Raw genomic sequence first — 88,859 nt, forward strand, 5'->3', positions numbered from 1 at the left:
AACTGTGCTTCCTGGTCCGCCGGGATGGTGTTCACATAGTCCGTGGTGGTGACCATCGGAACCCCGACGCTCTGGGCGCCGGCACGCTGCAGGAGACTGCGCATGATGTATTGGGCACGCTCGGTGCCCTGTTCCCTGATCAGCGAATCCAGGGACTCAACCCACTCGGCGGTCTCTTCCGGATCACGATCAGGCAGCTGGTTAGTCAACCCGCTGAGGATATGGGAGGTATCTTCTCCTGCAGCCACGGCAGCCTCGTTTCATCTTTGAATGTTGGGGCGATATTTTCGTATTGTGAGAAAACATTCTTGCTATTCGAGATTAGGCCGACGTGCAGGTGCCGGTCAAGGCGGCCCATCCGGCGGGTCGGCGCCGAAGTGCGGCTGGCTCTTGCGGACCGATTATGACTGCGCGCAGAAGCAGGGCGACCTTGACCCTGGCGTGACCCAGGTCATACAGTTATTCCACTTTTCAAGATGTGATTTCCATAATATGGAATTCGCTCTTCGGAAGCCTCGGGCTTCCCACTTCACCTTCCCTCAGAACTGGAGATCCAGATGCAGACGACCCCATCAGTCGGCGTCGAACCGGCTCCCGCACCGACAGTGTTGTCGGGCCAGCCGATCCATCCGGCAACGGGCGTCGAAGCCCTTTGCGAAACAGCCAGTGCCGCCTCCGGCCGCACCATCAGCCCGAGTCTCTACAACGTGGACCTCGCCCCGACCAAGCGGGAAGGCCGGCGCTGGACGGCGTACAGCATCTTCACGCTGTGGGCCAACGACGTCCACAGCCTCGGAAACTATGCGTTCGCCGTCGGGCTGTTTTCGCTGGGTCTCGGCGGCTGGCAGATCCTCGTGGCCCTGGGCATCGGTGCCGCCCTGCTCTTTGTGCTGCTGAGTTTTTCCGGCTTCATGGGCCAGAAGACCGGCGTGCCCTTTCCGGTCATGAGCCGCATCAGCTTCGGCATCCGCGGCGCCCAGCTCGCGAGCCTGGTCCGCGGAGCCGTGGCCGTGGCCTGGTTCGGAATCCAGACCTTCCTCGCGTCCGTGGTGCTCCGGGTGATGCTCGTGGCCATGATCCCGTCGCTGCACGAACTGGACAGCAACTCCATACTGGGCCTGTCCACCCTGGGATGGACCGCGTTCGTGGCTCTCTGGATCGTCCAGCTCGTGATCGTCAGCTTCGGCATGGAAATGATCCGCAAGTACGAGGCCTTTGCCGGACCGATCATCCTGCTGACCATGGTCCTGCTGGCCGTGTGGGTCTTCATCGAAGCCCGCGGCTCCATCCAGTGGACGGGCATCCGGGGTCTGGAAGGCGGCGAAATGTGGCGCAAAATTTTCGCCGGCGGCGCCCTCTGGGTCTCCATTTACGGAACCTTCGTCCTGAACTTCTGCGACTTCACGCGGTCGGCCAAGTCCAAGAAATCCATCGTCCGCGGCAACTTCTGGGGCATTCCCATCAACATGCTCCTCTTCGGCGCCATCGTGGTGGTCCTGGCTGGCGGTCAGTACAAGATCAATGGCACCATCATCGAAACTCCCTCGGACATCGTCGAGAGCATTCCCAACACCCTCTTCCTGGTCCTGGCCTGCCTCGCCATCCTCATCCTGACCATCGCTGTGAACCTGATGGCCAACTTCGTGGCCCCGGTCTATGCACTCACCAACCTTTTCCCCAAGCACCTGAACTTCCGGAAGGCCGCCTGGGTCAGCGGCACCATCGGCCTGGTCATCCTGCCCTGGAACCTCTACAACAACCCGCTCGTGATCGTGTACTTCCTGGGCGGACTGGGCGCCCTCCTTGGTCCATTGTTCGGCGTGGTCATGGCAGACTACTGGCTGCTGCGCCGCGGCAAGGTCAACGTGCCGGAGCTTTACAGCGACCACCCGCGCGGCGCGTATTTCTACAAGAAGGGCGTCAATCCCAAGGCGATCGCCGCACTCCTGCCGGCCTCCGCCATCGCGATTCTCATCGCTTTTGTGCCGGCTCTCGAAGCGGCGGCGCCGTTCGCCTGGTTCTTCGGCGCGGGCGTCGGTGCGCTGACTTACTACCTGGCCGCCGACCGCAAGCAACGGTTCGAAGATGTCGACGGCGAATCGATCGCCGTCTCCAGCACCCACTGACCGCCGACCCGCCACCCAGGAGAAATCCATGCGTATTCTCGTTGCGAATGTGAACACCACCCAGTCCATGACCGACTCCATCGCTGCCCAGGCCCGCAGCATCGCGGCACCGGGAACGGAGATCATCGGCCTCACCCCGAGGTTCGGTGCCGACTCCTGTGAAGGGAACTTTGAAAGCTACCTCGCCGCGATTGCCGTGATGGACCGTGTGGTCAACTACCCGGAACCGTTCGACGCCGTCATCCAGGCCGGCTACGGCGAGCACGGCAGGGAAGGGCTGCAGGAACTCCTGGACGTTCCGGTGGTCGACATCACCGAGGCCGCGGCCAGTACGGCCATGTTCCTCGGCCACAAGTACTCTGTAATCACCACCCTGGACCGCGCCGTGCCGCTCATCGAGGACCGGCTGAAACTGGCCGGGCTCGATGCGCGCTGCGCCTCTGTGCGGGCCAGCGGCATGGCCGTCCTGGAGCTGGAGGAGGAGCCGGGGCGTGCCGTCGAGGCCATCATCGAACAGGCGCTGCTGGCAGTCCGCGGGGACAAGGCCGAAGTGATCGTCCTCGGCTGCGGCGGCATGGCGGGCCTGGACGAAAAGATCCGGCAGCGGGCCGGGGTGCCGGTGGTGGACGGCGTGGCGGCCGCCGTGACCATCGCGGAATCCCTGGTCCGGATGCGGCTTTCAACCTCCAAGGTGCGGACTTATGCCACGCCTCGGCCCAAGACCGTCATAGGCTGGCCGTTGGTGGCGGCGGATGTTCCCGCTACCCACTAAGCCCGCCTTGTAGGCCGCCCGCATCCCACAGGAGTACCCCCATGACCGCAACGCCGCCTGCAGCACCCCCTGCAACGCCACCGCCTGCAACGCCGTTTGCAGCGCCACAGCCTGGACGGGTCGCCGTCGTCACCGGGGCCGGTTCCGGCATCGGCAGGGCAGTGGCCCGGCAGATGCTGGCGGAAGGCTACCGGGTGGCCCTGGCCGGACGCCGCGAGGCGCAGCTGCTCCAAACGGCGGGCAGCCACCCGGACGCGCTGGCGGTACCCTGCGATGTCACGCTGCCCGACGACGTCGAGCGCCTCTTCGCGGCCGTCCTCCAGCGGTGGGGGAGGGTGGACGTCCTGTTCAACAACGCGGGCGTGTTCGGCCCGGCGGCGTCGGTGGACGAGATCAGCCTCGCGGACTGGGAAGCGACCGTTGCCGTGAACCTGACCGGTTCGCTGCTGTGCGCCCGGGCGGCCGTCCGGGCCATGAAATCCCAGGCGCCGCAGGGCGGGCGCATCATCAACAACGGGTCCATCTCCGCGCACTCGCCCCGCCCCCGCACAGTGGCCTACGCCGTCACCAAGCACGCCATGACAGGCCTGACCAAGAGCATCGAGCTGGACGGGCGCGCCTTCGGCATCACCTGCGGGCAGATCGACATCGGCAATACCGCCACCGAAATTATGGACACCATCGGCGTCGGCTCCGGCGCCCTCCAGGCCGACGGCACGCGGAAAGTCGAGCCCATGTTCCCCGTGGAGGACGCCGCGCGGGCTGTGCTGCTAATGGCCGGAATGCCGCCCACTGCCAGCGTGGGCTCCGTGGTCATCACCGCCGCCGGCATGCCCTTCATCGGGCGGGGCTAGCAGAAGAAACCACCTTTTCCGCTACGCAAGCGGACATCCGCACCGCGGTTCCCGGGTGCGGATGTCCGAAAACGTGGCGGTTTTTGCATGCCCGAACACGGACGCATATTTCCACATTGCGAAAACTCATTTTCCCCTTGCGGAATAGTGTGAGCGGGGTTACTTTTGAATCAGACCCCAATTTCCGGGGCTGTTCCCGATTGAATAGGTACAGATCAATGAAGATCCCAGATTCCTCGGCGCTGAAGGCGAGTTCGGTGCCGTCGAAGAAGAAGCCCCTGTACAGGTCGCTCTTCTTCCAAATTCTGATCGCCGTCGTGGCAGGTGTTCTCATAGGGCATTTCTGGCCGGACCTTGGCTCCCAGCTGAGACCGCTCGGTGACGGCTTTATCCAGCTCATCAAGATGATCATCGCGCCGCTGATTTTCCTGGTGATTGTCACCGGAATTTCAGCCGTAGGCGACGTCAAGGCGGTCGGAAGGGTAGGAGTCAAAGCACTTCTCTACTTCACAGCGGCCACGCTCTTCGCCCTGGTCTTCGGACTGATCGTCGGCAACCTTGTCCAGCCCGGCGCCGGCCTGAACATTGATCCGAGCACGCTGTCCCAGGAGGCGCTGGACGCCAAAACCGGCCACGCCGTGCCCAAGGACGCTGCGTCCTTCATCCTGGACATCATCCCCACCAGCGTCATCGGGGCCTTCGCCAGCAACAGCCTGCTGCAGGTCCTCTTCTTCTCGGTCTTTTTCGGCGCCGCAATCGTGGTCATCGGCCGCGAGCGCTGCATGCCGGTCATCAGCCTCATGGAGACCGTCCTCGAACTCATCTTCAAGATCATGTCCTGGATCATGAAGGTGGCCCCGATCGGCGCGTTCGGTGCCATGGCGTTCATCATCGGCCAGTACGGTCTCGATACGCTCGGGACCTATGCGCAACTGATCGCCGCCTGCTACGGAGCCGCCCTGGTCTTCATCGGCCTCCTGTTCCTCGTGGCCTGGGGCATCGCACGGGTCCCGCTCTGGCAGTTCCTCAAGTACACCCGCGAGGAGTTCCTGCTGGCCCTCGGCACGGCTTCCACCGAGGCCGTCATGCCGCGCATCATGACCAAGCTGACCAACGCCGGCTGCTCCCGGGCCACCACAGGTCTTGTGGTTCCCACCGGCTACTCCTTCAACCTCGACGGCGCCGCGATCTACCTTTCGATCTCGCTGCTGTTCCTGGCGCAGGCGTTCGGACACCACCTGGACCTCGGCCAGCAGCTCGCCGCCCTCGGCGTCCTGCTGCTGACCTCCAAGGGCATGGCCGGCGTCCCCGGATCGTCCTTCCTCGCCCTCTCCGCAACCGCGGCGGCACTCGGGATCTTCCCTGTGGCAGGCGTGGCACTCCTCCTCGGCGCCGACCGTCTGATGGACTCCATGCGCGTTGTGGTCAACCTCCTCGGCAACTGCGTGGCCACCTTCGTGGTCTCCAAATGGGAGGGCCAGTTCGACCGCAGCGTCATGGTCCGCGCGTTCCGCGGTGAAATCACCAATCACGACTCGGCCATCATGCTCGGCGTCGAGGATGACTTCGAGGACCAGGAGCTCGAGCGGATCAGCGGAGGCGGTCAGCCGTCACCCAAGTTCCGCGGCGGGCCCAACCCGGACGAGATCCCCGAATTCCAGATGACCAGGACATCATCGGCCACCGGAAGCTCAGCCGCCATCCACCACGAATAGCGGCAGCCAGCAGATCACTAACCTTGTCCAGCCCCGGTGCGGGTCCGGCTTCCGCTACGGAACCGGACATCCGCACCGGGGTTCCTGCATGCGGATGTCCGAAACCGGGGCGGATGTCCGGAACCGCCCTACAGCGGCAGCAGCGCCGAGAGATCGGCGCGAAGACCGGAAGCCGCCACGCGCCCGGCGTCCACCGCGTCCGCCCAGCCCAACTGGCCGGTCACCATGGACAGCCAGGTGGCGGCGTCGCACTCTATGACGTTCGGGGGAGTGCCGCGCGTGTGGCGAGGCCCCTCAACGCACTGCGTGACGCCGAACGGCGGAACCCTGACCTCCACCGAGTTGCCGGGCGCCCGGGCGGTGACCTCCTCCAGGGAGTAACGCACCGCCGTCGCGATCACCGGGCGGGGAACGGCAGTGCCCGACGGCGGCTGGCCCGCTTCCAGCCAGCTGGCCAGTGCCGCTTTGCCTTCGTCGATGTCAATCCTGCGCCGGGCTACTGCCATCGCCGCCTCCTTTGCTGCTGTGGAAGTAAGAGTGTGCCTGCGCGGCCAAGTGCCTAGTCCAGCAGGGCCGAGACAGCGTGGCCCAGCCTGATCTTGCCCACCGGGCGGCCGCCGCCGAGGACCGGCTCAACAACCTTCTCCAGCACGCTGGACACTCCCGGAATGTCCACGGCGCCGGCGGCAGCCAGAATGGTCAGGGCCACGAGCGAGGTGGCACGCAGGTTGCCGTCGAGCACCTTCACGGCCGCCGAGACCCCCTGCGGCGTGGCCATGACCAGCACGCCCTCGGCACCGATCTTGGCAATGACGTCCAGCTCCTCCATCACGATGGTGTTGGCTTCGCCCCTGCCCTGGACCGCCCACGGGTAGTCCAGCATGGACGTTGCGATCGTGGCTGCCCGTGCGTTGGAGTTCTTGTCGCCGGGTGCCTTGGCGAGCCGGGAGTATGCGCGGGCCAAGCCCGTCAGGGAAATGGCAGCGACAGGGGCGCCGCAGCCGTCGATGCCCAGGTGGGCGATCCTCTCCTCCGAGAATTCCTCGATCACTGTGCGGATGCGCTGCTGAAGGGGGTGGTTCGGCTCGAGGTAGCTGTGCTTGTCCCAGCCGTTCTCCATGCACGCCCAGAGGAACGCTGCGTGCTTGCCGGAGCAGTTGTAGGCCAGCCGTGACTTGCCCTTCTCGGAGCGAGTGAGCCAGGTGCGGGCCGTCTCGTCCTGCGGCCACGCGGCCGGGCACTGCAGCTGGTCCTCCTTGACGCCGGCGGCCTTGAGCATTCCTTCCACCACGTCCATGTGGTCCAGCGACCCGGTGTGGCTGGCGCAGGCGAGCGCCACCTGCGCGCCGCGGAGCGGAACCCCGGACTGCATGGACGCCAGGGCCTGGAGCGGCTTGAGCGTTGACCGGGCCAGGATCGGGGTGGTGATGTCGCCCAGCTGCGTGACCACCGTGCCGTCCGCCGCCAGGACCACTGCCGCCCCAATGTGCCGCGATTCGACAAATCCGCTCCGTTCAACGACCGCGAGCTCGACGGCGGACTCCACAGAGAATGTGGCATGCGAAGTTAGGGGCATGGCCCCAGTCTATGGTGCCGGATTGGCATTCCCCGGGACCTGTTCCGGCAGGCCGTACCGGGCATCCGGGCAGCCTGCCGGACGGCGTGCCTGGGCACGGCCCTACTCGACCGTGACCATCACGGACTGCCAGCCGGACGCGCCGTCCGGCACGGGATCGGCACGCTTTTCCGTCTGGACCTCGCCCGTCCCGTCCGTGGCGCGCGCTCTGATGTAGTGCGGTCCCGGCTTGGCATCCCAGTCGAAGGACCACTGCCGCCACGTGACCACGGAGGCTTCGTCGGACAGCACTGCCTCGGCCCACCCGGCGCCGTCGATCTGGACCTCCACCTTGGTGATGCCCCGGGTCTGCGCCCACGCCGTGCCGCCGATCGACACCCGTCCGGCCTTGACCACGGCGAAGGACTTGGGCACCTCCACCCGGGCCATGGTCTTGATGGGACCGCGTTCGGACCAGCCGCGTTGCGTCCAGTACGCCCTGTTGTCGGCGAAGCGTGTGACTTCGAGGTCCACTACCCACTTGGTGGCGGAAACGAAGCCGTACAGTCCGGGGACCACCATGCGCACGGGGTAGCCGTGCTCCAGCGGCAGCGGCTCACCGTTCATTCCGATGGCGAGCATGGCGTCGCGGTCGTCCTGCAGGACCTCCAACGGCGTTGATGCGCTGAACCCGTCGATGGAGGTGGAGAGGACCATATCCGCGCCGTCCTTTGGCCTGGCCCGCTTGAGGACTTCGCGGAGGGGCAACCCGAGCCATTTCGCGTTGCCGGCGAGGTTGCCGCCCACCGGATTGGACACGCAGGTGAGGGTCACATGCGACTCGATCAGCTCGGCGTCGAGCAGGTCCTGGAACGTGAGGCGGACCTCCTGCTCCACGAGTCCGTGCACCCGGAGCTCCCACTCGTCGGCGTTGATTTCCGGCACGCTCAGGGCGGTGTCGATCCGGTAGAAGTCACCATTTGGCGTAAGCCACGGCGTGACGCCCGGTGTGGCGGACTGAACCCCAGCCGGCACTGCAAGGGCGACCTTAGCAGGGGCAGGCAGCCGCAGCGACCCGCGCGCCTGGGCCACGTTGCTTCGCGCGGCGCTCAGCAGCCGTCCCCCGGTAGCTGCGATGCCGGCCGCCACTGCAGTAAGGCCGGTAGCGGCGAAGAACGCCCGCCGCGTTGTTGCGGGGCGTTCAGGCTCCTTCGCCGCGACGCCAGCCGGAGCATCGGGAAAGGAGTGAAGCCGCCACAGCCGGGAGATCAGGAGCCGCAGCACGACCAGTCCGGCGAGGGTCCCGAGGAGAGTCGGAATGGCGTCGACCGGCTTCACGCTGGCCCGGGTCACCACGCTCGCCACGATCACTGAGCCCATCAGCAGCACCCCGGCCACGCCCAGCGCCCATTTCCGGTATGCCACCACGCCCAGTACGCAAGCGAGCAGGAAGATGGTCAGGCCCATGCCAACGAAGAGCGCAGCCTTGTCATTGGTGCCGAACGTGGCGATGGCAAAGTCCTTCATCCACGGCGGCGTGAAGTCGATGAACGTGGAGCCCAGGGCAATCACGGGCGTTGCCCGCGCAGTAAAGAACGCTCCGATCAGTTCCGCAACGGAAAGAACGACGGCGGCCGCCGCCACCCCTGCCACCGCCGCCAGTGCGGCGGGGCCCTTGAGCCACTTCATCAGCTTCTTCATGCCCTTGGTTCGTAGCGGCCGGCCCGCGGGATTGTTCCGGCGCGGTTCCAATGCGTGCGGGGACGCCGGAGCGCGGGGCGGCACGACATAGCTTAGGAACCAGCGGTGTCCACAAAGTACCCTTGGAGACTGTGAAGGTACTCGTCATTGGCCCCGGTGGCCGCGAACACGCCATTGTCCGTTCCCTGCTTGCAGACCCCAACGTCTCCGAAGTCCACGCGGCTCCGGGCAACGCCGGCATCAGCCGGCTCGTCCCCACGCACGCGATCGACGGGAACGATCCGGATGCCGTGGCGGCTCTCGCCACCCGGCTCGACGTCGACCTCGTGGTGGTGGGCCCCGAGGCTCCGCTCGCCGCCGGCGTTTCCGACGCGGTCCGCGCCGCCGGGGTTCCCGTGTTCGGGCCGAGCAAGGCCGCCGCCCAGCTGGAGGCGTCCAAGGCGTTTGCCAAGCAGATCATGGCTGAAGCCGGTGTTCCCACCGCCATGGCGCTGGTGGCCGGCAACGCCGAGGAAGCCGCAGCCGCCCTGGACACCTTCGGCGCGCCGTACGTGGTCAAGGACGACGGGCTGGCCGCAGGCAAGGGCGTGGTGGTCACCAACAACCGGGATGAAGCCCTGGCTCACGCGCAGACCTGCTTCGACGCCGGCGGAACCGTGGTGATCGAGGAATTCCTGGACGGTCCCGAGGTTTCCGTGTTTGTCCTCTGCGACGGACGCAACACCGTGGCGCTGTCCCCGGCGCAGGATTTCAAACGCATCTTCGACAACGACGAAGGACCCAACACCGGCGGTATGGGCGCGTACACCCCGCTGGAATGGGCGCCCGAAGGCCTGGTCCAGGAAGTCATCGACCGGGTGGCCCAGCCTACGGTCAACGAAATGGCACACCGCGGCACCCCGTTTGTCGGCGTCCTGTTCGTCGGCCTGGCCCTGACTTCCCGCGGCACGCGCGTCATCGAGTTCAACGTCCGTTTCGGCGACCCCGAGACTCAGGCCGTGCTCGCGCGGCTGAAGACGCCCCTCGGTTCCCTGCTGCTGTCGGCTGCCAGGGGCGAACTGGACCAGGCAGAAGAGCTGCGCTGGTCCAAGGAGACTGCAGTCGCCGTCGTCGTTGCGTCCGAAAACTACCCCGACACCCCGCGTACCGGCGACCGCATCCGCGGGCTCAAGAAGGTGGACGAGCTTGACGGCGTCCACGTGATCCACGCCGGGACGAAGCTTGACGACGAAGGCAAAGTGGTCTCCGCCGGCGGCCGCGTCCTCGCGGTGGTCGCGCTTGGTTCCGACCTCGTGGAGGCCCGGGAAAAGGCCTACGACGGCGTTGAGCTGGTGCAGCTCGAAGGCGCCCAGTTCCGCCGCGACATTGGCGGCAAGGCGGCCCGCGGTGAAATCAAGGTGGCGTCCGGCAGTTCCTCTGCCCAGGCAGCCTCCGCCCCGAAAGCGAAGGCATGACAGTGGCAGAACCTGAGAACACCGCCGCCCCCAAGCGCGGCCTGGACACGTCCACCCTGGAGCTTCCGGGCTGGAAGCACACCTACTCGGGCAAGGTCCGGGACCTGTACGAACCGGCGGACGACTCCATCAACAGCCGGTTCGGGCAAGACTGCGTGCTGGTGGTGGCCAGCGACCGCATCAGCGCCTTTGACCACGTGCTCAGCAGCGAAATCCCGGACAAGGGCGCCATCCTGACCCAGCTGAGCCTGTGGTGGTTCGACCAGCTGGAGGTCGAGCACCACGTTCTGGCGTCCACTGTGGAGGACGGCGTGCCCGCGGCGGTGGAAGGCCGCGGCATGATCTGCAAGAAGCTCGAGATGTTCCCGGTGGAATGCATTGCCCGCGGCTACCTCACCGGCTCGGGCCTCGTGGAGTACCGGCAGTCCGGCACCGTCTGCAGCATCCCGCTCCCCGAGGGACTCGTGGACGGCTCCCGGCTCGCGAAGGCGATCTTCACGCCCTCGGCCAAGGCCGAGGTAGGTGAGCACGACGAAAACATCAGTTATGACGCCGTGGCGTCCATGGTGGGCGATGACATCGCCGGACGCCTCAGCGAACTGACGCTGAAGATCTACACCAAGGCCGAGCAAATTACCCGTGAGCGGGGCATCATTCTGGCTGACACCAAGGTGGAGTTCGGCTACGACGTCGTCACGGGCGCCATCACGCTGGGCGACGAGGTCCTCACTCCCGACTCCTCGCGGTTCTGGGATGCCTCAACGTACAAGCCCGGCCAGGCGCAGCCCTCGTACGACAAGCAGTATGTCCGCGACTGGCTGACGTCCGCCGAGTCGGGCTGGGACAGGGCCTCCGACACACCGCCTCCGGCCCTGCCTGCGGACGTCGTGCAGCGCACCCGTGCGCGCTACGTTGAGGCGTACGAAAAGCTCACCGGCCGGACGTTCGCGTAACGGCGGCCGCCCCTCCGTCTCGGAGCGGTCCCCTCCGGGTCGGAGCAAGTCTCCGTTCCGGAGGGCGGCCGGTCCTAGCTGGCTTCGGCTGCCTCGGCCCGGCGCTGCGCGAGCCTGATCTCCAGCATGGCGTCCAAGGCCTGCTGCACGCGGTCCTGCGCGCCGGCCCCGCTGAACTCCCGCTGGGCTTCCTGCAGGAGCACCAAGGCTTCCTCGGATTCGCCAGCGGCCTTGAGCGACTTGCCCAGGAGCAGCGACACCTCGCCCGCGGTGTGCTTGGCAAGGGCGCTGCGCTCGGCGTGAATTTCGCGCAGCTTCTGCACCGCCGCCACGATATCGCCGGTGAGGTAGAGCCAACGGGCACGGATGAAGGCCACCTCAAGCTGGTCCGTCTTGTTGCCGCCCACGATGGACAGCGCGAGCTCGGCGCGCTCAATGGCGGAGAGGGTCTCGGGTTCCACGATCCCGGACGAGAGCCGGACGGCGGCCGAGGCCTTGTTGAAGCGGGCCCAAAGATCGATGTCGTTTGCAGGGGACAGCAGCTTGGCCGCGCGCTCGTGGTGCTTGATGCCCTCGGGGTAGTCGTGGCGCATGAAGGCGACGTTCCCGATCACCCAGGCCACTTCGCCGGCCAGCTGGGACATGGAGTTCTCGTCCATTTGCTCGTTCATGTCCTGGCAGTACTTCCAGGCCTCGTCCAGCCGGCCGCTCTCGGCGAGGGCGCCGATCAGGGCGCGGAGTGCGCCGATGATCAGCGTGGAGCCCTTGGGAAGCTGGGCGCACAGTTCCACGGCCTTCTGGGCATGCTCGACGGCGGCCGCCAGTTGGCCCTGTCCGTGGCACAGTGCGGCGAGCATCTGCCGGGCACGCACTCCGAGGCCGGCGGACTCGGTGGCCATCGGATGCTCCGAGAGGTGCTCCATGATCTTCTGGCACTCTTTGAGCTGGCCCTGCTTCATGAGGCATTCGGCCTGCATGTAGGTCATGTTCCACCAGGCGCTGGTGTTCTTGCCTTCGAGGGCGATGCGCGCGGCGGTGGCAGCATGGTCGGCGGCAAGCGCGTAGTCACGCAGGTCCCAGGCCTGCCGGGCGTACAGCCCCGCCAGGACGTATTCGGCGTCGCTGACCGAGATAGGCTGGCTCCAGGCCTCAAGCGCCTTTGGCGCGAGCTCCAGCCGGCGGGCAAGCTCCTCGATGACGTCTGCGGTCGGTTCCCGTCGGCCCGTTTCAAGCAGCGAGATATAGCTGGGGGAGTAAAGGTCCTTGCCCAGTTCCGCCTGGGTCAGGCCGCGCTCGAGCCGCTCTGCTCGGAGCTTCTCTCCGAATCCGTTCCCCACGGGATTCCTCCTCATTCCGGACAGTCTTTGTACACAATGCTTGACAGCCCCTGTGGAAAACATTTTACAATGTATGTCAACAAGGACTGTGCTGACTATGTAACGAAACCGACTCGTATTGAGGAACTCACATGTTGAAGAAGATTGCAGCCGCTGCCGTTCTGGCAGGGGCACTTGCATTCTCCGCCACGGCTCCGGCCGTTCTGTCTGCCGGTTCTATTGTTGATAATGCGGGCTCCGCGGTTGCCATTGGCAACTGGCCGGATCCCATGCGCGTGAAGGACGTGAACAAGCCCACCATCGGCAACTGGCCCGATCCTATGGATTCCCCCGCCACGATTGGCAACTGGCCGGATCCGATGTAGCAAGGCTTTTTCGGAAACCGGGCCCCGGGACATGCGCGAACCATGTCCCGGGGCCGTTTTCTTTCCACCACGTTGCGGCCGTCACATGAAGGGACACATTGTGAAGCGACAGGGAATCAGGCGACAGGGAACCAAGCGTCAGGGAACCCAGCGCCAAGGATCAAAGACGCACGGAGCCAACGGGCTGCAGCGGGCATACGTCCTGTGGAGCATCGCCGGCACCTCGCTGCTGGTGGCAGCGGTGGCCGGGACATCGGTGGCCGGCGTGCTGAGCGGAACGGCCGACGCCGGGTCCTTTGTCTCGGGGATCGTCGGCATCGCGGCGCTGCTGGAGTCCCCGGTGCTCTTTGTGGTCGGCCTGCGGCTGCGCCACAGTTACGTGAACTCCGTCCAAACCTACGAGAGCCGGGGCGGTTACCTGGAGGACGACGGCTCGAACCGGGTCAGGATTCCCCTGCTGGGCGGCGGGCAGGCGCGGCAGAATATCACCAACCAAGGGTTCTGAACCCGGCGGAGGATGCAGCCAAAGATGAAAAAAGAGGGCCTCCCTGGGGAGACCCTCTTTTGTTGGTCGGGATGACAGGATTTGAACCTGCGACCTCTTCGTCCCGAACGAAGCGCGCTACCAAGCTGCGCTACATCCCGATCCGCTGCAAAAGCAACTTTACAAGAATAGCCGATACAGAGGCCACATGCGAAATCGAGGCCAGGACCGCCAGCATTACGGCCCGGCAGAGCGCGGCGGCCGCTGGTTTCCCCACCTTTGGCGGGTTTCGGCTCGCAAGGGGCGGAACCCGCCGTCGTCCTCCTCCAAAGGCGGGGGGACCCGGCAGGTGGCCTTCGGCGCCGGGCCTCAGACCAGCGAATCCTTCCAGGCTCCGTGCAGCTGCGCGAAGCGGCCGCCGCCGCCAATCAGCTCCTCCGGAGTGCCGTCTTCCACAACGCGGCCATCGTGGACCACAAGGACCCTGTCGGCTGTCTCCACCGTGGAGAGCCGGTGCGCGATGATGAGCGCCGTGCGTCCGGCATCACGGTGTCCGCCGTCGTCACTGGTGCCGTTTCCCGGGGAGGTGTCGGCGCCGGAGACGGCAGTGCCGGCGTCGTCGTCCGTGCCCCGCAGCAGCCGGGCCAGTCCGTTCTGGACCAGCCGCTCGGAGGGGATGTCCAGGGAGGACGTCGCCTCATCGAGGATCAGGACGGCCGGCCGCGCCAGGAAGGCGCGGGCGAAGCTGATCAGCTGGCGCTGCCCCGAGGAGACGCGGCCGCCGCGCTTGTTGACGTCCGTGTCGTAGCCCTCGGGGAGTTCGGCGATGAACTCATGCGCACCCACTGCCTTGGCCGCTGCCTCGATTTCCTCGCGGGACGCCTCCGGCCGGCCGAGGGCGATGTTGTCCGCCACGGAGCCGCTGAACAGGAACGCCTCCTGGGTGACCATCACGATGTTCCGCCGCAGGTCCGCGGTGCTGAGCTCGCGCAGGTCCACGCCGTCGAGCGTAACGGAACCGGAGGAGACATCATAGAAGCGGGCTATCAGTTTGGCGAGGGTGGACTTGCCTGCGCCGGTCTGCCCCACCAGTGCCACCGTCTGGCCGGCGGGGATGGCGAGGTTGAGCCTTGCGATGATGAGGGGGCCGCTTCCGTAGCGGAACTCGACGTCCTTGAACTCGACGGCGCCGCGGGCATCGCGGAGGGCCACCGCGTTCCCGGGCGGGCGGACGGTGGGCACCTCTTCGAGCAGTCCGGACACCTTTTCGAGCGCCGCCTGGGCGCTCTGGAAGGAGTTATAAAACATGGCCATCTGGTCCACGGGCTGGAAGAAGCGCTTCGTGGACAGCATCAGCGCCAGCAACACACCCACAGCGAGGTCGCCGTTGAGGACGCGGAAGCCGCCGAACAGCAGCACCGCCGCCACGCAGACGTTGCCGATCAGCACCAGGCCGGGCTGGAAGATCCCGTTCAGGTTGATCGACCGGACGGTCACCTTCCGGTATTCCTCGGCCAGTTCCCCATACCGCGCCGCGTTTTCGCGTTCCTTCCGGAAGGCCTTCACCGCACGGATTCCGGTCATGGTCTCCACAAAATGCACGATCAGGCGGGCGGACACCACCCGCGACTCACGGAACGCGATCTGCGAATGCTTCTGGTACCAGCGCGCCAGCAGGAACATCGGAACGCCGGCCGCCACCACGATCAGACCGCTGCGCCAGTCGAGGGCAAAGACCGTTACCGCCGTGAACACCATGAAAAGCATCCCGGACGCCAGCGAGCTGACCCCGGAATCGAGGAGCTCGCGGAGGGCCTCCAAGTCTGACGTCTGCCTCGCGATGATCCGGCCGGAGGTGTATTTCTCATGAAACTCAAGGCTGAGCCGCTGCGTGTGCCGGAACACCCAGAGTCGCAGGTCCAGCAGCATGGCCTGGCTGAGCTTCGCCGTGGACGTGACGTAGAGGGCGGTCAGGACGGCGGTCGCCACCGCCGCCGCGAGATACGCGACGCCGGTTATCACCAAGGGGAGGTTGTCACCGCCCTGCAGGGCCGGCAGCGCGTGGTCGATGCCGAACGCAATCAAGGCCGGTCCGGCCACGCGGGCCGCCTGAGACAGGACCACCATGGCGATGGTGAGCCAGAACCGGAGCCGGACGGGACGGATCAGCGTGGCCAGTAAGGCGAGCGACCGCCGTCGTACGGCTTTGCTGTCGCTCTTGCTCAGGTGGGCATTGTCCTCGTTCGCGGTACCGAACGCTGCGGTGCTCATCGGATGGACTCCTCAGCGTCGTCCTCGAGGGCGGAAAGTTCGGAGTCGAGGTCCCGTGGCTCGGTCTCCAGGCTGGCGATGACGTAGCGGTAGTGGTCGTTGGTGGCCAGCAGTTCGGCATGCGTTCCGACGGCGGCAATCCGGCCGTCCTTGAGCAGCGCCACCCGGTCGGCCAGCGCCACGGTGGACGGGCGGTGCGCGACGATCAGCGTGGTGGTGCCGGCAAGTACTTGCCGCAGGCGGTTTTCCACGAGTTCCTCGGTGTTGACGTCCAGGGCGGACAGCGGATCGTCGAGCACCAGCACCTGGGGGTTGGCGGCGATGGCCCGGGCCAGGGCGATGCGCTGCCGCTGCCCTCCGGAGAGGCTCAGCCCCTCGTCTCCGATCAGGGTATCCAGTCCCTCCGGCAGGGAGTAGGCGAAGTGGGCCTGGGCGGTGTCAAGCGCCTCTTCAAGGATGGCCTCCAGCTCGTCGTTGCCGGCGTCGGGGACACCGGCTCCTACACCGGTCCGGGCGCCCAGGAGCACATTGTCACGGACGGAGTTGGAGAAGAGTGTGGTGTCCTCAAACGCCACACCCACCACGCTGCGCAGTTCTTCGACGCTGAAGTCGCGCAGGTCCACGCCGTCGATGGTGATGGACCCGTCCGTGACGTCATAGAGGCGCGGAACGAGCTGGAGCAGGGCACTCTTGCCGCTGCCGGTGATGCCCACCAGCGCCATGGTTTCGCCAGGGCGGATGTCCAGGGTGATGCCCTTGAGGATGGGCTTGTCCGGGGCGTCCTCGAAAGCGAAGGTGATGTTGTTGAAGCTCAGCGCACCTTGCAGCTCGGCGGGCCGCGCGGGACGCTCCGGGCTGGTGATGGTGTTGCGGGTGTCCATGACCTCGAAGTGGCGATCAAGGGCGCTCTTGGCGGTCAGGGCCATGGCCAGCAGCATTCCGGAGAACTCCACGGGCGCGGCGATGACGGCCGCTGTCGCGAAGAACGCCACGAGCGAGCCGATGCTGAGCTGGCCTGCCGCCACCAGCATGATGCCCACCACGAGTCCCGCACCGAGGGCCAGTTCGGGCAGGAGCGTAACCACCATGCTGAACGTGGCCTGGTGCCTGGCCTTGGCGATCTCGGTCTGGCGGAGCTCTTCGGCCTGGCCGTTGAAGGTTTCCAGCGCCTCGCGGCTCCTGCCGAAGGCCTTCAGCACGCGGATGCCGTGGACGGACTCCTCGACAGTGGTGGCGAGGTCGCCAGCCTGGTCCTGGCTGCGCCGGGCCACCTTGCTGAAGCGGGTCCTGAAGCGGAAGCTGTAGAACATGATGGGGCCGGCCGCGGCCAGGAAGATGAGGGCAAGCTGCCAGCTCATGGTGAACATCACCACCACGCCGATCACCACGGTCAGCGTAGTGACCACCAGCATGATGGCACCGAAGGCCATCCAGCGCCGCAGGAAGTTCAGGTCCGTCATGACGCGTGAGAGCAGCTGGCCGGAGCCCCAGCGGTCATGGAAGGAAACGGTGAGATCCTGCAGATGGCCATAAAGGGACACTCGCATGCGCGTCTCTACCGTGGTGGCCGGGTTGATGACGAAGGTCCGGCGCAGGGCCACGAGCCCTGCCTCGGCGATCCCTAGGACGAGGATGACTCCGGCAGATGACCACACCGCGTCCGCAGTGGCCCCAGGCCGGAGTGAGTCATTGACGAGTGCCCGCAGGACCTGGGGAATGGTGAGTGCCACCACGCTGGCAAGGAGTGCGCACAACAGACCCATGAACAGCCGGGGGAGGATCGGCTTCACATGGGGATAGAGACGGCTGATGGATCTGAAAAACGAAGTCTGCTTGGCCATGCCCGCTTCTTGAACTCAAGTGCGAATGTAGTTTCCCGTAGCAACTACCCTATGCCATGAGTGCCGCGCTACACATGGTTTCGGAGGTCGTGGGGCGTCGAGCCTGGCCGTTTCGGCGGCTAGGCCCGGGGAGCAAGGGTCAGCAGGACGGCCTCGGGTTTGCAGGCGATACGGACAGGGGCGAAGCGCGAGGTGCCGATGCCCCCGGAGACGTTGACCGGCGTCGTATGGCCGTTGCTTTGCCAGTCGTGCAGGCCCTTCGCACGCCACGTGGGGATGTCGCAGTTGGCAATGATGGCACCGTACCCGGGGATGCACAGCTGGCCGCCATGGGTATGGCCGGCGAGGAGCAGGTCGGCGCCGTCCTCAGTGAAATGGTCCAGCACACGCTGGTATGGGGCATGGATAACAGCCACGCGCAGGTGGGCGTTCGAGTCCTGGCCCCTGGTGCCCCTGGGCCAGCCCGCATAGCGCTCGCGCTTCAGGTGGGGATCGTCCACGCCGGAGAAATCGAACCGCATGCCCCTGAGCACAATCGACTGGTGGCGGTTGGTCAGGTCCACCCAGCCGCCCATGCCGAAGCCGGCGCGGAGGCGCGGCCAGTCGAGCACCTCGGAATCCCGCTGCTCCCTTGACGGCCCCAGCAGGTACGCAGCCGGGTTCTTGAGCCGCGGAGCGTAGTAATCATTGGATCCCGGAACAAAGACGCCGGGAAATTCCATCAGGGGGGCAAGGGCAGAGAGCAGCGGATCCACAGCCTTGGCGTGGCTGAGGTTATCGCCGGTATTCACCACGAGGTCCGGTTTCAGCTCGGCCAGGGAGCGGAGCCATTCGGCCTTCGCGTTCTGCCCAGGAACAAAGTGGATGTCACTCAGGTGCAGTATCCGGAACGGATCCTGGCCTTCAGGCAGGATGGGCAGCGATTCTTCCCGCAGGACAAACTGGTTCTTCTCCCACAGGCCGTAGCCAGCGGCGGCGAGGCCCAGTGCAGATCCGGCGGCGGCAGTAACGGCAAAGCCGCGCGCGATGCTTCGCGCGCGGCTTGCCATGAGTGACGTGTCGATCACTGTCAGCCGTTCCCCTTGTTGCCGTTGCCGTTGCCGTTCCCGTTTCCGGTGTTGTTGCCGTTTCCGGTGTTGCCGCCGGTGGTGCCCGTGGTGCCGCCCGTGCTATTACCGGTGTCGCTCGGGGGCTGCGGGTTGTCCGGCACGGGGACGGACGGCTGGAACTCCGGGGTCCCGTACAGCAGGTTGGACGGCGGTTCCGGGAAGGGGTCGGTGCCGTAGGTCGGAGCAATCTGGGACATGAACTGCGAGAACATCGGCCCGGCGATCATGTAACCGTCAATGCCGGTGTAGAACTTGCCGTTGATTGTGACATTCTGGCCCGCACGGTCCTGCGAACCCAGGGCGTCGCCGAACCAGGCAGCCGTGGCGAGGCCCGTGGTGTGTCCTACCACCCAGGTTGAGCCGTTGTTGTTGGACGTACCCGTCTTGGCAGCGATGGGGAACGTGGTCTGGGTGGAAATCCGGGGCTGGATGAGCGAGCCGGATCCCTCGTTCAGGACCTTCTGCAGTGCATAGTTCACGCCCCGGGCCACCTCGGGCTTGATGGCATCCCGGCAGGCGGTCGACTGTGCCGGGAGCTGGGCGCCGGTCTGGTCGGTCACGGACGTGATGGCGATCGGAGCGCAGTACTTTCCGTCATTGGAGAATGTGGCGAATGCACTGGCCATGGTCAGCGGAGCCGTCTGGGTCGAGCCGAGCAGGTTGCCGAGCGTGGTCATGGTGACCTTGGGGTTTGCATCGACCACCGCGTTGGTTTCCTTGTCGCGGACCGGCAGGCCGCCGTGCAGGCCAACGGCGTCCACGACCTTCTGGATGCCGCACAGGTCAACCTGGGAAGCTGAGGCAAACGTGGCCGTGTTAATGGAGTTCTTCAGCCCGTCGAGCACCGTCATGTTCCGGTAATAGCCCTCTTCAGCGTTCTGGAGGTCATCGGTGCCGTTAGTGCTGTCGTACCAGCCGACGGTGGGCGTGGAGCAGGTGTTCCGCCACGGGAAGTCCTGCGGGTAGCGGCGCTGGGCGGCGTTGACGATGGTGTTCATCGACTTGCCTTCGTCCAGCCATTCGGCGAAGGTAAACGGCTTCATCGTGGAGCCGGGCTGCGCGCCGCCGAGGCCGTTGAGGTCGTTGCCCTGGTCGTCGTACTGGTCCACGCTGAAGTTGATCTGGGAGTCGAACTTGCCCTTGCCCGCAAACCACGAGGTGTTCTGGGCCATGTTGGTGATTCGGCCGGTCTTGGGCTCGACCGATACCAGGGCTGCGCCCCACTTGTCGGGGTTGGTGCCGGCGGAGGCATTGACCTGGTCCTGGGCGGCTTTCTGCGCCTTGGGGTCCAGGGTGGTCTTGATGGTGAGGCCGCCGCGGAAGATCTTCTTTTCGCGTTCCTTCGCGTCCGCGCCGTACGCCGGGTTGTTCAGCAGCAGGTGCAGGACGTAGTCGCAGAAATAGGGGGCCGTGGGCGAGTAGGCACAGCCTTGGCGCGCGGGGGTGACCTTGGTGGTCACCGGGGTGGCGACGGCTGCGGTGTGCTGGGCCTTGGTGATCTTGCCCTGCTTGAACATGGCGTTCAGTACGAGGTCGCGTCGGACCTTCGCGTTGTCCGGATTGGTGATGGGGTCAAAGGCCGAGGGGCTGTTGACGAGGCCGGCCAGCAGCGCTGCCTGGGGGAGCGTGAGGTTCTTGGCCGTGGTGCTGAAGAAGAACTTCGACGCGGCCTCGATGCCGTACGCGTCACGGTTGAAGAACACGATGTTGAGGTAGCCCTCAAGGATCTGTTCCTTGGTGAACTTCTTTTCCAGGGCGATGGCGAGCTTCATTTCGCGCAGCTTGTCGCCCACGCCCTTGTTCACGCCGTTGAGCTTGATGTCCTCGCCGCGGCCCTCGGATTCAAGCGAGGCGTTGAGGACGTTATTAACGTACTGCTGCGTGATGGTGGACGCGCCCTGCTTGTTGCCGCGCGCCGTGGCGACGAGGGCGCGGAGGATGCCGGTGGTGTCCACGCCGCCATGCTCGTAGAACCGGCTGTCCTCAATGGCGATGACCGCGTTCTTCATGTACGGGGAGATCTGCTCGAGCGGAACGCGGGTGCGGTTCTCCGCGAACAGGTTGGCGATGACGCTCCCGTCCTTCGCCAGGATCTTGGTGGACTGGCTGGGTGGGTCCACCTGCAGCTCCGCCGGGAGAGTGTCAAAGAATTCGATCGAGCCACTGGCCGAGCTGCCTGAAACGGCCGCCGCCGGAACCAGCAGGCCGGCCACCAGGACGCCACAAATAGCGCTCACGCCAAGGAAGGCTAATAACTTTCCGAGGGTGGTGGCCGTGTCGAATATAGGGTTCTTACCAGTCGCCATGTTCTCCAGTTTACCGGCAAGGACTAGGCTTGAGTTCATGACCAAATGGGAGTACGCGACGATTCCGCTCATAATCCACGCCACGAAGCAGATTCTGGACCAGTGGGGAGAGGATGGCTGGGAGCTTGTCCAGGTAGTCCCCGGCCCCGAAGGCAACGGTCTGGTTGCCTACCTCAAGAGGGAGAAGCAGTAGCATGACCACGCCTCAAGAAACCGCTTCCAGCGCTGCAGCGGCGCCGTCTTCCGCCGTCGAACAGCGGCTTGCCGAGCTCGGCCTGACGCTCCCCGAAGTGGCCGCGCCCGTGGCCGCATACGTGCCGGCCGTCATCTCCGGCAACCACGTCTACACCTCCGGGCAGCTGCCGTTTATTGACGGCAAACTCGAAGCTACCGGCAAGGTTTCCGCCGGCACCGAAGGCACATCGGACGAGTCCACGGTGTCCCCCGAGGACGCCAAGGCGTACGCCGCCGTCTGTGCGGTCAATGCGCTGGCCGCCGTCAAGAGCGTCATCGGCGACCTCGACCGCATCACCCGCATCGTCAAGGTGGTGGGCTTCGTGTCCTCGGACCCGTCCTTCACCGGCCAGCCGGGCGTTATCAACGGTGCCTCCGAACTACTTGGCCGGGTGCTTGGTGACGCGGGGCAGCACGCCCGTTCCGCCGTCGGCGTTTCTGTCCTGCCGCTCGACTCTCCCGTTGAAGTCGAACTGATCGCTGAATTCAGCTAAGGACCGGTCACTTCCTTGCCCCAGCTAGCACGTCGCCTGTTTGTTCTTCCCCCCGAGCTCGAAGGGGCGGCACAAAGCTGGATCGATCACGGCGAACGGACGCCCCGCGCCGCACGGTTCGCCTCCTCGGTAGTCCTGCTCCGTGATTCGCCCACCGGTCTGGAGACCTGGCTCGGTTACCGGCCCGGGTCTTCGCCGCTGGGCGTCCTCGCCTTTCCCGGCGGGTCCCTGGAAGCGTCCGACGACGACGCACTCGGCTGGCTGGGCCCCTCGCCCCAGCATTGGGCCGAGCAGATGGGAACGGACGACGTCGGGCTGGCGCGCCGCCACGTTGTGGGCGCCGTCCGGGAACTGTTCGAAGAGACCGGCGTGCTCCTGGCCGGTCCGGACCTGTCCTCCACCGTTGAGGGAACATCCACGCCCGAATGGATGAAAGTGCGCGAAGCCGTGGCTTCGCAGGAAAAGTCCTTCACCGAGGTGCTCGCCAAGCGAGGCCTGTCGCTGCGCACGGACCTGCTGAAGCCGCTCGTGAACTGGCTCAGCCCGGACTTTGCACACCGCCGCTTCAATACCCGCTACTTCGCCGCCACGGTTCCCATGAACCAGCAGCCCACCGTCCTGGCCAGCAAGGGCGTGTGGGGCCGCTGGATCTGCGCCACCAAAGTTGTCAGCGAACGCGACACGACGGCGCTCGGCGACGAGGTGGGCCAGGAAAACACCGTGGGCCTCACGCTTGGCCAGCTCCTGGTCCCCGGCTCTGAAATCATGCTCGAGAAGATGGCAGCGGCCAACGGCTGCATCGCCTACCTCAGCTACAAGCGCACCCCGCACGTGTACCAGCCCCGGCTGGTCCAGGAAGACGGGACGCTCATGCTCGAAGTCGAGGCCGCGAAGACCGTGGCCCACGAGCCCCAGCGGGAACGGTGACGCTCTCGCGGTTCCTGTCGCTTTTTTGGTGACGCTCTCGCAGTTCCTGTTGCCTGTTCGGTGACGCTCTGATTACGGCTGATCGAGCTTGTCGAGATCAAGGTTCCGGCCCGCTGGTTTCGACAGGCTCAACCAGCGGAGGCGGAGGGGCGTTCTCCGACCTTGGTGACTTAAGAACAAAAAGCCGCCCCGGTTGATACCGGGGCGGCTTTGTTATTTGGCTTAGCGGGAGCGCTGGCGGAGGCGCTGCATGTCCAGGATCACTACGGCGCGGGCTTCGAGGCGCAGCCAGCCGCGCTGGACGAACTCGGCCAGGGCCTTGTTCACGGTTTCTCGGGAGGCGCCGACGAGCTGTGCCAGCTCTTCCTGCGTGAGCTCGTGTGCAACGAGGACGCCGTCGGTGGCCGGCCGGCCGAATCGGTCGGCCAGGTCCAGGAGCGCCTTGGCCACGCGGCCCGGGACGTCGGAGAAGACAAGGTCGGACAGTGAGTCGTTGGTGCGGCGCAGGCGGCGGGCCAGCGCCTGCAGCAGCTGGGCCGAAACCTCCGGGCGGGTCCGCAGCAGGGAGTTCAGGCTCTCGTTCCTGAGGCCTGCCAAGCGGGTCTCGGAGACAGCCGTGGCAGTTGCCGTACGCGGGCTGGGGTCGAACAGCGCCATCTCGCCGAAGAGCTCACCCGGGCCAAGGATGGCCAGCAGCGATTCGCGGCCGTCGGGGGACGTACGGCCGAGCTTCACCTTGCCGGACACAATGAAGTAGAGCTGATCACCCTGATCGCCTTCGCGGAATACAGATGCCCCACGGGACAGGTCAACCTCGGTAAGCTCGTCCGTCAGCAGACGGAAAGCCTCGTCGTCCAGAGTGGCGAAAAGGGGTGCGCGGCGCAATACCTCGATGTCCATGAATTCTCCTGATTAAAATGTGTCGGCTGGGGCGCTTGTGCCATTGTTTCAGAATTTTCTACGTTCTGTGACGTACTTGGCAGCAGAACAGGCCAAAAGGCGCTGGGAGCACACGGCCGCCGCCGCCGTCCACCGGCGAATTGTCAGAATCCGCCAGTAGAATCGGGGCTTAGCTGCCTGTGAGGAGACCCGGTGTTTGGCCTGACTGTTCTGGACCTGGCGTTGTTACTGACGCTCCTGTCCTACCTGATCTATGGCCTTCGTAACGGGTTCCTGGTCACCCTCGGCGGCATTGCCGGCTTCGCTGCCGGAGCCGTCGCAGCGTTCCTCTCCGTGCCGGTGGTCAGCAACTTTGTGGAGGACAGCGGCTGGCGGCTGACCGCGATCATCGGTACCGCCATTGTGCTGATGGTGCTGGGAAACGCGCTGGGGACCACGATCGGCCGCAGCATTCGCAGTGCCGTGCGCCTGAAACCGCTGCGCGCCGTGGACAGGACGGTCGGTGGCGCGGTGAACCTCGTTGTGGCCGCCCTCGTCATGTCCATGCTGGCGTTCAGCATCGGTGCCCTCGGTGTGCCGTTCGTTTCTCAGCAGCTCGCCGAATCCAGGGTCATCCGCTTCATCGACGGCCTGACCCCCAACCCGGTCAAGGCCACCATGGCCCAGCTGCGGTCGGCGGTGATCGGGGACGGCATCCCCCGGCTGATCGAGGGCATCGGGCAGGACCAGCAGGTCCCTGTGCCGAATGCCAACACTGACACCCCTGCCCTGAACCGGGCGGCCGGTTCAGTCCTGAAGATCGCCGGTACCGCCTACCAATGCGGGCAGAACCAGACCGGGACCGGCTTCGTTGTGTCGCCGGGCCGGGTGGTCACAAATGCGCATGTTGTGGCGGGCGTGTCTCAGCCTGTCGTGGAGGTTCCGGGTGGCGGCGCGTTACCGGGCCGCGTGGTCTATTTCGACAGCCAGCGGGACCTGGCAGTCCTTGCCGTCGAGGGCCTGGCCACAGAATCACTGGGCCTGAGTCCTGATCTTCCGGCCGGCACTGCCGCAGCATTTGCGGGCTACCCGCACGGTGGCCCGTTCCAGTCGAAGCCGGCGACGGTCCAGGGCATTTCCACAGTGCTGGTGCCGGACATCTACGGCAACAATCCTGTTCCGGATGAGGTCTACAAGCTCGCCGGGGACGTGCAGCCGGGAAACTCCGGCGGACCGCTGCTGACCACCGGGGGGCAGGTGGCCGGCGTGATCTTCGCCAAGACCACGTCCAACGCTGCCCTGGGTTTCGCCATCCCCATGATCGACCTTCGGCCGGTAGTCAACGAAGCCCCAGGCCTCTCGGCGGCAGTGTCGTCAGGACAGTGCATCCAGCAGTAGCAGTTCCGACAGACGGCTAGAGCCACTCCAGGCTCTGGCCATGCGGCCCAGTGACGGCCACCGGCAGGCCGTCCTGCAGCAGCAGGAAACGTCCTTTGAGCCGTTCCGGGTCCATTTCAGGCACCACGTTGGAGCCGTCCTCCTGGGCGATCACCATCTCGCCCTCGTTGGACAACCAGTGGCAGCCCCGGTCTGCAGCGAGGCCCTGGACTGTGGTCCGGAAACGCGCGCGGCCTTCCGCGCTGAGGTAGCCCATGACGGCACTGTGGAACACCACCAGTGCCGCATCGTCCGGTGCCTGGCGTGCCAAGGAGACCAGCTGCTCGTTCAGGTCCCCGGCAACAAGGAGCGGCGGCTCCTGCCGGGCGACGGCGACCGCCCGGCGTAGCCGCTCACGGCGGAAGTCCTGCTCGGGCCAGACCAGGGCTTCGAGCCAGGCGACGTCGTCGTCATTTCCGACGTCCAGGGGGTTCAGGTCGATTCCGGCCCGCCACACGATGTCCGGCAGTCGGCCGGGCAGGGGAACCATGCCCGAAGTGATGCACCGGAGGGCGGGCGGCTCTGGCGCGGCAGGCTGACCCTTCCGCGGCCGTGCCGGAAGCAGTCGCGTGACCGTCGTCCCGTCGTCGAACTCGTAGCAGTAGCGGTCCGGGAACAGCGCCAGGCCGGCAGACGCGCCGACTTCGATCAGGGCGAGCGGCTTCCCTTCGGCGGCCGCGATGGCGGCCAGCGAAGGCAGCAGGGTGGCGCAGCGGCCCACCTCGTTCGTCTGCGTGGCACGCGAGAGGACGGTCCGCGAGATGTCCGCCCAATGCTCGTCCAGAAACTTCCGGAACTCCCCATAGGGGGAAATCCTGGCGCCGAGGAAGCGGGCGGCAGCCAACATCAGCAGGGGCTGGCGCTTGTTGTGCGGCCACTGTTCAATCCGCGCAATCAGCTCGGGATCGTCAGCGATGTGCAACGACCAGTCGGCGTAGCAAGCCGAGGAACCGGGGGCATCAAAGGCGCCGAAATGCCGGTACCAGTCTGCGGTGCCCATCGCCTCGGCCGGCATTGTCAGGCCTTGCCGGCATGCAGCTCGGCGAGGTATTCGACGGCAAAGCGGTACCCCATGATCCCGGCGCCCGCGATCACGGCCTTGCTGATGTCCGAAAGGTAGGAGTGGTGCCTGAACGCTTCGCGGGCGTGCACGTTGGTGATGTGGACTTCCACGGCAGGCAGCTGTACGGCTGAGATCGCGTCCCGGATGGCCACGGACGTGTGCGTGTACGCGCCGGCGTTGAGGACGATGCCGATGGCCTTGCCCCGTGCGGCGTGGATTGCGTCCACCAGGGCGCCTTCATGGTTGGACTGGAAACACTCAACGTCCAGTCCGTGAGCAGCTCCGGCATCCTGCGCCAACTGTTCGACGTCGGCAAGGGTTGAGGTGCCGTATTTCTCCGGCTCGCGGGTGCCGAGAAGATTCAGGTTGGGGCCATTGAGGACAAGGATGGTTGCGCGGCCGGCTTCGGTGGCGGAGGGTGCTTCAGTCATGGATGCAAATCTATCGTGTTGTCCCGCCCGGCCTCCGGGAGCGGGGCTTCGTTACAGCCTGCAGGGCTCAAGGATCCGTTCGCGCCCGTTGCGGAACGGCCTGCGGCCTCACGTGGCACTGGCCCGGGCGGCGAACCGCCCAGGCCAGTGAGTTGGGTGCGCCTTAGAGCGCCGTGAACTTCAGGAGCACCGCGTGCTCCGGGTTGAGGATCGGCATGGGCAGTCCGACCTCGGCCAGGAAGCTGCCGCTGGCCTCGGCCCCTGAGGCCAGCCAGGCCGGCGGCTGGACCTGCGTGAACGTGTGGGCGTAGTCCGCGTCGCTGGGCGCCGGGAAGATGGCCTCCACCCGGTAGTTCCGTGCTGCCTCCAGGCCGGGAACGGTGATCCGGCCCGGCTGCTCGGCAAACGACGTCCGCGTGCTCACGAGGGCGAACAGCGCCGCCGTCGTGCCCGATGCGACGGCATCCGTCGCCGCGGCATCCGCAACAACGCCGTGCAGCATCATCGAATCGTCGGGAACATCGGCGCGGACCATCCGGCCGCTGTGGATAAGCCCGCGGTGCTCCTTATAAATCCCGATGAAGCGTTTGAGTTCGTCGCGTTCCGCCCCCTGCACCTCGCGGACGTCCCATTCCATGCCGAAGTGCCCAAACAGCGCCGTGATGGCGCGGAAGGACAGATCGTGCGTGCGGGCCGTGGTGTGGGAGGTGGTGGGGCCGATGTGGCCGCCCACGAGCTCCGGCGGGACCACCAGGCCGGTCCAGCGCTGGATGGTCTGGCGCTCCAGCGCGTCGTTGCAGTCCGAGGCCCAGATCCGGTCTGTGCGTTCCAGGATGCCCAGGTCCACGCGGGCACCGCCGGAGGAGCAGCTTTCAATCTCGACGCCGGGATGGGCCTTGCGGAGTTCGTCGAACAGCCGGTAGGCGGCGAGCGTCTGTTCGTGGACGGAGGGGCGGCCGGCGTGGCCGTGTTCGGTCAGGTCGCGGTTCTGGTCCCACTTGAGGTAGCTGATGTTGTTTTCGCGCAGGAGGGCGTCGATCCGGTCGAAGATGTACTGCCAGGCCTCAGGGTTCACGAGATCGATGATGTGCTGGTTCCGCCAGGCCAGCGGCAGGCGTCCGCCGTCCTTGTGGGAGGCGGCGGCAGGACCAACGATCCACTCGGGGTGTGCCCGGACTATGTCGGAGTCCAGGTTGACCATTTCCGGTTCCACCCAGAGGCCGAATTCCATCCCGCGCGATGTCACGGCATCGATCAGCGGCGTGAGGCCGTTGGGCCAGAGCGTCTCGTCCACGTACCAGTCACCCAGGCCAGCGTGGTCGTCGCGGCGGCCGCGGAACCAGCCGTCGTCGAGGACGAAGCGCTCGACGCCGAGGTCGGCGGCGGAATCGGCCAGTTCGATGAGCGTAGACAGGTCGTGGTCGAAGTAGACCGCTTCCCAGGTGTTGAGCACCACCGGGCGCGGTTTTCCGGCTCCGGCATTGGCAGAAGCCGCGGGCAGGACATGGTGCGGGCGGGACCGGAACCAGCTGTAGAACGCCTCGCTGATGCCGTCCAGACCGCGGTCAGAATAGGCCGCGAAGAGTGCTGGCGTGGTGTAGCTTCCGCCCGGTTGGAGGATCACTTCGGCCGGTCCCAGCAGTTCCGAGCCGCCGATCATGGTGCGGCCGTCGCCGATGGTGTCGGCGAACTGTTCGTGGTTGCCGCTCCAGGCCAGGTGCGTGGCCCAGACTTTACCGTGCCGGTTGCCGAACCCGGCGGTTCCGGCGGCGAAGAGCAGCGAGGAATCGTGGCCGGTGCGGCCGTGGCGTCCGGTGCGGACCCAGGTGCCCTGCTGGATGGGGCGGCGCTGCGGATGGCGTTCCCGGCACCAGCGCCCGGTCAGGTCCAGGAGTTCGACGGCGTCCGGAGCCACCGGGAGGACAGTGGCCAGTTCGTCGACTTGGAACGGCGAGGTGCCGGAGTTGGTGACGGTGTGGCGCAGTTCCAGCAGGCCGCCGGCGTTCAGGGCGAGCGTGGACTCCACTGTGATGTCGGTGTCGGCATCCCGCTGGGTGATAACCGCGGTGTTGCCGTTCACCGTGGCGCGGACAGCGCGCAGGCGGACGGAGAAGTCGAGGCCGGAGACGCCGTCGGCAATCCGGTGGCCGCGCAGCGCCGGCCGCCCCCGCCAGCTGGATGACGCCTGGGGCAGCAGGCCTGCGGGGACCGTGGCATCGATGGCCGAGTGGGGGACGGGTTCGGTGAGGATGGCGAGGTCCGGGAGGTGGCCGCCAAGTTCGGCGCCCCAATGGATGACCTCGGCCTCCCCGCTGCTAAAGCTGATCACCAGGCTGGTGCCGGCGGAACGGAGGTGCAGGGGATCCATAGGTAGTTCTCTTTCGGTGAGGAGCGTGATGCAGAAAGGTAAGGTAAGCCGGTTGCGGGGCCGGGSGGCAGGTGCGCGCCGGCCCCGCAACCGTGGTGCTGCGGTGGATGCCTGGGCTTCGATTGTCGCCCAGTTTCGTCCCTACTTGAAGAGGGAATTGACCTGGCCGTTGGCGTCAGTCAGGGAGCTGGCATCCTTCTTGCCGGACACAACCGCGTCCATGGCGGGCTTCATGATGCCGTCCACCTTGGCGGCCTTGTCGGCGATGGGGAACAGGAAGGTGGTGCCATCGGTGACGTGCGTGGTGAAGGCGGTGACGTCGATGCCCTTGGCCTTGAAGGCAGCGGCAGCCTTCTCGGAGGAGCTCTTGATGGCGGGAAAGACGACGGCCTTGGAGGCGACAACGTCCTGGCAGGCGCTGGAGGCCAGGTACTCAACCCACTTCACGGAAGCAGCCGGGTTCTTGGTGCCGGCCCAGACGGAGTCGGCCAGGCCGTTGAACATGCTGGCGCGTTTGCCCTCAGGTCCCTTGGGGGTGGGGGCGATTCCGGTTTCGACACCCTTGTAGCTGGTGTACTGGCCGATCATCCAGGATCCGTTGGTGTTGATGGCGGCCTTGCCGGCACCGAATGCGTCTGAGACGCTAGCGCCGACGGTGGTCTCAAGCTTGGGCATGTAGCCCTTGTCCGCGAGGCCGGCCCACCACTTGATGGTCTCCTGGAGCTTGGGATCGTCGTAGTTGAACTTCGTGCCCCACGGGTTCTTGTCCGTGTGGGTCCAGCCGGTGGTGGCGGACAGGAAGCTCCACTGGGTCTGGCCCTGGCCGGAGCCGGAGTTCTCCAGTCCCAGGCCGTAGACGGCCACCTTGGACTTGTCGAAGCCTGCCTCGTCGCCGCGCTTGCCGCTCTTGTCCACGGTGAGGTGGGCGATGGCCTTCTCGTAGCTGCCGCCGTTCTGCGGGTTCCAGTCGAGGTTCTTCAGCTGCTCCTCGGTGTAGCCGGCGTCCTTGACGAGCTTCTTGTTGTAGAACATCGCGACGGTGTCCCAGTCCTTCGGCAGTCCGTAGCGCTTGCCGTCCTGGCCCACCCAGAGATCGGCGAGGCCCTTGTTGTAGACGTCCAGCTTGACCCCGTCCTTCTGAACGGCGTCGTCCAGGGCGAGCAGCTGCTTCTTCGAGGCGTATTCGGGGAACTTGGAGAGGTGGTCGGTGAAGACGTCCGGTGCAGTGCCGGCGACGAAGCCGTTGGTCAGGGTGGTCCAGTAGTCGTCCCAGCCGCGCTGGGTGATCTTGACCTTGATGTCGGGGTTGGCCTTGGTGAAGTCGGCGGCGCACTGCTGATAGGCCGGAAGCTGGTTGGCGTCCCAGAGCCAGTAGTTGATTTCGCCCTTGGCCTCGGCCGAAGGGGTGGACGATGCGCCGCCACAGGCGGAGAGGGACAAGGCGATGGCTGCGGCGGCAGCGACGGCGCCGAGGGATTTCTTCATGATGGACCTTTCGTGGGTGGTGCGTGGATTGCCGGGAGCGGCGGTTTGGGCTGAGTTTGGTGGGAGAGGCTTCACTTGATGCCGGAGAAGCCGATGGAGTTGACCACTCTCTTGCCGAAGGCCAAGAAGAGCAGCAGTACCGGCAGGGCGGCGACGATGGTGCCGGCCATGAGTCCGGCCCAGTCCGGGGCGCCCTGCGGGGACTGGGACTTGAAGACGCCCAGGCCCACGGTCAGGACACGGACGTTCTCGTCCTGGCCCACCAGCAGTGGCCAGAAGTATTCGTTCCACTGGCCCACGAACGTCAGGAACGCGAGCGTGGCCAGCGGTGCTGCGGCGTTGGGCAGCACGATCTGGAAGAAGATGCGCAGGTGCTTCGCACCGTCGAGCATCGCTGCCTCCTCGACCTCACGGGACATGTTCAGGAAGAACTGCCGCAGGAAGAAGATCGCAAAGGGGGTCATGAACAGGAACGGCAGGGCCAGGCCGGCGAACGTGTTCAGCAGACCCAGGTTCTTGATCATGAGGAAGTTCGGCAGCGCGGTGAAGATCGGCGGCACCATCATCGTGGCGAGGAACAGGCCGAACACCAGGTTCCGTCCCGGCCAGCGGAGCCGGGAGAAAGCGTAGGCGGCCATGGCGCTGAAGAAGACCTGGCCGGCCGTGGTCACGGTCGAAAAGATAATGGAGTTGCGGAGGTAGAGCCAGAAGTTAATGTCGGCCCCGGAGCCTCCTTCGGCAATGGCCTCTTCTGCGGACTGCATTCCAAAGACCCGCTTGAAAGCGCCCCAGCTGAAGTCGGCCGGAAGGAGGTTCGCAGCGTTGGAGGCGAGCGAGTGGTTGCTGGACAGGGCCGTCCGGAGCATCCACAGGAACGGGACGATGGTGACGATGAGCGCCAGGGCGACGAGCGTCCAGGCGCCTGCGCGGCGCCAGTTGATGGGCTTGCGGGGGGCGAGTGTTTGAGTGGTCATGGCAGGGATTCCTTAGTCCAGATCCGATTCGTTGCCCTTGAGGAACTTCATCTGGATGAAGGCCACGAGTGCGAGGATCACGAAGAGAATGACGGACAGGGCGGAGGCGTACCCGAAGTCCGATTCGCCGAAGGCTTTTTGGTAGATGTACATCTGGATGACGCGCGAGGCGTTGACCGGACCGCCGCCGGTGGTGACCGCGACGGTGTCGAAGACCTGGAACGATCCGATGACGGTGACCACCAGGACCAGTGCCAGGACCGGGCGCAGGAGCGGCATGGTGATGCTCCAGAACGTCCTGGTCGGCGAGGCGCCGTCCAGCGAGGCGACCTCGTAAACGTGGTTGGGAATGGACTGGAGACCGGCGAAGATCAGCAGGGCGGTGTAGCCCATGTGGCGCCAGACGTTGACGAAGGCGATAGTGGGGATGGCCCACTGCTCACTACCGAAGAAGGCAATGCGGGGAAGGCCCATCCAGTTGATGATCTCGTTCACGATACCCAGCTGGTAATCGAGCATCCAGAACCACAGCAGGGCAACGATCACGTTGGCTACCAGGAACGGAAGCAGCAACGCGCCGCGGACGAACGTGGACTTTGCCACGCGGTGCATCAGCAGCGCCAGGCCGAGCGCAATGACTGTCTGCAGGCCGATGTTGATTGCGACGTACTGGACGGTCACCGCCATGGCGTTCCAGAAGAGCTCGTCCGCAAAAATCGACGTGTAGTTCTTAAGGCCGATCCACTCCGGTTCGCCCAGCACGCTGTACTCGGTGAAGCTCAAGTAGATGCCCCGGATGGTCGGCACCAGGAAAAAAGCAACGAAGCCGATCATCGCCGGAAGGATGAACAGCAGCGCAATCCTGAGGTCGCCCAGCTTTGCCATGCCACGGCCCCGGTTGGAACGCTGCGGCGCCTTGTGCGCTGCAGCGGGCGGATTCTTGGTAAGGGTGGTCATCATCGACCCTTCCTGAGTGTGTGATGTGACTAACAATCGCCACTGAATCTACACGAGTAGATTTCGGAGAACAAGTTAAATCTGAGGATTTCTCGGGGAATTTCTTCTGCAACGTTGAAGACGTTGACTCGAGTAGATTCCGGTGTAAGACTGAGCGCAACCCCCGGCGGGACCTTTGTCAGCCCAACGGATGCCAGTTCCACCACCTTGAGAGGCACCAAACAATGACGTTTTCAATCGGAGTAGTTGGCGTAGGCCAGTTCGGCGGCCAGTTCGCCCACCTCTTCAACCTGCACCCGGGCGTGAGCAAGGTCTATGTGGTGGATGAGCGGCCGGAACGGGCGGCAGAAGCAATCGAGCACTACGGCCTGGCAGGTTCCGTGGCGAGCTTCGAGGATCTCCTAGCCTCCGACGTCGACGCCGTCGCCATCTTCACGCAGCGCTGGACGCACGGTCCCCTCGTGGAGCGGGCCCTCCGGGCCGGCAAGCACGTGTACTCGGCGGTGCCCATGGCGATTTCCGAGGAGGAGATCGCCCGCATTATCGAAGCCGTGAGGGAGACCCGGAACGTCTACATGATGGGTGAGACCAGTTACTACAACCCGGCCACCGTCTACGCCCGGAAGCAGCATGCGGCCGGAAAATTCGGCCGGGTGTTCTACACGGAGGGCGATTACGTCCACGACATGGATCTGGGCTTCTACGACGCCTACCAGTACAGCGGGGGCGAGCGCTGGAAGGAGACGGCCAGCTATCCGCCCATGCTGTACCCGACGCACGCCATTGGAGGGGTGCTGGGCGCGGTGCCGACGCACGCTGTCAGTGTCAGCTGCGTGGGTGTGAGGGATGACCGGCAGGACGGAGTGTTCGACCGGGACGTCAGCATGTTCGGCAATGACTTTTCCAACGCCACGGCACTGTTTGAACTGAACGACGGCGGTGTGATGCGAACCAACGAGATGCGCCGCGTGGGATACCCGTCCCACATCCGCGAGTCCCGGTTCAGGTTCTTCGGCACGGAGGCCAGCTTTGAGCAGCTGGCCAAGGTCACGGTCTGGCAGGACAAGGCCAACGTCCACGACATTTCGGAGCAGATGGAGTCAAGGCCCAGCATGTCCCTCGATGATCCATCGCTGGCCAATGTGGCACCTGAACTCCGTGATGCCTTCGTGTCGGGTCTTGCACCCGTCCACGACAGCGAGCGTCTCCCCGAAGAATTCCGGGGAGCCCCGAACGGACACGAGGGCAGCCACCACTTCCTTGTGGATGACTTCGTCACGGCGGTCAACAACCGCACGCTTCCGGCGGTCAACGCCTGGACCGCGGCACGGTTCACGCTGCCGGGCATCGTGGCCCACGAGTCCGCCCTCCGCGGCGGCGAACGCCTGATCATCCGAGATTTCGGCGATGCCCCGGCGTCGCTGTAGCTAGCATGGACACTATGACCACCCCGGCAGTGCCCGCCCCCCGTACCCAGGTGACCCGCAAGGATGTTGCCCGGTACGCCGGGGTGAGCACCGCCGTCGTCAGTTACGTTGTCAATGGTGGGCCCAAGAAGGTTGCGCCGGCCACGGAGGCCAAGGTCCAGGACGCCATCCGCCTGCTTGGCTACCGGCCGAACGCCGCAGCCCGTGCGCTCAAGCTGGGCTCAACGGAGACAATAGGCCTGATCATCCCCGATAACAGCAACCCCTTCTTCTCGATGCTGGCCCATGCAGTGGAGGACGCGGCGGCAGAGCTGGGCTTCGCGCTGTTCCTAACGAATTCGGACGGCAACCTCGCCAAGGAGCGGAGGAACATCCGCAACCTGGCCGCCAGGCAAGTGGATGGCGTGGTGCTGGCGAGTGTGCTGCTGGATCCGGATCTGACTGACCTGCAGGCTGCGGAGATACCGTCCGTGCTGCTCAGCCACAGCGAGAGGTCCGCAGGCTTCACCACTGTGGGTGTGGACCTGGCCGAAGGAGCCCGCACGGCGGTGGAGCACCTTATCTGGCACGGCCACACCAACATCGGCCTGGCCATGGGTACCACCACCGGCAATGAAGGGGATGCCCGTGAAGATGGGTGGCTGCAGGCCCTCAAGGACGCCGGTCTGCCGGAAGGGCCGATAGCGCGCAGCGAGTTCACCCGGGTCGGCGGTTACGCGGCCGGCAAGCGCCTCCTGGGGACGGGCAACCGGCCCACTGCCATCTTTGCCAGCTCCGATATGCAGGCGATCGGCATTATCCGGGCCCTTCACGAAGCGGGACTGTCAGTGCCCGGCGACGTGGCACTGGCATCTTTCGACGGCTCGCTGGAGGCGGAGTATTCGTGGCCGCCGCTAACCACTGTGGAACAGCCGGTGCGGGCAATGGCGGAGGCCGCGGTGCGCGCGCTCGTCGGCGCTGACCGTGCCGAACCCGCGCAGCACCGCATCTTCCCGACGCGACTGCTGGTCAGGCAATCCTGCGGCTGCGGCTGAGGGAAGTTCAGGCGGAGTTCCCGCTGCGTCAGGCCGCAGCCGGGATGGCAACCTAAACGAGCCGCAACCTGCTCACCCGGTCCCGGAGAATCCGCTGGGCCTCGCCGGAAAGGCCCGAATCGCTGATCACCTCGTCGGCTTCCTCGAGTTCGGCGATGGTACTGATGCCCTGCGTGCCCCACTTCGTGTGGTCCGCGAGGACCACCACCTTTCGTGATGCGGCCACAAAGGCCCGGTCGGTTTCGGCCTCGAGCAGGTTGGGGGTGGTAAAGCCGGCCTCGGCGTCCATGCCGTGCACGCCGAGGAACAACAGGTCCAGGTGCAGCTGCCTGAGCGCTGCCGTGGCGATGGGCCCCACCAGGGCGTCCGACGGCGTGCGTTCGCCTCCGACCAGGATCACGGTGGAGCTGTAGCGTGCGGCACCGGACGCGGGTCCATGATGAAAGAGGTCGGCGATCCGGATGGAGTTGGTCACCACCGTTATGCGCGGCCCGTTCACGAGTTCCTTGGCCAGTGCCCACGTTGTGGTGCCGGCGCTGAGGGCCACGGCCATGCCCTCATGCACCAGTGTTGCGGCCTCCACGGCAATGGCCCGTTTCTGGGCAGTAAGCTGCGTGGACTTCAGTTCGAAGCCGGGCTCGTGCGTGCTGGCGTCGCCGGGCAGCTTGGCGCCGCCGTGAATGCGCTCCACCTGCCCGCTTTCCTCGAGCATTTCGATGTCCCGCCGCACAGTCATGAGGGACACGCCCAGCTGCTGGGCCAGATCTGAAACCCGGACCACCCGCTCTCGCTGGACTGCGTCCACTATGGACTGGTGACGGGCGGCGGGAAGCATCAGGAACCTCTCAATCGGGGAAAGCGGCAAGCTCGACTGCTAGTGCCCATCTTCGCCTACCCCTTGCTGGAACCAAGAGTCAGGCCCGCAACAAACTGCCGCTGCAGGAGCAGGTAGACGATCAGCGTCGGTATCACAGTGATCACAGCTCCGGCCGCCAGGAGGTTGTAGTTGTTCAGGAACTCGCCCTGGAGGTTGTTGATGGCCGTGGTGACGGGAAGCCGGTCCCCGCTCTGGATGAAAATGAGCGGCCAGAAGTAGTCGTTGTAGATGAAGATGACTTCCAGCGTGCCGAGGGCAGCGAAGGCCGGGCGGCACAGCGGCATGATGATCTCCCGGTACTGCCGCCAGATTCCTGCCCCGTCCACGAGCGCAGCCTCGGTCAGGTCAGCGGACAAGGCTTTCATGTAATTCGACAACACAAACGTGCAGAAGCCCATCTGGAATGCAGTGTTCACAGCAATGACCACGATGTAGGTGTTGAGCATGTTGCCGGAATCACTGAAGGCATACGGCACCTCGAAATGCTTGGCCATCTCGAACAGCGGTGCCGCCAGCACCTGGGGCGGCAGCAGGTTGCCGGCGGTGAACATGATGAGGAGCGTGACGTTGAACTTCCAGCTCACCCGGCTCACGGCGAATGCCATCATGGACGCCAGGAACAGGACCAGCAGCACGGCCGGAACGGAGATGATCACTGAGTTCCAGAAGTACTTGGCAAAGCCGCCCTGCGTCCAGGCCTGGACGAAGTTGTCGAAGTTGAAGTCCCCGGCAAAGCTGAAGTAGCCGTGTTCATTGGTCGAGGCGATGGGCCGCAGGGCCGTGAAGAGCGCCCATCCCAGCGGGACGAGCCACATAACGGCCATGGCCGAGAGGAAGATGTGCGTGCCGTAATGGCGTTTCGGCTTGCTGCCGGAACGGTGCGCCTCCGCAGCTGGAAGGCCTGCGCGGGTGGCTGTGGTGCTCATGCTTTGTTCTCCTTGCCGAAGGTGCGGCTGAGGTAGAAGACGATCGGGACCAGGGAAATGACCAGCAGAACGACGGCGAGGGCCGATCCGACGCCGATCACCTGCCCCTCGCCCACGAGGTTCTGGATCACCAGGGCACTGATGAGCTCGAGGCCGTTGGTGCCGCGGTTGATGACGTAGACAACATCGAAGGCCCGCAACGATTCAATAATGGTGATCACGACGATCACGATGTTGATGGGCCGCATGGCAGGGAAGACGACGCGGAAAAACGTCTGGCCCGCATTGGCCCCGTCGATGGCTGCTGCCTCCTTGAGGGTGGGGTCGACACCCTTGAGGCCGGCCAGGTAGAGCAGCATGACGTAGCCCGCATGCCGCCATGTGGCCGCGATCAGGGCCGCCCAGATGTTCACGGAGGAATCACCGAACCAGTCAACGGCCTGCGGAGTGCCCGACGTGCCCAGCACGAAGTTCAGCAGGCCGTTGTCCCGCTGGTAGAAGAGCTGCCAGATGATGCCGATCAGTGCAAGGGAGAGCATCACCGGAGCGAAGAAAATGCTCTGGTAGATCTTGCTTCCGCGGATCTTCTGATCAAGCAGCACCGCCAGCAACAGTCCCAGTGGGGTGGCCACCAGCGCCAGGAAACCCAGCCAGAGCACGTTGTGCTGCATGGCGGGCCAGAACGGAGGGTAGTCCTGGGAGATGTACTGGTAGTTCGCGGCGCCGGCCGGCCGGATGTCCGTCAGTGCCAGCCCGTTCCAGCGGGTGAAGCTGAGACCGATCGACAACAGGGTTGGCAGCCAGATGAACACCAGCTGGATGAGCGTGGGAATGCCGACCATGAGGGTCAGGACGATTTTGTCGCGCCGGGAAAGCCTGCGGACCTTGCCGCTCCTGACCCGTTTGGCCGGCGCCCCGGACGGTGCCCTGGATTCCGGTGGAACCAGGTCTCTTGCTGTAGTGCTCATGGGATTCCCCGACCTGCTATTGGGCTGCGTACAGCGTCTTGGCCTGGGCCTCAAGGTTTTTGACGTCCATCTTGCCGTCCTTAATGAAGGTCTGCAGGGCGGGGATCATCACATTGTTGGCCATGGCGGGAAGGGCGTCGCGGTCGAAGAACTGGCTGATGGACTTCGCGTTGGCGATGGTCTCGGCACACTTCTTATTAAGGTCGGTGAACTTGGAAGCGTCGGTGCCCTTCGCCGTGGCGATGTTGGATGAATCCACCGCGGCATAGGCGTCCTGGGCCTCGGCCGTGCCCATGAACTCCATGAACTGGCGCGCCGCAGAGTTCTCGCCGCCCTTCTTGGACAGCAGTAAACCATCGATGGGGGCCTCGACGGCGTCCCGGCCCTCGGCGGCGATCTCAGGGAACGGGAAGAAATCGATGTCCTTCAGCACGGCGGGATCCGTGAACTGCTGGGTGACGAAGGACCCGAGCAGGTACATGCCGGTCTTCTTGGCTGCCAGGGCCTTGGCGGCGTCCTGCCAGGTCTGGCCCAGTGCGGCCGGATCCTGGAACGGCAGGAGCGCGGACCAGGTGTCGAAGACATCGGTCACCTTCTTCTGATCCCAGGATTCCTTGTGCGAGCAGAGGTCCACATGGAATTGGTAGCCGTTGAGGCGCATGTTGATGTAGTCGAACGTGCCCATGGCCGGCCAGCCGTCCTTGTCAGCGAAGCCGATGGGGATGATGCCGTCCGCCTTCATCTTGGTGGCGAGGGCCTTCAGGGCATCAAAAGTCGCCGGAACCTCGTAGCCCTTCTCCGCCCAAAGGCTCTTCCGGTAGAAGAAACCCCACGGGTAGTTGTAGTTGGGAACGAAGTACATCTTGCCGTCCGGGCCGGTGGACGCATTCTTCAGGGCATCCGAGAAGTTGCCGCCGATCTTTTCCCACACGTCGTCCACGGGCGCGAGGAGTCCTTTGCTTGCGTAGAACTGCATCCGGTAGCCGGCGAACCACGTGAAGGTATCGTCCGGTGAGCCCTGGAGGTAGGAATTGATCTTGTTCTGGAAATCGTTGTGCGGCACCACGTTCGTGGAGACTTTCTTGCCGGTCTTCTTGGTAAAGGCATCCGTGACCGCTTCGTACGCCTTCTTGGGCACCTCGTCCGAGGAACCTGATCCGAAGGTGAGCCCTGACGATTCCGTGCCTCCGCTGGAGGGGCCGCTCCCCCCGGTGCAGGCGGCCAGGAACGGAATGCCCGCCACTCCGGCAGCTCCGACTCCCATGGTTTTGAGGATTGTGCGCCGGCCCGGGCCGGCGGCTGCGGACTGCTCCGGATGTGCTGCCATGATCTCTCCTTTGAAATTCAGCTGCGTGTGAGACACCTCACATACGACAGACTATAACCTCTCAAAAGGGAACAGGAAAGATCGGAAAACAACATTCGTGTTGTCGCAAAAACCAGCAGGGCCTGTCCGCCGGTGCGGACAGGCCCTGCAAGTGCGGATTTGTGACTATTTCTTCAGCGAAGCCGCGATCTGGGCCATGACGGTGTTGTCGGCCAGGGTGGTGGCGTCACCGGCGTCGCGCCCTTCGGCGACGTCCTTGAGGAGGCGGCGCATAATCTTGCCGGACCGGGTCTTGGGCAGTTCGGGGACCACGAGAATGGTTTTGGGTTTGGCGATAGGGCCGATCTCCTTGCCGACATGATTGCGGAGATCCTGGATGATTTCCTCACCTGTGTCCACGGCGTCGCCGCGGAGGATCACGAACGCGACGACCGCCTGGCCGGTGGTTTCGTCGGCGGCTCCAACGACGGCGGCCTCCGCCACCGCGGGGTGGCTCACCAGGGCGGATTCGATTTCAGTGGTGGAGAGCCGGTGCCCGGAGATGTTCATGACGTCGTCCACCCGGCCCAGGAGCCAGATGTCGCCGTCCTCGTCCTTCTTGGCGCCGTCGCCGGCGAAGTACATGGTCTCGAAGCGGGACCAGTAGGTTTCCTTGAACCGCTCGGGGTCTCCCCAGATGCCGCGGAGCATGGCCGGCCAGGGTTCGCGGATCACCAGGAAGCCGCCGTGGCCGTCGGGCACCGAGGCGCCGTTTTCGTCCACAACGTCCACTGCGATGCCGGGCAACGGCACCTGGGCGGAGCCCGGTTTGGTGGCCGTGACTCCCGGGAGCGGGGCGATCATCTGGGCGCCGGTTTCGGTCTGCCACCAGGTGTCCACAATGGGTGCCTTGTTCCCGCCGATGACGTCGCGGTACCACATCCACGCTTCGGGGTTGATGGGTTCACCCACGGAGCCCAGGACTCGGATGGAAGAGAGGTCGTACTTGTCCGGGATGTCCCGGCCCCACTTCATGAAGGTCCGGATCGCGGTGGGAGCGGTGTAGAGGATGGAGACCTTGTACTTCTGAACGATCTCCCACCAGCGGCCCTGGTGCGGGGAGTCCGGGGTGCCCTCGTACATGACCTGGGTGGCGCCGTTGATGAGCGGGGCGTAGGCGACGTAGGAGTGGCCGGTGACCCATCCGACGTCGGCCGTGCACCAGTACACGTCAGTTGCCGGGTGCAGGTCGAAGACCGCCCTGTGCGTGTACGCGGTCTGGGTCAGGAACCCGCCGGTGGTGTGCAGGATGCCCTTGGGCTTGCCCGTGGTGCCGGAGGTGTACAGGATGAACAAAGGGTGCTCGGAGTCATGCCCGACGGCGGTGTGCTCGGCGGAGGCGGCCCCGACGGTGTCGGCCCACCAGTGGTCCCGGCCTTCGTGCCAGTCCACATCCTGGCCGTTGCGCTTGACCACCACTACGTTCTGCACGCTGTGCCCGTCTGCGGACAACGCCTCATCCACGGCGGACTTCAGGGCGCTGGGCTTTCCGCGCCGGTACGTGCCGTCCGCGGTCACCACGAGCTTGGCCTCGGCATCCTCGATGCGGGACCGCAGCGCGTCGGCGGAGAAGCCGCCGAACACCACCGAGTGGACGGCACCGATCCGGGCGCAGGCCAGCAGCGTGATCACAGCCTCGGGGATCATCGGCAGGTACACGGCCACCCTGTCACCCTTGCCAACGCCGAGGGACTCGAAGGCGTTCGCAGCCTTCTTCACCTCGTCGGTGAGCTGCGCATACGTGTACGTGCGGGTGTCTCCCGGCTCGCCCTCGAAGTAGATGGCCACCCGGTCGCCAAGGCCGTTCTCGACGTGCCGGTCCAGCGCGTTGTACGCGGCGTTGACCTCGCCGCCGACGAACCATTTGGCGAATGGCGGATTGGACCAGTCAAGTGCCTGGTCGAAATCCTTGCTCCAGGTCAGCAACTCACGTGCCTGCTTCGCCCAAAAAGCGGGGCGGTCGGCATTCGCTTCCGCATAGACTTCCGCGCCAACAACGGCGTTCGCGACGAAGTCCTCGGAGGGGGCAAACTTACGGTTCTCATGCAGCAGGTTTTCGAGAGCGTCGCCCTGCTGGCTGGTGGGGGCAGCCGTAGCCGTCGAGCCGGGAGTGTCCTGGGACATGGTGAACCTCATCATTCGTAGATCTTTGCCGCGCGGCTGCGCCGTCATCGCCGCACCCAGCCGCGGAGCGCGGCATCGGGCGGCGGCAGATCACGGACGTACCGCAAAGAGCTGTTCCGAAATCAGCCTAGCGCTTCCTGCTGTGACAACGTGTGCCGCGTCACACAGTGAACAGTGAGCGGTGCAGATTTAGCGACGAGTGGTCCCCTCGCGGTCATTCCGCAGGCACCCCGCCGCGGCCCGTCAGCTAGTGATCATCCATGCACTTGGCTAGGCTGAGAAGGACTCGTGACATAGGTCGGAGGCAGCCTGGCCGCTTGAGGTCCGGCCCGCCGGCCGTTAGGTGTCGCCCTGCATTGACAGCCGCTCGGGTGCCGCCACGCTAAGGAGAACAGTATGAATCAGCAAAGCCACGACCAGCCGGGTCTGGCCCAGCCGGGTCCAGCCCAGCGCGACCCGGGTCATCAGGGCTCTGCCCAACAGGCTCCCGGCCAAAATGGTGGAGGGAACCAGAGAGATTCACAACAGGGGGATTCCCAGCGGGGCGGGGCGCTGGATGCGGGCCACGGCTCCCACTCGGTGAAGCCACAGGGCGGGCAGACGGCCGGAAACGCATCATTCCAGTCGAACGCCGGCGCCGGTGGCAAGCGGACCGGAGCCAAGAACGAGGCAGTCGCAGGTCCCTTCACTGTCCGCGACCTGACCGTTTTCGCGGCCACATTGGTTCTCTTTGTCGCATCGCTGATTCCTATGTTCGCCTTGAGGTACAACCTGTGGAACCTCGGCAGCCTGTTTTTCCTCGGCCTCGGGATCGTCCTGCCGCTCATCGTAGCGGCACTGTTCGTCGCCCGCCGCCTGGCCCCTGAGACCAAGGTGCGGATCGGTTCGCTGTCTATCGACCAGTTCGGCTCCGTGGTGGCTTCGTTTGCCGTTGCCTTCTTCTTCCTTTCAATCGCCGGTGCCTTCACACCCAGCCTGCTCGTTGCCCTGATCGGTTCCCTCGTGCTGCTCGCGGCCACGGTGTTGGCCCGCTTCATCCCCTTCTTCGCCGGCGACTTCCTGGACCGCGCCGAAGTTCCCGCCCATGTCATGGCCCGGGAATCCGCCGTTCCGGTGCAGAAGCCCAGGGCACCCAAGGCCCCGAAGCCGGCCAAGCCGTCTCATGTCAAGCCGTCTGATGCAAAGCCTTTTGATGCTAAGCCGTCTGTGCAGGGTTCTTCGGTACAGGGCTCGTCCGCGCAGAGCTCTTCAGTACAGGGCTCTTCAGTACAGGGCCCGACGGCGGGCGGCCAGTACGCCGCCGGCCAGACTTTCGGTGCGCCTCCTGTGTCGGGATCGCATGTGACGGGGTCGCACGACACGGGAACAGCCGCCGGAGTGGCGGCAGCCCCGTCGCCGGGCGCATGGTCTGCCACCAACGCCGCCGCAGCGTCCGCCGAAACGCAAGCCGCCGGCGTCGTGCCGTCCTCCGCAGCGTCCGCCGAAACGCAAGCCGCCGCCGTCGTGCCTTCCGCCGCAGCGTCCGCCGCCGAGCGTCCCGCAGCCACGGAAGCGGCATCGCCGGCTGCCGAAGAGACCCAGCTGGACGGAACTCCGGTCAATGGAGCTCTGGCCACCGGCTCGGCTCCAGCAGCCGGTGCGACGGCCGCCGCGAGCGCGGCGCCGGCGGCCTCTGCCACTCCGGCCACCGCTGTGCATCCCCAGGTGAAGGCTCAGGAACCGGTGAAATCACAGGAGCCGATCGGCGCCACCGTGGATCCGGCCAGCCGTCCCGAGGAAACGGAGCAGCCGCCTGCCCACGAGGCTTTCTGGTTCGCAGTAGCGCAGCACCGCACGGCCGTGGATGAGCGCACCGGTGCACCGCTGTTCGGGATCGAACCCGGCGGCTGGGTTCTGGCGCTTGAGGACAGGGGAGACGAATTCCTGGTCCAGCACACGGACGGGCGCGTGGGAGTCTTGCGCGACCTCAGCAACATCGAGCGCGGCTAGCCGGCTGCCCGTGGCCACCGCCAAGTCGCCCAGGGGCGACGCCCCACGGAGCGGCGTTCCTGCCCAGACAAATATCCCTGCCGAGGCATATACGGGCGGGCCGTTGCTGGTCGGGGACCCCGCTGTGGGAATTGTGCAGCCCGGGTCCCCGCCGGCCGGGGCCCCGGCGGCTGGTACCGGTCAGCCCTCCGGCGGGTCTGCGCTGGCGCTGAAGCGGCGGGCACGGCGGATCAACCGGGCGCTCGCGGAGCAGTATCCCTACGCCCACGCGGAGCTTGATTTCCGGAGTCCGTTTGAGCTGCTCGTGGCCACGGTACTCTCTGCCCAGACCACCGATGTGACGGTCAACCTCATCACACCGCTGCTCTTTGCCCGTTATCCGGACGCACGCAGCATGGCCGAGGCCGATCCCGAGGAGCTTGAGGCCATCATCAAGCCGACAGGCTTCTTCCGGGCCAAGTCGAGGAACCTCATGGCACTGGGGACGCGACTGGTGGATGAATTCGACGGCGTGGTGCCGGGCAGGATCGAGGATCTGGTGACGCTTCCCGGCGTCGGTCGCAAGACCGCCAACGTGGTGCTGGGGAACGCCTTCGGCATCCCGGGCATTACGGTGGACACGCACTTCGGCCGCCTCGCGCGGCGCTTCGGCTGGACCGACTCCGACGATCCCGTGCGCATCGAATCGGATGTTGCCGAACTCTTCGAGCCCAAGGACTGGACTATGCTGTCGCACCGGGTGGTGTTCCACGGCCGGCGGGTCTGCCACTCGCGGAAGCCGGCCTGCGGTGCCTGCGCCGTGGCGAACTGGTGTCCGAGCTTCGGCACGGGCGAGACGGATCCGGCGAAGGCGGCGAAGCTGCTCAAGTACGAGCTTGCCCCCGGCAACGAAGAGCTCTTGGGGAAGCTACTGGCTGAGACGCACCGTGCAGCCGAAATCCGGATGGAATCGCAGCGGAGGACTCCATGACCGCACGCCAGGACTTGGTGGACCTGGTTGATTTGATCAGCGCCGGGACCGGACCGGCCCGCAATCCCTACTGGCGGACACTGACAGTCGACCCCTCGGTGGCGCGCAAAGCCGCGGTGCTGATCCTGTTCGGTGCACTGGATGACGTTCCGGCGGAGTCAGGAAAACCGCTGGCCCCCGCAGATTTGGATGTCCTGCTCCTTGAACGGGCGCACACCCTGGATGACCATCCAGGGCAGGTCGCGTTTCCGGGAGGCGGCATCGACCCGGACGAGTCGCCGATTGCTGCGGCTCTCCGTGAGGCTGAGGAGGAGACCGGTGTGGACCCTGGCGGAGTTGAGGTGCTGGGCGCGCTGCCGGAGTTGGCGCTGCCCCGGGGCAACTACCTCGTGACGCCCGTCCTTGGCTGGTGGGCCTCACCGTCTCCGGTCCGGGTGGTGGACTACGGAGAGTCTGCCCAGGTTTTCCGCGTTCCGGTGCGGGACCTTCTTGATCCGGAAAACCGTGCCATGGCCACCGTCACGCGGATGAGCCAGACGTTCCAGAGCCCGGCGTTCACCGTTAAGGACGTTGTGGTCTGGGGGTTCACCGGCATGATCCTGAATGAGCTCTTTGACCAGCTGGGCTGGTCGGTTCCCTGGGACCGGACGCGGCTGCACCCGCTGATGCTGTAGCTCGTTCGATGACTGAAACCGAGCCTGGGCGTACGCTGGGATGCCGGTGCAGCCGGCCCTGTCCGGGTTCTGCTAGCTCTGGTGGTGCGGCTTCCGCAGGTCCACCACGAGCCCCGTTGCGGCGTTCTCCCGCATCGCGTCGATGCCTGCCACGACGCCTGAAAGGCTCCTGAAGCGCGGTGACACCGCCACAATCTTGCCGTCTCCGTCTTTGAGCCGGAACTTGTAGAACTTCTCGTCGTCCTGATGTACTTCAAATCTGCCCGCCACTGGCTGGACCCCCTGATGATGCTTCGTTGCACTTGCCGGGCCAACTAACTGCCACTGCCCGGTCACTTCAGGGTAGTGTGACGCGCCGCACGGACGCGAACTACCCGCGGGTACGTTACTCACTGAAACGATCCGTTCCGGTGCAGTCACCGTGTGACTTTGGTTCCCGCCGCAGACAGGCTAGTGTCCGCCGTTGAGGCCCGGCGACAAAGATCTCCACACCGCCGGTGGCCGCCGGCACCCGCCTTATTTCGCGTTGTCGTACGAGTCCACCACCGCCACACTCACCGGGAACTCCACCGGAATCCGGCCGAAGAGAAGCTCCTTCGCGGCGTTGGCGGCGTCCTCTACGGCACGGATGCAGCTGTCCACAGCGGCGTCCGGGGCATGGACCATGACTTCGTCGTGGAGGAAGAAGACGAGCTCAGCGGATGCGGAGCCGTCGGCACGCATGGCGCGCAACCGGCGTCGTAATTCCGCAAGCCAGCAGGCTGCCCAGTCGGCCGCGGAGCCCTGCACCACGAAGTTGCGGGTGAACCGGCCGCGTGAGCGGGCAATCGAGTCCGCCCGGCGCTGCTCCTCCGCGGTGGTCGACTGCTGGCTCCGGAACCACCCCTCTGACGGCGGCGGGCTGCTGCGGCCCAAACGCGATGTGACAGTCTTCCCTGCCTCCCCGGCGCGGGCGGCCTGTTCCACGAAGCCGACGGCACGCGGATAGGTGCGCGCCAGCTGCGGCATGAGCCGGCCGGCCTCGCCAGAGGTGGCGCCGTACATGGCTCCGAGCAGGGCCATCTTGGCCTTTGCGCGGTCGCCGCCGAATCCCTTTGCCGCGATGCCCGCGTAGAGGTCCTGATCGCGGGCCGCTTCGGCCATCGTGGAATCCTGTGAAAGAGCCACGAGAACGCGCGGCTCCAGCTGCGAGGCGTCCGCGACGATCAGCTTGTGGCCGGGGTCGGCGTGTACCGCGCCGCGGATTTGCCGCGGGATCTGCAGGGCACCGCCGCCGCGCGACGCCCACCTGCCGGACACCACACCGCCCACCACGTACTCGGGCTGGAAGCGCCCGTTCCTGACCCAGGCGTCCAGCCACGTCCAGCCGTTGGCCGTGTGCAGCCGCGAGAGTTTCTTGTAGGCCAGCAGGGGTTCGATGGCGGGATGGTTCGACTCCTTCAGCTCCCACTGCCGCGTCGACTTCACCTCGATGCCGTTCCGGTGCAGGGCGCGCATGAGCTCCTGGGGCGAATCCGGGTTCAGGCCAGGGGAGTTCAGCAGCCGGCGGAGCTCGGTGTTGAGCGCCTCCAGCTTGGCGGGGCGTTGGCCGGCCGGCGGCCGCGGACCGAGGTAGTCGGCGAGGATCCGTTCGTGCAGCTCTTCCCTCCACGGCACGCCCGCGTGCTGCATCTCGGCCGCGATCATGGCACCCGCCGATTCCGCTGCGAGCAGGAGCTGTAGCCGCTGCCTTCGGTTGCCGTCCGCGCTGGCGGCAGCCACGGCTTCCTGCTGGGCCGCGTACTCGGCACGCAATTCTTCGGCGGTGTGCCGCGGTTCAGCGTTCATGCCGGGATCGTCGAAGAGCGACCCCTGGTCTGCCGGAGGCGGCGGCGGCTGAAGCGCCCGCGGGGGTTGCTGGAGGTCGTCGTCCTGCGTCAGCTTCTCCGCGTTCTGTGCATACGCCGTGTGGGCGGTGAACTCCGAATGCGCCAGGATGGCGCCGCACAGCGCGAGGTCGTAGCACCGTTCCAGCTCAACGCCGGCAGCCAGCAGCGCCGGATACCAGTCCTGCGTGCGGTGCCAGATCCATCGTGGGCGCCGCTTTTCGAGATCACGCACGGCGGCGGCGAGCCCGGTTGCGCTGTTGGCCCCGGCGGGGCTCCCGGCTGTGTCCGGTCTGGCGGGCATACCGTCGGGCCGTGGGCCGACGTGGTGGGTCATGTTGTCGCGGTCCGCGGTGCGGCTGACGATTTGTGGTTCCGGGTTGCGCGGATTCGGCAGCCCGCCGGCGGTGAGTTCCTGTATCACTGCGCCGTCGGGGTGGGCGGCCAGCAACAGATACATGGATCAATTCTGCCCTGAGTTTGACCCACTTCGGTGCTGCGGTGCGTATTCGCGTCCCTTGGGCTGATTCGTGGCTGCTTCGTGGCTGCTTCGTGGCTGCTTTGGGGGGGCTGGTTCGTTGCTGCTTGGGATGCCCTTGGCGGGTCCTTGGCTGGACCGGTCGTTGGTGCGGCATCACTCCCCGTACTGCGACTTTTCCTCCACAGGGCTCGCGCCGCGGAGTTGTCCACATACGGTCATCCACGACTGCCCTGCGGCACTGCTCCCAGCCAGAGTTGCTCCATGAGCAGGCATCACGCACGGAACCAGGGAGCTCCATCTGAACCGGACACCGCACTGCCGGCCGCGCAGGCGGACGTTGGCTGGGAGGACGGCCCGCCAGGACTGCCCCTCGACGACACGGCCGATTCGGCGGAGCGGCGGCCAACTTTCGCTCCGGAGCGCCCGGCCAGTATGACGCCGGTTCCCTCTGCGCCCCGGTTTTCAAGACCCGGGCGGGCTTCGGCGCAGCCCCCCGGACGTGCCGCGCGACTGCGTTACCCGGGCGACACGCCGGGCGCATGGCTCCCCGTCGAAGCTGAGGAGGTGCTGCTGGTAACCGCCTTTGAATTTCTCCAGGGGGAGGTGGAGCGGATCGTGGCGGCGGCAGGGGGACGGCTGCGCGTCGTCGCCGGCGTCTCGGAGGCTGCACCGTACTGGGATTCAGCGGCAGCCGTCTTGGTAGGAAGCGACATCCGTGAGCTGCCCCCGCGGCGCCGGGCGCCCGCCGTGCTGGTGGGCCTGAGCGGAGAGGGGGACAGCCTGTGGCACCTTGGTGCGGTTTTGGGCGCACAGCGCGTGGCGGTTCTTCCCGACGCGGCGGCCTGGCTCGCAGAGTACCTCAGTCGTTCACGCTCACCGGAGGCAGGAGGGCTGGTTCTGGGCGTCACCGGCGGGTGCGGGGGCGCGGGCGCCACCACCGCCGGCATCTGGATCGCGCAGGCCGCCGCCGGAATTGGCGCACGGGTCTTGCTCGTGGATGCAGACCCCTGGGGCGGGGGACTCGAGCTTGCCCTGGCAGCGGAGGAATCGCCGGGGCTCCGCTGGCCGGACCTGGCGGATGCCAGCGGCAGCATCGACCCTGGCCAGCTTGCGGATGCGTTGCCTGTGGCTGGAGGTTTCTCCTTCCTGTCCTGGCCGGGAAGCAGGGAAAGGCCGCCTGTCGTGGATTCGGCCACTGTGGGCGGAGTGCTGGACGCCGCGAGGCGGGGCTACGAGCTCGTCATCGTGGACATCGGCAGAAATGTCGAACCTCTCCGGACGTTTGCCTGGGACTGCGACCGACTGCTCGTGGTTGTTCCGGCCCAGCTGAAGGCCGCTGTCGCCTGTGCCCGGCTCCTTCAGGAGCTTCCGCCGGTGGATTCAGCGCTCGTGATCCGGGGCAAAGCCGGGGCTGCCCTGGACGGAACCCTGATCGCTGAGTCTGTGGGGCTCCCGCTGCACGGTGTCTTGCCGGAAGTGCGCGGCACCGCCGGCGCAGCCGAGCTTGGCCGCCTGCTGGAGCAGGGCAAGCGGAGGAGCGTCCGGCGGTTCGCCGCCTCAGTCTTGGACCTACTTGATGGTGAACTGATGACCGGGGACGCCCAGTGAGCGCGCATTCAAGTGCCCCTGGGGCTGGTGCCCATTTCGGTCCCGGGAGTGGAGGGGCGATGCCCGGGCACCCGGAAGCCGGAGGCCGACGGCGAGCGGCCAGGGAATTTGATTCGGGACTGCTCGAGACTGTGCGCGAGTCCGTCATGGCCGACGCTGGACCGGTTACGCCGTCTCGCGTTGCCGCCGCGGTGCAGGCGACCGGAAAACTGCTTGGCACGGCTGGATCCCTGGCGGCAGTTGAACGGATCAGCGCCGAGCTGAACGGTCTCGGTCCGCTTCAGCAGCTGGTCAGGGATCCTTCCGTTACCGACATCTTCGTCAACGCGCCGGATTCCGTATGGCTCGACCGCGGCAGGGGCATCGAACGGGCGCCGGTAGCCTTCGCCGGCGAACCCCAGCTCCGGGCCCTGGCGTCCCGGCTGGTTGCAGCTGGCGGCCGGCGCCTGGATGATGGCTCACCGTGCGTGGATGTACGGCTCGACGGCGGCTACCGCATCCACGCTGTCCTGCCGCCGATCTCCACCGCCGGAACACTCCTGAGCGTGCGGATCCGTCGCGAACGCGTCTTTTCCCTGGACGAACTCAGGCGCGGGGGGATGTTCGGGCCGCTGATCCAGTCTGTTTTGGAACAGATGGTGGAGCGACGGCTGAGCTTCCTGATCAGCGGGGCGACGGGTTCGGGAAAGACGACTCTGCTGTCCACCCTGCTGGGACTTTGCGATCCAGGTGAGCGGCTGGTTCTGATCGAGGATGCCTCGGAGCTGAACCCGGTTCACCCGCACGTTGTGTCGCTTGAGTCGCGGCACGGCAACCTCGAGGGCGGCGGCGAAGTGGACCTGGGCGAACTCGTGCGCCAGGCGCTGAGAATGCGGCCCGACCGGCTGGTGGTGGGAGAATGCCGTGGCGCAGAAGTGCGGGAGCTTCTGACAGCCATGAACACCGGCCACACCGGCGGCGGAGGGACGATCCATGCCAATGCTGCCGGCGCTGTGCCTGCCCGACTCACTGCTTTGGGAGCCTTGGCGGGGCTGGGGCAGGACGCCGTACGGCTGCAGGTCTCCAGCGCTCTGGACGTAGTGGTACACGTCGCGAGAACCCGGGAAGGGCGTCACGTGGCCTGCATCGGGGTGCTGCAGGAGACAGCTGGCAGTCTTGGCGTTTCCGCAGCCCTCGAGAATGCCGGCGGGCGGCTCGTCGTTGGACCGGCGTGGGCGATGCTGGCCCACCGCCTCGGCATCGATCCGGAGCTGGCCCTTGGACAGACACAGCCTACGGTCCTGGATCTTGCTCAGGCTTCTGCTCCGGCAACCGCCCACACTTTAGACGGCACCCAGCCGACGGACACCGAGCAGGTACGCGAGTGGATCCGGGGACCTGCCGGTGTTGCGGCATGATTGCCGTACTCGTTGGAGTGCTGGCTCTTGCCCTGTGGTTGATCCTGCGTCCCCCGCGCGGCCTGAGTCGCCGTGTCCGGAGGGCCTTCGCTGGGGGTGTCACCCGCGGCAGCGGCGCGTCCTCGGGCCGTGACCCCGGAGCTTCCCGAAGGCCAGCGGGACCTTTGCTCGGCGCCGGTGCTGGCCTTGACCAGAAGCACCGGCGCAGGGGCAAGTGGCGCGGTGCCGGCGGAGGCCAGAACCACCGTGGTGCTTCGCTTTTGGGCCGCGCAGGCCGCGGTCGGACGGACGCGGCCGTATCGCTCACTGTGGTGGTCCAGCAGCTTGCCGCACTGCTGAAAGGCGGGCGGACACCGTCGCGCCTCTGGGACGAGTTGTGGGTGGTTTACGCAGAACCTGACGGGCTGGACAGGAAATCCGACGGGCCACGGCTGAGCCCCGGATCGGCGGGAGTCCTCGCGGCGGCCCGCGGGGCAGCAATGCGGGGATCCCCGGTCGCGGAAGCAATACGTCTCGCGGTACCGTCGTCTGTCCACGCAGCGGGCAGCCACGAACCGCGGATCTGGGCGGAGCTGGCGGCCTGCTTCGATATCGCCGAGGCCAGTGGCTGTCCATTGGCGGACGTCCTGACCCGCTTCGCGGCACAACTCGAGGTTGAAGACGACGCAGAGGCTGCCCGCCAGACCGCCCTCGCAGGTCCTAAAGCGACAGTCACTTTGTTGACCTGGCTTCCCCTGCTCGGACTCGGGCTGGGGATCTGCCTCGGCGTCGATCCCTTGGCGATGCTGGTGGGGACACCCCTTGGCGTGAGCGCATTTGTCGCGGGGACCGTGCTCACCGTTGCAGGCCGGATCTGGTCTGCCAGGCTGGTCCGGGCAGCGGCCGGAACGGCAGTGTCATGATGGCGCCGCGGCTTGACGACGCCGTCGCGTTGATTGGTCGGGGAAGTGGCACGGACGCCGATGCCGGCCCAGTGACAGGACCGCTGGAGTGACGGGGCTACGGACATGACGGGGCCGATGCTTTCCGCCGTGCTGATGGCCGCGCTGCTGGCTTTCGCCGCTGCGCTCGCCTTAACGGGCCACTCACGCGCGCGAAGACGGCTGCTCTCCAAGGTCGGGGTGTTGCTGGACGGCGAGAGATCCCATGAGAGCTCGGGAAGGACGAGTTTTTCAGGGCCGGAGCCCGGTCTGCGTGACACGGCGATGATGCTTGAACTGATCGCCGCCATGCTCGATGCGGGATCAGGAATCGGACGGTCCCTGGAGCTTGTGGCGGCAGCTGCCTCCGCGGAGTACAGCAGGTCCCTGAGGCCTGTGGTTGCAGCCTTGGCCATCGGGGCGGATTGGGAGACGTCGTGGCGGAGCTCAGAGGGGCATTCAGCGGAGATACTGGCACTTCGCGACGCCTTGGGGTTTGCCGCGCTGACTGGCGCGCCGTCTTCCGCGATCCTTTACGCCCAGGCTGCCAGGATGCGCCGTGAGAGGTTCCGGTCCGCTGAAAAACGCGCAGCGTCCCTCAGCGTCAAGCTCGTGATCCCCCTTGGTCTGTGCTCCCTCCCGGCATTCATCTGTCTGGGAGTGGTCCCGGTGTTGCTCGCGCTGGTGCCCTCGGGAACGTGAGTGCCTGCTCGCGCTGGTGCCCTCGGGAACGTGAGTGCCTGCTCGCGCTGGTGCCCTCGGGAACCCGGGCGCCTACGTTTCCTGCGCCAGCACTTTCCCTCCGCCGGACACTTTCCCTCCACAAGGTGGCCCGGCCACCGCTTTTCCACTTAGGCCAATTTCTCACTTACCGGTCGGCCCGCCACCCGGAACAGTCGGAGTAGCCGGCAAGACCGCCGGCCAAGCAGAAAGGAAGACTTATGTCCCTGAATCAAAACAATCTCGGCGGAGCCCAGCCTGCACGTCAGGAAGGCAACGAGGCCGGGGTCCGGGAAATTTACCCTGGAGCCAGCGCAGCGCCCCGGGTGAAGATGCGCCCGCGGCGGCGCCTGATGGGCTCGGATGCCGGAATGGCGACGGCGGAGTACGCCATAGCCACGCTGGCCGCAGTCGGATTCGCCGGGCTTCTGGTGTTCATCCTGCGCAGCGACGAAGTCCGCGGTTTCCTGCTCAACCTGATCCGCACGGCGCTGGCCTTGCCGTGAGGCTCCTGCCGCAGACCCCGCCACCTGTTGCGACGGAGAGCAGCACAAACGGCAGCCGCAAAACGAACAACCGCGGGGCCGTGACGGCTGAATTCGCGGTCGCACTGCCTGCTGTCCTGATGCTGCTGACTATGCTTCTGGCTGGGTCTGCGGCGGGGGTCACGCAACTCCGGCTGGAGGAGGCGGCCAGGGCCGGCGCCCGAGCACTTGCCCGCGGAGAGGATCCTGCTGCCATCGATGTAATTGTCCGAAAGCTGGCTGGCGGCTCGGCCTCTTCGGTTGTGGACACCGAGGGCGAATGGCTGAGCGTGACCGTGTCGGTACGGATGGCAGGGCCTATGGGAAACGTAGTGCCCTGGACACTGACGGCGAAGGCCGAGGCCCGTGCTGAAACGGCGGAGTCCACCCGGACACCGGGGAGACTCGAAGGCAAGCCAGGGGGCCCGGAGAAACAAACGACTATAAGGAGACCGGAGTGAAGCGGCGTCAGCAGGCGGAGGAGCCTGATTCCGAGCGGGGGTCCGGCACAGTGCTCGCAGCGGGTCTAGGCATGGTGGTCATCCTGGCCATGTCCATGCTGCTCCTGCTGGCGCAGTCGGCCGTGATGGCCTCCAAAGCGGCAGCCGCGGCCGACCTCGCGGCTCTGGCAGCAGCGGATGCACTGCGCGGCGTGACGGCGGGTGAACCATGCATTCTTGCTGCAGAGGTAGCAGGCCGGCACGGGGCCAGGCTGCTCAGCTGCGCTGAGGAAGGTGGTCAATCCGTCGAAGTCCACACCCAACTTACGGCCGGCACCATCCTCGGATCAGCAGCCGGGCGGGCCCGGGCGGGGCCGCCGCCTTAGCCCGCGGTTGGCACGACAGCACTCGCGGCATACGCCTCGGGCGGGGCAGCGGACTCCTTTGCATCCCGCAACAGAACGTCAATCAATGTGACGGCTGCGTCCTTGTCCAGTGGATTGTTCTTGTTGCCGCATTTGGGGGACTGAACGCAGGACGGGCAGCCGGACTCGCATTCGCAGGCCTTGATGGCGTCCCTGGTCGCGGCAAGCCACACCTTGGCCTTCTCGAAGCCCCGTTCCGCAAAGCCTGCACCGCCGGGATGCCCGTCGTACACAAAAATCGTGGGCACGCCCGTGTCGGCGTGGATCGCTGTGGAGACGCCCCCGATGTCCCAGCGGTCGCTGGACGCCACGAGGGGCAGGAGTCCGATGGCTGCATGTTCTGCTGCATGGAGCGCGCCGGGGAACTGTGCCTCGATCAGGCCGGCACCTGTCAGGGACCGGTTGTCCATGACGAACCAGACCGCCTTGGTAAAAAGGTCCCGTGCCCCGAGTTCCAAGGGTTCCTCGCCAAGGACCTCATTCGAAATCAGGGCCTTGCGCTGAAAAGAGACCACTTGAGTCGTCACCTTCACATCGCCGAAATGCACGGCGACGTCGCCCCACTGGGCCGTGCGCTCGGTCTCAAGCACCTCGATCTGCGTTATGTCCCGGGCCGTGGTGTAGTAGTCCGGGTTCGCGCGCCGCACCACAACACAGTGATCGTCCTCGTTTAGGTCCTCCACGACGTAGCTGTCGCCCTGATGAACGTAGATGGCTCCGGTATGGGCCTGGTAGTGGGTCTGCGGCGAATCCATGGTCCCCAGCAGGGATCCGGTATCGGCGTCCACGATACTTACCGGACCGCCTCCGTCGGCCCGCAGGTTCACCATGGCAGCCGCGCCCTGCGGGTGCGTCCAGAACCAGCCGGCAGGGCGCCTCCGCAGATAACCCTGCGCCACTAGCTGACCGAGCAGTTTCTCTGCGGTGCCGCCGAACAGAGGCAGCTCCGCAACCCCCAACGGTAGTTCGGCTGCTGCTGCGCACAGGTGGGGGCCCAGCACATACGGATTCGACGGATCAAACACCGTGGCCTCAACCGACACATCGAAGATCGCCTCAGGATGGTTCACCAAATACGTGTCCAGCGGGTCATCGCTGGCCACAAACGCGGCGATGGCATCCTGTCCGGCGCGCCCCGCCCTGCCGATCTGCTGGAAGAGGGATGCCCTGGTTCCCGGCCAGCCGGCTACGAGCACCGCGTCCAGCCCTGAGATGTCGATGCCCAGCTCTAGGGCCGACGTGCTGGAGATGCCAAGCAGTTGGCCGGACCGCAATGCCTTTTCCAAGGCACGCCGTTCCTCCGGAAGGTAGCCCGAACGGTAGGCGGCAACCCTCTGGGGCAGGCTGGGATCGACTTCATCGAGGAGCCGCTTGGTGATGGAGGAAATGGTTTCCGCGCCGCGCCTGGACTTGATGAAGGCGATGGTCCGGATCCGGGATGAGACGAGGTTCGCCAGCAGGTCTGCGGTCTCGGCCACTGCCGTCCGGCGTTCCTTGGCACCGTTCTCGCCCCGCACCTCAGTCAGGGCCGGTTCCCAGAACGCCACGGTGGTGGAACCGTGCGGTGAGGAATCTTCTGAGACAGCCCGGACCGGGGCGCCGATGAGCCTGCCAAAGGACGTTTCCGGTTCAGAAGCCGTGGCAGACGCCGCAATGAAGACCGGGCCGGGGGAAGAAGCGCCGGCGTAATAGGCGCAGATACGCCGGAGGCGGCGCATCAGGTTGGCCACATGGGAACCGAAAACGCCGCGGTAGCTGTGTGCCTCGTCGACGATTACGTAACGCAGCCGCCGGAAGAACCCCGCCCACCAGGCATGGTTGGGCAGGATCCCGAAGTGCAACATGTCCGGGTTGGCCAGGATGAAATTGGCGTGGTCCCTGATCCAGCGCCGTGAGGCCGGGTCCGTGTCGCCGTCGTAGGTTTCTGCCCTGACGGTGGGCAGCTTCAGCGAGCGGATGGCTGCGAGTTGGTCCGCTGCCAGCGCCTTGGTCGGGGACAAATACAGCGTCACGGCGCCATCGTCATGGATCTTGCCAGGCTCGGAGAGGACACGCAGTTCTGAGCGGTGGATCGCGTCCAGGGCCGGGAGCTGGTAGGCGAGCGACTTTCCGGAGGCCGTGCCCGTAGCTATCACCACATGTTCGCCGGCGTGCGCGATGTTGGCCGCCTGGATCTGATGCCGGTACGGCTGGTGGATGCCCAGTTTGCCGTACGCAGCCACGACCTCAGGATGGGCCCACTCCGGCCACGGCTCGTGCACAGCCGCGCGCGCCGGGATGGTCCGCACATGCCGCAGCTGTTCCGGGTCCGGGCCGCGGCCCAGCAGGGGAATCAGCGAGTCATGGGGGTTCACCCCAATATTCTTTCACCCGCGCAAAAATCAGCACGGGAATGCAAGAATCAGCACGCGAATGCGGGCACCGCCGTCAGATCAAGAGAAGCGTCAGGCCACCGAGAGGTCGGCGCCCTCGTTGGAGGCAGAGAGCAACAGGACATGGCACACCGAGGTCCAGCCAAGGTGTGAATACAGCTTTTGCCCGTCCAGTGAGGCAAGCAGCAGGCCGTCTTCCACATCGTGCGCAAACGCTTGGGCAGCGAGGGCCTTCATGATGAAGCTGCCCAGTCCACGGCGCTGGAAGTCCGGCTCTGTCACGATCTTGTCGAAGACTGCGGTCCCGTTGATGACGCACACCTGTCCGCTGGCTGCGAGGGCATCGCCTGCCCGCACCACAGCATGGTGCACGCCGTTGGACTCGGATGTTTCCAGTTTCAGTTCGTCGTCGGAAAGCCACGGATCCTCGGCGTCCTGGGTCTCCATGTCCACCACCATCATGCTCTGGGACGCTGATGTCACATTCAGCCCATGCTGCTGTGCCAGGACTTTGTAGCGACCAACGTCATTGGTCAGGATGGTAAGCACCCGTGCCGGCGCCTCGGCCGTCGTGGCTGCCAGCGTGGCGAACTCGGTGTCGGAGGGATCGGAAGCGAAATATTCCCAGTCCCCGGTAGTGTCTGCGCGCAGGGCGGCAGGAAAGCGCCCCTCAGTGCGCGTCTCATAGCCCCGGCAACCAGCCCAGCCAGCTACCCAGACTTCCAGCAGATGAGTGATGTCTCCAACCATGGCTTCTGGCGTCATGTGATGAGACTATTCCAGCGTTGTCACAAGTAACAGGGCTTTGACACTTGCTTATGCAATTGTGATCGGTGAAGCCGGCTGCACCGCGACGGCGTCCCCGCCCCGCACCTCCGATTCCGCTGCCTTCCCCGCAGCCAGTACCCTTAAATACGTGGCTTTGAACCGAATCGTGCTCTTTTACGGCTTTACCCCCATCGCTGACCCCGACGCCGTCAGGCTCTGGCAGCGCGCCCTCTGCGAGAAGCTGGGGCTGACGGGACGCATCCTGATTTCCAAGGACGGCATCAACGCCACCGTGGGCGGTGAGCTCAACGCCGTCAAGCAGTACGTGAAGACGACTCGCGAATACAAGGGGTTCCACGGCGTCGACGTGAAATGGTCGGAGGGCGGGGCCGATGACTTTCCGCGGCTGAGCGTCAAGGTCCGCGACGAGGTCGTCTCCTTCGGCGCCCCGGGCGAGCTGAGGGTCGACGAAAACGGCGTCGTGGGCGGCGGAACGCACCTCAAGCCGGAGGAACTCCACGAACTGGTGGACGCGAAGAAGGAGAACGGCGAGGACGTCGTTTTCTTCGACGGCCGTAATGCGTTCGAGGCGCAGATCGGAAAATTCAAGGACGCGATTGTCCCGGACGTCGCCACCACCCACGATTTCATCAAGGAACTAGAGTCCGGCAAGTACGACTCCATCAAGGACAAGCCGGTAGTCACCTACTGCACCGGCGGAATCCGCTGCGAGGTGCTCTCCAGCCTCATGGTGAACCGCGGATTCAAGGAGGTTTACCAGCTCGACGGCGGCATCGTCCGGTATGGCGAAACGTTCAAGGACCAGGGCCTGTGGGAGGGCTCGCTGTACGTCTTCGACAAGCGGATGCATCTTGAATTCAGCGAAGATGCCAAGACCGTCGGCGAGTGTGTCCGCTGCGCCGCGCCCACCAGCAAGTTCGAAAACTGCTCCAACCTGAGCTGTCGCACGCTCACGCTGTACTGCGCCGAGTGCGCCTCCAGCCCCGAGACCCTGCGCTGCCCGGATGGCTGCGCTGCCTGACGGCTGCGGGGCGCCTTACAGCTGCGCTGCCGGACGGCCGGAAGCCCCGGTCAGATCCGGCTAACGCGGTAGGCGAAGTTGGCGTCGTCCCTCGCCTCCACGGTCACGTGCAGCACTGAATCCTTCGACACGTGCACCACATTGACCCGTGACGTCCCGCAGCGCAGGCTCAGGTCCACGAGGGCGAACTCGGAGTCGCGCACCGTGAAGCTGACTCTCCGCTCGCTGCGGCAGGCGAGCGTCAGGGAATACGTGCCGCTGGGCAGTTGTCCCGTGGACTCTGTCTTCTCTTCCCCGCCCTCGACAGTCCCGTAGCTGGTGCGGAAAACCTGCCCCTCTGCATCCGGCAGTACCTCCTTCGCCCACGCATCGAGCTCGGCGCCGGCCACGGGCAGGTTCTCCAGCGGGTCCCGCGGCAGCGCCGGATCCGTCACGGCGGGGAAGGTGCCGGCCGGCAGCTCGCCCCGGCCGTCGTCGTAGCTGTATTCGCAGCCGCTCAGAAAGGCACCCGCAGCCAGCGCAAGGGAAAGCACGACGGCGGCTGCCGGGGTCCGCACCAGCGGCACCCGCGGTGCCCGCCTGAAGAGATGATGCACGGAGACCATCCGCACAGAGGGCATACACCGACTTTATGCCCGCCGGTGGCACGAGGCCATAGGCGGAAGCAGCTCCCCGAAAAAGCGCGCCGGCTACTTCGCCGGCACCAACTGATACGCGTAAATCAGCGGGGCGTCAACGCTGGACGCGCTGATCTCCAGCGGCCCCGGCTGGGCTACCGTGATCTTCGTTATCTCGCGGCTGCCGTTGCACGCAGCCCCGGCGTCCACCATGGGCTTCCCCGCCAGCGACACGGCAAAGAACGCCTTCCCTCCGCCTTCGCAGGTCACGGTCAGCGTGTAGCGGCCGGCCGGAACGCTGGCCGCCTCCTGGTTGATCCGGTCCCGGTTGAGGATCTTGCCGGCATCCTCGAGGACCGTGCCGCCGGCAGACGGCAGCGCGGTGGCCTTCCATGCAGGAACGTCGGCGTTTTCAATCGACACAACGGGTGAGCAGGCCGGCACGGCCAGCAGGATGGAGGCAACCGCAGCCGCCCCTGACAGGACACGGAGCATCGAAGAGAAACGTTCAGCCATGCCTCCAACCTACCTGCTGCACGCCCAAGGTTCCGTCCCCTTCAGACGCCTCCGGAGTCAGCCCACCTGGCGGCACCCCTCCGGCCGGTTATCCGGCGATCAGTTCCAGTACTTGGCCCTGATGCAGCGCCAGATAGACGCGGTCGCGGAGCCCGTTGGCCTCCGTGTCGGTGAGCGTCCGGTCCAGAGGCTGCAGCACGAGGCGCAGCAGCACGTTCACCTGGCCGGGCCTGATGTGGAGACGGTCGACGGCGGCCGGCGGCAGCTCCGCCGTCGGCGTCACCGCCCTGACTTCCAAGGCCGCGAGGACATCTGCATCCCTGCCGAGCGCAGCGCGGGCGGCGTCACCCAGGAGTTCGGCGTCGGCGTCGGCCGGGTCGGTGATGACCAGGGAGAGGTCTCGGTTCACACCGGGCATCACCGAAATGGCCCGGTACGGCTGCAGGTCCAGGAGCTGTGACCGGACCGCGGGAATGCCGGACCGCAGAAGGCGGATGTCACCGACGCCTTTGTTCAGCATGAGCGCCCGGTCGAGACCCATCCCCAGAGCCAGTCCGGCCCAGCGCCGCGGGTCAAGGCCGGAACCGCGGAGCACCGGCGCCGCAACCAGGCCGCACTCCGCCAGCTCCAGCCATTCGCGGGTGCCGTCAGGCATGGTGGCCAGCACATCCAGCTGCTGGCCTGCCGCGGTGTAGCTGTGGGTTGACGGCGTCGCACGCCATTGCACATCCGGATTCTCCGCGGCCGGCAGCACAGCTTCCACCACTGCGGCCATCATCGTCTGGAGGTCACCGGCACCCAGGAGTCCGCGGGACTTGATCCGCCACAAATCAACCTGGTGCGGGGCGCCGACGTGAGTGCGGTCTGCCGCGTCGCGCCGGTACACCAGCCCTGGCAGGATGTGCAGCCGGTCGTAGTGGCCCAGTTCCCCGCGGAGCGAGTCCAGGAGCGCCGGAACTCCGGCCGATGTGTGGCTGCGCAGCATCACGGTGGGACTGACGTGGCGGGAGTAGCGCGAATCACGGGTGACGTCTCCAGCCGAATACCCCAGCCGGTCATAGTTGTCCGAGGTGGCCACCAGGGGGCTGGCACGGTGCGTGTCCGAACCGATGTTCCACAGCCGCTCCAGGGCTGTAGTGATGCGGTCGAGCAGCAACTGCATAGCGTGGGGACCTTCCGCCGGGTCGGAGAGATCGCGGAGGGCGAGGGCGGAGTTGAGCTCGGTGGGGGAGAGATACTTTTTCATGACGGGTCCTTCAAATCTGGGGCGGGAGGGGGCGGATTCACCCTCAGCCGCTGCACCGGACGGACCCCGGCTGCTGCAGTTAGTCGCGCGACAGGAAGCCCGTGCGGCCGGAAAGCGGCCGAGGGCTGATAAATCGCTGCTGCAGTTGCATACGGCTATGGTACGCCCGCGGGCCGCCGTCAGGTTCGCGGGCCGGCTGTCCCCGTCAGTGGCCGGAGTGCCGCGGTGCCACAAAAGAGACAAGTCTGTCTGCCTCCCGCAGCGCCTCTGCCATGCCGGCCGAGCTGGCAAAGACCTGCTCGTCCCGGGACTCAAGACGGACGGGGATCAGTTCAGCCCGTGCGGACGGAGCTCGCTCCAAGGAGCCCGGTTCCGAAGGTGGCGTCGCGGGGCCGTGGCCAGCTGGCGCATTCTGCTCCTCCCGCTCAGCGGCCTTTTCCGACAGGGTGAGCGCATCGATCTTGGCACCGCCGATCTTGTCCAGCATCTCGTAGTCCTCCGGGGTGCACAGATCGCTGCCGGCCAAGTGTTTGAGCGCAATGAGGCCTACGACGGCCCTGCTGAAATCGCGGTCCATCGCTAGATCGATAGCCCACTGGGTGCGCTGCCACCACTGGTCCCGGCGGTCCGCTTCACGCCGCTGGGCGAGCGTCCGCCAGCCGATCCAGCCGGCGATGGCAGCCGCCACCAACGTGCTGAGCGGAGTGAATGCCGCCACGTACTGAAGCCATCCTGGATCAGCCGCCGTTGCCTGGGTGCCGAACATGGCCCCACTCTAGTCTTCCGTTCCGACAAATAGACTGGCCCGGTGACCGAATCCAAGCCCTTCACCGCCGGCAACACTCCCGACGCTCCCCGCAGCGACCGCCCCGACCTCCTGAACGCACTCGCCGCGGACCTGCGTGAAGTTGGTTACACGGTGGACGGTGTGGCCGAACTGCTGGGCCCGTCCGCGTACACGGCCCTGAACCGGGACCAGCTCATCCCCGCGCTGATCGTCACCGAAGCAGCTGCCCAGGGCGAGCCGCGCACCGCGGCGCTCGCCGCCGTCGTGCGTTTCTGGCTGCTGGCCGTTCCGCAGGACGTTAAGGTACTCGACGCCGCCCTCCCGCGGACCCGGACGGAGGGTCTGGTAGCGCTCGGGCTGGCGGAGGCTGCGGAGGCTGCGGCGGCCGTGGTTTCGGCTGCGGCGGATCTCCGGCCGTACGGCTGGGACTCGAATGAGGACGGCAGCGGCGGGGCGGAACTCTGGGTGGCCAGCGACCTCGCCGCGCACCAGCGCCCCGGCGTGCTCCGGCACGACCACGTCCTGGGCATCGGGCAGGCCTCCACCACGCTGGTGCAAACCACCATCCGGCGCCACGCGGCCAAGGCCCTGGACCTGGGAACGGGCTGCGGCATCCAGACCTTCCACCTGCTGCACCACAGTGAGCAAGTCACCGCCACCGACATCTCGGAGCGCGCCCTGGCCTTCACACGCTTCAATATCCTGCTCAACGCTGATGCCCTCCACGTGGACCCGGCGCGGCCGGAGGACCGGGTAAGCCTGCTTCGTGGGTCGCTGCTGGAGCCGGTGGCCGGAGAGCTGTTCGACGTCGTGGTGTCCAACCCGCCCTTCGTCATCACGCCGAGGACCACCGGAGAGGCCGCCGGAGACCAGTTCACCTACCGCGACGGCGGCCTGCCGGGGGACGACATCGTGGCGTCACTGGTCAGTTCCCTGCCGGACGTGCTGGCGCCAGGCGGAACAGCCCAGCTTTTGGGCAACTGGGAGATCACGGCGGGGAAGTCATGGGAGGAACGGCCGCAAAGCTGGACCAGCCCGGACACTGACGTGTGGTTCATCCAGCGCGAGCAGGTGGGGCCGGAGCAGTACGCCGAAACCTGGCTGCAGGATGCCTCGGAAAACCGCGACCGGAAGCACTACCAGGTCGCCTACGCCGCCTACCTGGACGACTTCGCGTCGCGGAACGTGGACGGGGTGGGCTTCGGAATGATCTGGCTCCGGCGGCCTGCTGCCGGCACGCGCAGGGTCTATCGGTTCGAGGAGATCACGTATCCGATCGAGCAGCCGGTGGGGCCCCACCTGGGTGCCGCCGTCGGCCGCGCCGACTGGCTGGCAGCCAACGAAATCTCCGCCGCGCACCTCGTGGTGGCGGACGACGTCACCGAGGAACGCCACCAGAGGCCGGGCGCCGAGCACCCTGGCGTCATCCTCCTGCGCCAGGGTGCCGGGCTCCGGCGGACCAACCTGCTGAGCACCGAACTTGCCGGCTTCGTCTCAGCGTGCGACGGCGACCTCTCCGCCGGGCAGATCATCGGCGCCCTTGAGGCCCTGCTGGGCGGGCACGAGGGATTCGACGGCGATGCCTTCCGGGCGCGGCTGCTCACCGACGTGGCGAACCTGGTCCGCGACGGTTTCCTGCTTCCCCTGGAGGGGTTCTAGCCCGGACGGTGGCACGCCCGGTGCTGCACCGCCCGCCGCACCGTCCGGTAGTGCGCCGGGTGCGGCGCCTTTGCCGCCGAAGCGGGGCAGGACGTAGGCCGCCAGCGCCAACGCAACGGCGACGCCCGCTGCGCCCGTGACGAGGAAGCTGGCCCGGATCGGGACCACGGCCCCGAGCAGTCCGCCCAGTGCCAGCGCGGCGATGGACACCGCCCGGGTCAGGCCGCCCACGATGGCCATAGCCTGCCCCCGGCCGCTCTCCGGAACGCGCAGGATGGTGATGGCGGCGAAGCAGGCATTCAACGCGCCGCAGGCCAGGCCCATGGCTGTGTAGGCCGCAAACAGCCAGAGGACGTCCGGAGCGAGCCCCATGATCCCGAGGAACACCGATGTCAGGACCATGGCCGCCAGCAGGATCCGCAGCCTCGACCCTTCGGTGCGGATACGGCCGGCCAGGGCGGCTCCCGCCGCCATGCCCAATCCGAATGCGGCTGCCAGCAGGCCGTACTGGGTTTCCGTGGCGCCGAGTTCGGCGCGGGCCAGGAACACCTCCAGGACATTGGTTGCCTCGCCCACCGTGATGTAGAAGAGGGCACCCAGCACCAGCGCCCAAACGAGGCTGTCCCTGCGGATGAACCGGTACCCGTCAAGGAGCGCAGGTTTCGCCCTGCCGGCCTGCTCAACGGCACCTGCCCTCCTCGTTCCTACCAGGGCCGCGCCCGCGCCCATGGCCACGTAACAGCCGCTCGCCACAGCGAAGACCAGCCCGGTGCCTCCCCAGCCGCTCAGCAGCCCGCCCGCGGCCGGGCCCGCCATCCCGGCAATCATCATCGTCGCCTGCATCGTGCCCAGTGCCCGAGGCGTCCGGTCCTCCCCGACGATCCGGGGCAACAGCGCCTGCCAGGTGGGCCCAGCCACCGCTTGGGCCGCATCCAGCAGGAAAGTCATGGCGAACAGCACGGGGATGCGGATGTCGGAAAACTCCATTCCGACGCCCATAACCGCCACTGCCACCGCGCTGACCACCGATGACCCAACCGCCAGCGTTCTTGAGTCCTTCGTGTCTGCCAGGCGCCCCGTCCACGGGGCAAGGATCACGAGCGGCAGTGCCGAGCACAGAAGATAGCCGGCCACGAGCCACGGGCCGGGAACAGGGGCGCTCCCGCTCGCCGCCGTCTCCTGAAGATGCAGCATGACCGAAACGACGACGGCGCCCATGCCTGCCGTTGCCATGAACCGCGCGCTGCTCGCGATCACGAAGTCACGGTTGCGCCAGAGGGCCTGCGCAGCCGACGCAGAAGAATCAGCCGGGGAAGGGGCCGCGGAGGAAGCCGTGGCAGGCGCACCCTCAGCACGAGAAGCATCAGCCGCATCCGGCGAGCTATGAAGGGTTTCTTTCATAACTGTGAAAGTACTCTTTCAGGATTAGTGATGTCAAGCATTTCTTTCATAACCTGACCGGGCTGGCTAGACTTGGAGGGTGAGTACAGACACGCCCTCGGCGGAGCCCGCCAACAAGACGACTTCCCCCGCCGAGGAGAAGCATCCTAAGCGCAGGCCCCGCCCGGAAAAGAAAGTGGAGATCACCGACCCCAAGGCAATCCGGGCGTTGGCCCATGCTGCCCGGCTGGAAGTCATTTCGGAGCTGTACTCCACCCAGTCCAGCCGCACGGCCACCGAGCTTGCGCAGCAGACTGGCCTCACGCCGAGTGCGATGAGCTACCACCTGAGGGCGTTGCAAAAGTGGGGGATCGTGGTGCCGGCGGAGACCGCGGGGGATGCGCGCGAACGGCGCTGGAAGGCGGCCGGCAGCGACTTCACCATCAACTCGGGCGGCGGGGTGGCCAGCCCCGACTTCGCCGTGGTCGACCTCGAACTGCAGGCATTCCGCCGCCGCGCCAACGCATATGCCAGGACCCGGGACGAGCAGCGGAACAGCGGCGAGTCCGCCGAGCCTTCGATGGCGGTGGTGCTGGCCACTGACCTTTTATACCTGACGCCCGGACAGCGCCGTGAACTCACCGAAAAGGTCTTTGAACTGCTGCGCGACTACGAGCTTGAGGACCCCAATGACGTTCCGCCCGGGGCCGAGCGGATTGCCACCATGTGGTCCATGATTCCGGACGACCGGTCCCCGTCGGGAAGTGGCCGCGATGGTGCCGCCGCCGGCGGTTAATTAGGTTTGCTTGGCAGTGACAGCGGCCACGTGTTTTCCACATGACAGCGCATGATTCTGCAAAATATGGTGAACTAGGCCAATATGGGCTCATCTGCCCGAGCAACCTTTTTCTGTAGGAGCACTGTGCCAAGCAAGGCCAAAACCGGCAAGAAACTCGTGATCGTGGAGTCTCCGGCCAAGAGCAAGACCATCGCCAAGTACCTGGGCGAGGGCTTCATCGTAGAGGCCTCCATCGGTCACATCCGCGACCTGCCGCAGCCTTCCGAACTCCCGGCAGAACTGAAGAAGACCTCCGTGGGCAAGTTCGCCGTCGACGTCGAAAACGGATTCAAGCCGTACTACGTGGTGTCTCCGGACAAGAAGAAAAAGGTGGCCGAACTCAAGGCCCAGCTCAAGGACGCCGACGCTCTCTATCTCGCAACCGATGGGGACCGCGAGGGCGAAGCCATCGCGTGGCACCTGCTGGAGGTCCTCAAACCCAAGGTCCCGGTGTACCGGATGACCTTCGGCGAAATCACCAAGGAAGCGATCCACCGCGCCATGGACAACCTGCGCGACGTCGACGCCGCGCTGGTTGATGCCCAGGAGACCCGCCGCATCCTGGACCGCCTTTACGGCTACGAGATCTCCCCGGTGCTGTGGCGCAAGGTGGCCCGCGGGCTGTCCGCCGGGCGCGTGCAGTCCGTGGTGACCCGCATGGTGGTTGACCGTGAACGGGAACGCATGGCCTTCAAGTCGGCGTCCTACTGGGACCTGACCGGCCAGTTCGGCGCGGACTCCGGCTCGTTCAAAGCCAAGCTCGCCGCGGTTGACGGCGCCAAGGTTGCCACCGGCCGGGACTTTAACGACGCCGGCGAACTCACCTCGCGCAATGCCGCCCACCTCGACGAGGAACTCGCCACGTCGCTCGCGGCCGGGCTCCAGAACGCCGAATTCCGTGTCCGCTCGCTTGACACGAAGCCGTACACCCGCCGTCCCGCGGCCCCGTTCACGACCTCCACGCTCCAGCAGGAAGCCGGGCGCAAGCTCCGGTTCTCCTCCAAGAGCACCATGCAGATCGCCCAGCGCCTGTACGAAAACGGCTACATCACCTATATGCGTACCGACTCCTCGGCGCTGAGCGACGAAGCCGTTACGGCCGCGCGCCGCCAGGCCTCCGAGCTGTACGGCCCCGAGTACATTCCGCAGTCACCGCGCGTCTACACCAGCAAGGCGGCCAACGCGCAGGAAGCCCACGAGGCCATCCGCCCCGCCGGTGACTCGTTCCGCACGCCGGCGCAGGTAGCCAAGCAGCTCTCCGGCGACGAATTCCGGCTCTACGAGCTCATCTGGAAGCGCACCGTCGCCTCCCAGATGGGCGACGCCAAGGGCTCCACGGCCACCATCCGGCTTGGTGCGGTGGCTGTAAGTGGCGCGGCCGAAGGCCGCGACGCCGAGTTCTCGGCGTCCGGGACCGTCATCACCTTCCCCGGCTTCCTCGCCGCCTACGAGGAAGGCAAGGACGAAAGCCGCGGAGACGACGAGTCCGAGGAAGCACGCCGCCTGCCGAACGTGGCCAAGGGCGACGCCCTCACCGCGTCGGAAATCCTGGCCGTAGGCCACGAAACCTCGCCGCCGCCGCGCTTCACCGAAGCGTCGCTGACTGCGGAGCTGGAAAAGAAGGGCATCGGGCGCCCGTCCACGTACGCCTCCACGATCTCCACCATCCAGGACCGCGGCTACGTGCGGAAGCAGGGGTCTGCCCTGGTTCCCAGCTGGATCGCGTTCTCGGTGATCCGTTTGCTTGAACAGCACTTCCACGACTACGTGGACTATGAGTTCACGGCGGACATGGAAGGCGACCTGGATAAGATCGCCAACGGCCAGGCCGTCGGCGCAGCCTGGCTAAAGCACTTCTACTACGGTGAAGACGCCGACCCCGGCCTGTTGAGCATCGTGAACAACCTTGGCGAAATTGACGCCCGTGAAATCAACTCGGTGCCCATCGCCGAGGGCATCACGCTGCGCGTCGGCAAGTTCGGGCCTTACCTCGAAAGCTCCGTGCCCACGGTTGACCCCAAGACCGGCGAAGTCGTCGAGTCCGCCCGTGCCAACGTCCCCGAAGACCTGGCCCCGGACGAGCTCACCGCTGCCAAGGCCATTGAGCTGATGGAGACCGCGGCTCCCGAGGAGCGGGTCCTCGGCGCCGATCCTCACACGGGACACACCGTTGTGGCTAAGAACGGCCGCTACGGCGCCTACGTCACCGAGGTCATTCCGGAGATGACGGAAGAGCAGCTGGCCAACCAGCCGGTGGAGTACTACAAGAACGGCAAGCCCAAACCGCCGAAGAAGCCTGTGAAGGCCAAGCCGCGTACCGGTTCGCTGTTCGCGTCCATGACCGTTGACACCATCACCCTCGATGAGGCTCTTCAGCTCATGAGCCTTCCGCGGGTCCTGGGCCAGGATGCCGAAGGAAATCCGATCACCGTACAGAACGGCCGCTTCGGCCCGTACCTGAAGAAGGGAACGGACTCACGGTCCATCGGCTCTGAAGAGGAAATCTTCACCATCACACTGGAACAGGCTCTGGAGATCTACTCGCAGCCGAAGCAGCGCGGTGCACGCGCGGCCGTGCCGCCGCTGGCGGAGTTCGGCCCGGACCCGGTCTCGGAGAAGAACATCGTGGTGAAGGAAGGCCGTTTCGGCCCGTATATCACTGACGGCGTCACCAACATCACCGTGCCCCGAAGCACCTCACTGGAGGAACTCACTCGGGAACGCGCCGTCGAGCTTTTGGCCGAAAAGCGGGCCAAGGGCCCGGTCAAGCGGACCCCCACCACACGCAAGGCTCCGGCCAAGAAGGCGACAGCTAAGAAGTAACCCTGGCCGCCGGTTGAGCTTGGGGCCACGACCGCAGGGTTCTGACCGAGCTTGCGAGGTTAGGGTGCGGGTGGGGAGCGAAACCTGGGTCTCGGCGCGCTCGACCGGCGGTGGGCCGGGCGGGTGGAGCGGAGGCGGGCCGGAATTGCACCCGGCTCCGCAACGTGATCGAGTAGATACATGACTGAACAGACCGGTACCGCAGACACCACGCCTCTGAACGACCTCGAGGAGAAGCTGGCCCAGGGGGACCGGCAGGACGCCAACCCTGTGGACGTCATCCTGTCGTTCCTCAACAACGAGGTCTACATCATCAGCTCCGACGCCCTCGAAGGCGAAGATTCCCAGGTTGAGCCGCTGGTGCTGGGCAACGCCGAGGGCCAGCCGGTTCTGGCCGTGTTCTCACACCCCAGCCGCGTCGACCCGGAGTACCTCGAGGCGGCCCCGAACGTGCTCGGGACCCAGGGTGCAGCCATCATCGCGAACATCGGCGACGAGCTGGGCATGGTCATCAACCCGGGGGCTGCCTATGGGTTCGAAATCAACCCCGAGGGCATCGCCAACATCAAGCGTGACTTCAAGCGCGCCGATGAGGCTGATACCAACCCCGCCGGCCTCGAAGGCGAATAGCTCCCTTCTGCGTCCGTGCAGGCCAGAAATGTGCCCGAACCGATTGCAGCCTCCGCTGCTCCTCGGGGAATAATGGCAGGATGCGGCTAGGCGTCCTTGATATCGGGTCCAACACTGTCCACCTCCTGCTCGTGGACGCGCACCCCGGCGCGCGCCCCGTGCCCTTCGCTTCCCACAAACGGCCGCTGTCCCTCGTGCAGTATCTCGACGGCGACGGCAACATCACCGACGCCGGGCAGCACGAGCTGACCGAGTTCGTCCTTGAGGCGTGGGAGTTTGCCGCGAGGCATAAGGCCGACGACCTGCTGGCATTCTGTACCTCGGCCATCCGGGAAGCCACCAACGGGCCGGCAGTGCTGGCCCGGGTGAAGCACGAGACCACTGTGACGCTGCAGGAGCTGACAGGCAGCGAGGAAGCATCGATGACGTTCTTTGCCGTCCGCCGCTGGTACGGCTGGGGGGCGGGCACCATCCTGAACCTGGACATCGGCGGGGGGTCCTTCGAGATGGCATCCGGCGAGGATGAGCTCCCGGAGCTTGCCACGTCCGTGCCTCTCGGCGCCAGCCGCCTCACCCGGGACTGGCTGCATGAGGATCCGCCCTCAGCCAGGAGTGTCAAGGACCTCCGGCGCTACATCCGGGCAACCCTCAAGCCCGCGGCCAAGAGCTTCGACGCGGTCGGGAGGGCCAATGTCGTGGCCGGGACGTCCAAGACGTTCCGTTCGCTGGCCAGGATCGCAGGGGCGGCCCCCAGCGGGGCCGGTCCGTATGTCAAGCGCGAGCTGCACGCCACCGACCTCGGACTGTGGGCCCAGCGGATCTCGGCCATGAAGAGCGAGGACAGGCTGCACCTTCCGGGTGTCTCGGAGGCGCGCGCCAACCAGCTCCTCGCGGGCGTGCTGGTGGCTGAAGCTGCCCTTGAGCTGTTCGAATTCAAGAAGATCAAGATCTGCCCGTGGGCCCTGCGGGAAGGCCTCATCCTGCGGCGCCTGGACCAGCTGGTCTTTGACGGCCCGCTGGAGCCTGCTCCGCACGTTGGGACGCAGCAGTCGGAGCCGCTGGCTGCCGGCTGAGCAGCTTTACACGGCAGGGTTGAGCTGCCTGCCCCTAATGGGCTGTCCTGCCCCTTCATGAGCAGCCCCGCCCTTAAACGGTGAAGCGCCGGACGGTTTTGCAAGAGGAGCTGGGGGAACACTCCTGCAACCGACCGGCGCCGCGCCGATCCCGAAGGACCGGCTCCATCACTCGCACCTTGTGAGGCACTTACGACATTAGCGAACGAGAATGTGCGTTCAGGGGGATTTACCTGAAAGGGAGCTGGGAATCCGCGCCACCCTCAGCGCCGGCTTAAAAGCGAAGGCACCGGCGGCCCGCTGCAGGAAAATGGGTAAACCGCTGCAGACCGTCGGTGCCAGGCAAACATCCCCATGCTTGCCTTATCACTCGCACCCTCAATGAGGTACTTCCAAAGTTATGACCCAATGATGTGTGCAGGCTTCAGTGAACATGGGAGCTCGCTGTGAATCCTGCCGGCCTGCATCCGCGGCGGTGAACTGCAATGATGGAGCCATGAGCAACCGAATCGCATTCCTTGGCTGTGGATCAATGAACGAGGCCATCATGGGCGGCCTCCTACACGGCGGCACCGATCCCATGGACGTGGTGGCCACCGTCCGGCGCGCAGAGCGGGCCGCCGAACTGGCGGAACGCCACCACGGCATTACCGCCATCGCCGGTGCAGAGGAGCCTGACAACAACAAACAGGCGGCGAAGGGCTCCGCAGTGGTGCTCCTCGGCGTGAAGCCTGTGGGCATCACCGAGCTTGCCCGCGAAATCAGCGATTCGCTTTCCCCCGACACCATTGTCATCAGCGTGGCTGCGGCTGTCTCGATCGCTCAGCTTGAAGCCGCCCTGCCACAGGGCCAGCCCGTGATCCGGACCATGCCCAACACTCCTGCCAGGCTGGGTCGCGGTGTGGTCTCGGTGTCGGCCGGTACCCACTGCACGCCCGAGCAGCTCCAGAAGGCGAAGGACATCCTCTCCGCGGTGGGCACCGTCGTCGAAATTCCTGAGGAGCAGGTGGATGCCCTCTCGGCCATCAGCGGCTCAGGCCCTGCATACGCCTTCTACCTCGCGGAGGCCATGGCGGCTGCCGGCGTCGAGCTCGGCCTTGACGAGGAACTTTCGCTGCTGCTGGCCCGCGAGACCGTGGCGGGCGCGGGACTCATGCTGGCAGAACCCGGCGCCGAGCCGTCCGCACTGCGCAAGGCCGTGACCAGCCCCAACGGCACCACCGAACGCGCCATCGCCACCTTCGATGAAAAGGGCATGCCGGCCATCATCGCGGCCGGGGCCCGAGCCGCGGCGGACCGGGCCGCCGAGATGACCAAGCAGCTCGGCTAGGCCAAGCAGCTCGGCTAAGCCGGCAGCACACACCCGCGGCCACGCACCGCGGCAGCAGAAATGCACAAACCCGGGCACCACGGTGCCCGGGTTTGTGCATTTGGGAAGTGATTCTGCCGGGGTCAGGTCCATCCAGCGATGGCGCGTCCAGTGACCGGTCCGGTGCGTCCTGCCATCGGCTACGGCCGTGCGGCGAAGCGCTCCAGCAGGTCCACATGCCCGGACACGATCAGCATGTCGCGGGAAGACACTTTGGTCTCCGGGCGCGCGTAGGTGAAGTCCTCGCCGGGAGATTTCACGCCCACGATGGTCACGCCATACTTGGAACGGACTTTGGATTCGTCCAGGGTGAAGCCCACGGTTTCGCGCGGAGGGTACATCTTGACGATCGCGAAGTCGTCATCGAACTCAATGAAGTCCAGCATGCGGCCTGACACGAGGTGCGCGGCACGGACCCCGGCGTCGGCCTCGGGGTAGATGACGTGGTTGGCGCCGATCCGGGTGAGGATCTTGCCGTGCGACGGCGTAATGGCCTTGACCCACAAGTGCTCGATGCCCAGGTCCACGAGGTTCACGGTGATCAGCACCGAGGATTCAATGGATGTGCCCACGCCGACGACAGCAGAGCTGAACTCCTGCGCGCCGAGCTGGCGGAGCGCGTCAATGTTGGTCGCATCTGCCTCCACCACATGGGTGAGGACCGGCGCCCACTTCTGCACCAGGGACCGGTCGCGCTCGATCGCCAGCACCTCGCGGCCCTGCTTGACCAGCTGCTCGGCAGTGGAGGAGCCGAAGCGGCCCAGCCCGATCACCAGAACGGGAGCATTGTGGGCGGGCCGGTTGACGGCCCCTGACGAATTAGCCAATGATCGGCCTCTCTTCCGGGTAGTGGTACAACTGGCTGCGCTGGCGCAGGGCCAGGGCAGCGGCAAGCGTGACGGTGCCGACGCGGCCGGCGAACATCAGGGCGGAGAGCACGTAGACGCCCGACGGCGGGAGTTCGGCGCTGAGGTTCGTGCTGAGGCCCACGGTGGCGAAGGCGGAAATGGTCTCGAACAGCACCCGGTCCAGTGTCGCCCCGCTGATGTGCAGCAGCAGGAAAGCGGAGACGGAAACCAGGGTAGCGCCTGCGACGATGACGGAGATGGCCACGCGCATGGTTCCCTGGGGGATGGTCCGGCCGTAAACCTTGACGTCCGCGTCACCGCGGGCTTCTGCCACGATGGCCAGGAACATCACGGCAATGGTGGTCACCTTGATGCCGCCCGCCGTGGAGGCGGAACCGCCCCCGGCGAACATGAGCGCATCGGTGAGCAGTTTAGTGGTGGACTCCATGTGGTTCTGGTCCACGAGGTTGAAGCCCCCGGAGCGTGTCATGACGGAGGCGAACAGCGCATGGGTGATCTTGTCCCCGATGTCCATCCCCCCGATGGTCCGGGCGTTGTCCCACTCCATGAGGCCCCACAGGACCGTTCCGGCCGCCAGCAGAATAAACGACACCTGGATGGTCAGCTTGGTATGCAGGTTCCATTTCTTCCAGTTGAGGCCGTTCTGCTGCAGGACCATGACCACGGGGAAGCCCAGGCTGCCCATGAACACGCCAAGCATGAGTGGGATAAGGATCCAGAGATCCGTCTCGTAGGGGACGATGCCGTCCGAATGCGGGGTGAAGCCGGCGTTGTTGAAGGCCGAGATCGAGTAGAAGACGCCGTGCCATACGGACCGCCAGAACGGTTCACCGAGAGTGAGGAACCGTGGAACGAGGGCCAGTGCCAGCGTGCCCTCGATGACCACGGACGTGGTGATCACGATCCGGAGCAGCGTGCCCACCTCGCCCAGGCGCCCTGCGTTGTTCATCGCCTCCTGGGCGATCAGCTTTCCGCGGACGCCTAGCTTTTTGCTCACCATCAGTGCCAGCAGCGAGGCCAGCGTCAGGGTGCCGAGGCCGCCCACGAAGATGCCCACCAGAATGACGAGCTGCCCGAAGAACGACCAATGGGCCGCTGTCGAAACCACCGTCAGGCCGGTCACGCACACGGCCGAGACGGCGGTGAACAGGGCCTGGTGGAGCGGGGTGTACTCGCCCGTGGCCGACGCCGCCGGCAGGGACAGCAGGCCGGTGAAGAGCACGATGACCACGAAGAACGCCGTGAGAGCCAGGCGCGCGGGGGAGGTGTTGGCGATGTTGTCGATAAAGTCGCGAATACCGGTGAAGATCCACAGGCCGTCCCGCTCCGGCGCTGCGGGTTGCCAGTTGGCCGGGCTCTTGGACCTCGACTGGCTTTGCGTCATGTGTGGCTTTTTCCTCGGTTGAATCTGCTTCCTCCAGTAGTAAACCACTAAAGTCCGCCATATGGCCGGGCCGGGCGCGGAGCGCCGCGGCGGTAACCCCGCTCGGGTAGCCTGTGAGTGATGACTTTCCTGCCCGGACTCAGCCTCCCCGTACTGCCAACGACGGTGGTGTGGGACGCCGCCATGACGGCGTACAACTTTGGTCCGGGCCACCCGATGGCGCCGGAGCGGCTTGAGCTCACCGAACGGCTGGCCCGGAGCCTGGGCCTGCTGGACCTTGCGCACGTCAGGCTGGCGGCCCCGGAGCTTGCCGATGACGGCGAGCTGACCACTGTCCACAGCCCCGAGTTCGTGGCGGCGGTCCGCCGCGTCAGCGAAGATCCCACAGCCACTGACGAGGCCCACGGGCTGGGCACCGAGGATGACCCGGCCTTCGCGGGAATGCACGAGGCCGCCGCACGCCTCGCCGGGGGATCCCTGCTCGCGGCCAGCTCGATCCTGGACGGCTCAGCGGTGCACGCTGTGAACTTCGGCGGCGGGCTCCACCACGCGTCACGCGACCGGGCCAGCGGTTTCTGCATCTACAACGACGCTGCGCTCGCCATCCGGAAACTGCTCGACGGCGGCGTGCAGCGCGTGGCATACATCGACGTCGACGCCCACCACGGGGACGGGACGCAAAGCATTTTCTGGGACGATCCCCGGGTCCTCACCATCTCCCTGCACGAAACGGGGATGACGCTCTTCCCAGGCACCGGCTTCGCCAACGAGATCGGCGGCCCGAACGCCCTGGGCAGCGCCGTTAACGTTGCCCTCCCGGCCGGCACGGGCGACGCCGGCTGGCTTCGCGCGTTCCACGCGGTGGTTCCCCAGCTGGTTGGGGCCTTTGAACCGGACGTGATCGTGAGCCAGCACGGCTGCGACTCCCACCGCCTGGATCCGCTGACGCACCTCAACGTCAGCGTGGACGGCCAGCGCGAGGCGACCACCGCCGTCGGGAACCTCGCCGCGCGCCACTGCGACAACCGCTGGATTGCCACCGGCGGCGGCGGGTACCACATCACCGGGGTGGTGCCGCGGACGTGGAGCCACCTGATCGGCATCGCCGCGGGCCGCCCCGTGCCTTTGCGCACGCCGGTGCCGGAAGCGTGGCGGACGTACGTCCACGAGCGGTACGGCACTGCAGCCCCCGCGTTCATGGGCGACGACGCTGACGTCTGGTGGCGGTCGTGGGAGGTCGGGTTCGATCCCAACGACGACGTGGACCGCACCGTGATGGCCACCCGCAAGGAAGTGTTCCCGTTGTACGGCCTGGATCCCTGGTTCGACTGAGACGGCTCGGACATGAGCCATCGGATGGGCGAAATAGTAGATGCCATCCGGCGTATATGTCGCTAGGGTTGGACTCATGGTGACAGACGACGTATTTGCCGTCATTGCTGAGGCAACACGGCGTGACATTCTCGCGTCCCTCCGCGAGGGGGACAAAGCAGTGGGGGAGCTGGTCGAGGAGCTCGCCGCCAGCCAGCCCACCATCTCCAAACACCTCAAGGTGCTGCGCGAGGCCGACCTCGTGAGCATGCGCGCGCAGGGCCAGAAACGCTACTACGCGCTCAACCCGAAACCGCTGGCGGGGATCGCCAGCTGGTTGGAAACCTTCGACGTCGGCCCGTCGGCTGCCGCGGCCACGTCGCCCGAGACCACGGCCCACGGCGGGTCCGACGAGGAACCGCAGCGCGCGAACGCGCTGCCCCAGAGCGCCGGAACTGCCCGTGCCGCCGCCTCGCCGGCGGCTGCTCCGGCCACGGTCGTCCCGGAAGCCTTTGCCGCCGCCGGTTCCGCCGCGGCCGGTCCCGCCGGCACAGCGGCCGGCGCTGCAGAACCTGCCCTCGACGCACCCGGGCGACCCGCCCACGGGCAGCTGAGCCCCGCCGTCGTGGTTCCAGGGGGCCCCGCCCACGACGACACCGTTCCGCAGCAGATCGGACGCACCGTGGGCCGCGGTGCGAAGAAGGCGGCCGACCTCCTGGCAAACCTGCCGAAGTTCGGCCGCAAGAAATAGCCCAAGGGCTGGCGGGCGGCTTACTTGCCGAGGATCCGCACGTGGTCCGGGGTAAGTTCTGAGAGCTTGTTGACCCCGAGGAGGGCCATCGTCCGGGTCATGTCCTTTTCCAGGATCTGGAGGGCGCGGTCCACTCCGGCCCGGCCGCCCGCCATGAGCCCGTACAGGTAGGCGCGGCCAATCAAAGTGAAGTCCGCGCCGAGGGCCAGAGCTGCAATGATGTCCGCGCCGCTCATGATCCCGGTGTCGAGAATGATCGCGGCGTCACTGTTGTCCTTGGTGAAGGCTTCCTTGACGTCCGGGAGCAGGTGGAACGGTATGGGCGCCCGGTCCAGCTGGCGCCCGCCGTGGTTCGAAAGGATCACGCCGTCGGCGCCGTGGTCCACTACCTTGCGCGCGTCATCCACGGTCTGGATGCCCTTGACCACGAGCTTGCCCTTCCACGTCTCGCGGAGCCAGTCGAGGTCCTCGAAGGTCAGGGTGGGGTCGAACATCGAGTTGATCAGGTCAGCCACCGTGCCCGTGTAGCGGGAGAGCGAGGCGAACGTCAGCGGCTCGTGGGTGAGGAAGTTGAACCACCAGGCCGGACGGTAGGAGGCATCCAGCACGGTCTTCAGTGTCAGTGCCGGCGGGATGGTCATCCCGTTGCGGACGTCACGGAGCCGGGCGCCGGCGACGGCGGTGTCCACGGTGACCATGAGGGTGTCGTTGCCAGCCCTGGCAGCCCGCTCGATCAGCTCAAGGGAGCGGTCCCGGTCCGTCCACAGGTACAGCTGGAACCAGTTGCGCCCGTTGGGCGCCGCCTCGGCAACGTCCTCAATGGACGCGGTGCCCATGGTGGACAGCGTGTAGGGGATGCCGGCGGCTTCGGCTGCCTGCGAGCCGGCGTATTCGCCTTCAGACTGCATCATCCGGGTGAAGCCGGTGGGGGCGATGCCGACCGGGAGCCGTGAGGGCTTGCCCAAAATGTCGGTGCCCAGGTCGATGCTGGAAACATTCCGGAGGATGCCCGGGCGGAACTCGATGTTCAGGAAAGCCTCGCGGGCGCGGCGCAGGGTGATCTCGGCTTCAGCCGCGCCGTCGGTGTAGTCGAAGGGGGCCTTGGGCGTGCGGCGCTTTGCAATATCGCGGAGTTCCCAGATGGTGCTTGCCCTGTTGAGCCGTGCCGCCTTGCTGAACTCGGGCTTCTTGAACTGCATCAGCGGGGCAAGGTCCGAATACTTGGGCACCCGGCGCTTGAGGGCATCGGGTATGCGGGGAGCCTTAGGAGTACTGACCTCCGTGCCCGCTGGCGCCGTTTCCTTCGGCGTGGTGGGTGCCTTCGGATTGGTCGATTCAACTGTCTGCGTCATTGCTGCCTCCGAGTGCGGAATCATGTGGTTGGACCACACTCTAGTCCATGTGGTCCAACCACATCAACTAGGATGGGCGCATGCGCACGCACCAACTTGTCATGCAGTGGATCGAGGACCAGCTCTCGGGCGGGCAGCTCGCGGTGGGCGGGCGCCTCCCTGCGGAGCGCAGCCTGGCCGAGCAGCTCGGCGTGTCCCGGACCTCGGTCCGGGAAGCCATCCGCATCCTGGAGGCCATGGGCGTGGTGCGCGCCGGCGTCGGCTCGGGACCCGAGGCCGGGACGGTGGTGATTTCCGACCCGACTGCGGCGCTTGGCTCGGCCCTGCGGCTGCACGTGGCCACCCAGCACCTGCCGGTGTCAGACGTCGTGGAGACCCGCGTGCTGCTTGAGTCCTGGGCTGCGGCCCGGGCGAAGCCTGATGCCCCGGAGCTCCTTCACGCTTCAGAACTGCTCGATGACATGGACTCCGCCGGACCGGGAGTGGACGAATTCCTGGCCCTCGATGTCCGCTTCCACATTGCGCTCGCCGACGCCGCAGGAAACGCCGTGGTCAGCGCCATGATGGGGTCCCTGCGCGAAGCCATCCAGGGCTACGCCGCGAAGCTGACGGCGAACCTTCCCGATTGGGATGCAACCGCTGCCCGGCTGCGCTCGGAGCACAGGGAGATTCTGGAAGCCATCAGGAACGGCGACGGCGGCCGCGCAGCTGAGCTGGTTGCCGCCCACATCGAGGGGTACTACAAAGAATCCGGCCTTGGGCGCGGCCACGGCTGACAGCTCGCCCATAAAGCAGCTCGCCCAGAAGGCAGTTGGCGGCAGTGTTCACGACGGACACTGCCGCCAATTGTCATGGCAGGGAAGGGCTGGCTAGCGGACCTCGATCTCCAGCTCCTGGAAGTCGTCGGCCGCGTGCCGGCCCACCAGCAGCCGGAACGCCCCGCGCTCAAACTGCCATCCGCCGTCGTAATGGCCGAACGCCCTGGCGGGGATCCGGACCTCGACGCTGCCTGTGCCGCCGGCGGCCAGATGCGTCCCGGCATAGCCTGCAAGCCAGCGGACCGGGCGCTCCACTGCGGAGTCCGCACGGGCAATGTAGACCTGCACCACTTCGCGGCCCGTCCGGGCTCCGGTGTTGCGGACCGGAATGTTGACCACCACGTTCTGGCCGGCGGAAACGCACTGCGGCGCGTGCGCACGGCCAAGCTCGAACGCGGTGTAGCCCAGGCCGAAGCCGAACGGCAGCAGGGGCGCGGCACCGCCGGCGGCTTCCTGCTTGAGCCAGGCGCGGTATCCGACGTGAATGCCCTCGGAGTACACCACCTTGCCGTCCACGGGTGTGGTGTTGAGAACCGGCACGTCCTCAACCGCGGCGGGCCAGGTGGTGGGCAGGCGGCCGCCTGGTTCCTCCTTGCCGAGCAGGATGTCCGCCACCGCGGAGCCAAACTCCTGGCCGCCGAACCAGCCGAGCAGCACAGCGCCGACCTTGTCGATCCACGGCATCAGCACGGGAGAACCGGAATTGACCACCACAACGGTGCGTGGATTGACGGCGGCCACAGCTTCGACGAGCTCGTTCTGGTGACCCGGCAGGTCCAGGTCCTTGCGGTCGAATCCCTCGGACTCTATGGCCGCGTTGGTGCCCACAACCACCACGGCGACGTCCGAGGTGCGGGCGTCTTCGACTGCGGCCCGGATCTCCGCCTGGGGATCATCGACGACGGTTTCCTCGCCGAGCAGGATGGCGATGAGCGGGATCTCCTGCTGCTGCGGCAACTCATAGAGAGCCTCGATGGCCGTGCGCTGGCCCGCCGTGGTCTCGATGGCATGAACTGTCTGGGGCGGATCGAAGAGGGCGGCTCCGAGGACATCGGTGTCGTCCTCCAGTTCTCCGCTGAACACGTCCGCGCCGTCGACCGACAGCCGGATGCGGCCTACCGTGCCCACGCCCACGTGATGGGTGCCGGCAGTTTCAGCAGTCCATTCGGTCTGCATCCGGACGAAGGCCGTGCCGTCCGGAATGCCGACGCCGAACCAGATGAGGTGCGAGGCCAGCCGGTCTTCGCCGGAGATCTCCCTGCCGTCGGCGTCAAGGAAGGTCACGCGCATCCCCGGGACGCCGCTGACCGGATTGTGCAGCGACCTCCGGGCAAACGGCTGGATTCCCTCGGCAACCTTGGCGCCGCGTGCAAAGGTGACGGCAGCATCGCCCGGCAATGCCTTTCGGAGGCCTTCCAGCGGTGAGACGTTGTACCTGGGCATGACCGTGGCGCTGCCGCCGCCCTGCGTTCGGGCCTCTTCGGCGTTGTGGCCGATCACCGCCACGCTGGTCAACGACGCAGCGTCGAGGGGGAGGAGGCCGCCTTCATTGCGGACCAGCACAGCACCGCGGACGGCCACCTCGCGGGCCACCTGGGCGCCGTCGAGCGCTCGGGGGAACTCCGTGACGGCGGGCTCGAAGCCCGCAAGCGAACCGACACGGGCGGCCAGGCGCAGGATCCGCGTGGCCTTTTCCAGGATCGCCTCCCGGCTGACGCGGCCGTCGTGTACGGCGGCAATCAGTCTTGCGCCCCAGTGGCCCACCGGTCCGGGCATCTCGAGGTCCTGGTGCGCGTTCGCAGCAGCCACGGACCGGACGCCGGTCCAGTCGGAGACCACGACGCCGTCAAAGCCCCACTCGGTGGAGAGCGGTGTTTCGAGGAGCTTGTTCTCGCTTGCGGTGGTGCCGTTGATGGAGTTGTAGGAGCTCATGACCAGCCAGGCGCGGGCCTCGGTGATGGCGTCCTCGAAGGCGGCAAGATACAGCTCGCGGAGGGGGCGCTCGTCCACTACGGAGTCCGACGTGAATCGTTCAGTTTCGGCCTCGTTGGCCAGGTAGTGTTTCGGGGTAGCGCCGACGCCCATGGACTGCACCCCGGACACGTAGCCGGCGGCCATGGTGGCGGTCAGGCGGGGGTCCTCGCTCATGCACTCGAAGTGCCGGCCGCCCAGCGGTGAGCGGTGCAGGTTAATGGTGGGGCCGAGCACGGCGTGGACGCCCTTGCGACGCGCCTCCTGGCCCAGCACCTGGCCGTAGCGGCGGGCCACGTCCACGCTCCAGGTTGCGGAAAGGGCGGACGACGACGGCAGCGAGACGGAATCGTGCCGCTCGTCGAAGTCTTCGCCGCGGACACCGGCAGGGCCGTCGGAGAGCACGATGCGTTTGAGGCCGATTTCCGGCAGGGCGTGAGTGGACCAGACGTCCGCGCCGGTGAGGAGCCTGACCTGCTGCTCCAGGCTCAGGCTTGCTGCGAGCTCGCGCAGGCGGGCCTCGGCGGACGGGTCCAAGGGTGCGTCCAGCGGCGCGTCTGCGGGGCTGGCTGCAGACTCGTCGGATGCGCCGGGCTTCTGCGTCGAGAGTGTGGGGTTCATTTACTTGACTCCTTTGATGCGGGTTACGAGGACGGCGCCGATGATTCCCACGACGGCACCGCCGAGGAACAGTGCTGTGTAGCCGCCGAGCGCGATGACGGGGAAGGCGACAGCCGGAACAAGGGACTGGGGGAGTGCCTGGGCGATGTTGAAGACGCCGAAGGTCTTGGCGTTCTCAGTCTGTGTGCCGGGAAGCAGGTCGGCGATCAGGGCGACGTCGACGGCACCGAAGCAACCGAGGCCCAGGCCGACGATTGCCTGTCCCACCATGACCTGGTCTGTGCTGGAGCTCGTGGCGATGATGATGAGGCCCGTCATCATGATGAGGGCGGAGGCGATGACGAGGGCCTTGCGCTTGCCGATCCTGTCGCTGATCCATCCTCCGGCAAGGCTCGTGACCACGGTGCCCGCCGAGCTGACGAGGGTTGCCTGGAACACCAGGCTGGCGATGCTCTCCTCTGCAACGTGGAGCTGGTCGGCAAAGAAATAGGGAAGGTACAGCAGTGCGGCGCAGTAGCCCACGTAGACCATGAACTTGGTGAGCCAGGCCCAGCCGAGGCCGGGATGGATGCGGGGGTTGAAGTGGAAGGATCCCAACACTTCCTTCAGGTTCAGAGGCGCGGGCTTCTCGGTGAGGACGCGGTCCTTGAAGGTGAAGGCGAATCCGATCGCCACTGCCGTGCCCACTATGCCCGGGACGATGGCCATCTGGAAGGCGTTCTCGAACAATTGCGCGAAGTAGGCACCGGACACGAGTCCGATGGACAGGGTCATACCGATCAGGCCGGACAGCCGGCCACGCTCCTGGGGTGCGGCCTGGTCAGGAAGTGTGGCCACGAGCGCGGCCAGTGCCGCGTTGAAACCGAGCTGCGCCACGATCCAGGCCACCAGCACCCCGGACACGTCCGCAGCCGCACCCAGGAGGAACAGCGCACCCAGACCGACAATTGAACCGCCGATGATCCACGGCTTGCGCATGCCGAACCTGGACGTCGTGCGGTCGCTCAGCCGGCCGATGAGCGGATTGGCCAGCAGTGCCACAACGGCTCCGACGCCGGCCACGAGGCTCAGTGCGCCAGCCCGGGTGTCCGGCGTGGTGATCTCGGAAACCTTGATGGCGAGCACCACGATGGCAGGCGCGAGCAGCGCCATCCACAGGCCCGCACTGGCGATCGGCATGCCGATGACGTAGGCGCGCGGTGCCTTGGTGACTGAAGGGCGGGGTGATGGGGATGGGGCGGCCAGAGCCGCGGAATCTTGGGTAATGGTCGTGACGGCCACGGTGCCTCCTGACGAAAAGTGACCCTCCGTTGGGTCTTCGAGAAATAGCGTACAAGTAAAAACCAAGTCTGACTAGGTTTTGTCTCAGGTGACATAGCCGAACGTGAAATAAACTGGCGGAATGTCTACAACGAAGCCCCGCGGGCCGTATGCAAAAGGCGCGGAACGCCGTGAGCAGATCGTCCAGACGGCCACCGACGTGTTTGCCACCGAAGGCTTTGAAGGCACGGCCCTCAAGCGGGTGGCGGAGCTGGTGGGAGTCAAGGAGGCCACGCTCTTCCACTACTTCACCGGCAAGCAGGAACTCCTGACGGCGGTACTCGCCGAGCGCGACCGGCGCGGCCGGGAGCTGGGCAGCGCCGGGGAAAACGGACTGGCGGCGCTGGTGCCCGTCGCGGAACGGAACCGCGACGCCCCTGGGCTGACCACGCTGTACGCCGTGGCGTCAGCTACGGCAAATGATCCAGGGCATGCTTCCCATGGCTATTTCCAAGACAGGTACGCCCGGTTGGTCGAAGAGCTCGCGGCGGATATCGGGCACAAGCAGCAGTCCGGGGAGGTCCGGTCGGACGTTGCGGCCGAGTCCCTGGCGCGCCTGGTCATTGCGGCCTTCGACGGGCTGCAGCTGCAATGGCTGTATGACAAGAATGTGGACATGGCGCAGGGGCTCGGGGAGCTCATCGGCGTCCTGCTCGCCCCGCAGGCGTCCTAGTTCGCCCCGTCCGAGTTTTTTTTAGTTTTTGGCCGGTCCCGTACTGCCGCGGACCTCCACCTGCGGCCGAAAGATATTCACGGCATCCTGGGAGCCTTCGTTGCGGATCAGCGCACGCAGGCGGTGCCAGGCCTGAGCGCCGAGCTCCGTGATGGGCACCGCCGCCGTGGTCAGGGGCGGGGTGGTGTACCTGGCGAACTGGATGTCGTCAAAGCCTGTCACTGAGATATCCTCGGGCACCCGGACGCCGCGCTCGTGCAGTCCGCTGAGCAGGCCCATTGCCACAAGGTCGTTGAATGCCAGCACGCTGGTGCCGCCGCTGGCCAGCACGGCATCCACTGCACCGTGCCCGGCCTCGAAATTTGAACCGCCGTCAATCATCTGGAGTTCGATGCCGGGGTGCCCGGCCTGGAATTTCTCGAGCCCTTGCACGCGCAACGCGAAGGAGGCGCTGCGTGACGGGCCTGAGAGGAAGACAATCCGGGTGTGGCCTAGTTCCACGAGGTGCTCGGCCAGCTCCTGGATTCCCTGGCCATAATCCACCATGAGGCTGGGGACCCTGCTTTCGGTGGTGGTGCGGTTGATCAGCACCATTGGTTGCAGCGACGGCGCCAGCTCCTCGAGTTCGGCATCCCCCATGCGCGGTGCGCAAAGCACCAGACCGTCGCACCGCCGTCGAGCCTCTCCGGCCAGGATGGCCTCCTCGCTGGAGACTTCGGAGGAATCGGCGATGAGCACGCGGTAACCGTCCCGGGCAGCGGCCCTGCTGAGTCCCCGGAGGATGGCCTGGAATGTGGGGTTGGCCAGGTCCGGCACCACGATGCCGATGGTGTCGGTCTTGCCCAGTGCGAGGCTGCGGCCCACCGGGTTTGGCTGGTAGTTCAGCTCGGCGGCCGCCTCCCGGACCCGGGTAGCGATGGCAGGGTCCACCGTGAGGTTGCCGTTCATGACACGCGAAACCGTCGCGTGCGACACCCCCGCCTTCAGCGCAACGTCGGCTATGCCGATCCGCCGAGTGGTTGATCTCCGGCCCATGTGGTCCCTTCCCTGGCTGGCAACATCAGATCCCGCCGGAGCTGCGGATATTTGGTTGACGTACCTGCTGATGACTTGATACAAAGCATATAAGGCAATGAGAAAACGCTTTCTCATCCGATTCTTCCCATTCCAGGCCAGCCCGTCAACCGGTTGGCACCTCTGCCTTTGGAAAGGGGCAATCCATGGTCAACGTCGATACTGCTGGAGAAACGCCCGCGCTGGCTGAGGCCTCCGGCGCTGCAGCGGGTGAGGGCCAGGGGCGCACCCGTTTCGCCCTCGTCGGCACCGGATCCCGCTCGGAAATGTATGTCCGCGCCATTCTGGGCCAGCACGCCGACGTGGCCGAACTCGTGGCCCTCAGCGACGTCAATCCGGGCCGGGTGCAGTATTTCCAGGACCTGGCCAGCGAGCTGGCGGGCGGAAAGCCGGAACCCCTGGCCACCTTTGAACCGTCCAGGCTCGCTGAGTTCATCGCTGATCACGACATTGCGCGGGTCATCATCACCACGCCCGACTACACGCACGCCGACTTCATCGTCACCGCGCTGGAGGCGGGAGCCGACGTCGTGGTGGAGAAGCCGCTGACCATCGACGCCGAAGGTTGCCGGCGCATCACCGCGGCTGTGTCGAAGACCGGGCGCAACGTTGTGGTGACGTTCAACTACCGCTACTCGCCCCGGAACAGCGCCCTCAAAGAAGTCATTCAGAGCGGAGTGCTCGGCAAGGTCACTTCGGTGGACTTTTCGTGGATGCTGGACACGGTCCATGGCGCGGACTACTTCCGCCGTTGGCACCGCGAGAAGGCCAACTCGGGCGGGCTCCTCATCCACAAAGCCTCGCACCACTTCGACCTCGTGAACTGGTGGATCGACGATGTCCCTGTGCGCGTCTTTGCTTCAGGCGGCCTGAAGTTCTACGGCGACAACAACGCAGCCGAACGAGGCCTGGGCGTCCGGCCGGAACGCGGCACCCCAAGTCCCGCAGCAGGCATCCCCGCCACGGGAGGCGCCGCCACGGGCCTTGAGGCCGGCACCGTCACGGACCGTGAGGCCGGCGCCGACCCCTTCCTCCTGGACCTTCGCGAGGACGAAAAGCTGCGGGAGCTCTACTACGAGAATGAGCGCTATGACGGCTACCGCCGTGACCAGGACGTCTTTACCGCCGGAATCACCATCGAGGACAACCTCGCGGTCGTGGTGGATTACGACGGCGGGCCCACCCTGAGCTATTCGCTCAACGCCCACAGCCCCTGGGAAGGGTACCGGGTGGCCATCAACGGCACTGAAGGCCGGGCCGAGCTGGAGGTGGTGGAGCGCTCCGCCGTGCTGCACAGCAACGACAAGAAGACTGTGGTGGACCCAAGCGCCACACCAGTCGAGGAGGACGACGCCGTCCGCCGCAATGGTGAGCGACTGGTGGTACAGCGCCACTGGGAGGCTGCCTACGAGATGCCGATCATCAACGGCGAGGGCGGCCACGGCGGGGGCGACATCCTGCTCCTCTCGGACCTTTTCAACGGTCCTGGCCCGGATCCGCTGGGCCGTCCCTCCGGTTACCTGGACGGACTCCGCTCGGTATCCGTGGGCATTGCCGGAAATGAATCCCTGGCCTCGTCCCTCCCCGTCCGCATTGACGAGCTCAACCTCGGCGCGGACCTCCACCGCGGCCGCTGAGCCGGCGGACCACAAGTTAGGAAAATCGATGAGGATTTTAGTTACCGGCGGCGCAGGCCGTCTGGGACGCAGCGTCGTCGAAGGCCTCGCCGGGGCCGGCCACGATGTCATCTCAGTTGACCGGGACGCCGTGCCCGCAAACCGGCTGCCCGCCGGCGCCGTTCAGCTCACCGCTGACCTTCTAGCGCCGGGGGAGGCCCTGCGTCTGCTGCGGGACTCAGCGCCCGACGCCGTCATCCACGTCGCGGCGATTGCCGTACCTTTCAGCGCGCCGGAGGACGTCATCTTCGGCACCAACACCCGGCTCGCCTACGCCGTTCTCAGCGCCGCCACGGAGGCGGGGGTCCCGAAAATCGTCACCGCGAGCAGCCCGACCGCGCTGGGTTACGGTTCACCTGGCGGCTGGCTGCCGGATGCCTTCCCGCTGGACGAGGACACAACACCCAAACCCTGGAACGCCTACGCCCTGTCCAAGCTGATCGCCGAACAGACGGTGCAGATGTTTGCCGCGGCGCAGGGCGGAAGGATCCGCTACGCCGGGTTCCGTCCCTGTCTCGTGATCTCGCCCGAGGAGTGGGAGGGCGCGCCAACCCAGCAGGGCCATACCCTGGCCGAGCGACTGGCCGACCCCGTTCTCGCCGCACCCGCTCTGTTCAACTACGTCGATGCCCGCGACGTGGCCGATTTCCTGGGCCTGCTCCTGCAAAAAATGGACTCCATCCCCAACGGCCAGACGTTCTTTGTGGGCGCGGCAGACGCCCTCGCCACCGAGCCCCTGGCGGAACTCATCCCGCGTTTCCTCCCCGGCAGTGCCGGACTGGCAGCAGCCCTGACCGGCACGCGCCCTGCCTTTTCCATCGCAAAAGCCCGGGAACTGCTCGGCTGGGAGCCCACACGGAGCTGGCGGACAGAACTGAGAAATCCAGCACTAGGAAACCCAGGACTAGGTGACCCGGCACTAGGAAACCCAGCCCCACCACGCCTCAACGATGAGGCCCCCACGGCCATGGCCACGGCAGGAACCGGACTCAAGGAGACACCATGAAGTTCGACGGCGTACTTTTCTTCCCTGTCACCCCGTTCGCCCCCACGGCACCGTGGACGTGGCCGTCCTGAAGGAACACATCAGCTCCCGGCTGCCGTTCGGACCCGGTGGAGTATTCGCCGCCTGCGGCACGGGCGAGTTCCACGCGCTGGGCATCGACGAAGTGGGCACTGTGGTGGCAGCCGCCGTCGAGGTCGTTGCCGGCCGGGTGCCGGTCGTTGCCGGAGCGGGCGGACCGCTGGGGCACGCCACTTCGGCAACCCGGGCTGCCGAAGTGGCTGGCGTCGACGGACTTGGATTCAGCTTCAGCTAGTCAACGCTTAGCTACTCAACGCGGGCGCCGCTGCAGACCCGGTGAGTTGACCGCCGTCGTCACTCCGCGGCAGCGGATCCAGATGGCTGATACCGGCCGGGGTGACCTGCAGAACCTGGGCTGTGGCGATGTCGTAGAACAGCCCGGTGAGGTGCAGCTCGCCGGACCGGAGTGCCGCCTGAACGTCGGCATGGCGCTGCAGTTGCTCAAGCTGGACGGCCACGTTGACCATTGCCAGTTGGTCCACCTCTCCATATCCCGCGTTTGCCGCGGCGGCCTGTACCGGATGGCCGGCGCGGAATGCGGCCAGGCTGGGCCGGGCGTGATCGAGCCAGGCGTCGACGGGGCTGCGCCCGGCCTCTTCCCGACCGTCACCGGCCTTCGTGTCCCAACCCGCTGCGGGCTCAGCCAGCAGGGCCGTCATGGCACCGCAGCCTGAGTGCCCGCAGATGACCACGGACCTGACGGAAAGTTCGTTGAGCGCGAAGTCCAGAGCTGCTTCAACCGAGGGATCGAGCCGGTCGTTTCCCACCACGTTGCCGACGTTCCGGACGGTGAACAGGTCGCCGGGGCCGCTGCTCGTGATCAGGTTCGGCACCAGCCGGGAATCTGCGCAGGTCAGGAACAAGGTGTCGGGGTTCTGGGCTGTGGACAGTTCCTGCACGTGGGGACGGAGCAGGTGCGCGTGGCGCCGGTGGTAGTTGTCCACGCCCTCGAGTACCGGACGCAGCGGAGCTGGAGCCTCGGCCGCCGCGCCCGCGTGGGCCGGCCGTTCATGCTGCTGCCAGCTGCGCCACGGGGCAAAGCCGCCGCGGAGGGCGGAACGCGAGCTGCCACGCGCCGGAGGGCCGGCCTGGGCATCGTGCAGTGTGGCTGTGCCGCTTTCCTCGATCTTCACGGTGCCGCCGTTGCTGACGTGCCGCCGGCGCCAGGCCTCCAGGGTGTCGTGGACCGGGTGATCAAGGAAGTCCACCTCAAGCTCCACGGTCACGTGCGACCCCGACGGCACTGAAGCCAGCACATGGCTCAGGCGGGGAAGGGAGAGGAAGCTGCAGGAGCCGTCAATGACCACCCGCCAGCGCCGTTCGTCCCTCTCGCCCAAGGGTTCCGCGTGGATGCTGGCCCGTACCACGCGCCACAGGACGAGCGCCACGGCCAGGGCGAGTCCGGTGAGCACGCCTGCGAGGAGGTTGACGAACACCACAGTGAGAAGCGTGACGGCATACACCGCCAGGTCGCCGGTCATGCGGGCGGTCTTGAAGTCAGCCACCTTCACCAGCCGCATGCCGATAATGATGAGCAGGCCTGCGAGGACGGCCACCGGAACCAGTTCGATAACCCCCGCAAGAAGGAGCGAGAAGACGAGGACCCAGATGCCGTGAAGGACGGCCGACTTGCGGGTCCGTGCCCCTGCTTCAAGGTTTGTCGCGCTGCGCACGATCACACCAGTGACGGGCAGGCCGCCCAGCATTCCGGACGTTACGTTCGCGGCTCCCTGGCCGAGGAGTTCACGGTTGAAATCCGTCCGGGCGCCGTGGTGCATCCTGTCCACGGCGACGGCGGAGAGCAGCGACTCCACACTTGCTACCAGGGCGATAGTAATGACGCCGACCGCAACGGCCCCCCAGTGTCCGCCCGGCAGCTGAGGCAACGACACTGCGTCCAGCAGCGACCCGTCAAAGGTGATCCGGTCGACGTCGGACTTGAAAGGCAGTGATAGCGCCGTGGCGGCGACCACTGCCACCAGTGGCGCGGGGACCCGGCGCACGGCGGCCGGCATGTGCTTCCAGCCGAGCACAAGGAGGATGACGGTGACGCCGAGGACAGCGGCCTGGTGGTCCAGAGAGGCGATGGTGGACGGAAGGGCCTTGACGTTCTGCCATGCTGATTCGCCGGCCTCGGCGCCGAGCATGACATGCGCCTGCTGCAGGACGATGATGATGCCGATTCCGGCCAGCATGGCGTGGACGACGACGGGGGCGATGGCCAGTGCCACGCGGCCAACCCGTGCAAAGCCGAGCAGGGCCTGAAGAACTCCGGCGGCCGCGGTGATGGCGCAGGTGGCTGGCCAGCCGAACTGGTCGATGAGACCGGCGACGATGACGGTGAGTCCTGCGGCCGGGCCGCTGACCTGCAGGGGCGATCCGCCGAGGGTGCCGGCCACGATGCCTCCGATGGCTGCAGCGATCAGGCCGGCCATAACCGGGGCGCCGGAGGCCGCGGCGATGCCAAGCGACAGCGGAACCGCGACGAGGAACACCACCAGGGACGCTGGCAAGTCCCAGCGGAGTCCGGATGTGAGGACGGTTCGTAGGGGAATTCGGCTTCCGGTGTGTAGGGGGATTGGATCCGTGGCGGCTGTTGAGGGCATTTCAGTCCTTGGCTCGTTTGGCGGGTCCTTGTCCACGCTATTGATGCCGCTGTGAGGGCCGCAAGGGTCTCCATCGTGAGAAGAAACACCCGAGTGAAGCCGTAAACCGGGGCTTAATAAAGTGTGAACGGCTCCTTTTGACGTGATGAGAGGCGCCGCCACCTCGGGTTCGGTGAAGGCGGCTTCATCGCGTGCCCGATGGCTTCCTGCCGTGGTTCCGGGGTGGACGGCAGATGAGGAGTAGGCGCATGGGGATGGTCGGGCTTCGCCTCGGAATTCAGGAACAAAATCAAGTCAAGTTAGTAATTCAGCTCATCTGACGGTTCCCCGCCGCAAAAAAATTCTGCCCGTGCCTGGCCTCGCAGCCGCAAAATGAGCTTCACAACTGCAGCGTCAGCGGTCTTTCGATGCCGTCAGCCGGAGCGGACGGCCAGCGCGGGTGTGCAGTCAGGACATTGAGCCCGTTGCCGGTCAGCTGGATGGTGTCCTCGATTTTCACGCCCGGACCGGACGGGTTCCAAGTGAAGGGCTGGTTGACCACCACGGCATACCCTGCGCCTGCCGTGACCCGGATCGCGCCCGGCATACCCTGCCGGACCGCCTTGGTGATGCAGTTCCCACTGCTCCGGACCGAAGCCGTGGCGGACGTAAGCCGACTGGATTTCCGTGAATATGCCGGCCAGCCCGGCCCCCTGGCACCGTGGTAGCGAAGACGTCCGCGTCGACTGCAGCGATTCTGGCCTCAGCGTCCCGTTCCTCGGGGCTGGACGCATCGAAGCGGACACAGCGGGTCGCATTGGCCACGAGGCCGTCACGCCTGGCGCAGGCCACCAGCATTGCCCTGCGGCCAATCGGTAAGCGACGAAGCTTTGGGCTGGGTGCCGGGTGGGCAGCGTCTTATGTTCGGTGGTGGTGGTTGCGTCGGGGTTTTTGGGTGGGGTCGATGTGGGGTGGGGGGATGAACCAGGGGATGCCGGTGGTGATGTGGATTTGCCATTGTTCTTTGTGGATGAGGTGGTGGTGGTGGGTGCAGAGGAGGACGCCGTTGTCGGTGTTGGTGGGTCCGCCGTGTGACCAGTAGGTGGTGTGGTGGGCTTCGCACCAGGGGGCGGGGATGGTGCAGGTGGGGAAGGCGCAGCCTTGGTCGCGGGCGGTGAGGGCTTTGCGGAGGTGGGGTGGGAAGATCCGGGTGGTGCGGCCGATGTCCAGGATGCGGCCTTGGCTGCCGAGGAGGATGGGGATGATGTCGGCGTCGCAGGCGATCTTGCGGACGGGGGCGGGGGTGACGGGCCCGGTGACGGCGACCGGCCCGGCCCCGGCGGGCGGGTCGGGGAGCGGGGGCTGGCCGGTGGCGGTGTCGGGGAGCGGGGGCTGGCCGGTGGCGGTGTCGGGGAGCGGGGGC

General features: G+C 66.1%; 74 protein-coding genes, 1 tRNA gene and 3 pseudogenes. 38 read left to right on the forward strand and 40 right to left on the reverse strand.

From position 1 onward, the window contains the following. Window positions 1-248 (reverse strand): hypothetical protein (locus tag AC1D14_RS14595; protein ID WP_476968690.1); only part of this gene is annotated, 248 nt, incomplete at its 3' end. 309 nt (window positions 249-557) lie between these two features. Here AC1D14_RS14595 and AC1D14_RS14600 point away from each other — a divergent pair. The 4 genes from AC1D14_RS14600 (at window position 558) to AC1D14_RS14615 (ending at window position 5,467) form a co-directional block, all read left to right on the forward strand. Next, entirely contained in the window at window positions 558-2,126 is a 1,569-nt protein-coding gene (locus AC1D14_RS14600; protein WP_476968691.1) for an NCS1 family nucleobase:cation symporter-1, read from the forward strand. Between the two features lie 28 nt (window positions 2,127-2,154). Continuing rightward, window positions 2,155-2,898, forward strand: coding sequence for an aspartate/glutamate racemase family protein (locus AC1D14_RS14605; RefSeq protein WP_230119382.1), 744 nt, complete (start codon window positions 2,155-2,157; stop codon window positions 2,896-2,898). Window positions 2,899-2,939: 41 nt separating this feature from the next. After that, a complete protein-coding gene (locus AC1D14_RS14610; RefSeq protein WP_476968692.1) occupies window positions 2,940-3,752 on the forward strand; it encodes an SDR family oxidoreductase in 813 nt (270 codons plus the stop codon). 218 nt (window positions 3,753-3,970) lie between these two features. Beyond that, the gene (locus AC1D14_RS14615) at window positions 3,971-5,467 is read left to right on the forward strand and encodes a cation:dicarboxylate symporter family transporter (protein WP_230119380.1); all 1,497 of its coding nucleotides are present in this window, start codon (window positions 3,971-3,973) and stop codon (window positions 5,465-5,467) included. Window positions 5,468-5,595: 128 nt separating this feature from the next. Here AC1D14_RS14615 and AC1D14_RS14620 read toward each other — a convergent pair whose 3' ends face one another. From AC1D14_RS14620 to AC1D14_RS14630, 3 genes are all read right to left on the reverse strand, one after another. After that, window positions 5,596-5,973 (reverse strand): sterol carrier family protein, encoded by a 378-nt coding sequence (locus AC1D14_RS14620; RefSeq protein ID WP_476968693.1) that lies wholly within the window; start codon window positions 5,971-5,973, stop codon window positions 5,596-5,598. A 53-nt stretch (window positions 5,974-6,026) separates the two neighbouring features. Next, window positions 6,027-7,043: an asparaginase gene (locus AC1D14_RS14625; RefSeq protein WP_230119378.1), complete on the reverse strand. Its 1,017-nt coding sequence runs from the start codon at window positions 7,041-7,043 to the stop codon at window positions 6,027-6,029. 102 nt (window positions 7,044-7,145) lie between these two features. Next, window positions 7,146-8,723: a molybdopterin-dependent oxidoreductase gene (locus AC1D14_RS14630; protein WP_230119377.1), complete on the reverse strand. Its 1,578-nt coding sequence runs from the start codon at window positions 8,721-8,723 to the stop codon at window positions 7,146-7,148. 131 nt (window positions 8,724-8,854) lie between these two features. On the opposite strand from AC1D14_RS14630, the gene purD reads away from it, so the two are divergent. Further along, a complete protein-coding gene (gene purD / locus AC1D14_RS14635) occupies window positions 8,855-10,177 on the forward strand; it encodes a phosphoribosylamine--glycine ligase (RefSeq protein ID WP_476877642.1) in 1,323 nt (440 codons plus the stop codon). Beyond that, window positions 10,174-11,130 (forward strand): phosphoribosylaminoimidazolesuccinocarboxamide synthase, encoded by a 957-nt coding sequence (locus AC1D14_RS14640; RefSeq protein ID WP_476968694.1) that lies wholly within the window; start codon window positions 10,174-10,176, stop codon window positions 11,128-11,130. The genes purD and AC1D14_RS14640 overlap by 4 nt, the downstream gene beginning before the upstream one ends. A 74-nt stretch (window positions 11,131-11,204) precedes the next feature. Here the strand turns inward: AC1D14_RS14640 and AC1D14_RS14645 are convergent, their stop codons facing one another. Continuing rightward, window positions 11,205-12,467 (reverse strand): helix-turn-helix domain-containing protein, encoded by a 1,263-nt coding sequence (locus AC1D14_RS14645; RefSeq protein ID WP_230119375.1) that lies wholly within the window; start codon window positions 12,465-12,467, stop codon window positions 11,205-11,207. Window positions 12,468-12,598: 131 nt separating this feature from the next. Here AC1D14_RS14645 and AC1D14_RS14650 point away from each other — a divergent pair, with 131 nt between their 5' ends. Both AC1D14_RS14650 and AC1D14_RS14655 read left to right on the forward strand, forming a co-directional pair. Further along, window positions 12,599-12,832 (forward strand): hypothetical protein, encoded by a 234-nt coding sequence (locus tag AC1D14_RS14650; RefSeq protein ID WP_230119374.1) that lies wholly within the window; start codon window positions 12,599-12,601, stop codon window positions 12,830-12,832. Window positions 12,833-12,932: 100 nt separating this feature from the next. Further along, window positions 12,933-13,337, forward strand: coding sequence for a hypothetical protein (locus AC1D14_RS14655; RefSeq protein ID WP_476968695.1), 405 nt, complete (start codon window positions 12,933-12,935; stop codon window positions 13,335-13,337). A gap of 63 nt (window positions 13,338-13,400) precedes the next feature. On the opposite strand, the gene AC1D14_RS14660 is transcribed toward AC1D14_RS14655, so the two are convergent. The 5 genes from AC1D14_RS14660 to AC1D14_RS14680 all read right to left on the reverse strand — a co-directional run bounded on the left by AC1D14_RS14660 (window position 13,401) and on the right by AC1D14_RS14680 (window position 20,843). Then, window positions 13,401-13,477: transfer RNA gene (locus AC1D14_RS14660), tRNA-Pro, on the reverse strand. 208 nt (window positions 13,478-13,685) lie between these two features. Next, the gene (locus tag AC1D14_RS14665) at window positions 13,686-15,587 is read right to left on the reverse strand and encodes an ABC transporter ATP-binding protein (RefSeq protein WP_476968696.1); all 1,902 of its coding nucleotides are present in this window, start codon (window positions 15,585-15,587) and stop codon (window positions 13,686-13,688) included. Further along, window positions 15,584-17,428, reverse strand: coding sequence for an ABC transporter ATP-binding protein (locus AC1D14_RS14670; RefSeq protein WP_476968697.1), 1,845 nt, complete (start codon window positions 17,426-17,428; stop codon window positions 15,584-15,586). Before AC1D14_RS14670 ends, AC1D14_RS14665 begins: the two co-directional genes overlap by 4 nt. A 119-nt stretch (window positions 17,429-17,547) precedes the next feature. Continuing rightward, window positions 17,548-18,477 (reverse strand): metallophosphoesterase, encoded by a 930-nt coding sequence (locus tag AC1D14_RS14675; RefSeq protein WP_230119391.1) that lies wholly within the window; start codon window positions 18,475-18,477, stop codon window positions 17,548-17,550. A 20-nt stretch (window positions 18,478-18,497) separates the two neighbouring features. Beyond that, entirely contained in the window at window positions 18,498-20,843 is a 2,346-nt protein-coding gene (locus AC1D14_RS14680) for a transglycosylase domain-containing protein (protein ID WP_476968698.1), read from the reverse strand. Between the two features lie 37 nt (window positions 20,844-20,880). Here AC1D14_RS14680 and AC1D14_RS14685 point away from each other — a divergent pair, with 37 nt between their 5' ends. From AC1D14_RS14685 to AC1D14_RS14695, 3 genes are read left to right on the forward strand one after another with little or no spacing between them, the layout of a single operon-like run. Continuing rightward, complete coding sequence (locus AC1D14_RS14685) at window positions 20,881-21,036, forward strand: DUF4177 domain-containing protein (protein ID WP_205652420.1); 156 nt, start codon at window positions 20,881-20,883, stop codon at window positions 21,034-21,036. 1 nt (window position 21,037) lies between these two features. Further along, the gene (locus AC1D14_RS14690) at window positions 21,038-21,571 is read left to right on the forward strand and encodes a RidA family protein (RefSeq protein WP_230119369.1); all 534 of its coding nucleotides are present in this window, start codon (window positions 21,038-21,040) and stop codon (window positions 21,569-21,571) included. 15 nt (window positions 21,572-21,586) lie between these two features. Beyond that, entirely contained in the window at window positions 21,587-22,498 is a 912-nt protein-coding gene (locus tag AC1D14_RS14695) for an NUDIX hydrolase (RefSeq protein WP_476968699.1), read from the forward strand. 222 nt (window positions 22,499-22,720) lie between these two features. Here the strand turns inward: AC1D14_RS14695 and AC1D14_RS14700 are convergent, their stop codons facing one another. Beyond that, window positions 22,721-23,398: a Crp/Fnr family transcriptional regulator gene (locus AC1D14_RS14700; protein WP_205652417.1), complete on the reverse strand. Its 678-nt coding sequence runs from the start codon at window positions 23,396-23,398 to the stop codon at window positions 22,721-22,723. Between the two features lie 192 nt (window positions 23,399-23,590). On the opposite strand from AC1D14_RS14700, the gene AC1D14_RS14705 reads away from it, so the two are divergent. After that, window positions 23,591-24,775: a MarP family serine protease gene (locus AC1D14_RS14705; RefSeq protein WP_230119367.1), complete on the forward strand. Its 1,185-nt coding sequence runs from the start codon at window positions 23,591-23,593 to the stop codon at window positions 24,773-24,775. A 16-nt stretch (window positions 24,776-24,791) separates the two neighbouring features. Here AC1D14_RS14705 and AC1D14_RS14710 read toward each other — a convergent pair whose 3' ends face one another. From AC1D14_RS14710 to AC1D14_RS14735, 6 genes are all read right to left on the reverse strand, one after another. Next, window positions 24,792-25,829 (reverse strand): DUF2332 domain-containing protein, encoded by a 1,038-nt coding sequence (locus AC1D14_RS14710; protein WP_230119366.1) that lies wholly within the window; start codon window positions 25,827-25,829, stop codon window positions 24,792-24,794. A 2-nt stretch (window positions 25,830-25,831) separates the two neighbouring features. Next, window positions 25,832-26,308: a type II 3-dehydroquinate dehydratase gene (gene aroQ, locus AC1D14_RS14715; protein ID WP_476882151.1), complete on the reverse strand. Its 477-nt coding sequence runs from the start codon at window positions 26,306-26,308 to the stop codon at window positions 25,832-25,834. Between the two features lie 163 nt (window positions 26,309-26,471). Further along, a complete protein-coding gene (locus AC1D14_RS14720; protein WP_230119364.1) occupies window positions 26,472-28,676 on the reverse strand; it encodes an alpha-galactosidase in 2,205 nt (734 codons plus the stop codon). Between the two features lie 141 nt (window positions 28,677-28,817). Then, window positions 28,818-30,161: an ABC transporter substrate-binding protein gene (locus tag AC1D14_RS14725; RefSeq protein ID WP_230119363.1), complete on the reverse strand. Its 1,344-nt coding sequence runs from the start codon at window positions 30,159-30,161 to the stop codon at window positions 28,818-28,820. A 71-nt stretch (window positions 30,162-30,232) separates the two neighbouring features. Then, complete coding sequence (locus AC1D14_RS14730) at window positions 30,233-31,135, reverse strand: carbohydrate ABC transporter permease (RefSeq protein WP_230119362.1); 903 nt, start codon at window positions 31,133-31,135, stop codon at window positions 30,233-30,235. A gap of 12 nt (window positions 31,136-31,147) precedes the next feature. Beyond that, the gene (locus AC1D14_RS14735; protein WP_230119390.1) at window positions 31,148-32,092 is read right to left on the reverse strand and encodes a carbohydrate ABC transporter permease; all 945 of its coding nucleotides are present in this window, start codon (window positions 32,090-32,092) and stop codon (window positions 31,148-31,150) included. A 224-nt stretch (window positions 32,093-32,316) separates the two neighbouring features. On the opposite strand from AC1D14_RS14735, the gene AC1D14_RS14740 reads away from it, so the two are divergent. Both AC1D14_RS14740 and AC1D14_RS14745 read left to right on the forward strand, forming a co-directional pair. Next, entirely contained in the window at window positions 32,317-33,519 is a 1,203-nt protein-coding gene (locus AC1D14_RS14740; protein ID WP_230119361.1) for a Gfo/Idh/MocA family protein, read from the forward strand. A 14-nt stretch (window positions 33,520-33,533) separates the two neighbouring features. Further along, window positions 33,534-34,553 carry a LacI family DNA-binding transcriptional regulator gene (locus AC1D14_RS14745; RefSeq protein ID WP_476882149.1) on the forward strand — a complete coding sequence of 340 codons (1,020 nt, stop codon included), beginning with the start codon at window positions 33,534-33,536 and terminating at the stop codon, window positions 34,551-34,553. A 52-nt stretch (window positions 34,554-34,605) separates the two neighbouring features. Here AC1D14_RS14745 and AC1D14_RS14750 read toward each other — a convergent pair whose 3' ends face one another. The 5 genes from AC1D14_RS14750 to acs form a co-directional block, all read right to left on the reverse strand. Continuing rightward, window positions 34,606-35,388 (reverse strand): DeoR/GlpR family DNA-binding transcription regulator, encoded by a 783-nt coding sequence (locus AC1D14_RS14750; RefSeq protein WP_230119389.1) that lies wholly within the window; start codon window positions 35,386-35,388, stop codon window positions 34,606-34,608. 56 nt (window positions 35,389-35,444) lie between these two features. Beyond that, window positions 35,445-36,356, reverse strand: a complete 912-nt coding sequence (locus AC1D14_RS14755; RefSeq protein WP_230119359.1) for a carbohydrate ABC transporter permease — start codon at window positions 36,354-36,356, stop codon at window positions 35,445-35,447. Next, window positions 36,353-37,324, reverse strand: coding sequence for a carbohydrate ABC transporter permease (locus AC1D14_RS14760; protein ID WP_230119358.1), 972 nt, complete (start codon window positions 37,322-37,324; stop codon window positions 36,353-36,355). The genes AC1D14_RS14755 and AC1D14_RS14760 overlap by 4 nt, the downstream gene beginning before the upstream one ends. 16 nt (window positions 37,325-37,340) lie before the next feature. Then, window positions 37,341-38,651: an ABC transporter substrate-binding protein gene (locus AC1D14_RS14765; RefSeq protein ID WP_230119357.1), complete on the reverse strand. Its 1,311-nt coding sequence runs from the start codon at window positions 38,649-38,651 to the stop codon at window positions 37,341-37,343. Window positions 38,652-38,816: 165 nt separating this feature from the next. Continuing rightward, a complete protein-coding gene (gene acs / locus AC1D14_RS14770) occupies window positions 38,817-40,814 on the reverse strand; it encodes an acetate--CoA ligase (protein WP_230119388.1) in 1,998 nt (665 codons plus the stop codon). Between the two features lie 396 nt (window positions 40,815-41,210). Between acs and AC1D14_RS14775 the strand changes: the two genes are divergently transcribed. From AC1D14_RS14775 to AC1D14_RS14785, 3 genes are all read left to right on the forward strand, one after another. Continuing rightward, the gene (locus tag AC1D14_RS14775) at window positions 41,211-42,803 is read left to right on the forward strand and encodes a hypothetical protein (RefSeq protein ID WP_230119356.1); all 1,593 of its coding nucleotides are present in this window, start codon (window positions 41,211-41,213) and stop codon (window positions 42,801-42,803) included. Window positions 42,804-42,936: 133 nt separating this feature from the next. Next, window positions 42,937-43,773, forward strand: coding sequence for an endonuclease III (gene nth / locus AC1D14_RS14780; protein WP_476882160.1), 837 nt, complete (start codon window positions 42,937-42,939; stop codon window positions 43,771-43,773). Continuing rightward, window positions 43,770-44,447 (forward strand): NUDIX hydrolase, encoded by a 678-nt coding sequence (locus tag AC1D14_RS14785; RefSeq protein ID WP_230119355.1) that lies wholly within the window; start codon window positions 43,770-43,772, stop codon window positions 44,445-44,447. The genes nth and AC1D14_RS14785 overlap by 4 nt, the downstream gene beginning before the upstream one ends. Before the next feature lie 72 nt (window positions 44,448-44,519). On the opposite strand, the gene AC1D14_RS14790 is transcribed toward AC1D14_RS14785, so the two are convergent. Beyond that, window positions 44,520-44,717 (reverse strand): YegP family protein, encoded by a 198-nt coding sequence (locus AC1D14_RS14790; RefSeq protein WP_230119354.1) that lies wholly within the window; start codon window positions 44,715-44,717, stop codon window positions 44,520-44,522. Between the two features lie 246 nt (window positions 44,718-44,963). Continuing rightward, the gene (locus AC1D14_RS14795; protein ID WP_230119353.1) at window positions 44,964-46,772 is read right to left on the reverse strand and encodes a bifunctional 3'-5' exonuclease/DNA polymerase; all 1,809 of its coding nucleotides are present in this window, start codon (window positions 46,770-46,772) and stop codon (window positions 44,964-44,966) included. A 282-nt stretch (window positions 46,773-47,054) separates the two neighbouring features. Between AC1D14_RS14795 and ssd the strand changes: the two genes are divergently transcribed. The 7 genes from ssd (at window position 47,055) to AC1D14_RS14830 (ending at window position 52,788) form a co-directional block, all read left to right on the forward strand. Next, a complete protein-coding gene (gene ssd / locus AC1D14_RS14800) occupies window positions 47,055-48,401 on the forward strand; it encodes a septum site-determining protein Ssd (RefSeq protein WP_354962158.1) in 1,347 nt (448 codons plus the stop codon). Between the two features lie 59 nt (window positions 48,402-48,460). Next, window positions 48,461-49,798, forward strand: coding sequence for a TadA family conjugal transfer-associated ATPase (locus tag AC1D14_RS14805; protein ID WP_230119352.1), 1,338 nt, complete (start codon window positions 48,461-48,463; stop codon window positions 49,796-49,798). Beyond that, window positions 49,795-50,700, forward strand: a complete 906-nt coding sequence (locus AC1D14_RS14810) for a hypothetical protein (RefSeq protein WP_230119351.1) — start codon at window positions 49,795-49,797, stop codon at window positions 50,698-50,700. The genes AC1D14_RS14805 and AC1D14_RS14810 overlap by 4 nt, the downstream gene beginning before the upstream one ends. A gap of 105 nt (window positions 50,701-50,805) precedes the next feature. Beyond that, the gene (locus tag AC1D14_RS14815) at window positions 50,806-51,420 is read left to right on the forward strand and encodes a type II secretion system F family protein (protein ID WP_230119350.1); all 615 of its coding nucleotides are present in this window, start codon (window positions 50,806-50,808) and stop codon (window positions 51,418-51,420) included. Window positions 51,421-51,659: 239 nt separating this feature from the next. Beyond that, entirely contained in the window at window positions 51,660-51,944 is a 285-nt protein-coding gene (locus tag AC1D14_RS14820; RefSeq protein ID WP_230119349.1) for a DUF4244 domain-containing protein, read from the forward strand. Between the two features lie 80 nt (window positions 51,945-52,024). Continuing rightward, the gene (locus AC1D14_RS14825; RefSeq protein ID WP_476882147.1) at window positions 52,025-52,423 is read left to right on the forward strand and encodes a TadE family type IV pilus minor pilin; all 399 of its coding nucleotides are present in this window, start codon (window positions 52,025-52,027) and stop codon (window positions 52,421-52,423) included. Then, a complete protein-coding gene (locus AC1D14_RS14830) occupies window positions 52,420-52,788 on the forward strand; it encodes an Rv3654c family TadE-like protein (protein ID WP_230119348.1) in 369 nt (122 codons plus the stop codon). The genes AC1D14_RS14825 and AC1D14_RS14830 overlap by 4 nt, the downstream gene beginning before the upstream one ends. Here AC1D14_RS14830 and AC1D14_RS14835 read toward each other — a convergent pair. Further along, window positions 52,785-55,181, reverse strand: a complete 2,397-nt coding sequence (locus tag AC1D14_RS14835) for a DEAD/DEAH box helicase (RefSeq protein ID WP_230119347.1) — start codon at window positions 55,179-55,181, stop codon at window positions 52,785-52,787. The two genes, AC1D14_RS14830 and AC1D14_RS14835, sit on opposite strands and share 4 nt — an antisense overlap. A 90-nt stretch (window positions 55,182-55,271) precedes the next feature. After that, window positions 55,272-55,964, reverse strand: a complete 693-nt coding sequence (locus AC1D14_RS14840; protein WP_230119346.1) for a GNAT family N-acetyltransferase — start codon at window positions 55,962-55,964, stop codon at window positions 55,272-55,274. 151 nt (window positions 55,965-56,115) lie between these two features. Between AC1D14_RS14840 and trhO the strand changes: the two genes are divergently transcribed. Further along, on the forward strand, window positions 56,116-57,009 hold the full coding sequence (gene trhO / locus AC1D14_RS14845) for an oxygen-dependent tRNA uridine(34) hydroxylase TrhO (protein WP_230119345.1): 894 nt from the start codon (window positions 56,116-56,118) through the stop codon (window positions 57,007-57,009). A 50-nt stretch (window positions 57,010-57,059) separates the two neighbouring features. Here trhO and AC1D14_RS14850 read toward each other — a convergent pair whose 3' ends face one another. The 4 genes from AC1D14_RS14850 to AC1D14_RS14865 form a co-directional block, all read right to left on the reverse strand. Beyond that, window positions 57,060-57,629 carry a hypothetical protein gene (locus AC1D14_RS14850; protein ID WP_230119344.1) on the reverse strand — a complete coding sequence of 190 codons (570 nt, stop codon included), beginning with the start codon at window positions 57,627-57,629 and terminating at the stop codon, window positions 57,060-57,062. A gap of 69 nt (window positions 57,630-57,698) precedes the next feature. After that, entirely contained in the window at window positions 57,699-58,142 is a 444-nt protein-coding gene (locus tag AC1D14_RS14855; protein WP_230119343.1) for a hypothetical protein, read from the reverse strand. Window positions 58,143-58,230: 88 nt separating this feature from the next. Beyond that, entirely contained in the window at window positions 58,231-59,388 is a 1,158-nt protein-coding gene (gene srmL, locus AC1D14_RS14860) for a PheS-related mystery ligase SrmL (protein WP_476968700.1), read from the reverse strand. A gap of 205 nt (window positions 59,389-59,593) precedes the next feature. Continuing rightward, entirely contained in the window at window positions 59,594-60,154 is a 561-nt protein-coding gene (locus tag AC1D14_RS14865; protein ID WP_476968701.1) for a hypothetical protein, read from the reverse strand. 42 nt (window positions 60,155-60,196) lie between these two features. On the opposite strand from AC1D14_RS14865, the gene AC1D14_RS14870 reads away from it, so the two are divergent. Continuing rightward, window positions 60,197-61,834: a DUF7059 domain-containing protein gene (locus AC1D14_RS14870; protein WP_476968702.1), complete on the forward strand. Its 1,638-nt coding sequence runs from the start codon at window positions 60,197-60,199 to the stop codon at window positions 61,832-61,834. A gap of 93 nt (window positions 61,835-61,927) precedes the next feature. Here the strand turns inward: AC1D14_RS14870 and AC1D14_RS14875 are convergent. Continuing rightward, a pseudogene (locus AC1D14_RS14875) lies at window positions 61,928-63,235 on the reverse strand (MFS transporter); the annotation flags it as partial. 79 nt (window positions 63,236-63,314) lie between these two features. Here AC1D14_RS14875 and AC1D14_RS14880 point away from each other — a divergent pair. The 5 genes from AC1D14_RS14880 to proC all read left to right on the forward strand — a co-directional run bounded on the left by AC1D14_RS14880 (window position 63,315) and on the right by proC (window position 69,908). After that, window positions 63,315-64,010 (forward strand): ArsR/SmtB family transcription factor, encoded by a 696-nt coding sequence (locus tag AC1D14_RS14880; protein WP_230121456.1) that lies wholly within the window; start codon window positions 63,315-63,317, stop codon window positions 64,008-64,010. 126 nt (window positions 64,011-64,136) lie between these two features. Next, window positions 64,137-66,875 carry a type I DNA topoisomerase gene (topA, locus tag AC1D14_RS14885; protein WP_476968703.1) on the forward strand — a complete coding sequence of 913 codons (2,739 nt, stop codon included), beginning with the start codon at window positions 64,137-64,139 and terminating at the stop codon, window positions 66,873-66,875. Window positions 66,876-67,055: 180 nt separating this feature from the next. Further along, complete coding sequence (locus AC1D14_RS14890; RefSeq protein ID WP_230120997.1) at window positions 67,056-67,505, forward strand: SseB family protein; 450 nt, start codon at window positions 67,056-67,058, stop codon at window positions 67,503-67,505. 80 nt (window positions 67,506-67,585) lie between these two features. After that, window positions 67,586-68,578 (forward strand): Ppx/GppA phosphatase family protein, encoded by a 993-nt coding sequence (locus tag AC1D14_RS14895; RefSeq protein WP_230120999.1) that lies wholly within the window; start codon window positions 67,586-67,588, stop codon window positions 68,576-68,578. A gap of 496 nt (window positions 68,579-69,074) precedes the next feature. Next, the gene (proC, locus tag AC1D14_RS14900) at window positions 69,075-69,908 is read left to right on the forward strand and encodes a pyrroline-5-carboxylate reductase (protein WP_230121007.1); all 834 of its coding nucleotides are present in this window, start codon (window positions 69,075-69,077) and stop codon (window positions 69,906-69,908) included. Between the two features lie 179 nt (window positions 69,909-70,087). Here the strand turns inward: proC and AC1D14_RS14905 are convergent, their stop codons facing one another. After that, a complete protein-coding gene (locus AC1D14_RS14905) occupies window positions 70,088-70,774 on the reverse strand; it encodes a potassium channel family protein (protein ID WP_230121008.1) in 687 nt (228 codons plus the stop codon). Then, a complete protein-coding gene (locus AC1D14_RS14910) occupies window positions 70,767-72,200 on the reverse strand; it encodes a TrkH family potassium uptake protein (protein ID WP_476968704.1) in 1,434 nt (477 codons plus the stop codon). The genes AC1D14_RS14905 and AC1D14_RS14910 overlap by 8 nt, the downstream gene beginning before the upstream one ends. 120 nt (window positions 72,201-72,320) lie before the next feature. Between AC1D14_RS14910 and AC1D14_RS14915 the strand changes: the two genes are divergently transcribed. Then, the gene (locus AC1D14_RS14915; RefSeq protein ID WP_476882145.1) at window positions 72,321-73,532 is read left to right on the forward strand and encodes an acetoin utilization protein AcuC; all 1,212 of its coding nucleotides are present in this window, start codon (window positions 72,321-72,323) and stop codon (window positions 73,530-73,532) included. Between the two features lie 76 nt (window positions 73,533-73,608). Continuing rightward, entirely contained in the window at window positions 73,609-74,262 is a 654-nt protein-coding gene (locus AC1D14_RS14920; protein ID WP_230121014.1) for an ArsR/SmtB family transcription factor, read from the forward strand. Between the two features lie 20 nt (window positions 74,263-74,282). On the opposite strand, the gene AC1D14_RS14925 is transcribed toward AC1D14_RS14920, so the two are convergent. After that, window positions 74,283-75,614, reverse strand: a complete 1,332-nt coding sequence (locus AC1D14_RS14925; RefSeq protein WP_290369798.1) for an alpha-hydroxy acid oxidase — start codon at window positions 75,612-75,614, stop codon at window positions 74,283-74,285. Window positions 75,615-75,694: 80 nt separating this feature from the next. Between AC1D14_RS14925 and AC1D14_RS14930 the strand changes: the two genes are divergently transcribed. Beyond that, entirely contained in the window at window positions 75,695-76,390 is a 696-nt protein-coding gene (locus tag AC1D14_RS14930) for a FadR/GntR family transcriptional regulator (protein ID WP_230121016.1), read from the forward strand. A 93-nt stretch (window positions 76,391-76,483) separates the two neighbouring features. Here the strand turns inward: AC1D14_RS14930 and AC1D14_RS14935 are convergent, their stop codons facing one another. Next, the gene (locus tag AC1D14_RS14935; RefSeq protein WP_476882144.1) at window positions 76,484-79,024 is read right to left on the reverse strand and encodes a beta-glucosidase; all 2,541 of its coding nucleotides are present in this window, start codon (window positions 79,022-79,024) and stop codon (window positions 76,484-76,486) included. Then, window positions 79,025-80,305 carry an MFS transporter gene (locus AC1D14_RS14940; protein ID WP_476968705.1) on the reverse strand — a complete coding sequence of 427 codons (1,281 nt, stop codon included), beginning with the start codon at window positions 80,303-80,305 and terminating at the stop codon, window positions 79,025-79,027. Window positions 80,306-80,426: 121 nt separating this feature from the next. Between AC1D14_RS14940 and AC1D14_RS14945 the strand changes: the two genes are divergently transcribed. Then, window positions 80,427-81,017, forward strand: coding sequence for a TetR/AcrR family transcriptional regulator (locus AC1D14_RS14945; protein ID WP_476882143.1), 591 nt, complete (start codon window positions 80,427-80,429; stop codon window positions 81,015-81,017). A gap of 21 nt (window positions 81,018-81,038) precedes the next feature. Here the strand turns inward: AC1D14_RS14945 and AC1D14_RS14950 are convergent, their stop codons facing one another. Then, the gene (locus tag AC1D14_RS14950; RefSeq protein WP_476968706.1) at window positions 81,039-82,052 is read right to left on the reverse strand and encodes a LacI family DNA-binding transcriptional regulator; all 1,014 of its coding nucleotides are present in this window, start codon (window positions 82,050-82,052) and stop codon (window positions 81,039-81,041) included. Window positions 82,053-82,237: 185 nt separating this feature from the next. On the opposite strand from AC1D14_RS14950, the gene AC1D14_RS14955 reads away from it, so the two are divergent. The 3 genes and pseudogenes from AC1D14_RS14955 to AC1D14_RS14965 all read left to right on the forward strand — a co-directional run. Beyond that, on the forward strand, window positions 82,238-83,728 hold the full coding sequence (locus AC1D14_RS14955) for a Gfo/Idh/MocA family protein (RefSeq protein WP_476968707.1): 1,491 nt from the start codon (window positions 82,238-82,240) through the stop codon (window positions 83,726-83,728). Between the two features lie 28 nt (window positions 83,729-83,756). Beyond that, entirely contained in the window at window positions 83,757-84,773 is a 1,017-nt protein-coding gene (locus tag AC1D14_RS14960; protein ID WP_476968708.1) for an NAD-dependent epimerase/dehydratase family protein, read from the forward strand. Next, a pseudogene (locus tag AC1D14_RS14965) lies at window positions 84,770-85,068 on the forward strand (dihydrodipicolinate synthase family protein); the annotation flags it as partial. The gene AC1D14_RS14960 and the pseudogene AC1D14_RS14965, both read left to right, overlap by 4 nt. A gap of 25 nt (window positions 85,069-85,093) precedes the next feature. Here the strand turns inward: AC1D14_RS14965 and AC1D14_RS14970 are convergent. The 3 genes and pseudogenes from AC1D14_RS14970 to AC1D14_RS14980 all read right to left on the reverse strand — a co-directional run. Further along, entirely contained in the window at window positions 85,094-87,457 is a 2,364-nt protein-coding gene (locus tag AC1D14_RS14970) for a SulP family inorganic anion transporter (RefSeq protein ID WP_476968709.1), read from the reverse strand. A 379-nt stretch (window positions 87,458-87,836) separates the two neighbouring features. Continuing rightward, window positions 87,837-88,315 (reverse strand): annotated as a pseudogene (locus AC1D14_RS14975) (M24 family metallopeptidase); the annotation flags it as partial. Between the two features lie 39 nt (window positions 88,316-88,354). Continuing rightward, the coding region (locus tag AC1D14_RS14980) for an HNH endonuclease signature motif containing protein (protein WP_476968710.1) at window positions 88,355-88,859 on the reverse strand (505 nt) is incomplete at its 5' end.

It is taken from the genome of Arthrobacter sp. P1_B11, from assembly GCF_056406715.1.

Bases quoted from the DNA above. Each gene is read 5' to 3' on its own strand.
- AC1D14_RS14600 (WP_476968691.1), top strand. From the start codon at position 558: ATGCAGACGACCCCATCAGTCGGCGTCGAACCGGCTCCCGCACCGACA.
- AC1D14_RS14605 (WP_230119382.1), top strand. From the start codon at position 2,155: ATGCGTATTCTCGTTGCGAATGTGAACACCACCCAGTCCATGACCGAC.
- AC1D14_RS14610 (WP_476968692.1), top strand. From the start codon at position 2,940: ATGACCGCAACGCCGCCTGCAGCACCCCCTGCAACGCCACCGCCTGCA.
- AC1D14_RS14615 (WP_230119380.1), top strand. From the start codon at position 3,971: ATGAAGATCCCAGATTCCTCGGCGCTGAAGGCGAGTTCGGTGCCGTCG.
- AC1D14_RS14620 (WP_476968693.1), bottom strand. From the start codon at position 5,973: ATGGCAGTAGCCCGGCGCAGGATTGACATCGACGAAGGCAAAGCGGCA.
- AC1D14_RS14625 (WP_230119378.1), bottom strand. From the start codon at position 7,043: ATGCCCCTAACTTCGCATGCCACATTCTCTGTGGAGTCCGCCGTCGAG.
- AC1D14_RS14630 (WP_230119377.1), bottom strand. From the start codon at position 8,723: ATGAAGAAGCTGATGAAGTGGCTCAAGGGCCCCGCCGCACTGGCGGCG.
- AC1D14_RS14640 (WP_476968694.1), top strand. From the start codon at position 10,174: ATGACAGTGGCAGAACCTGAGAACACCGCCGCCCCCAAGCGCGGCCTG.
- AC1D14_RS14650 (WP_230119374.1), top strand. From the start codon at position 12,599: ATGTTGAAGAAGATTGCAGCCGCTGCCGTTCTGGCAGGGGCACTTGCA.
- AC1D14_RS14665 (WP_476968696.1), bottom strand. From the start codon at position 15,587: ATGAGCACCGCAGCGTTCGGTACCGCGAACGAGGACAATGCCCACCTG.
- AC1D14_RS14670 (WP_476968697.1), bottom strand. From the start codon at position 17,428: ATGGCCAAGCAGACTTCGTTTTTCAGATCCATCAGCCGTCTCTATCCC.
- AC1D14_RS14675 (WP_230119391.1), bottom strand. From the start codon at position 18,477: ATGGCAAGCCGCGCGCGAAGCATCGCGCGCGGCTTTGCCGTTACTGCC.
- AC1D14_RS14680 (WP_476968698.1), bottom strand. From the start codon at position 20,843: ATGGCGACTGGTAAGAACCCTATATTCGACACGGCCACCACCCTCGGA.
- AC1D14_RS14685 (WP_205652420.1), top strand. From the start codon at position 20,881: ATGACCAAATGGGAGTACGCGACGATTCCGCTCATAATCCACGCCACG.
- AC1D14_RS14690 (WP_230119369.1), top strand. From the start codon at position 21,038: ATGACCACGCCTCAAGAAACCGCTTCCAGCGCTGCAGCGGCGCCGTCT.
- AC1D14_RS14700 (WP_205652417.1), bottom strand. From the start codon at position 23,398: ATGGACATCGAGGTATTGCGCCGCGCACCCCTTTTCGCCACTCTGGAC.
- AC1D14_RS14710 (WP_230119366.1), bottom strand. From the start codon at position 25,829: ATGCCGGCCGAGGCGATGGGCACCGCAGACTGGTACCGGCATTTCGGC.
- aroQ (WP_476882151.1), bottom strand. From the start codon at position 26,308: ATGACTGAAGCACCCTCCGCCACCGAAGCCGGCCGCGCAACCATCCTT.
- AC1D14_RS14720 (WP_230119364.1), bottom strand. From the start codon at position 28,676: ATGGATCCCCTGCACCTCCGTTCCGCCGGCACCAGCCTGGTGATCAGC.
- AC1D14_RS14725 (WP_230119363.1), bottom strand. From the start codon at position 30,161: ATGAAGAAATCCCTCGGCGCCGTCGCTGCCGCCGCAGCCATCGCCTTG.
- AC1D14_RS14730 (WP_230119362.1), bottom strand. From the start codon at position 31,135: ATGACCACTCAAACACTCGCCCCCCGCAAGCCCATCAACTGGCGCCGC.
- AC1D14_RS14735 (WP_230119390.1), bottom strand. From the start codon at position 32,092: ATGACCACCCTTACCAAGAATCCGCCCGCTGCAGCGCACAAGGCGCCG.
- AC1D14_RS14740 (WP_230119361.1), top strand. From the start codon at position 32,317: ATGACGTTTTCAATCGGAGTAGTTGGCGTAGGCCAGTTCGGCGGCCAG.
- AC1D14_RS14745 (WP_476882149.1), top strand. From the start codon at position 33,534: ATGACCACCCCGGCAGTGCCCGCCCCCCGTACCCAGGTGACCCGCAAG.
- AC1D14_RS14750 (WP_230119389.1), bottom strand. From the start codon at position 35,388: ATGCTTCCCGCCGCCCGTCACCAGTCCATAGTGGACGCAGTCCAGCGA.
- AC1D14_RS14755 (WP_230119359.1), bottom strand. From the start codon at position 36,356: ATGAGCACCACAGCCACCCGCGCAGGCCTTCCAGCTGCGGAGGCGCAC.
- AC1D14_RS14760 (WP_230119358.1), bottom strand. From the start codon at position 37,324: ATGAGCACTACAGCAAGAGACCTGGTTCCACCGGAATCCAGGGCACCG.
- AC1D14_RS14765 (WP_230119357.1), bottom strand. From the start codon at position 38,651: ATGGCAGCACATCCGGAGCAGTCCGCAGCCGCCGGCCCGGGCCGGCGC.
- acs (WP_230119388.1), bottom strand. From the start codon at position 40,814: ATGTCCCAGGACACTCCCGGCTCGACGGCTACGGCTGCCCCCACCAGC.
- AC1D14_RS14775 (WP_230119356.1), top strand. From the start codon at position 41,211: ATGAATCAGCAAAGCCACGACCAGCCGGGTCTGGCCCAGCCGGGTCCA.
- AC1D14_RS14785 (WP_230119355.1), top strand. From the start codon at position 43,770: ATGACCGCACGCCAGGACTTGGTGGACCTGGTTGATTTGATCAGCGCC.
- AC1D14_RS14795 (WP_230119353.1), bottom strand. From the start codon at position 46,772: ATGTATCTGTTGCTGGCCGCCCACCCCGACGGCGCAGTGATACAGGAA.
- ssd (WP_354962158.1), top strand. From the start codon at position 47,055: ATGAGCAGGCATCACGCACGGAACCAGGGAGCTCCATCTGAACCGGAC.
- AC1D14_RS14805 (WP_230119352.1), top strand. From the start codon at position 48,461: ATGCCCGGGCACCCGGAAGCCGGAGGCCGACGGCGAGCGGCCAGGGAA.
- AC1D14_RS14810 (WP_230119351.1), top strand. From the start codon at position 49,795: ATGATTGCCGTACTCGTTGGAGTGCTGGCTCTTGCCCTGTGGTTGATC.
- AC1D14_RS14815 (WP_230119350.1), top strand. From the start codon at position 50,806: ATGACGGGGCCGATGCTTTCCGCCGTGCTGATGGCCGCGCTGCTGGCT.
- AC1D14_RS14820 (WP_230119349.1), top strand. From the start codon at position 51,660: ATGTCCCTGAATCAAAACAATCTCGGCGGAGCCCAGCCTGCACGTCAG.
- AC1D14_RS14840 (WP_230119346.1), bottom strand. From the start codon at position 55,964: ATGACGCCAGAAGCCATGGTTGGAGACATCACTCATCTGCTGGAAGTC.
- AC1D14_RS14850 (WP_230119344.1), bottom strand. From the start codon at position 57,629: ATGCCCTCTGTGCGGATGGTCTCCGTGCATCATCTCTTCAGGCGGGCA.
- AC1D14_RS14855 (WP_230119343.1), bottom strand. From the start codon at position 58,142: ATGGCTGAACGTTTCTCTTCGATGCTCCGTGTCCTGTCAGGGGCGGCT.
- srmL (WP_476968700.1), bottom strand. From the start codon at position 59,388: ATGAAAAAGTATCTCTCCCCCACCGAGCTCAACTCCGCCCTCGCCCTC.
- AC1D14_RS14865 (WP_476968701.1), bottom strand. From the start codon at position 60,154: ATGTTCGGCACCCAGGCAACGGCGGCTGATCCAGGATGGCTTCAGTAC.
- AC1D14_RS14890 (WP_230120997.1), top strand. From the start codon at position 67,056: ATGACTGAACAGACCGGTACCGCAGACACCACGCCTCTGAACGACCTC.
- AC1D14_RS14895 (WP_230120999.1), top strand. From the start codon at position 67,586: ATGCGGCTAGGCGTCCTTGATATCGGGTCCAACACTGTCCACCTCCTG.
- proC (WP_230121007.1), top strand. From the start codon at position 69,075: ATGAGCAACCGAATCGCATTCCTTGGCTGTGGATCAATGAACGAGGCC.
- AC1D14_RS14910 (WP_476968704.1), bottom strand. From the start codon at position 72,200: ATGACGCAAAGCCAGTCGAGGTCCAAGAGCCCGGCCAACTGGCAACCC.
- AC1D14_RS14915 (WP_476882145.1), top strand. From the start codon at position 72,321: ATGACTTTCCTGCCCGGACTCAGCCTCCCCGTACTGCCAACGACGGTG.
- AC1D14_RS14920 (WP_230121014.1), top strand. From the start codon at position 73,609: ATGGTGACAGACGACGTATTTGCCGTCATTGCTGAGGCAACACGGCGT.
- AC1D14_RS14925 (WP_290369798.1), bottom strand. From the start codon at position 75,614: ATGACGCAGACAGTTGAATCGACCAATCCGAAGGCACCCACCACGCCG.
- AC1D14_RS14930 (WP_230121016.1), top strand. From the start codon at position 75,695: ATGCGCACGCACCAACTTGTCATGCAGTGGATCGAGGACCAGCTCTCG.
- AC1D14_RS14935 (WP_476882144.1), bottom strand. From the start codon at position 79,024: ATGAACCCCACACTCTCGACGCAGAAGCCCGGCGCATCCGACGAGTCT.
- AC1D14_RS14945 (WP_476882143.1), top strand. From the start codon at position 80,427: ATGTCTACAACGAAGCCCCGCGGGCCGTATGCAAAAGGCGCGGAACGC.
- AC1D14_RS14950 (WP_476968706.1), bottom strand. From the start codon at position 82,052: ATGGGCCGGAGATCAACCACTCGGCGGATCGGCATAGCCGACGTTGCG.
- AC1D14_RS14955 (WP_476968707.1), top strand. From the start codon at position 82,238: ATGGTCAACGTCGATACTGCTGGAGAAACGCCCGCGCTGGCTGAGGCC.
- AC1D14_RS14960 (WP_476968708.1), top strand. From the start codon at position 83,757: ATGAGGATTTTAGTTACCGGCGGCGCAGGCCGTCTGGGACGCAGCGTC.
- AC1D14_RS14970 (WP_476968709.1), bottom strand. From the start codon at position 87,457: ATGCCCTCAACAGCCGCCACGGATCCAATCCCCCTACACACCGGAAGC.